General features: G+C 55.1%; 97 protein-coding genes and 3 pseudogenes (2 of these 100 only partly in view). 45 read left to right on the plus strand and 55 right to left on the minus strand.

The window, feature by feature from the left end; translation table 11 throughout:
• Positions 1-60, plus strand: the end of a protein-coding gene (locus RA28_RS05720; protein WP_039525925.1) for a DUF6653 family protein. 432 nt of this gene lie to the left of the window's left edge; 60 of the gene's 492 nt are visible here — the last part of the coding sequence; the start codon falls outside the window, past its left edge; its stop codon occupies positions 58-60.
• On the opposite strand, the gene RA28_RS05725 is transcribed toward RA28_RS05720, so the two are convergent.
• From RA28_RS05725 to RA28_RS05750, 6 genes are all read right to left on the minus strand, one after another.
• A complete protein-coding gene (locus tag RA28_RS05725; protein ID WP_039524441.1) occupies positions 61-585 on the minus strand; it encodes a GNAT family N-acetyltransferase in 525 nt (174 codons plus the stop codon).
• A gap of 276 nt (positions 586-861) precedes the next feature.
• The gene (locus RA28_RS05730; protein WP_039524443.1) at positions 862-1,533 is read right to left on the minus strand and encodes a response regulator transcription factor; all 672 of its coding nucleotides are present in this window, start codon (positions 1,531-1,533) and stop codon (positions 862-864) included.
• Positions 1,534-1,632: 99 nt separating this feature from the next.
• Positions 1,633-3,216 (minus strand): sensor histidine kinase, encoded by a 1,584-nt coding sequence (locus RA28_RS05735; RefSeq protein WP_039524445.1) that lies wholly within the window; start codon positions 3,214-3,216, stop codon positions 1,633-1,635.
• A 1-nt stretch (position 3,217) separates the two neighbouring features.
• Positions 3,218-4,747, minus strand: coding sequence for an ABC transporter transmembrane domain-containing protein (locus RA28_RS05740; protein WP_039524446.1), 1,530 nt, complete (start codon positions 4,745-4,747; stop codon positions 3,218-3,220).
• Complete coding sequence (locus RA28_RS05745) at positions 4,744-5,808, minus strand: DUF1611 domain-containing protein (protein WP_152612015.1); 1,065 nt, start codon at positions 5,806-5,808, stop codon at positions 4,744-4,746. The genes RA28_RS05740 and RA28_RS05745 overlap by 4 nt, the downstream gene beginning before the upstream one ends.
• 213 nt (positions 5,809-6,021) lie before the next feature.
• Complete coding sequence (locus RA28_RS05750; RefSeq protein ID WP_039524450.1) at positions 6,022-6,393, minus strand: hypothetical protein; 372 nt, start codon at positions 6,391-6,393, stop codon at positions 6,022-6,024.
• A gap of 429 nt (positions 6,394-6,822) precedes the next feature.
• Here RA28_RS05750 and RA28_RS05755 point away from each other — a divergent pair, with 429 nt between their 5' ends.
• Positions 6,823-7,530 (plus strand): IS6 family transposase, encoded by a 708-nt coding sequence (locus RA28_RS05755; protein ID WP_039524452.1) that lies wholly within the window; start codon positions 6,823-6,825, stop codon positions 7,528-7,530.
• A 69-nt stretch (positions 7,531-7,599) separates the two neighbouring features.
• Here the strand turns inward: RA28_RS05755 and RA28_RS05760 are convergent, their stop codons facing one another.
• The 5 genes from RA28_RS05760 to RA28_RS05780 form a co-directional block, all read right to left on the minus strand.
• The gene (locus RA28_RS05760; protein ID WP_039524455.1) at positions 7,600-8,847 is read right to left on the minus strand and encodes an RNA polymerase sigma factor; all 1,248 of its coding nucleotides are present in this window, start codon (positions 8,845-8,847) and stop codon (positions 7,600-7,602) included.
• A gap of 6 nt (positions 8,848-8,853) precedes the next feature.
• A complete protein-coding gene (locus tag RA28_RS05765) occupies positions 8,854-9,213 on the minus strand; it encodes a YciI family protein (RefSeq protein ID WP_241481066.1) in 360 nt (119 codons plus the stop codon).
• A gap of 537 nt (positions 9,214-9,750) precedes the next feature.
• Positions 9,751-11,733: a heparinase II/III domain-containing protein gene (locus RA28_RS05770; RefSeq protein WP_082029731.1), complete on the minus strand. Its 1,983-nt coding sequence runs from the start codon at positions 11,731-11,733 to the stop codon at positions 9,751-9,753.
• Positions 11,734-12,024: 291 nt separating this feature from the next.
• A complete protein-coding gene (locus RA28_RS05775) occupies positions 12,025-13,167 on the minus strand; it encodes a zinc-binding dehydrogenase (protein WP_082029732.1) in 1,143 nt (380 codons plus the stop codon).
• Between the two features lie 54 nt (positions 13,168-13,221).
• Positions 13,222-14,070, minus strand: a complete 849-nt coding sequence (locus tag RA28_RS05780; RefSeq protein WP_052261348.1) for a TauD/TfdA dioxygenase family protein — start codon at positions 14,068-14,070, stop codon at positions 13,222-13,224.
• A 144-nt stretch (positions 14,071-14,214) separates the two neighbouring features.
• On the opposite strand from RA28_RS05780, the gene RA28_RS05785 reads away from it, so the two are divergent.
• Entirely contained in the window at positions 14,215-15,087 is an 873-nt protein-coding gene (locus RA28_RS05785; protein ID WP_039525938.1) for a LysR family transcriptional regulator, read from the plus strand.
• 943 nt (positions 15,088-16,030) lie between these two features.
• A pseudogene (locus tag RA28_RS22980) lies at positions 16,031-16,315 on the plus strand (DDE-type integrase/transposase/recombinase); the annotation flags it as partial.
• A 68-nt stretch (positions 16,316-16,383) separates the two neighbouring features.
• On the opposite strand, the gene RA28_RS05795 reads toward RA28_RS22980, so the two are convergent.
• Together RA28_RS05795 and RA28_RS05800 are read right to left on the minus strand one after the other, a co-directional pair.
• On the minus strand, positions 16,384-17,379 hold the full coding sequence (locus RA28_RS05795) for a hypothetical protein (protein ID WP_152612016.1): 996 nt from the start codon (positions 17,377-17,379) through the stop codon (positions 16,384-16,386).
• Positions 17,380-17,444: 65 nt separating this feature from the next.
• The gene (locus RA28_RS05800) at positions 17,445-18,887 is read right to left on the minus strand and encodes a transporter substrate-binding domain-containing protein (RefSeq protein ID WP_152612017.1); all 1,443 of its coding nucleotides are present in this window, start codon (positions 18,885-18,887) and stop codon (positions 17,445-17,447) included.
• Here RA28_RS05800 and RA28_RS05805 point away from each other — a divergent pair.
• Together RA28_RS05805 and RA28_RS23135 are read left to right on the plus strand one after the other, a co-directional pair.
• Entirely contained in the window at positions 18,882-21,002 is a 2,121-nt protein-coding gene (locus RA28_RS05805; protein WP_152612018.1) for a hypothetical protein, read from the plus strand. The two genes, RA28_RS05800 and RA28_RS05805, sit on opposite strands and share 6 nt — an antisense overlap.
• Positions 21,003-21,078: 76 nt before the next feature.
• Positions 21,079-21,436, plus strand: a pseudogene (locus tag RA28_RS23135) (ABC transporter ATP-binding protein); the annotation flags it as partial.
• A gap of 7 nt (positions 21,437-21,443) precedes the next feature.
• On the opposite strand, the gene RA28_RS05810 reads toward RA28_RS23135, so the two are convergent.
• Both RA28_RS05810 and RA28_RS05815 read right to left on the minus strand, forming a co-directional pair.
• Positions 21,444-22,760, minus strand: a complete 1,317-nt coding sequence (locus RA28_RS05810) for a hypothetical protein (RefSeq protein ID WP_039524469.1) — start codon at positions 22,758-22,760, stop codon at positions 21,444-21,446.
• Between the two features lie 231 nt (positions 22,761-22,991).
• Entirely contained in the window at positions 22,992-23,918 is a 927-nt protein-coding gene (locus RA28_RS05815; protein WP_039524472.1) for a LysR substrate-binding domain-containing protein, read from the minus strand.
• 146 nt (positions 23,919-24,064) lie between these two features.
• On the opposite strand from RA28_RS05815, the gene RA28_RS05820 reads away from it, so the two are divergent.
• Positions 24,065-24,343 carry a DUF4242 domain-containing protein gene (locus RA28_RS05820; protein WP_082029733.1) on the plus strand — a complete coding sequence of 93 codons (279 nt, stop codon included), beginning with the start codon at positions 24,065-24,067 and terminating at the stop codon, positions 24,341-24,343.
• A gap of 265 nt (positions 24,344-24,608) precedes the next feature.
• Here the strand turns inward: RA28_RS05820 and RA28_RS05825 are convergent, their stop codons facing one another.
• From RA28_RS05825 to RA28_RS05835, 3 genes are all read right to left on the minus strand, one after another.
• Positions 24,609-25,193 (minus strand): hypothetical protein, encoded by a 585-nt coding sequence (locus RA28_RS05825; RefSeq protein WP_039524475.1) that lies wholly within the window; start codon positions 25,191-25,193, stop codon positions 24,609-24,611.
• A 92-nt stretch (positions 25,194-25,285) separates the two neighbouring features.
• Positions 25,286-26,368, minus strand: a complete 1,083-nt coding sequence (locus RA28_RS05830) for a hypothetical protein (RefSeq protein ID WP_082029734.1) — start codon at positions 26,366-26,368, stop codon at positions 25,286-25,288.
• A gap of 272 nt (positions 26,369-26,640) precedes the next feature.
• Positions 26,641-28,275 carry a tetratricopeptide repeat protein gene (locus RA28_RS05835; RefSeq protein WP_039524481.1) on the minus strand — a complete coding sequence of 545 codons (1,635 nt, stop codon included), beginning with the start codon at positions 28,273-28,275 and terminating at the stop codon, positions 26,641-26,643.
• A gap of 314 nt (positions 28,276-28,589) precedes the next feature.
• On the opposite strand from RA28_RS05835, the gene RA28_RS05840 reads away from it, so the two are divergent.
• Together RA28_RS05840 and dmeF are read left to right on the plus strand one after the other, a co-directional pair.
• On the plus strand, positions 28,590-28,862 hold the full coding sequence (locus tag RA28_RS05840; RefSeq protein ID WP_039524484.1) for a metal/formaldehyde-sensitive transcriptional repressor: 273 nt from the start codon (positions 28,590-28,592) through the stop codon (positions 28,860-28,862).
• 29 nt (positions 28,863-28,891) lie between these two features.
• Positions 28,892-29,857 (plus strand): CDF family Co(II)/Ni(II) efflux transporter DmeF, encoded by a 966-nt coding sequence (gene dmeF, locus RA28_RS05845; RefSeq protein WP_039525944.1) that lies wholly within the window; start codon positions 28,892-28,894, stop codon positions 29,855-29,857.
• 103 nt (positions 29,858-29,960) lie between these two features.
• Here the strand turns inward: dmeF and RA28_RS05850 are convergent, their stop codons facing one another.
• Positions 29,961-30,446: a LysM peptidoglycan-binding domain-containing protein gene (locus RA28_RS05850; protein ID WP_039524486.1), complete on the minus strand. Its 486-nt coding sequence runs from the start codon at positions 30,444-30,446 to the stop codon at positions 29,961-29,963.
• 378 nt (positions 30,447-30,824) lie between these two features.
• On the opposite strand from RA28_RS05850, the gene RA28_RS05855 reads away from it, so the two are divergent.
• Positions 30,825-31,451: a LysE family translocator gene (locus RA28_RS05855; RefSeq protein WP_039524489.1), complete on the plus strand. Its 627-nt coding sequence runs from the start codon at positions 30,825-30,827 to the stop codon at positions 31,449-31,451.
• 289 nt (positions 31,452-31,740) lie between these two features.
• Here RA28_RS05855 and RA28_RS22170 read toward each other — a convergent pair whose 3' ends face one another.
• Positions 31,741-32,322, minus strand: coding sequence for a TetR/AcrR family transcriptional regulator (locus RA28_RS22170; RefSeq protein ID WP_052261284.1), 582 nt, complete (start codon positions 32,320-32,322; stop codon positions 31,741-31,743).
• A gap of 124 nt (positions 32,323-32,446) precedes the next feature.
• Here RA28_RS22170 and RA28_RS05865 point away from each other — a divergent pair, with 124 nt between their 5' ends.
• The 17 genes and pseudogenes from RA28_RS05865 (at position 32,447) to RA28_RS05945 (ending at position 53,762) form a co-directional block, all read left to right on the plus strand.
• Positions 32,447-33,037, plus strand: coding sequence for a YceI family protein (locus RA28_RS05865; RefSeq protein WP_052261285.1), 591 nt, complete (start codon positions 32,447-32,449; stop codon positions 33,035-33,037).
• Positions 33,038-33,103: 66 nt separating this feature from the next.
• Positions 33,104-33,640, plus strand: a complete 537-nt coding sequence (locus RA28_RS05870; RefSeq protein ID WP_052261286.1) for a luciferase domain-containing protein — start codon at positions 33,104-33,106, stop codon at positions 33,638-33,640.
• A 317-nt stretch (positions 33,641-33,957) separates the two neighbouring features.
• Positions 33,958-35,085 (plus strand): efflux RND transporter periplasmic adaptor subunit, encoded by a 1,128-nt coding sequence (locus RA28_RS05880; protein WP_241481067.1) that lies wholly within the window; start codon positions 33,958-33,960, stop codon positions 35,083-35,085.
• A 1-nt stretch (position 35,086) separates the two neighbouring features.
• Entirely contained in the window at positions 35,087-38,230 is a 3,144-nt protein-coding gene (locus RA28_RS05885; protein WP_039524495.1) for an efflux RND transporter permease subunit, read from the plus strand.
• Positions 38,231-38,395: 165 nt separating this feature from the next.
• Positions 38,396-40,006 carry an FAD-dependent oxidoreductase gene (locus tag RA28_RS05890; RefSeq protein WP_039524500.1) on the plus strand — a complete coding sequence of 537 codons (1,611 nt, stop codon included), beginning with the start codon at positions 38,396-38,398 and terminating at the stop codon, positions 40,004-40,006.
• A gap of 297 nt (positions 40,007-40,303) precedes the next feature.
• Positions 40,304-41,641 (plus strand): adenylate/guanylate cyclase domain-containing protein, encoded by a 1,338-nt coding sequence (locus RA28_RS05895; protein WP_152612020.1) that lies wholly within the window; start codon positions 40,304-40,306, stop codon positions 41,639-41,641.
• A 211-nt stretch (positions 41,642-41,852) separates the two neighbouring features.
• A pseudogene (locus tag RA28_RS22985) lies at positions 41,853-42,086 on the plus strand (IS6 family transposase); the annotation flags it as partial.
• A gap of 325 nt (positions 42,087-42,411) precedes the next feature.
• Positions 42,412-43,695, plus strand: a complete 1,284-nt coding sequence (locus RA28_RS05900) for a metal-dependent hydrolase family protein (protein ID WP_039524508.1) — start codon at positions 42,412-42,414, stop codon at positions 43,693-43,695.
• 25 nt (positions 43,696-43,720) lie between these two features.
• On the plus strand, positions 43,721-44,851 hold the full coding sequence (locus RA28_RS05905) for a substrate-binding domain-containing protein (protein WP_052261287.1): 1,131 nt from the start codon (positions 43,721-43,723) through the stop codon (positions 44,849-44,851).
• Positions 44,852-44,912: 61 nt separating this feature from the next.
• Positions 44,913-46,430 carry a sugar ABC transporter ATP-binding protein gene (locus RA28_RS05910; protein ID WP_039524516.1) on the plus strand — a complete coding sequence of 506 codons (1,518 nt, stop codon included), beginning with the start codon at positions 44,913-44,915 and terminating at the stop codon, positions 46,428-46,430.
• Complete coding sequence (locus tag RA28_RS05915; protein ID WP_039524519.1) at positions 46,427-47,371, plus strand: ABC transporter permease; 945 nt, start codon at positions 46,427-46,429, stop codon at positions 47,369-47,371. Before RA28_RS05910 ends, RA28_RS05915 begins: the two co-directional genes overlap by 4 nt.
• Entirely contained in the window at positions 47,368-48,339 is a 972-nt protein-coding gene (locus RA28_RS05920; RefSeq protein WP_039524522.1) for an ABC transporter permease, read from the plus strand. The genes RA28_RS05915 and RA28_RS05920 overlap by 4 nt, the downstream gene beginning before the upstream one ends.
• A gap of 15 nt (positions 48,340-48,354) precedes the next feature.
• Complete coding sequence (locus RA28_RS05925; protein WP_039524526.1) at positions 48,355-49,704, plus strand: substrate-binding domain-containing protein; 1,350 nt, start codon at positions 48,355-48,357, stop codon at positions 49,702-49,704.
• Positions 49,701-50,324 carry a helix-turn-helix domain-containing protein gene (locus RA28_RS05930; RefSeq protein ID WP_039524530.1) on the plus strand — a complete coding sequence of 208 codons (624 nt, stop codon included), beginning with the start codon at positions 49,701-49,703 and terminating at the stop codon, positions 50,322-50,324. The genes RA28_RS05925 and RA28_RS05930 overlap by 4 nt, the downstream gene beginning before the upstream one ends.
• Positions 50,325-50,327: 3 nt before the next feature.
• Positions 50,328-51,110 carry an alpha/beta hydrolase gene (locus RA28_RS22175; protein ID WP_052261288.1) on the plus strand — a complete coding sequence of 261 codons (783 nt, stop codon included), beginning with the start codon at positions 50,328-50,330 and terminating at the stop codon, positions 51,108-51,110.
• Entirely contained in the window at positions 51,107-52,255 is a 1,149-nt protein-coding gene (locus RA28_RS05940; RefSeq protein WP_039524533.1) for a fumarylacetoacetate hydrolase family protein, read from the plus strand. The genes RA28_RS22175 and RA28_RS05940 overlap by 4 nt, the downstream gene beginning before the upstream one ends.
• A 10-nt stretch (positions 52,256-52,265) precedes the next feature.
• The gene (locus RA28_RS05945) at positions 52,266-53,762 is read left to right on the plus strand and encodes an aldehyde dehydrogenase (NADP(+)) (RefSeq protein WP_039524536.1); all 1,497 of its coding nucleotides are present in this window, start codon (positions 52,266-52,268) and stop codon (positions 53,760-53,762) included.
• 85 nt (positions 53,763-53,847) lie between these two features.
• Here RA28_RS05945 and betC read toward each other — a convergent pair whose 3' ends face one another.
• The 4 genes from betC to proX form a co-directional block, all read right to left on the minus strand.
• The gene (betC, locus tag RA28_RS05950; RefSeq protein ID WP_052261289.1) at positions 53,848-55,344 is read right to left on the minus strand and encodes a choline-sulfatase; all 1,497 of its coding nucleotides are present in this window, start codon (positions 55,342-55,344) and stop codon (positions 53,848-53,850) included.
• 1 nt (position 55,345) lies between these two features.
• Complete coding sequence (locus RA28_RS05955) at positions 55,346-56,263, minus strand: ABC transporter permease (protein ID WP_039524538.1); 918 nt, start codon at positions 56,261-56,263, stop codon at positions 55,346-55,348.
• 11 nt (positions 56,264-56,274) lie between these two features.
• Positions 56,275-57,294 carry a quaternary amine ABC transporter ATP-binding protein gene (locus RA28_RS05960; protein ID WP_039524540.1) on the minus strand — a complete coding sequence of 340 codons (1,020 nt, stop codon included), beginning with the start codon at positions 57,292-57,294 and terminating at the stop codon, positions 56,275-56,277.
• Positions 57,295-57,356: 62 nt separating this feature from the next.
• Positions 57,357-58,316 carry a glycine betaine/L-proline ABC transporter substrate-binding protein ProX gene (gene proX, locus RA28_RS05965; RefSeq protein WP_039524541.1) on the minus strand — a complete coding sequence of 320 codons (960 nt, stop codon included), beginning with the start codon at positions 58,314-58,316 and terminating at the stop codon, positions 57,357-57,359.
• A gap of 130 nt (positions 58,317-58,446) precedes the next feature.
• Here proX and RA28_RS05970 point away from each other — a divergent pair, with 130 nt between their 5' ends.
• From RA28_RS05970 to RA28_RS06010, 9 genes are all read left to right on the plus strand, one after another.
• A complete protein-coding gene (locus RA28_RS05970; protein ID WP_193747356.1) occupies positions 58,447-59,331 on the plus strand; it encodes a LysR substrate-binding domain-containing protein in 885 nt (294 codons plus the stop codon).
• A 212-nt stretch (positions 59,332-59,543) separates the two neighbouring features.
• Complete coding sequence (locus tag RA28_RS05975; RefSeq protein ID WP_052261291.1) at positions 59,544-60,635, plus strand: LacI family DNA-binding transcriptional regulator; 1,092 nt, start codon at positions 59,544-59,546, stop codon at positions 60,633-60,635.
• A complete protein-coding gene (locus tag RA28_RS05980) occupies positions 60,632-61,891 on the plus strand; it encodes a sugar ABC transporter substrate-binding protein (protein WP_152612021.1) in 1,260 nt (419 codons plus the stop codon). The genes RA28_RS05975 and RA28_RS05980 overlap by 4 nt, the downstream gene beginning before the upstream one ends.
• A gap of 65 nt (positions 61,892-61,956) precedes the next feature.
• Positions 61,957-63,027, plus strand: a complete 1,071-nt coding sequence (locus RA28_RS05985; protein WP_039524543.1) for a carbohydrate ABC transporter permease — start codon at positions 61,957-61,959, stop codon at positions 63,025-63,027.
• Positions 63,027-63,908, plus strand: coding sequence for a carbohydrate ABC transporter permease (locus RA28_RS05990; protein WP_052261292.1), 882 nt, complete (start codon positions 63,027-63,029; stop codon positions 63,906-63,908). The genes RA28_RS05985 and RA28_RS05990 overlap by 1 nt, the downstream gene beginning before the upstream one ends.
• Positions 63,908-64,876 carry a levansucrase gene (locus RA28_RS05995; protein WP_039524545.1) on the plus strand — a complete coding sequence of 323 codons (969 nt, stop codon included), beginning with the start codon at positions 63,908-63,910 and terminating at the stop codon, positions 64,874-64,876. Before RA28_RS05990 ends, RA28_RS05995 begins: the two co-directional genes overlap by 1 nt.
• Before the next feature lie 15 nt (positions 64,877-64,891).
• Positions 64,892-65,980, plus strand: a complete 1,089-nt coding sequence (locus RA28_RS06000) for an ABC transporter ATP-binding protein (RefSeq protein WP_039524547.1) — start codon at positions 64,892-64,894, stop codon at positions 65,978-65,980.
• A 3-nt stretch (positions 65,981-65,983) separates the two neighbouring features.
• The gene (locus RA28_RS06005) at positions 65,984-67,015 is read left to right on the plus strand and encodes an NAD(P)-dependent oxidoreductase (RefSeq protein WP_039524549.1); all 1,032 of its coding nucleotides are present in this window, start codon (positions 65,984-65,986) and stop codon (positions 67,013-67,015) included.
• Positions 67,012-67,959 carry a Gfo/Idh/MocA family protein gene (locus RA28_RS06010; protein ID WP_039524551.1) on the plus strand — a complete coding sequence of 316 codons (948 nt, stop codon included), beginning with the start codon at positions 67,012-67,014 and terminating at the stop codon, positions 67,957-67,959. Before RA28_RS06005 ends, RA28_RS06010 begins: the two co-directional genes overlap by 4 nt.
• Positions 67,960-68,195: 236 nt before the next feature.
• Here RA28_RS06010 and RA28_RS06015 read toward each other — a convergent pair whose 3' ends face one another.
• The 3 genes from RA28_RS06015 to RA28_RS06025 are packed head-to-tail and all read right to left on the minus strand — an operon-like array spanning position 68,196 to position 72,296.
• Complete coding sequence (locus tag RA28_RS06015) at positions 68,196-69,731, minus strand: trimethylamine methyltransferase family protein (RefSeq protein ID WP_052261293.1); 1,536 nt, start codon at positions 69,729-69,731, stop codon at positions 68,196-68,198.
• Positions 69,728-71,152, minus strand: a complete 1,425-nt coding sequence (locus RA28_RS22180; RefSeq protein WP_052261294.1) for an MmgE/PrpD family protein — start codon at positions 71,150-71,152, stop codon at positions 69,728-69,730. The genes RA28_RS06015 and RA28_RS22180 overlap by 4 nt, the downstream gene beginning before the upstream one ends.
• Entirely contained in the window at positions 71,145-72,296 is a 1,152-nt protein-coding gene (locus tag RA28_RS06025; protein WP_052261295.1) for a zinc-binding dehydrogenase, read from the minus strand. The genes RA28_RS22180 and RA28_RS06025 overlap by 8 nt, the downstream gene beginning before the upstream one ends.
• 123 nt (positions 72,297-72,419) lie before the next feature.
• Here RA28_RS06025 and RA28_RS06030 point away from each other — a divergent pair, with 123 nt between their 5' ends.
• Positions 72,420-73,301 carry a LysR family transcriptional regulator gene (locus RA28_RS06030; RefSeq protein WP_039524553.1) on the plus strand — a complete coding sequence of 294 codons (882 nt, stop codon included), beginning with the start codon at positions 72,420-72,422 and terminating at the stop codon, positions 73,299-73,301.
• A gap of 30 nt (positions 73,302-73,331) precedes the next feature.
• On the opposite strand, the gene RA28_RS06035 is transcribed toward RA28_RS06030, so the two are convergent.
• From RA28_RS06035 to RA28_RS06050, 4 genes are all read right to left on the minus strand, one after another.
• Entirely contained in the window at positions 73,332-74,441 is a 1,110-nt protein-coding gene (locus RA28_RS06035; RefSeq protein ID WP_039525999.1) for a glycine cleavage T C-terminal barrel domain-containing protein, read from the minus strand.
• Between the two features lie 472 nt (positions 74,442-74,913).
• Positions 74,914-75,717, minus strand: coding sequence for a hypothetical protein (locus tag RA28_RS06040; protein WP_039524557.1), 804 nt, complete (start codon positions 75,715-75,717; stop codon positions 74,914-74,916).
• 3 nt (positions 75,718-75,720) lie between these two features.
• Positions 75,721-76,806 carry a hypothetical protein gene (locus RA28_RS06045; protein WP_039524560.1) on the minus strand — a complete coding sequence of 362 codons (1,086 nt, stop codon included), beginning with the start codon at positions 76,804-76,806 and terminating at the stop codon, positions 75,721-75,723.
• A gap of 46 nt (positions 76,807-76,852) precedes the next feature.
• On the minus strand, positions 76,853-78,133 hold the full coding sequence (locus tag RA28_RS06050) for a hypothetical protein (RefSeq protein WP_152612022.1): 1,281 nt from the start codon (positions 78,131-78,133) through the stop codon (positions 76,853-76,855).
• A gap of 357 nt (positions 78,134-78,490) precedes the next feature.
• Between RA28_RS06050 and RA28_RS06055 the strand changes: the two genes are divergently transcribed.
• Positions 78,491-79,858 (plus strand): dipeptidase, encoded by a 1,368-nt coding sequence (locus RA28_RS06055; RefSeq protein WP_039524567.1) that lies wholly within the window; start codon positions 78,491-78,493, stop codon positions 79,856-79,858.
• Positions 79,859-80,034: 176 nt separating this feature from the next.
• Positions 80,035-80,595: a CHAP domain-containing protein gene (locus RA28_RS06060; RefSeq protein WP_039524569.1), complete on the plus strand. Its 561-nt coding sequence runs from the start codon at positions 80,035-80,037 to the stop codon at positions 80,593-80,595.
• Positions 80,596-80,801: 206 nt separating this feature from the next.
• Here the strand turns inward: RA28_RS06060 and RA28_RS06065 are convergent, their stop codons facing one another.
• Together RA28_RS06065 and RA28_RS06070 are read right to left on the minus strand one after the other, a co-directional pair.
• Entirely contained in the window at positions 80,802-82,361 is a 1,560-nt protein-coding gene (locus RA28_RS06065; protein ID WP_039524573.1) for a class I adenylate-forming enzyme family protein, read from the minus strand.
• Positions 82,362-82,558: 197 nt separating this feature from the next.
• Positions 82,559-83,317 carry an SDR family NAD(P)-dependent oxidoreductase gene (locus RA28_RS06070; protein ID WP_039524576.1) on the minus strand — a complete coding sequence of 253 codons (759 nt, stop codon included), beginning with the start codon at positions 83,315-83,317 and terminating at the stop codon, positions 82,559-82,561.
• A 292-nt stretch (positions 83,318-83,609) separates the two neighbouring features.
• Between RA28_RS06070 and RA28_RS06075 the strand changes: the two genes are divergently transcribed.
• On the plus strand, positions 83,610-84,914 hold the full coding sequence (locus RA28_RS06075) for an MFS transporter (protein ID WP_039524579.1): 1,305 nt from the start codon (positions 83,610-83,612) through the stop codon (positions 84,912-84,914).
• A gap of 208 nt (positions 84,915-85,122) precedes the next feature.
• Here RA28_RS06075 and RA28_RS06080 read toward each other — a convergent pair whose 3' ends face one another.
• The 9 genes from RA28_RS06080 to RA28_RS06120 all read right to left on the minus strand — a co-directional run bounded on the left by RA28_RS06080 (position 85,123) and on the right by RA28_RS06120 (position 94,504).
• Positions 85,123-86,010, minus strand: coding sequence for a DMT family transporter (locus RA28_RS06080; RefSeq protein ID WP_082029736.1), 888 nt, complete (start codon positions 86,008-86,010; stop codon positions 85,123-85,125).
• Between the two features lie 98 nt (positions 86,011-86,108).
• The gene (locus RA28_RS06085; RefSeq protein WP_039524585.1) at positions 86,109-87,167 is read right to left on the minus strand and encodes a glycosyltransferase family 4 protein; all 1,059 of its coding nucleotides are present in this window, start codon (positions 87,165-87,167) and stop codon (positions 86,109-86,111) included.
• Positions 87,164-88,696 carry an ABC transporter permease gene (locus RA28_RS06090; protein ID WP_039524588.1) on the minus strand — a complete coding sequence of 511 codons (1,533 nt, stop codon included), beginning with the start codon at positions 88,694-88,696 and terminating at the stop codon, positions 87,164-87,166. Before RA28_RS06090 ends, RA28_RS06085 begins: the two co-directional genes overlap by 4 nt.
• Positions 88,697-89,443 carry an ABC transporter ATP-binding protein gene (locus RA28_RS06095; RefSeq protein ID WP_039524592.1) on the minus strand — a complete coding sequence of 249 codons (747 nt, stop codon included), beginning with the start codon at positions 89,441-89,443 and terminating at the stop codon, positions 88,697-88,699.
• Between the two features lie 15 nt (positions 89,444-89,458).
• Positions 89,459-90,454, minus strand: coding sequence for an ABC transporter substrate-binding protein (locus RA28_RS06100; protein WP_039524595.1), 996 nt, complete (start codon positions 90,452-90,454; stop codon positions 89,459-89,461).
• Positions 90,451-91,356, minus strand: coding sequence for a lysylphosphatidylglycerol synthase transmembrane domain-containing protein (locus tag RA28_RS06105; RefSeq protein WP_052261296.1), 906 nt, complete (start codon positions 91,354-91,356; stop codon positions 90,451-90,453). The genes RA28_RS06100 and RA28_RS06105 overlap by 4 nt, the downstream gene beginning before the upstream one ends.
• Positions 91,353-92,966: a sulfatase-like hydrolase/transferase gene (locus tag RA28_RS06110; protein ID WP_039524598.1), complete on the minus strand. Its 1,614-nt coding sequence runs from the start codon at positions 92,964-92,966 to the stop codon at positions 91,353-91,355. The genes RA28_RS06105 and RA28_RS06110 overlap by 4 nt, the downstream gene beginning before the upstream one ends.
• Positions 92,963-93,685 (minus strand): CDP-alcohol phosphatidyltransferase family protein, encoded by a 723-nt coding sequence (locus RA28_RS06115; RefSeq protein WP_152612023.1) that lies wholly within the window; start codon positions 93,683-93,685, stop codon positions 92,963-92,965. The genes RA28_RS06110 and RA28_RS06115 overlap by 4 nt, the downstream gene beginning before the upstream one ends.
• Before the next feature lie 75 nt (positions 93,686-93,760).
• Positions 93,761-94,504: an endonuclease/exonuclease/phosphatase family protein gene (locus RA28_RS06120; RefSeq protein ID WP_039524601.1), complete on the minus strand. Its 744-nt coding sequence runs from the start codon at positions 94,502-94,504 to the stop codon at positions 93,761-93,763.
• Positions 94,505-94,683: 179 nt separating this feature from the next.
• Between RA28_RS06120 and RA28_RS06125 the strand changes: the two genes are divergently transcribed.
• Positions 94,684-95,208 carry a YceI family protein gene (locus tag RA28_RS06125; RefSeq protein WP_241481068.1) on the plus strand — a complete coding sequence of 175 codons (525 nt, stop codon included), beginning with the start codon at positions 94,684-94,686 and terminating at the stop codon, positions 95,206-95,208.
• A 255-nt stretch (positions 95,209-95,463) separates the two neighbouring features.
• Here RA28_RS06125 and RA28_RS06130 read toward each other — a convergent pair whose 3' ends face one another.
• From RA28_RS06130 to RA28_RS06155, 6 genes are all read right to left on the minus strand, one after another.
• Positions 95,464-96,948 carry a BCCT family transporter gene (locus RA28_RS06130; RefSeq protein ID WP_039524604.1) on the minus strand — a complete coding sequence of 495 codons (1,485 nt, stop codon included), beginning with the start codon at positions 96,946-96,948 and terminating at the stop codon, positions 95,464-95,466.
• A 203-nt stretch (positions 96,949-97,151) separates the two neighbouring features.
• Positions 97,152-98,225: a DUF389 domain-containing protein gene (locus RA28_RS22185; protein ID WP_052261297.1), complete on the minus strand. Its 1,074-nt coding sequence runs from the start codon at positions 98,223-98,225 to the stop codon at positions 97,152-97,154.
• Positions 98,226-99,017: 792 nt separating this feature from the next.
• On the minus strand, positions 99,018-100,259 hold the full coding sequence (locus tag RA28_RS06140; RefSeq protein WP_039526013.1) for a membrane dipeptidase: 1,242 nt from the start codon (positions 100,257-100,259) through the stop codon (positions 99,018-99,020).
• 50 nt (positions 100,260-100,309) lie between these two features.
• A complete protein-coding gene (locus RA28_RS06145) occupies positions 100,310-101,488 on the minus strand; it encodes a carbohydrate porin (RefSeq protein WP_039524606.1) in 1,179 nt (392 codons plus the stop codon).
• Positions 101,485-102,249 carry a DUF3299 domain-containing protein gene (locus RA28_RS06150; RefSeq protein ID WP_039524611.1) on the minus strand — a complete coding sequence of 255 codons (765 nt, stop codon included), beginning with the start codon at positions 102,247-102,249 and terminating at the stop codon, positions 101,485-101,487. The genes RA28_RS06145 and RA28_RS06150 overlap by 4 nt, the downstream gene beginning before the upstream one ends.
• A 25-nt stretch (positions 102,250-102,274) precedes the next feature.
• A complete protein-coding gene (locus tag RA28_RS06155) occupies positions 102,275-103,672 on the minus strand; it encodes an amidohydrolase family protein (RefSeq protein WP_082029737.1) in 1,398 nt (465 codons plus the stop codon).
• Between the two features lie 148 nt (positions 103,673-103,820).
• Between RA28_RS06155 and RA28_RS06160 the strand changes: the two genes are divergently transcribed.
• Positions 103,821-104,840, plus strand: coding sequence for an AraC family transcriptional regulator (locus tag RA28_RS06160; protein WP_039524613.1), 1,020 nt, complete (start codon positions 103,821-103,823; stop codon positions 104,838-104,840).
• A 294-nt stretch (positions 104,841-105,134) separates the two neighbouring features.
• Here RA28_RS06160 and RA28_RS06165 read toward each other — a convergent pair whose 3' ends face one another.
• The 5 genes from RA28_RS06165 to RA28_RS06185 form a co-directional block, all read right to left on the minus strand.
• Complete coding sequence (locus RA28_RS06165) at positions 105,135-105,647, minus strand: redoxin domain-containing protein (RefSeq protein WP_052261298.1); 513 nt, start codon at positions 105,645-105,647, stop codon at positions 105,135-105,137.
• 186 nt (positions 105,648-105,833) lie between these two features.
• Entirely contained in the window at positions 105,834-107,114 is a 1,281-nt protein-coding gene (locus RA28_RS06170) for a TRAP transporter large permease (RefSeq protein ID WP_039524616.1), read from the minus strand.
• Between the two features lie 9 nt (positions 107,115-107,123).
• Entirely contained in the window at positions 107,124-107,651 is a 528-nt protein-coding gene (locus RA28_RS06175) for a TRAP transporter small permease (protein WP_052261299.1), read from the minus strand.
• 74 nt (positions 107,652-107,725) lie between these two features.
• Positions 107,726-108,655, minus strand: a complete 930-nt coding sequence (locus tag RA28_RS06180) for a TRAP transporter substrate-binding protein (RefSeq protein ID WP_446737314.1) — start codon at positions 108,653-108,655, stop codon at positions 107,726-107,728.
• A gap of 106 nt (positions 108,656-108,761) precedes the next feature.
• A complete protein-coding gene (locus tag RA28_RS06185; RefSeq protein ID WP_052261300.1) occupies positions 108,762-109,547 on the minus strand; it encodes an SDR family NAD(P)-dependent oxidoreductase in 786 nt (261 codons plus the stop codon).
• A gap of 262 nt (positions 109,548-109,809) precedes the next feature.
• Between RA28_RS06185 and RA28_RS06190 the strand changes: the two genes are divergently transcribed.
• Together RA28_RS06190 and RA28_RS06195 are read left to right on the plus strand one after the other, a co-directional pair.
• Complete coding sequence (locus RA28_RS06190) at positions 109,810-110,490, plus strand: GntR family transcriptional regulator (protein ID WP_039524623.1); 681 nt, start codon at positions 109,810-109,812, stop codon at positions 110,488-110,490.
• Between the two features lie 36 nt (positions 110,491-110,526).
• Complete coding sequence (locus RA28_RS06195; RefSeq protein ID WP_039524626.1) at positions 110,527-110,838, plus strand: cupin domain-containing protein; 312 nt, start codon at positions 110,527-110,529, stop codon at positions 110,836-110,838.
• Positions 110,839-110,965: 127 nt separating this feature from the next.
• Here the strand turns inward: RA28_RS06195 and RA28_RS06200 are convergent, their stop codons facing one another.
• Both RA28_RS06200 and RA28_RS06205 read right to left on the minus strand, forming a co-directional pair.
• The gene (locus tag RA28_RS06200) at positions 110,966-112,606 is read right to left on the minus strand and encodes a GMC family oxidoreductase (protein WP_039524628.1); all 1,641 of its coding nucleotides are present in this window, start codon (positions 112,604-112,606) and stop codon (positions 110,966-110,968) included.
• Positions 112,607-112,616: 10 nt separating this feature from the next.
• Positions 112,617-113,645, minus strand: a complete 1,029-nt coding sequence (locus RA28_RS06205) for a LacI family DNA-binding transcriptional regulator (protein ID WP_052261350.1) — start codon at positions 113,643-113,645, stop codon at positions 112,617-112,619.
• Between the two features lie 235 nt (positions 113,646-113,880).
• Here RA28_RS06205 and RA28_RS06210 point away from each other — a divergent pair, with 235 nt between their 5' ends.
• Positions 113,881-115,343, plus strand: partial view of an aldehyde dehydrogenase family protein gene (locus RA28_RS06210; protein WP_241481069.1) — the 5' portion only. The gene runs 4 nt beyond the window's last position; 1,463 of the gene's 1,467 nt are visible here — the first part of the coding sequence; the start codon lies at positions 113,881-113,883; its stop codon lies off the right edge, out of view.

Raw genomic sequence — 115,343 nt, forward strand, 5'->3', positions numbered from 1 at the left:
TTCCTGGACCGAATGGTCTGGCTTTTCGAGGATACGGGTGGGTTTGACAGGACGCGTTAGCTAATCCTTTGGGTGAACATAGACCAGTGTTGGATCGTCATCAGGCGTCGGGGCACTCGCATCCAACACGCATCCGATCCGCTCAGCCAGTCGAATTGATGCTGTGTTGTCCGGGTCAATATAGCTTACAGCCCGCGACCATTTCAGGTCTTTATAAGCATGAGTTCCAAGCGCGGTCACAGCCTCAGCAGCAAAACCTTGGCCCTCGTCTTCAGTCGACCAAATAGACCATGTGAGCTCTTTCTCGGGCCATCCGTTTGGATACCACGGACCAGCCATACCAATAGCTTTTTGAGAGTCTTTGCGGCAGATCACAAAGGGCCCCGTTTGGTGAAGCGCCCAATGCCCAAGAAAAACTGCATAGACACGCCAGGCAAGATCGGTCTTGCCTTTGCCGCCACCGACGAACCGAGCGCGTTCTAAGGTAAAGAAGGTGGTCCAGCCAGCTAGGTCATCAGATTGCGGTTTGCGAAGGAACAGGCGTTCAGTTTCAATCATAGCGATCACTTCGATAAGTTCATTCATTCAGTCGAAGGCACCAGCCATCGTTGTTCGTAAGCTCGAGACCCAACACGGCTGATGTGTGTCAGTCAAACTCGGAAGCGGGCGTTCCAGGTTTTAACACGCGCGGCATGACGCTCCTCGTAAGGGGCTTTAAAACTGAGCTAGTCCTTTCTCAAACTGCCAGGGGATTGCAAAGCACTCTGCTGAATGTCCGATTAGGGCCGGAATGACTATTTTCTAAAATTCCGAATTCGCAGAGGCCATCTAGACCTTTAGACAGAGTTCTCAGTGTGCTAGTCAACTCATCCTATACCCAACATTTCTGAGGGTTACGATCCGCTGACCTTCGGATCCGATTTTGCGCCTTAGGCGGCCAACGTAAACGTCGACGACGTTGGTTAATGGATCTTCGCTCATGCCCCATACGGAGTTGAGGATGCGCTCTCGGGACAGAACCCTGCCCACATTAGTCAGAAATAGCAGAAGAAGATCGCGTTCTTTTTTGGACAGTTGCACCTCTTCGCCAGCTACGGATACGTGAAGGGAGCGCCGGTCGAAGCTTAGGGTTCCACATGTTATGACGGACTCCCCAAGATCGTTGGCATAATTGTTGGCACGCCGGTACAGGGCCTCAACGCGCGCGATAAGTTCTTCGAAATCAAAGGGTTTCGGTAGATAGTCGTCAGCACCGATTTTAAGCCCCTCTATCCGTTCTTCGGGGCTGTCAAGCGCGGTCAGCATCAGGATGGGGATTTTCGATTTACGGGCACGCAGTTTGCGGCAGACATCCTGCCCTTGAATTCCCGGCAGCATCAGATCCAAAAGGATGACATCGTATTCTCCGGTAACCGCGTGCTCCAGCGCATCTTCCCCGCTTGAGGCATGATCGACCGTCCAGCCTTCTGCGGACAAACCACGACGGATGAAATCGGCAACGCGTACCTCGTCTTCCACAAGTAGAATATTCATGCCACCCTCAATTCACTTGGTGCTTCTTTCCATCACAACGCCAAAAGGAGTATGGCCGCTTCGGTTCTGGAAACAGAAATTCAGATATACAAAACAACATCAGCCCGTCTCTCGCCACGTATCATGTTGCACAACTTTCATCCGTGGGCCTTTGGGCAGTGTTAAGACAACTTTTAAACCGCCCTCTCGACGGTCTTGCAGATCAACGGTTCCACCATGGGCTTCAACGATTGACTTAACGACAGGAAGGCCAAGACCACTGCCCTCGATCCCCTGGCCCGACGCGTTCGAACCTCGGTAGAAACGATTGAATGCCTGGGACTTTTCTGCGGCGTTCAACCCTGGCCCGTCATCTTCGATCGTAATCGAGTAAGAGGCTAGGCCTTCATCCAGCTTGGCCTCAATCGCAGGGCCGCCATAGCGTCGGGCGTTCTGCAGCAGCGCAAGCAATGACTGGCGCAGACGGACTTCGTCAACCGAGGCGTGAACTTTGTCCGCGGGTGTTTCGACCTGTACCGGTTCAGGGAACATGGCGACCGCGTCGTACAATATTTTTCGCAGGTCGATCTTCCTGCGATCAAGGCGAAGCTGGCCCGCCTCGAAACGGGCAACGGTCAGCATATCGTCGACAATCTGATTGGTGTGTTTTGCAGAATCCCGGATACGAGCGAGGGAATCCGAGACCTCTTCTGACAGTTTGTCGGATGTCCTTAATGTTACATCGGCCTCTCCAAGTATGATCGCCAACGGTGTGCGCAATTCGTGACTGATGTCGGCCATCAATTGCTTTCGGTTCTCTTCCCCGGTCTCGAGTTTATCGATGAGCTGCTGAAGCTCGGACGTTCTTGCCGCGACAGTTTGCTCGAGCTGTCTGTTTTGTTCCGCGCGGCTGGCTTCGCTCGCAGCCAATCCTTCGGCCATGCCGTTCAGAACCACGCCAAGCTCCCTGAACTCACGGCTGCCACCTAGATTCACAGGCTCGGAATAATCGGCCCTACGAAGGTGGCCAATGGCTTCAGCAAGTCGGATCAATGGCTTTCTGATCTGGTGATTAAACGAAACAAGGGCCACCAGAAGCACTCCGATTGCAGCCGCGACAATCATGTAGACCAATCGCTTGTTCCATTCCCGGAAAGCTGTGGCCTCGGTCAGAACGTCTTTAACTTCCTCGATTTCCTCGTCGAGCGCGGACTTGATTTTTCGGTCCAGTTCGTCGTCGATATCTCCGTCCAGAAGGGCTGCCAGACGTTCGATGCGAACGAATGTTTCAATAGGGCTGCCTTCTGCTGTGAGGCTGGCAATGGCTGCGTTAACGGATTCGATATCGTCTTCAATCTGATCGAGCAGTTCCAGTTCTTCGATTTCCTCATCACCAACCATTTGGATTTCACGCGCAATGACATTGCGAATGTCTTCAAGAGTTTGCGCGATTTTGACCTGTAGTTCCGCTTCCCGGGCGCCGTCATCCCGATCCCCTATCAGAAGCGCGTCCCCATGCTGTTTGAACAGACGATAAAGGTCTGCTTCTAGCCGGAGATGGAGCCCATAGGACTCCTGGGCCAACAATATCCGGGCATCCCACCAGCGGGTTTTTTCCAGACTGTAAAGGGTCAACCACGCAAGCCCGCCCAGAAACCCGACAAGAACAGCGGCGTATATTCCGAACAGGGTGGATGAGCGCATATCAAATGACCTTTGAATTCTCATGCAATTTAGACGGGGCGGAGTCGTCGGCCAATATGATCGTGGCCGAGGAAAGTTTTCGAAACGTCGCAAGCAGTTCAGCCACCTGATGTTGACAGGCAATCCATCTGATCGATGCAATCACGACAACTTCGGCGTTGCCCAGTACGGCGCGGGCAAGATCCAGACGCAAAGTCTGATCAGTTGCCAACCCGTGACCGTTTTCCGCGACGCGCTGGTCGAGCCCTTCGGGGGCCCTAAGCAGGTCGGATAGACCCAAATGCCGCAGTACCTTCGCGATCCTGCGGTCACTGGGGCGTTTCCTGCACATCAAAGTCGCGGATCGGCGCAAACTGCCCTGAAGCCCGATATGAGTGTCTCCAATAAAAGCGAGTTTTGGTGTGACTTGCTGATCATCATAGCGAACTGCGATGCCCTCATGAGTGTCATATCCCGCGACACATCGCGCGAGCCTGCTGGCATTTGGCCCCCTCAGCTCCGAGACGCTGTTCGGTCGAGCAACAAATCTAACAGGCGTTCCGTCAAGCTCTCCGGTGACGTCAATACCCATGATATTGGTCTGTTTTGCGATTCTTCTTTTTACCGTTGGCTCTGAAAGAAGCCGTTGAGCTTTCTCACGCGCGACTTGCCAGGCGCAGTAATAATCCCATGCGCTGGCGAGTTGTTGTAGAGGCAGAGCGATCAACGCCATCACTGCAAGACAAGCTGCCACGGTTGCAGGTGCGATGCCTGTTTCGCCGGCCCGCCAAAGCATCAACAGACCCGCGAACGCCACACCCAATTGCAGGATTACTTGAAGGCCGGCCACATTGCCACGGCGCGCAAGCGCATCATTGCGCAGTGACACACCTTGCGTGTCCAGCTTTTGCAACTCGCGGTCTGTCCGACCCATCAGATCGAGTTCGGGGGCAATCGGAATCCGCTCGATAATGGAGATCGCAATGTTGGCCCGGCGCTGGCGCAGTCTTTGGTGCCTATGCTCAAGATGCCGGGCCAACGCAGCTGCCAGCAGCAGCGACAAACCAAGAGCTACCACGCCACTGACCGCAAGCGCGGGATCGAGACTATAAAGGATGAATGCCGCGCCCGGGATCACAACTGCCGCAGAATAGACGCTTGGTAAACCGCGCCCAAACCAAATCCGGGCAGCTGACAAATCACCGACAAACCTGAGAGATAGCGCACCAACCCGGCGCTTCTCATGACGTGATTTGGGAAGTTGCGCGATTTGCTGATACAACACGCGCCGCAAAGAGATCGCATAGCTTTGGCCAAGAGCTTCTGCGCGATATCGGGACAGAAACAAACACGCGGCGCCGACCACTCCGGAGATGGCCAATTGCATTACAGTCTTTATGGCAAGCGCATGTCCCGCGTGTATCGCCCCAAACGCTTCCCGTGTCGCGAAAGCAGCAAAGGCTAGTGCAATCGCCTGAACGACGCTGCTTGATACCACGAGGACCGCATCGATGATGCGGTCCCGTGCGACCAACCTGGGTAGGGGGGTCATGCGGCCACGTTCTCTGGTTCATGCCGCATCAGAGGGGCAACATGTTGTGCGATCATTGCAGGCGACCAAAGATCTTCACGCGACAGGATTGGGCACCCGGTGGCTTCAAACGCTTCAGCTGAAGCGAGGGGTGAGCAACTTACCCGCCCGGAAATCGCAAATGGGCTTAGCCCAACTCGTCTCAACACAGTAATGCCGCCCAATGCGCTCAGCGCGTCTGGCACTGCAAACAGGATGCCATCCAGACGATCCCGAATGTGAGAGGATTTAAGGATTGCGCGCGTTTCCTGTTGGAACACGCCGTCTGCGATTTCTACAACCACCACTTCGGCCCCTCGCAATGCGGCTGTAGCTATAAGCGTGTCAAAGCCCGTTTCGATCTTCTCCAAAGACATGCGATAGGTTGTCGCCATTCCTACATCCGTAAAATCAAGCGCAACCGCGCCTGCATCCTCAAAACTGTTGAAATCGCCGAAGGCGCCGGTGCCTGTGGCTTTTACACCTGCCACAGAATACCCCGCGCGCATCAAGCCATGGCCAAGGCTTGAAGCAGCGGTTGTCTTGCCGGAGTTCATCGATGCCCCAAATACGCCGATTACGGTTACCCGGTCATTGGCAGACAATTGTGGCAGGGCGTAATCCGCGATATTGATCACTTGATCATTGGCGTTGGTCAGAAGCCCGAGGGGCTTCAGCCGCGTTGGTTCTTCCATTCGGATATGCGCGGCATCCACCCGGCCCGCTACACCACCACCCGCAACCAGGTCAATGAGATCATCGTCGACAACAGCACTGGCAAGGAATTGATCCGGCGCATAGCGATCACCCAGACACAGTACCACAAAATCGCCTGGGTAGCTGGTCGAAACTCGCCGCTCGGCGAGCTGTATTCTCTTGTGGTGCCCGATCTCGACGATCTCGCAGAGGATCAGATCGCCTGCTTTTGCACTGCTCGTCTGAGTGTTGAGGCCGTGAACATCCGACCGAATAACGCGGCGGGTTGTAAATGCCCATTTTGCGATTTCGCAAGCACTTAGGGGGATTGGGGAAAACTGTGTCATGCTTTGCTCCGTGGCTGACGTGTCCATGGTTTCATCTTGGCAGCACCGTGTGAGAAAGTTTGCAAAGGTGCATGAAGGGGCGTGGTTCGATTGAATGAACAGCAGATGAACGCGTTGTCTGGGCGGGGAGCTTAGATTCGTAGCGGCCACAAAATTCTGAGCTGGCAGAGATACAGGGATTGAGCTTGGCACCCAACGTCGGGTGGCCGACGATCAGTCGTCATCTCCGTCATCATCCCCATCGTCGTCCCCGTTTTCATCTCCACCGTCATCATCACGGTCGTCCCCGCCACCCTTTCCGCCAGAGCTGCCATTGTCGTCGTCTCGCTCCCCTCCGTTCCGACTTCCCCGATCTTCGCGCCCGTCTCGATCTTCATTCTTACTGTCCGAGCTTTGCCGTAATTCCCTGATAGAAATGCGGCTGTCACCATTTCGATCGATATCCTCAATCAACCTGCGCGCACCTGCTTCCCCGAAGGCAGCCACAAGTTCATTGAAACTAAGAATGCCGTCAGAGTTTGTATCGACAGAGCGAAAGCTAGCTGTCTGTGCGGTGGCGATGTCCGATAGACCAATGCTGACCATCAGGGTAATGGCTAAAATGAAAGAACTGAACCTATGGCGGAATGTCCTTTTTCTGCACCTCGCCGCCTCGCGTCGATCCAACAAACAAGATATCCTTTTAACCGACGATTGTTCTTCAAGAGCCAACGCGTTTCTTTTCTAGTAGAACAGGGTAGCGCGCTCAGATGAAGCGCTATTATTTTGCGGATGAACGTCAGATGACAACCTCTAGAACTTTTGCCAGTTGACGTTTGGAGCGAAGTCATGTGTCGACAACCGACTGCATTGAGTGGGTGAGCGCCGTCTAGCTCGAGCTGTTTCCGAACAGGTTTGTTCGCAATTTTTGTGTTGCGATACCAATAAAGCGTGATTTTTCGCACAAATGTCCGCTTTGGTCTTGTCAGAAGAACTTTTCTTGAGCGGGGCGGGGCGGTTGCATAGCATTTAGGAATGACCAAACCTGCCACCTTCAAGTACTTCAAAACCAGTCCCGAAATCATCCGTCTTACGGTGATGTTGTACATCCGTTTCCCGCTCTCGCTTCGGAATGTCGAAGATCTGTTGCACGAGCGAGGCATCAATGTGAGCCACGAAACTGTCCGATATTGGTGGAATAGGTTCGGGCCGGTGTTTGCCGCTGAGATCCGACGAAAGCGTGTTCAGCAGCTGCGCGCAATCTCGAATTGGAATTGGCACGTGGACGAGGTTTTTGTAAAGGTGAATGGCAAACGCCACTATCTATGGCGTGCGGTCGATCACGAAGGTGAAGTGCTGGAAGTGGTTGTTACCAAACGCCGAAACAAGGCTGCAGCGTTGAAAATCCTCAAGAAGTTAATGAAGCGATACGGCAAAGCGGAAACCGTCGTCACCGATCGCTTAGCGTCGTATCGGGCTGCCCTCAGAGAGCTTGGCGCGCTCGAAAAACAACAGACGGGCAGGTGGCTCAATAACCGCGCGGAGAATTCGCACCTGCCGTTTCGACGACGCGAACGCGCGATGCAACGTTTCAGGCGCATGCGAAGTTTGCAGAAATTCGCTTCCGTCCATTCCTCCGTCTACAATCACTTCAACCAGGAACGATCGCTCACCAGCCGGGGAACCTTCAAGCTGACACGCACCGCCGCTCTTGCCGAGTGGCGCGAACTTGGCGCGGGATAAAGGGCAGCCATGCTGGCTTACCAGAGACGAGTTCGCATTTGTCTGACAGCATTGGGCTGGAACCTGAAACTACTCAACAAAGGCGCATAGGGCCTTGCGGGCCTTGAGGAAAGCAACTTCTTCAGGGGCCTCGGTGAGAGCGATGGCACGGTCATAGGCAATTATTGCCTCCTCCAACCGGCCTTGCCGTGCCAGAAGATCCGCGCGGCAGGCATGATAAGGTTGATAGGTCTGCAGGTGCTGACCTGCGCCGGTTGCCTCCAATTGCTTTAACGCGGTGGACGGGTTTGTCGCATAGGATTGAGCAACCGCACAGTTGACCAGCACTACTGGATTGGGCTGAAGCTTCCACAATAGATCATAGAGCGCCACGATCTGCGTCCAGTCGGTGCTGGCGAAATCGGGCGCCTCCGCGTGCAGCGCACTGATTGCAGCCTGTAATGCGTAGACTCCGGGCGGACCGGCTTTGAGAACCTGTTCTACCAAAGCTTTGCCCTGATGGATTTTGCCTCGGTCCCAGCGCGCACGCGCTTGTTGCTCAAGCGGTGTGAATGCGCCACCGGGCCCTTTGCGCGTCAGGCGGCGGGCGTCTGTCAGTAGCATTAAGGCAAGTAACCCTTTGGCTTCGAGATGATCCGGGAGACAAGTGGTTAGTATGCGCCCGAGGCGAATGGCTTCCTCGGCCAGATCAGTACGCATGAGCTGATCCGAACTCCCGCGATGGCCTTCGTTGAAGATGAGGTAGAGTACCTTGAGAACGCCATCTACGCGGTCTGGTAGATCTTCTGGATCTGGCAAGCGAAACCGAATACCCGCTGCTGCGATCTTCTTCTTGGCACGGGTCAACCGAATTCCCATGGTTTCTTTCTTATCAAGGAAGGCCGCTGCGATTTCGGCGGTTGTCAGCCCTCCGACCGAGCGCAAGGTCAATGCAACGCGCGACTTTTCGTCGAGCGCCGGATGACAACAGGTGAAAATGAGCTCCAGCCTTTTGTCTGGCAAGGTCTGGAGTTCTTCTGCCTCGGGAGCGTGCTGCCAATGCCAAAGCGCCACCGCGCCGGCCTTGTCCGCCTGGGTCCGAGCGCGGCGCAGCCGATCAATTGCTTTGCGCCGCGCCGTTGTGATCAACCAAGCGTCGGGCGCATCAGGCAGCCCTGTAGTTGGCCAAGCCTGCAGGGCCGCAACGACGGCATCCTGCAGGCAGTCCTCAGCCAGAGCCAGATCCCCACCGAAGTCAGTCAGCGTTGACAACAGTCGCCCCCAGTCCTCGCGGATCAGGCGGGTGATTTGGGCGTCTTCCGGGCTCTGCGACGGCATCGCGGATCAGTCGTAGACCGCAATCGGGCGTATCTCGATCCTGCCATAACTGACTGTCGGGATCTCGGCAGCGCATTTCAGGGCTTCATCCAGGTCAGCAACATCGAGCAAATAGTATCCACCCAGTTGCTCTTTGGTCTCCGCAAATGGCCCATCCACCGTCTCAGTTTTTCCGTCCCGGATTGAAAGAGTCGTCGCTGTTGCAACGGGCTGCAACCCCTCACCAGAGATCAGCTTGCCTTCATCCTTCATTTTCTGAGTGAAGCCCATATAGGCCCCGATAAAAGGTCCAAACTCGTCCGTCCCGGGCTGTGGCCCAGAACCCTCCTTGCTGTAGATCAAAAGCATGAATTGCATGTTGGTCATCCTTTCTTGGCAATCGAAAGCTGCAATTGCTTTCTGACCAATAGACGCGCGAAGCCAGACGAATTTTACAATTCACTCTGAACTTTCGCAAAAATTTTGCAATCAACGAAGCGTAAAACATCTTCGGCTCAACCCGGACGGTTCAATGCACAACGGTCTTGTCATATTAAGTCGTTCCGATATCGCTTTGGAGGCGCGTTCTTCCGTTTCACACCGTTCTGCAAAGTCTTTCTCTGTACGGATCGGGTTGGTGCGTCGTCCACGTTGAGCTTTGGTCCAAAAGAATGCGCGTTCGACTAACTCATGGTCTTTCGCCTGCAGTTGACGGCAGGTTCGACGGGCAGCAGCGCAGCAAAACTGATGAACGTTGTTGATCTTGTTTGGCCGCTTAAAGGACGATCACGAAACCTCGCCGGATGTCCGCAAAGATCCCAAAGGCGACATCGCTCGGCGCAACTTTTTTTAAACGAAGGAAGCGAAGCCAGAAAGGTGTTTTCTAAGCTCCGGCTAGCCCTTGTTAGGCAAAAAACGAGCGTTCTATTGTCCCTGGGTCTCTTGCTTTAGGCTGGCTGCCAAGCTCCATTCCAGTAGTGGAAGAACCGTCAAATCCTGTGACTGCTCATTGCTCTCAAAGGCAATGGCAATGGTTTGCTTACCGGTCATATCATCCGGGTTCACGCCTACCATCAACCTTTTGATGCCTGAATTCGGATTCTGGTCCTTACAGTCTAAATTGTATTCGGTTTCGCATGGGTTTGCCGAGCGCAGAACGAACTCTGCTGCCTTCGGAGACAGCAGGCGCACACGCATCATTTGGCCGTTTTGGCGGAGCGTAGCAAGCGAGCCGTTAATAGAAACGTCCGCTTCCGTATGCATCGTCCAGACAACCCGGCCTTTCATGTTGCGTTTGAATTCATCTTGAACCAGCACAGTTGTATCGTCCACCAAAGCGATTCCACGCATAATCGTGTTTTTGGGATATTCGTACGCATCGGAAAGATCCGCGATGGTGAAAATGAACCCCGGAAACTGGCCAAATTCCTTGATCTGCGCTCGACCGGTCGGAACTTGATTTGTCGCGCCAAAGGTCAAGGTGTTCTGCCCGATCGTAGCCGTGCGATAGTAGTCAAAACGTTTATCGGTGAAATATCCCGGTAGCTGGTAGTTTCCGATCCCCAAGTCCACAGCCCATCGCACGCCATTGGCCTCCAAGACAAATGTCCCGGCGTCCAAATTGTTATGGTGACTGCGGAGCGGTCCGGCTTTAAGCCCTATGAACGTTGCATTTGGGTCGTCCCACGCGGATCGCATTGTCACGATACCAAGCCCACCCGCCCAATAAGCGGTTTGACGAACACGTTTTTCTTCAAGTGCAGGGCGTTTCCACCAAAGCAATTCCAAAGCCGGATGGGACGACGGCCCAGTTCCGAGAATCTGAGCGTCGTAACCTGGTCGGTCAAAGTACGACGCCAGCCAAGAAAGCGCGACCAGGTCAGTATTTGTATCGCTATCACCAAAGTTGAAGAGCATTCCCGTCGGTCCTGTGGAATGGACAATGAATTCCCCAAAGCTCTCCAATCCGACCGAATTTGAAAGCTCAAAGTCATGGCCAAGAACAGAATGCAGGGCATCGATCGTTATCGCCATGTCTCGAGTTGCCAAAGCACCGTACATTGGTCCTTCTGACCACGCGCCGTCCGGCGCGAACACAGAAACCCCATTGCGAATGGAGCTTTGAGCGCGTTCGATTGTGCGGCCGGCCAAGTCGGGATCCGCTTCAGAAACAACCAAAGCTGCGACGATCATTCCGGCATTGCAAACAATATTCCAGTTGAATGATGCGACGGGCCACGTGATATCTGCTGTTCCGGTCCCATCAGGCAATACTTCGGGAATTGACGTTGGATCGACCCAACGTTGCGGCACCACCCAGCCGTGATCAAAATATGAACCGTCCAGATCATAAATCTTGTCGGCTTGCTTCAATGCCTTTTCGATCAATGCCATCTCAATGGCTTGACGATCTTGGGGACTGAGGGACTCGTTTATCCAGCTATACGCAATGGAGACAGCCAATGCGACCCTGCTAAGACCCAGAAAATTCTCAGGGTGCCAGGTGTCCAAGTTGGAAAGTTGTAGTAGCTCCATCCGGGTTCGTTCGGCATAGCGTTTGTCACCCGTCAAACGCCACGCCATGGCCAGTGTCGTCAGGCGTTCAACAGGCCTTTCGCCAAAACCCGCGAAAGCCTGATGTATCTCGCCTTGCTCTTTTTTGAGTATATCGACGATCGTAGGTGATCTGAGGTGCGCATTCGCCTTAACGATTAGCTCTTTGTACTTCAAATCAAACTTAGCATCGGTGTGCCGCTGAGCCTTAAGCCGCTGGACGACCTCTTGGGTGAGAAGGACCTCGGGAACAAAAGACTGCGACGCTGCGTTCGATGCGCAAAAGCAAAGGAGGAGTAATGTTGGCAGAAGACAGGCAAAACGCATCCTAGCGCTCAAGACAGCCGCGATCATGACAAACTTTCCGTTGCTAAAACGCCCACGCACTGACCCTGCAACTTGAAGGGCATCCTGTCAAAGGTGAGAATAGCACCGTTCAGGCCCTTCGATTCCCAAAGGTAACGTCGATTTGGGCTTTCGTCAGAGTCTAATTTCTAAACCAAATTATATTGCGGTCCTGGTATCCGCGTCTCAGGATTCACCCTCGGGGTTGCCGCCGTCGATCGAAGCGAACGGCAGGTAGGTTCGCAGAGCTCACATTCGACCAAACTCGACGAACGGCCGCTTCGAGCCCAAAGGAGGCGTTCATTGCGTTACACTGAAAGGCCAGTTTGCGCGAAAAAATGCACCTGTATTGGGACGCACATGATGAAGAAAATGACTGTTCAAAAACCCATCAGGCATTTGGGCTGATCCTGGAATAAACCGTGTGATAACAGAGGTTCCTGGGGAAGTCGGTCCATTCATTGCGCGAAGTTCATTGCTGGCTTCTTCCAATCGGATTTCTTTGGCGACCATTGGCTGGATATCCACTTCGCCACGTTCGATCATTCCCAGAAGGCGGGGGTATTTCCATGAAGGCATACCACGAGTGCCGAAAAACGAGAGTTGTTTGGAATAGATTGCCCGCATGTTCACCTGCATCTGGCCGTCGCCCGACGGCATACCAATTTGCACGTGTCGACCAAGGATGGCGAGACATTCTAAGGATGCGTTCGTCGTGGTTTCGATGCCCAGTGCTTCTATGGAAACCTGTGCTCCTCCATCGGTAATATCCCGGATCGCTGCCGCGGCGTCTTGTTTGCTTGCATTTACTGTGGCGTCCGCGCCATTGAGCTTTGCATGCTCAAGTTTCTCTTCAACCACATCCACTACGACAACTCGGCATCCAAGCATTTTTGCCAATAGAAGAACGGACAAGCCAATCCCTCCTGTTCCGTGGACAGCCACCCATTCACCAGCTGCGACATCTGCGCGGTCTGTCAAAGCATGCCAAGCCGTGGTTACACGACACCCCAGCCCCGCCGCCAAGGCAGGAGACAGCGTTTCTGGCAATTGAACCAAGTTGTGGTCAAAAGGCACGGCAACGTATTCTGCGTAAGCACCTGGCGTTCCAAACCCAGGAACGATTTGGTTAGCACAAGTGTTTGATACACCTGTTTGACAAGCGTTGCAGCTGCCGCACCCCAAGATGAACGGCGCTATAAGGCGTTCACCAACACTGTGCTTCGCTTGAGGCCCTGCCTCTACTACAGTTCCACAATATTCGTGCCCTAAGATGGAGCCATTTTGAACTTTGGGGTGTGCGCCAGACCATCCATGATAATCCGAGCGGCATACGCCACAGGCAGCGACCTCCAGGACCACTCCATTGTCTGGGCAGGTTGGATCTGGGACCGTCTCAATCGAAAGGTCTTCACAAAACTCTCTTACGACTGCAGCTCGCACTTAGCGCTCCTAAAGATCAGGTTTCTTTGATCGAGCAATTCGGTTCGGTCGAGTTTAAACAGGTCTATCGCCTTTCACGGTCACACGTCGCCCTTTTCGCTCTGCGGGCCAATAGTCCCAGATCGCACGGTGCATACAGCACCGGTTGTCCCAAAAGGCCATGTCGTTAAGCGACCACCTGAACCGGATTTGATAGTTGATCTGTTCTGCATGCTCGAAAAGCAAGTTGAGGATCGCGTCGCTTTCCTTTTCCGACAAGCCCAAAATCTTTGTTGTAAATGTTCGATTCACAAACAACGATTTCCGGCCCGTTTCCGGATGAGTCCTGACAATCGGATGGACAGCTTCGGGACAATCAATTTCGCTGTCTTTTTGCCCCCGGTCGCTATAGCGGCCTTTGTAGATATGCTCGGAACTATGAAGCGCAGATAACCCGTTGATCATGTGTTTTATCGGTTCAGAAAGATCATCGTAGGCCGCATACATATCGCTGAACATGGTGTCCCCGCCGCAGGGTGGAGCGATGTGGATTTGAAGCATGGTTCCAAGGGGCGGCGTCTCGTCGCAAGAGACATCAGAGTGCCAGAACTCACCATTTGCCACCTTGGAGTTCTTTGTTGCATGGATCTCGAAAATCTCAGGATAACCTTCCATTGTCGGGGCCGCAGGGTGTGCATGAAGCGGCCCAAAACGTTTCCCAAATTCAATGTGCTGCGCAGGCGGTATTTCTTTCTGCTCTTTGAAGAACAGCACCTGGTAGGTGTGAAAGGCGTCGCAGATCTCCGCAAACTGGTCGTCAGGCACAGGCTGGCTCAAATCGACTCCATAGATCTCGGCCCCAAGGTTTGGAGCAAAAGGTTTGGCAACGATGGAAGTATAGGCGTTGGATTTGGGAGCAACCATAAGCACCTCTGGGTTTGGTTTCACAAGGCGTGCTGTACGCAAGGTACACATCAACAAAAATGAACAAAAACGAAAAATCTTTGACTAATTAGTGAAAAAATTTCACATATGAATCACGGTTCAAGCGGTAGCGAGGTTATCGGAATGAGCATTCGGTCACTGCGAACACTAATCGCAGTTCATCGACATGGTAGCTTCCGTGCCGCGTCAGAGGAGGAGCATCTAACTCCGTCGGCGGTCAGTCACCAGATGCGAAATTTGGAGGTCGCGTTGGGGCTCGATTTATTTGACCGATCAGCCAAGTCGCCCAAACTTACTCATACCGGGCTAACGTTCGTCGGAGAGGCTGCTGCCGTGGTGGCCGCATATGACGGTTTGGCGGAAAGGGTGAAGTCGAACAACGAACTCTCTGGAGAAATAACTTTGGGTGCCGTTCCAACAACCCTGACTGGATTGGTGCCGTTTGCGCTGGCGAGGCTAAAATCCGTGCATCCGGACATCCATGTACGGATTGTTCCAGGTTTGACCAATCAGCTTTTGCTCCAGTTAGATCGCGGGCAGATTCAAGCGGCGATCATTTCCCGTCCAGATGTTCTGTCAAACACTTTGAAATTCTCTGAAATTGTATCCGAAGAATTGGTCCTACTTGTCTCGGAAAACACCCCAGATCTACCTCCGAAAGAACTGCTTGTTGCATCACCGTTTATTCGTTTTACGCGTGATGCGGTTGTAGGAAGGCAAATCGAGACTTGGCTGCAAAGAAAGGGCATTGAAGTCAAAGACGCCATGGAACTAGAGAGCCTTGAAGCAATCTCAAGTATGGTGGCCGCTGAACTTGGCGTATCAATCATACCGGACAGCGGCTTGGCTGCATATGACCACCTGCGGCTCAAGAGGATTCCACTTGAACATAATGGACCTCGGCGCGTCGTCGGTCTGGCAAGTGTAGCGACGTCGCCTCGTGCCAAAATGGTTGATGCAGTTAAAATGGCTCTGATGGAAGCAGCGGATCCTTAGCTTTTTTGAAGTGACATCCAAGCAGGTATCCAACAAAAACCCCATGACCTCTTACATACCCGCTCACACTCAACCGGAGAAATCAGACTGTAGGTGACGGCCCTAAAGCCGATCATGACGACAAGCGGTGTCTGCCGAAGCCATCGGATTGATTGATTAGAGAGAAAGGTAAGCTCAACCGTTAGGCATCCTGCACCAATGATTAGCCCGGCCATACAGCCGACAAATGCGTCCACTGGAGTCTCGTATCCGTCTGCGAAGATGAGAGGCGTGAGTGCACCAATGCACATTGAAATTGCAATGACCTTCAAAGCGAAAGTCGCTGTTAATCTGTCGATCAAGGCCGCCTCCGGAAAGAGAATGCCCTGTTTTGCTATCAGAATCGTTGGCTGGCGGGAACGTGAACTTCAATGGACGGAACACTCACTTTGTCAGTCGGAGAAATCACAGGCAAATGCAGTGAATTGGCGCTCGTGGGACGTTGTGCGACAAGATCGGCGTCACCGCGGATCGCGAGTCTGTTTGCTATGTTGGCGGGTATTTCCGCTCTGCTTGTTTCGTTGAACATCAATCGAAATTTGAATTTCGGCTTTGCGTCTTGCTGTATACTGGTGAGGGCTAAGTCTAATCTCGTGCATCACTTGTTTCTGACATAAACGGATGATCACGAATTCGACCGGGCGAAGCGTTGAGACTCCAATCTGAATTACCGACCTACCATTCAGGATATCTTCTTTGGTCATGCACTACAGACCGGTGGATACGAAGAAAGCCTCGGATTCTATTGTGCCAGCCAATGCCCCAGCGCGCCATTGGGTGCTAAGGAAATTCCCAACGACCCGCGCTGCACTGGACCAGAGTTTTTTGTATTTTGGCTCGAACAGGCCCTTTGGACACTGCGAGAAAAGGATGCTTCCAGAAGGCTATCTCAAAGCGCACGGGTCGCTACGGGTCGTATCGGGCTGCTTTCAGAGAGCTTGGTGCTAATGACAAATAACAAACGGGCAGGTGGCTCAACAACCGCGTCGAGAACTTGCACCTGCCGTTTCGACGACGTGACCGCGCGATGCAACGTTTCAGGCGAATGCGACGTTTACAGAAACTCGCTTTCGTCCACTCCTCCGAATACAACCACACTAACCAGGAAGGATCGCTAGCCAGCCGAGACACCGTCAAGCAGACACGCACCGCCGATCTTAGCGCGTGGCGTCAACTCTGTTCCGGATAGGTTCGCGGTTTCCGCGGCACGCTGAGACTGGTTCGAGTTCTTCTGACAGCGCACCGCGAACAAGAAGCTCAGTGTGGCTTTGTTGGCGGATCCGCCTCAAACTCATCAGACAAACTAGATAAGCTGGGTGGTTCGTCTGGAATCGGCGCAGCTTTTTGGGTTCGAAAACACGCCGGTAGGATATTTTCAGCGGCACTTTTCAGGCGTGCGCTAATATTGGACATTTCGTTTTCAGCACAATGAAAACTGCCTACTTCATCGGGAAGCTCTAAAGTCTTGTTCTGCAATGCCTGTGCAACTTTTGGCCAATCAACACTACCATCTTCAGTGTTCGGTTCTATTCTGATGTTTTCAAAAATAACTGGAGAGAACGCCGGATAAAGAGATTTGTCCCCTTTTTGGGAGATCGCCTGAAGAGAACCGCGTATGCTGACTCGGGCTTCTTTTGTGGCGTTGTCGACCCAATCTAATGGACGGGCCAGAGTGATCACCCGTAAACAATCGTCGTCAAGCGCTATCAGTTGAGTAAGGCCAGCGGTGGCGGCCTGCCAAACGTAACCCTCATGAACATATTCGTAAGTTCGTCCTGCCGGACCGCTGTTGCGCTGTGCAGACACGAAACGCCACCGACCCAGCTTGGCGTCCTCATAAATGACGACAATCGCGGAAATAATCCGATCTGCGAAATCAAAGGATTGTCGATACATAAGGAATGCCCCACTTTTAAGTGGCTCCGGAGGGGTATCCTCAGGCACTTCAAATCTCGGTGGCGCGTTACTTCTCACATCTGTCCAGTTTGGGGCGTCTTCACCGCGATCTTTGAAAAGACGAGAAACGCAGTTCAACACTTCTTCGCTAACTGCGCGACCCGTCATAAGATCGTCGTATTGCTCAACGCTGATACCAGCAGCTTTGACAAATTTATTTCTTTCAAGTCTCTGTCTGCAAACAAAGTCAATCACTTGTCGCGATATCTCGTTCCAGTCGTAATTGTTGGACATGGCAGTATCCATTAAATCGATTCGTAAAATTGTATCCTGTAGTTTATCATAAATTTGGTTCAAATTGTTGTTTCTCCAGCGGTCTGCGGACGGACTCACTGATCTAGCTTCACAGTCTTCATTATGCCTTAGGGTTGAATAACATCAATTCGGCCAATGGGCCAGCGACCTAGAATTCGTGTCATCTCTATAAAGCTTGCATCAATGGAGTCTCCAAAATGAATATTCAACCATCGGCGAAATTCCTTCTCATTTCCCGGGCGATAAATGTCCTCTACTAAAAATCGGTTGAATGCAAACGGTAGCGTTGACTTGAGATCAACTTCTTTGGGGACACCTGCTGGAAAGACCACTGAATATGGTTGTGCAAGGAAACGTTCTTCGGAGATTACGATCCCTTCGGAGATACCCTTGAGCTCCATTTTCTTAAGTATACTATTCAAAATGGGTCTATCGGCAATGTAGATATCTATTTGCTCTTTTTCCTGCACATCACTTTGCGGCTCACTGCTATGACCACCATCATCGGAAGACCGATTTGGATCTTTCTTCAGGTCTTCAACGCCGGGGCCGTCCCCCTTATGCAAAGCAGATTGATCAACTGACGAACTTCCTTCGACTACCTGTGATAAATCACCTTGGGGTTCTTTGTCACTTGAAGACCGAAATAGACCGAAAAGTTCGGCGCATCTCATATAGTATTTGACAACTTCAACTAAGCCGAGCTTGTTCCACACGTCGTCGCTTTTAGGGCACTCTAATTGCTGTTCAGGATCTGAATTTACTTGTGCTTCGGTAGTACTGACGTCTGATGGCAGTTTCGAGGATTTGCATCCCGCGTTGGGTTCAGTTTCGTTATTTAGCGTACAAATGCGTTCTTCAACATCGTGGTGACTGGTTATTCCAACTGCTATTTCGCTTGTCGTGCTTTTTAAGCTGCGAAGAACCTCTGCACGTTGTTTCGCTGCTTCAGGTCCTGCGGTGTCAGAAGATGTAGTATCGACAAGAAACCCTACTCGAAGCCGTTCATGGCTCTCGACCCGTTTCCGGACTCGCGGTTCGTTCATCATGAACGTGCTCGTAGAGAGAAAAATGGGAAGCGATACGCGGTATTTAGCTGCAACTTCGAGTGTCGCCGTGGTTGCCCCGCAAAGCATATCAATGCCCTCTGGGCCATCAAGCGCTTTGAACCTATTCGGGTTTTCAAAGCCGCTCGTCGTTACTTCGACATAACAAATTTTGTAATTGTCTGGATTTCTTGCCAACAGGTCGGAGAGGAACCTGCGGCATAGATCCACGACGTATCCTCGAAAATCGTTACCTATGTTGCAACCATCGCGATCCGCGGATGGCGGAGTATCTCGGTACGAAAATGGTGCAGCATCCCCTCTTACCCCGACACGTATCGTCTGGTTTTCGTTGTCTGCCAACACTTCTGATTTTGATACCGTTAACGTCAGGCAAACAAGAGGAAGTAGATACAACTTAAATTGACGCGCAATTTTTGCTAGCATTTCTTCACCTTGTCCAAAAGAAATCAAATATTGTCCAAAAATGAGTAAATTATGCACTACTTACTTGTAATTGTCATGTTCATACTCTGCGCAATTGGTCTTTCGTTTGATGTACCCACATTGCGCTACGATTTTGCACTCCATACTGAAACAATGCTTCCGCTCATTGTTGCGGTAGGAGTGATTTATTGGTTCTACAGCGCGCGGTTTGCCGAGTGGTCTGCCGACAGTGGCCCTCCAGTCGGGTTTCCAGCTCGCCCAACAAGTCACTATACTACCCGTTTGAGGTATCATTTGTTTGTATTGGCGTATTGTTCCATGGGTTTGATCGCGCTCCTTGTCATTTACGCGGCACCTCAGAACATTATGGCCATCGTGTGCAAAATTCCCGGAAGTGTCATTCCCGAGTGTGAGCAGTCGTTGGAGTCGATATCTAAGCAATCAATTGAAGCGCTTGTTTTGGGTCTATCTATAGCGATCGCGTTGCTGAACCTACCATCCTTCGATGCCAGATGGCGGTCGACGCTTCAGCGAGCCGCGGACATTCCATCACGTGCGACAAATCTTGTCGGTATGTTGCATGACCGTTTTGATCTCTTCGCGGCCGACCCCGAGAGGGTTCGAAATTTTATTGTCCAGTACAACGCACAGCAGGGTGCGCCCAGGCTGTTTCTTGGCGATTTTTATGCACCCTCGGATGAGGGTTATCTGGAAACCTACCCAAGGTGCGAATACATCCTTTTCGAACTTAGCAATCTTGACGAAGATACGCGGCGTTCGGTACGCATGTCAGATTTTTCCTCGAAAATAAAAGAACTTGGTATTCAGCTTAGCGATGTAAGACAAGATGTTGTCGGGCTTCATCGGACGCTAGGTGAAACGCTAGGCCGTCGTTTTGCCGGGGACTTTGCGAAAATTCACGATAGTGAAGATCCAGATAACATTGAAACACCTGATCTGGACGGCAAATCAGGGCCAAAAGTTGAAAGAGAGCGAATTCGAAGAAAAAATTCCAGAAATTTCGAAGGGCGCCTTAGCGAAGAATTTGCAATCACAAAACTCGACAACATCCTCGAGGATGTGGAGCTTTCGGATGATGACGGCCAGAGCGCAAATGATGAAGTCTTGCGCGACTTCATGCTTAAGCGTTTGGGTGAAATCAGCGAAAAAAGCCAGGCGGTTTACGCAGACCTGCTGAAGATTGTGGTGCTTATGTCATTAAGAAGCACCGCGTCTCCACAGTGGTTTCTCGAGCATCTCGGTTTTGAGCTGAGTAGGGGTGAGGCTGATCAAACTGAAGTTGCCCCTTGGCTCGTAATGATGGTATTTATACTCGTTATACTGGTGACCATGGCTTTTGGTGTCGTCGACCCGAGCAACATGATAGTGACCTTCTCTTTTTCGCTTGGCATGTTGGGGACATCAGTTTTCGGTGGTTTCTTGGTCGCTAGCCTAATAGCGGACTCGTATACGGACTTCAAAAGCAGAACGGTACAACCTGATATTCCAATCATGAACCTTTGCTGGTTCTTCATGATGCCTATGCTGTCGTCATTGCTTTCGGTAATAGTCGTAGGCCAATTTTATCCAATCGAAGCGAAAACAGCCCAGTTTTTCACTCCGGTTGCAGGATGGCTCGGGCTCTACGTAGCGGTAACTACATATCGTGAAAGACTGAATCTACAGTCGACTTCAAACGAAGTCGAAGAACCTGAGTTGGATTCAGCCTCACTTGAAGTTCGGACAGAACCTGCCGACTTAAAATCAACAAGAACAGGCCGAGTCCCATCGCCATTACCAACGCGACCTCCACTAAATGAGCTATTGGAGAACAGCCGACTTATGAAGGTTTCGGGCATCTCCTATCACCCTCGTGATTGGCGGTGGTTGATTTGGGGGGCCTTCGTGCTGACATTAGGTGGTGCCATCTCATCAGGATTGCCCTTTCCAACATACTTTATTATTACCCTCTTTTTGGGTGGGTACCTGGTTCCACTGCTGTTGTTTTGGACAAATTGGCTTATTGATCGCGAAATCCGACGTCGAAGCCTAGATGACCGCATGGCAGGTCAAGACTGGGAGTATAGGACGAACAGTTCTGTCTGGCTCGACCTTCGCTATCTTTTGGTTGTCCGAACGCCTCTTCGGTGGTTGTGGCGCCTCGTACCTTGAAAAATGTGCGTACCAAAATTGAAGTTGGTTCGATTGATGTCGACACACCGTGATCTAGCGTTCAGCGCGTCATAGACAGGAAATCTTTGCTGCGGTGAACTTGCCGAGGACTTCTTCGAACGCTATCCGCACGAGTTTTCTGGAGGGCGGGCACAAAAGATTGGTATTGTCCTTGCGTTGGCTTCGGTTGCCCGAATACCCATTCTCGATGAACCGGTCTCCACCCTGGACGTTTAGGTGTAAAACCTACTTTTCAATCTGAAATCGGAACACGACCCGACCTACCTCTTCATCAACCAAGACCTTCCGGCGGTAGAGGCCGTCAGTGGCCGCGTTGCGGTTCTCAATTTCGGAGCTGCTGTGGTGATCTTGTCGGAGGAAGAGACTTCTGCCAGCCCAAGCGCTTGTATACAAAGCTGCTCGCTGACAGCGCCCTGTAGATTATTCTGATGCAACTTTTACCAACATACGCGTAGTCAGGCGTGAACGGTCGACAAATCCCACCAGCGCCCCCTCCGCGTCGATTACAGGAAGCTGATCGGCACCTACTTCGAGCATGTGGCTCAAGGCAGAAAAGTTACTCCATTGCGCTTCAACTGGGGCGGCTACGGGATGGTACCCTTCGACCTGCGACAGCGAGTCCAAGTCTCCCGAATTCAATGCATCGGTGAAGGACCGCCATTTGACGATCTCGTCTTCACTGGGAATTGCGAACATGTCATTGCCATGAACCTCGATCAATTCCTGATTGAAGGGAGGGTTCAATGCTTGGGCAAGCTGCGAAGCATCCCAGAAGCCAAGAGCGCCGCGACCTTCCGATGATTGCAGTACTACCCACTGAAATTGAGGTTCCTCGGTCAAGACGTTGATATATTTCCAGACAATCGGAGCCCAGTATTCATTGCTTCCCACGTTAAAAGTCAGCGCGTTTATTCGATCTGCAACGAGACTTTCCAGAACGTCCAACCCTTCTTTCCCAGAACCGCGCACGGTTTGAAACTCCAAAACCGAGCGGTTGGTTGATACGTCCAGAACTTGTGCGCTCGCAAAACTCGCCTCGATACCGCGAACACTTGCTACGGCCTGCTCCGTTTCGGTCTGTAGTTCTTGGGCCGCGGCCAGGGCCGTCTCAGCTTCGTCGCGGACGCTGTCGATTTTTTTCGTAGCGAAATCAAGCTGAGCCCGAGCATCCTCGGTTCGCTCATCTACTTCGCGCCGGACGTCTTGTATGCGTTCATCGACCTCAACCGCCACAGACCTGTTCACCGACTCTCTGATTGTGCGTTCAATCAACTGCTGGGTCGCTTCGGAATCCAGCCGCTCGGATATAGCTGACCGGACATGCTGGCGAACGGACTCGTCGGCCGATTCAATTGCCTTGTGTGCTGCCTGATCAGCTGCATTCTGTACTCGATTACTCGCGTCCTGCTCGATCCGTCTCGTTGTTTCCGTGATGTTTTCCTTGGTGACACCGGTGAAATAGATCGCGAAAGCACCGGCAACTGCTGCAATTACACCGGCAAAAATTTGCATGCGGCCCAGCAGTTTCTCTATGTGGGATCGGTGTTTCTCCAAATCGGTCGAGAGCGCAGCTTGGTGCTTTTCCAAACCTTGCGCCATTTCAGCGCGAACATCGCGCCGGAAGGCTTCAAACTCGTCTGCCCGCTTTTCCTCCCTAAGCCAAGATCCGCAGTGCTGACACTTCTGCGCGCCGTCAGCGATGTCCTCTTTCAGGCAATAGGGGCATTTCTCGGACATGAATCCTCCGATTGGAGTATTTTTCTGGACTATCCGAAGTAACAATAATCAACACAATGATGCCGTGACTGCCGCAGCTTGGCAACGTTTATTGAGTGTTTCAGCTTTCTCAAAACGTCTATTTGGCCGCATGCGCTTTGGGCTGAATCCACACGTTAATGAGTTTCGCCCGTGCAGCGGTCAAACAGCAAATTGGAAATTGTCGGGATGCACCCGGGCGCACGTACCGCGCTAACTACTGTTGCTGCTTGTTCTGAAGCCATCAATCTGTTTCTGAGTTTCTGCGGCCTCTCGCTTGACCCACTCCACAAATCGGCGCAATTGGGCGCGTTGCGATGTTTGTTCCCGCAGGCGGATCCGAAATGGGTTTGGCGCGGACAACCCTTTTTCAGCGGGATAGGGAAGCACCAAGGCCCCGTTTTCCAGATCGTCTTCGATCAAAGAAATGCCGCACAACAGAAACCCTACGTCCTTTTTTACCGCTTCAAGGGCCATCTCCGCGCGCTTGTAGTATGGTCCTCGGTCAGCGCCCGTTCGACGCATTCCGAAAGTCTGGAACCACTCACGAAATCCTGGCCTGTCCTCTTCACTTCTGTGTTCCTCCAAATGAAGAAGCGGCATCCCCTCCATTTCGTGTTCGGTGTCGTAGTCGGCAATTCTGCGCAGGTTGTCAGGGCTGCAAACGGGAACAAGATAGTCTGTGAAGAGCGGCTCTCCTTTTTCATACCCGCCGTATTCGACACGAATATCCGGTGCCCCCATTCGCATCGGAACGTCGCCTGCGCCGTTGATACAGAAAAGAATGTTCGGGTGGTCCTCGCGGAATTTCGGCAAACGAGGCGCCAGCCACAATTCTGACCAATCCGGGTCGGCAACGATGTGAAGCTCGCTCACTCTCTGAAAATCAAGTGTGGCGGACACGCGCTCTAGCGCAGAAAATGCAGTGCGGAGGTCTGTCAGTGCTTCGGCTAATTCGGGCGTCGGGTGCAAGCCGGACCTTCCACGAACCAATAAGTCTGTCCCAAGGTAGTCTTCAAGGGCCCGAATCCGCTGACCAACCGCGGCTGGCGTTATACCCAGATCGCTTGCGGCTGCTTTCAACGATCCGGTCCGAAGGGCTACCTCGATTGCTTGCAGGGACTTTAAATGCGTAGCCATGCAGATTTAGTAAAGATTTTCTTTCGATGGCGCAATAATTCTCATCACTCGGGCAGTTTTTCTTTAGCCTAGAAAAGAAAATTTAGTTCGGACTTTTGAGTTCTGAATGCGACAATCTCAGTAGACGGCAACACGGAGGTTCAGAAATGCTGAAAAGGTTTATGATCGAGCGGGATATTCCCGGCATCGGAGATTTTTCGTTAACCGAGCTTTGTGCCGCATCTCGTGCTTCGAACAAAGCTCTTGCCGACGTCGGTCCATCAATTCAATGGCAGCATTCCTATGTCGCCGGGGACAAGACATTCTGCATTTACCTGGCTGAAAGTGAGGCGGAGATTCAGAAACATTCCGAATTGTCTGGTATTCCCGTGGGAAAGATAACCGAAGTTCCCCAGATCATCGATCCGCTGACCGCGAACAACTAGTAGAAAAGGTACTCATGCGGCGACCACTCCATGGTGGTTGCCGCTCGTGATTTGAAAGGTTTCACGTGGTCAATCACGGCCCGACAACATCCCTTGTCAGCTTTTTGCGCAGCGTTCCAAACGCCGAACCGACCTTTGAGGGTCGGCTTTGTGCAGCCTGCTTTCATCTTTCCGGCGACAGGAGCATCAGCTTCACCCGCATATCGGAAATCGAATAGCCAAGTTGCGCCGGTTCAATTCGGGCCACGAGCGCAATTCCTGAAGTCTAGCAAATTTGCTGATTGCTGAGATTTCCGCCTTTGGAGATCGACTGGACATCTGAGGTTAAAGACGCGCCGACCGACCAAAAAACGCCTCTCTTACCGCTGCCTACCCTAAGTCCTTGCAGCCGACGGCCGTCAGAAGCACTTGATGTCGAACGCGGCAGCGCGTTTGTCGTCTTTTTTAAAAAGTTCACTTGGCCACTTGCGCCTTTGAACACTCCAGTGCCGCCGACAACTGCCAATTGGGTTTCGAAGTGGGGCACAGTGTCGGGACTACTCGGGGCTGGGTAAGACCCGGAATAGATCAGCTGGTTGCTGTTGATCGTCAGGTAAGCGTTAACGATAAGCCGCGTTTCGCCCTCACTTGCGCCGGGCGCTATCAATGTCGTGACATTCTGCGTACCGATAAACTGTCCATCTTCACTAAAAACTGTGACATGCCCGACCGCAACATCCCCGAGATTGTCGCCACCGGACGTTATTTTCAGGTCTTCCAAGTAGACAGTAAATGGGCCGCATTCCGGGGCGTTGTTTGCGGCAGCCGGAAGGGCGAGGAGGAGAAGAAGCATTGCGGCAAGAAAACGCATTTTGACACTCCTGTATAGAAAAGGGCTGAGCGAAATAGTTCGGCACGCGTTGCGAAAGAGACAGATTGAAACAGGTCCGCATCGATGCGCGCTCATTGTTTTCTAAGCTCAATCGTCAACAACCAGATTTCAAAGGCGTATTTGCCCATTCCTTCTTTGATGAGCGCCTCGAAACGGTCGTAAAACTCGTTCAGAAGAGTTTCGGTTGCTTGGTTGGTTTCACCACGCAACAAGGATTGCCTGAATGTGGACTCGGTAAAGGAACGGACAAACCCCTTATAGCTTGCTGCGTACTCTTGGGGCGCATTGATCAGGTCTGCGAAGATATCTTTCGGGTTTTGCTGAGCCGGAGCTACCTCTGCTCTTTCGATCACAAAGCCATCTGCCAATTCCATATTGCGCTTAAAGGGCTCAAGCGCATCCTCCTTTGACATGAACCAAATTGGCATAATGAAGTCGCGAAGAGCGGGTTCAGAAATCAATCCGTCGTTCACCATCGCTTCGGCAACGTCGTACATAGCCCGGTAAGTATGGCGGCCAGAACTGCAAATACCATTGGCCTCACTCGTGTCCGGGATGGCGCCCAGTGTTGAGACCATAAGCCTTCCATCTTTGCGCAACTCCCGCAGTCTCAAAGCCAGGAAGGTCTCCCAATCTCGCTGCGCTTGTTCTTTGAGCTCCAGGCGAGCCTCACCCTTCAAATCTGCGAACCACAGTGTGCCTTTTGCAGAGATAACGGGCTGCGAGCTGAGCCAATGGCTCGCACCGAACGAAGTCCCAACGTCAATGGAAGAGGTCGGTGCAGCCATTGAGAAAAAGCTACCTACACTTGCGACAGGGCGAATACGGGAAGAGAGTTTGGCGTAGCCGTCTTGGCCGGCAGCGCAATCGAATAGGGTATTCCAATCGTTTTCCGCCTGATCGACATGGTGAACAAAGATTGAGCGATCTGGATAGCGGTCAGTAAAAGACTTTACGGCGGGCTTTACTGATAAAATCGCGTTTGCGCCGGTACCACAGCCATAGTCGGCAATGTGTATTTCGTTTGATGAGGCCAGAACCTTGTCGGCCATCTTCCGAACATCGTCTGCGCGGGATTGGATCGAGTGCTTCTGCGGAAGGGAGTTTCCAGCATAGTCCACCATTCCCTCAGTCGGGCTTCTCTTATCGTCCATACGGTCCTCCCACTTGCAGTTGGGTTGGCAGCCAGGGCTTACAGTTTAAACGTTGCGTCACCCAAAATCGAAAAATTACCGGGCCAAGAACGGCTTCATACGGTTGTTGGATATGTGCCAGAAACATGGAGCTTGGGCTCATCGCCGGCATCGGACTCTGCCAACTTCTCATCACCTGGTCCGCTTTGCCGAATTCCGAGTTCCAAAGGCGACGGGTTGCCCATGTCAGCTCCTCTTTTCATATACCTCAAGCCAATTGAAACTTCGGCACGTCAGGCAACCGCCGACCGGCACAAGCAACTGGCGCGGATCGGAATGTCCGCACGGGCGGCGGCCTGGTCCAAAAGTAATTTCACATGTGGGAGCTCTACAGATTCGCCCCGACGCTGGAGGCATTCGTGGAGCCCGTGTAACGCCCACACATTACGCGGATGCTGGCTTGGCCTGGGTAGCTTTCCGTCAAGGCCCAAGTCGGCCCGGTAGGTAGCTTCGGCTTCAGAATATTCACCTGCATCCATCAATAAAGCGCCCAGAGCATGACGGGATGGTTGCGGCCAAGACCAAGGCTCCTCATATTCCAATCCGTCGTCCAGTTCGACCGCTTTGCGGAGGTGATCCAACCCTGCATCCCGGTTGCCAGCCTTGAACTCGATCTCTCCTTTCATCATCTCCTCAGCCACAGCGAGCACGTCGCGCGCCGAATTATTGAATAGCATACGGCTATCCGGCACCTCAGCATAAGCGGCAGCAAACTCTTGCATGGCCAGCTGGGCCTCTTGATGGCGGCTGAGATTGGCCAACGCCACAACTTTGGCGTAATAGATCAAAGCGTTGGTTGTTACGTAGAGTTCCTTGTCGTCTGGTTGCTCAAGTTCAAGGATCTCCTCCCACATTCCAAACCGGATATACACGTGGGGTGCCGCCGCTACGAAGGTTTCGAAAATATCCGGATAACTGCGAACAACCTCATCGGGAACTTCTCCACGTAGGCGCGTGACAGCCTCGACTGCGGCAGCTTTTTGTCCAAGAAACATGGCGCCATAGAAGGCGAAATGCAGGTTGTGAATGCGATACAAAGCATAGAAGTTCGCAGCACCCGCGTATTCCTTAAACACGTCATCAACTTTGGCCGCCGCAAGGTTGCGATAGAGCACGTTTTGATATTCACCGCACAAGACATCAATGTGTGTGCCCATATGCACAAGATGGCCAGCGTCGGGCACCAAATCCTTCAGTCTGTCGCCATGGCGAAGCGCCTTTTCAGGATGCGGCGACATTTCCATGAGATGAATATACATATGAAGCAGCCCAGGGTGATCCCAAGCGCCCTTCGTTAGTTCAAATGCACGTTCTAGAACTTCCATGGCTTCGACAGTAGAGGCTTCTGGGTTTGGAATGCCGTTCTTGAAATCCCAGAGTTGCCAAGGCGTTCGATTCATCAAGGCCTCAGCGTAAATGCAGGCTATGTCCAAGTCGTCTTTGTAGGACTCGTAAACTGGTTTCATGGCCTCCGCAAAACCATCGTTGAAGGGTTGGTAGTCTTCAATTGCGGGGTCAGAAGGATAACGTGAAGCCAGCGCTTCAATTAAGGCACGCTCTGCTGGTTTTGCATCCGCCAGTGCCAATCCATCCTTCAGCGCTTGATGAGCTTTTTCCAAAGCGGGGGCCTTTTCTTCCGGAGTGAAGACTTCCCACGGTTTGTTGTAATTCGGTCCGATGGAGTAAGCGATGCCCCAATAGGCCAACGCACATTTTGGATCAGCTTTGATTGCTTTTTCAAAGCAAACAATCGCTTCCTCATGGTTATAGGCAAATACCCATATTAGCCCTCGATCAAACCAGACTTGAGCATCCGGCACTGCGCTAGCGGGGCGACTGTATTTTCCCAAATCAAAGTAATCGGCCATATAAACACTCCCTCTCAAAGGGTGCATACTAACATACTTCGGCCTGTTTTGACTGTTTCCTCGAAAGTTCAATACCATGGCGGCTTTGTCCGCTAAGCCGGAATTGCAAAGCACTGCATTGAATTTTCCGTTTGGGCTGCAAGCAGACAATCATGCCAACCGAAGAGATCGGCGCCATCCGCCCAAGGCAAACTATGCCGAGGGGCAACGAAAGCCTGCTTTCCTTTCGATGATTTGTTTCAAACCGAGGCTAGCAGGCTTGCCTTAAGGGCGTTCTGTAGTATACCCCTCTATACTATATTAAGGGGTATCTCATGGGTCATCTAAACCGCGACAACGCGAAACTCATTGCGCGCCTTCGGCGGATCAAGGGTCAGGTTGAGGGTGTCGAACGCGCACTGGATGCAGATGCAGATTGCACCGAAGTTTTAAGGCAGATCGCATCCATTCGTGGGGCCATGGCGGGTTTGACCAACGAAGTCTTTGAAGAACACCTCCGCAGCCATGTTGTGGACGCCACTGACGACACTGCTCGTGAGAAGGGTGCAGAAGAGATGATTCAAATTTTGAAGTCCTACCTCAAATGATGGTCACGACTGTCCAGAAGGGCGTTGAAATGAGCCAAGAAGCAACCCCAAGATTTGAACACGATCACGTCTTCCTGGGCGCCAATCAAGAGCGAAACGAGCGTCGGGTCTGGTTGGTCATAGCTCTGACCGCCACGATGATGGTCGTAGAGATCGCTGCAGGTCATTGGTTCGGCTCGATGGCGCTCATTGCAGACGGCTGGCACATGTCCACACATGCCGCAGCCATGCTTATCGCTGTACTGGCCTATCGCTTCGCACGAAAGAACGCCGGCAATCGCGCTTTTACGTTCGGGACTGGTAAAGTCGGGGATCTGGCAGGGTTTGCCAGCGCAGTGATCTTGGCGCTGATCGCACTGTTGATCGGTTGGGAGAGCTTTCAACGCCTTCTTCAGCCAGTCCCGATCAGCTTCAACCAGGCGATAATGGTGGCTGTAATCGGACTGTTCGTGAACCTGCTGAGTGCATGGCTTTTGCGGGACGATCATCACCACCACCATCATCATGGTCACGGGCATCATCACCACCACGATCATGATCACGACCACCACCATGGCAATAGCCAAGACAACAATTTGCGCGCGGCTTATTTGCATGTCTTGGCGGACGCGCTGACGTCGTTGCTGGCAATTGTTGCGCTCCTCCTAGGCCGCGCTTACGGCTGGTTTTGGGCGGACCCGGTTATGGGCATCGTTGGTGCAGTTGTGATTTCGCGTTGGTCTTGGGGTTTGATTAAAGACTCCGGCGGCGTGCTGCTGGACCGGGTGCCAGAAGGTGGATACATCGAGGCAAAGGTGCGCAAGGCCGTCGAAACTGACGGAGATCGGATCGCCGACCTGCATATCTGGCAAGTCGGCCCGGGCCATTATTCGGTCATCGTGTCGATTGCGTCCGAGACACCAAAGCCCGCGGCTGAATACAAGGCGATGTTGGATCGGATCGACCATGTGTCTCACACCACTGTGGAAGTTTACGGTGACGGCCAACCCCGATAGCCGCGGTTGTAACAGCCAGATCGAACAAGTCTTTTGTGACGTGCCGGGTTCCAAAGCCGAACCACGAACCGTTTCGGGTCACCCAACCATTCAAAAGCTAAGGTCAGGAGATCGGAATACGTAAATCCTGACCCGGAAAAATTACGTTGGGGTCATCAATCAGGTGTGCATTCGCACGCCGGATAATCGAAACATGACTCGGATCACCATAGTTCGCCGTTGAAATCGCGCTCAATGTATCGCCTGGCGCTACCGTGTAGTTCCGATAGCCGATGTAGTCTGACAGAATGCGTGGCCCGTAGAATACGGGAACATGAACTGTAGGAATTACACCTTCTCCGCCAGCACTATCGTCAGTCACCGTCACAAAGAGGCGATCCAGCTGGAAATTCGGGTTGTCCGGAATGTCGACCGTAGCTTGAAACTGCCGTAACGCGATTGCCCCGGCCGCGGCCGCGCCGCTAAATTCGACATGCCCGTCGCTGACAGAAATAGAAAGATGGCCTTCGAAACCGACGGCATTTCCTGCGATCATGATGGTGCTGCCGACTATATCAAAGGGCTTAGGTTGGAGAACCTCGATATTCATTGATAATCTCCTTACGGAAAGACCGCGACTATAAACTGAAATCGTCCTGACGACCAAATGCAATGGGCGAAATCTGGCACAAACGCCCAAAGGTTCAGGCCATCGTTCTCAGTTTCGCCGATCTCCACTCTGCGTTCAGTTGACGCCAATGTTCCGCTTATGGCGAAGGTCTAGTTCGTTGTCACAGCTAACGTTGTGCCCTGCTAGGCCAATATCCGGCATGTGCCTGACCAGTTCATTGTGTGAAGCGCAGAGAACGCCATTGGCGAGCCCAACCGGCGCTTACGTCAGAGTGCAGATGACGTCCGGTTTCAGTGCTTGTCATTCGCAAAGTTCTGTGGATTGCTAATAATTGCCGGTATCTTTGAGGTGCACAGAATGATCGATCCTTCCGTATTGCTAACGTATTCGTTGATCGTTCTCGGCTTCGTTTTCATCCCAGGTCCTGCAACGCTGTTGACCGTTGCGCGGGCAACCACGTCGGGCACCAAAGTCGGAATCGCTACGGGGGCGGGCATCACGGCTGGCGATTTTCTTCACACGACCATGGCCGTTGTCGGCATATCAGCAATCATCGCGGCGTCTGCCACCCTTTTCACCATCCTAAAATACATCGGGGCGGCTTATCTCATTTACCTTGGATTGAGGGCGATCTTGGAGAAAACCCCAATTGATCTGGGCCAAGGGCGCTTGCCTATCACTGCCCCGCAGGCTTTCAGGCAGGCAATCTTGGCAGAAATCTTGAACCCGAAAACGGCGTTGTTCTTTCTCGCGTTTCTGCCCCAGTTTGTTGCGCCAGAGAAGGGCTTTGCGGTCCTTCAACTCACGATCCTGGGCGTTGTCTTCGCGCTGATCGGATTTTTCAGCACAATTGTCTATTCGGTTGCCGCTGGCAGTCTTGGAAACTTCTTTCGCCGCAACCCGACGGTTCTGAAATGGCAAGGCAAGGTTGTGGGCGGCATTTACTGCGCGCTCGGAGTCCGCCTCGCCTTTCAGGAGCCGTAAGTCGGCGCTCTGAAGCCGGCTGCAAAGTCCGCGTCGCAGGTTTTGCGAACTATGCTTGCGACGGTCTGCATCGGGCTGCGACAACCCAATCGTTCTTGCCGAGCAGAATGGCCACACCGAGCCCAAAGGTGTTCATGCCGCAACATGAAAGATCAGTCGCAGCAGATCAGGTGCAAAGATCAACGTTTTGAGGAGCGGTGCGATTTAGTCATGCGAGGTCCGTGGCTCTATCGCGATCTTGGAAATCGTAAAGTTCCTTGATCGCTTTGTTCGCACCTTCAGGCGATGGTCAATGTCGCGAATTGGTCTTGGCTATTTGGCAAAGCAGATCGACATGTTGATCCAACCAATCTTCGTCCAGCGTCTCGTGACGGATGAGTTTGCGGAAATAAGGAGCTGCGACGGCCAGTTCTATCAACTGTTCAACCGGAACATCAGCGGTGATCTCACCACGGGATATTGCGGCTGAAAAGACGGCTTCAACACTTGCGAACCTGTCTTTCATGAATTCCGTTATGACCAATCGTGCTTCTTCGTCAGTGGATGCAGCAGCGACCACCTGAGGTGCGATTTGGCCCCACGGTGTATCATTCAAGGCGCCCATCAGTACACCAAGTAACCAGCGCAGGTCAGATTGTAGCGGGCCATCGGTTTTGGGCGGTATGTTCGGCGGTGTTGCGATGCGCCGGAACGCAGCATCCCGCAGGCTGCGCGCATCGGGCCAGTGCCTGTATAGTGTGCTGCGCGAAATTCCTGTTGCCTTGGAAACTGCGCCGTGGGTCACGTGTAGCACGCCCTTATCCATAAGTATCTTTTGCGCAGCATCAAGTGCGGCCTGTCGTGTGGCGATCAGCCTGGGATCTTCCTTCAATTATCTCTCCTATAGAACAATTTGTTGCATAACAGAACATTTTGTCCTAAAAGTGTGGCCGACTGAAAACTAGAGCCCAAAACGCGATTCCGCAAACACGTCTTGCCAAAATAGGAGCGTATCAATGTTCAAAGCGGCGGCAACCTCGATGGTGGTACTCTTGTCGGTAGGCGCCTCCGGTGCACTGGCAGAGAGCGGTACCTATAAACTGGATCCTGGACACAGTCAGGTCTTGTTCAGCTACGACCACATCGGGTTCTCGGAGACGTTTGGAATGTTCTCAGGTTTCAGCGGTGAGATAGAGTTCAACGAAGATGACCCGTCTGCGTCATCCGTCACGGTGTCTATGCCTGTAAAATCCATGATCACGGGCTGGGATGCCCGCATGCAACACTTCATGTCCGATGACTTTTTTGGCGCAAGCGACGGTGACGTGGTCACATTCGCCTCAACCAGCATTGAAGTGACCGGAGACAATACCGCAAATATTTCTGGCGACCTGACCCTGAATGGCGTCACCAAACCTGTTGTTTTGGAAACAACGCTTAACAAGTCAGCGCCATACCCCTTTGGAAAAAAGGAGGGCACGCCGACCTTGGGTCTCGCAGCCACCGCGACTATCGTGCGGTCTGAATTCGGACTTGGGGCATTTGCACCAGCGGTGAGCGACGACATAGCGCTCTTGATCAATGTCGAAGCGCTAAAGGCTGAATGATGTGTGCAAGGGTGCTGATACTGCACGCAGTGCTCATTCTTAACTTTTGATAGGGTTGCCAGCTTGATGGACAAACTCCTGAAAATATTGGCTTTTGCCGCAGTATCGGTGAACATCGGCCCTTTGGTATTGGCGCAAGAACAGGCCCTTCCAGAGCGCACCTCGCCCCGTCCTGAAACGACAAGCAGCGTTCCGCATACTCAGATTGGCGTCGAAATTGATGCCGATTTGTCGCGGCTATTGCTGGAGCGCGTCGCGCAATTCCCGGGGGTCACGCTTGGCCCGACACGAATATCGCTTCCTGGCGCGATCGGCTTTCAGCTTGATCCCGACATGCTGCTGTCTCGACCGAACTCTATCGTCGGCGGGTTGGAGTTTGCGCATATACACCCTGATGGCAGCTTGCACGCTGCGCTGGACCCCGCGTTGGCACGACGGGCAATTGAGGCCGGCTGGGCCGTAGCACACCCTTGGGCCAAGCAACGTTCAGGGTGGAGCGGCTTTGTCATGATATATACACCGACCACGCCAGAAGAACTGGATGTCGTCATCGATTTGGTTGAAAGTTCGTACACCTTCATCACCGGCAACACCTTGGGTTAAGCTTGTATTGCCCGAACGTTTTCGGTGACGCCGACGTCCTGTCAGATGGCTGTTTCAGTCGCCCTGCATTCAGCGATCAATAGCGGGAGCGCCGTCGACAACCCGGAAATTGCAAAGTGGTGTTTTGAACGTCTGGTTTGGGCCAGACTTATACCTCGCCAGTCGCAAAAAAAATTGTCGTTTCTTTTACATGTAGCCCAAAAATGGGGCAAACTGTTCATTAACATCGGACGAACCAGACCCTTTATGCTAGATCAATCTCGAGTGATCGATGGTAGATTTGGCCTTGAGTCATCGTCCATCTTGGGGGCATGAACATGATCATCAGGGTTTTTCCCATCGCCACTGTTCTTTTGATCGCTCTCGCTGGCGTTCTTTCGGCACAGCAGGGTCCGCCACCCGTGACAGTCGCAAAACCGGTTGTGAAGTCCATTGTGGAAGATGATGAGTTTGTAGGTCGCTTCGGTGCCGCGGCTGACGTCGACGTCCGCGCGCGGGTTTCCGGTTTTCTGGACCAGGTGCATTTCAAGGATGGGAGTCTCGTCGAAGAGGGGGATTTGCTGTTTACGATCGACCAGCGTCAGTTTCGCACGGCCTTGAGGCAAGCCCGGGCGCAGATCAGCATTGCTGAAGCCACAAGTGCCTTCACAACCGATCAGCTGGAACGCGCAGAGGCTTTGATCAGAAACGGCAACATCGCAGAGAGCGTGGTGGATCAACGTCGCGAGGCTTTTCTTGCGGCCCAAGGTGCGTTGGAACAAGCGCGTGCTGCGCTGGAGTTGGCCGAGCTTGATCTGGAATACTCGGAAATCCGTGCTCCAATGTCGGGGCGTATCGACCAGGCACGGGTCGATCCTGGAAACCTGATCATCGCACAGGACACCTTGTTGACATCGATCGTCTCGACCGACCCGATCTATTTCTATTTCGACATAGATGAACGTTATTTTCTGGCTTATGCGCGGGACGCGCGTGCGCGGGGATCCGTTTTGCAAGAAGGCGCGGACAACCTTCAGGTTCAGGTCACAGTGGCCGACCGAAGCATTCCACCCCAGAACGGAATACTGGATTTCTCGGAAAATCGCATTGACGACGAAACCGGCACGATGCGCGTTCGCGCGGTTCTGCGCAACACGGATGAGCTTTTGACGCCCGGTTTGTTCGGACGGGTCAATGTTCCGGGGTCGCTTCCCTATGAAGGCATCCTGATCCCGGACGAGGCGATTGCTTCGGATCAGAACCGAAGATTGGTGATGACAGTGGATGCTGAAGGTAACGTCATACCAAAGGAAATCCGGCCTGGTCCCAGAATTGACGGGTACAGGGTCGTTCGTGAAGGTTTGGATGGGTCAGAGACGCTGGTCATCGAAGGTCTTGTTCGCGCCCGCCCGGGCAGCGTCGTTGCTGCGGAATTGATCGAACTGCCTTTGATCGCAGAAAACTGATATGGGACGTTTTTTCGTCACTCGCCCCATCTTCGCGATCGTGGTCGCGGTTGTAACAACAATCGTTGGGTTGATCGCGTATTTCGAACTGCCTGTCGAGCAATACCCTGAAATCGCGCCACCATCGATTGTGGTCAGGGCGAGTTATCCCGGGGCGGATGCCGAAACGATCGCTGCAACGGTCGCGACGCCGTTGGAGCAAGAGATCAACGGGGTCGAGGGCATGCTCTACATGTCGTCATATTCGACCGCTGACGGCTCCATGTCACTAACGATCACCTTTGAACTGGGCACCAATCTCGACGCTGCTCAGGTTCTTGTCCAGAACCGGGTCGCCATTGCGGAACCTCGCCTGCCACAAGAAGTCAGAGCGCTCGGCGTCACGACGAACAAGTCTTCGCCCGATCTCATGATGGTTATCCATATGCTGTCGCCAGATGAGACCTTTGATCAGCTTTACGTGTCGAACTACGCCCGTTCACGCGTCAGGGACCGCCTTGTGCGTCTTGATGGTGTTGGTGATCTGATTATTTTCGGCGAGCGAGAGTTTTCGGCACGTGTGTGGTTGGATCCCGACCGGCTTGGCTCTCTCGGGTTAACGTCAGGCGATGTCGTCGCGGCGTTGCGTGAACAAAACGTTCAGGTTTCGGGTGGGTCGCTGGGATCGCCACCCAATGCGACGGACAGCGCATTTCAGGTGACGCTTACAACGCAAGGCCGATTGGAAGATCCACGCCAATTCGGTCGTGTTATCGTCAAGTCTACAGACGATGGGCGAGTTGTGCGGGTCAGGGATGTGGCGCGGGTTGAGATCGGAGCGCGTTCTTACGTGACCAACTCGTACTTGAACAACAAACCAGCCGTGGCCCTTGGCATTTTTCAGCGACCGGGTTCAAACGCGTTGGCGTCAGCGGATGAGATTTTGACCGTTGTCGAAGAACTGTCACAGGATTTCCCGTCCGGACTTGAATATCAGGTGGTCTACAACCCGACGGAGTTCATCGAAGCCTCAGTGAACGCCGTCTATCGAACTCTGTTCGAAGCGGTGTTGCTGGTCGTTGTCGTCATCGTCGTCTTTTTGCAGAGCTGGAGAACGGCCATCATACCGTTGATCGCCATTCCCGTATCTCTTATCGGGACATTTGCGGTGATGCTGGCGCTGGGCTATTCCCTGAACTTGCTGACGCTTTTCGGGCTCATTCTGGCAATTGGAATCGTCGTGGACGATGCGATCGTTGTGGTCGAAAACGTTGAACGAAACATCAAAAATGGCATGTCTCCTAGGGATGCGTCTGCCCGCACCATGGACGAGGTTCAAAATGCGATCATCGGGACGACATTGGTTCTGATCGCTGTTTTTGTGCCAGCTGCGTTGGTTCCCGGTATTACCGGCCAATTCTACAGGCAATTTGCCGTGACGATTTCCGTCGCAACGGTCATTTCGACCATCAATTCACTCAGCCTTTCGCCGGCGTTGGCTGCAGTGATCTTAAGACCAAACTCCATTTCGCCGACACGAAGCCCGCTGGCCCTTGTCACCGACCCGATCAGCAATGGGTTCAACAGGGGTTTTGATGCGTTGGCGTCCGCCTATGGTCGGAGCGTGCGCGCTTTGTCCAGTACAACCGGGATGCGTGGCATCGTCCTTTTGGTCTTTGCCGGACTGATGGGCGGAACATACTGGATCACGACAAAAGTTCCGACCGGGTTCATCCCGGAAATGGACCAGGGATACGCCATCGTCGTGGTGCAACTGCCGGACGGTGCAGCACTGGACCGGACCGACGATATCATCAAACAAGCGACAGATATAGCATTGGAAACGCCCGGGGTCACAAACGCGGTTGCATTTGCGGGCTTTTCTGGTGCGACCTTTACCAATGCCAGCAATCAAGGTGTGATTTTCACCACCTTCGAGAGCTTTGAAAGCCGCCAGGAAAATGGGCTGGCCGCAGGGGCGATTGTGGGCCAGCTTTTTGGCCGGATGCAGGCCCTGCGCGAAGCCTTCATCATCGCCATTGCACCTCCGGCGGTCCGCGGGGTTGGTACTGGTGGTGGATTCAAACTCCAGCTTCAGGAACTTGAAAGCGCAGACATGTCCCGCGTGTTGCAATCTGCCTATGCTGTCATGGGCAGTGCCAGCCAGTCGGACAAGGTTCAGGGCGTGTTCACGACCTTTTCGTCCGGATCACCGCAGCTGTACCTTGAGATCAATCGCGTTCGGGCACAAATGCTCAACGTTCCGATTGGCGAAATATTCGAAGCGCTCTCAATCAACCTCGGATCTGCCTATGTAAACGACTTCAATGCTTTCGGGCGTCTATTCCAAGTGCGCGCGCAGGCGGACGAGCCGTTTCGATTGAACCAGAGCGATATTCGAAGTCTGCGTGTCCGTTCCGCAACGGGAGCGTTGGTTCCGTTGGGCACCTTGGTCACCGTCCGTGAAACCGCAGGTCCCGCCTTGGTTCAGCGCTATAATCAGCAGGTGTCGGTGCCGGTTCAGGGGTCGCCTGCGCCCGGTGTATCAACGGGCCAAGCATTGCTGGAAATGGAAGCACTTGCAGAAGCCGTCATGCCGCCAGGGCTGGATTTTGAATGGACCGAGCTTGCTTTGCAGGAACGGAATCAGGGCAATACGGCAGCATACATTTTTGCCTTTTCGGTGCTGTTCGCCTTTCTGTTTCTTGCGGCGCTATACGAAAGCTGGACGCTTCCGATGGTCATTATCCTGATCGTTCCGCTCGCTGTACTGGGCGCGATGTTGGGGGTGATGTTTCGAGGGATGGACAACAATATCCTGACGCAAGTTGGGTTGATTGTTCTTGTGGGGCTTGCCGCAAAAAATGCCATTCTCATCGTCGAGTTCGCCAAACAGGCGCAGGAAGAACGTGGATTATCGGCAATTGATGCCGCCGTTGAAGCCAGTCAATTGCGCCTGCGACCAATACTGATGACCGCATTCGCGTTCATACTTGGCGTTCTGCCCTTAATGATCGCAGTCGGACCCGGTTCAGAGATGCGACAAGCTCTTGGAACGACCGTGTTTTTTGGAATGTCGGGTGTGACACTTCTTGGACTGTTTTTCACACCTGTTTTCTATGTTGCCATGCGGACGGTTTTCCCAGCGCGACCAGTCACGGCGTAGGTCAACGGGACAGCGATCGACCAAGTTGCAAGGCTCACGTCGCCAGTATCAGTATCCATGGTGTCGGCAGTCCCAATATGAAGGTCGCAGTGCTGAAGGAACAGGTGAAAATCTCGAAACAGCCGCTAGGTCTTGTCACAGCCCCGTTTATCAGGAGATCCGAACATGGAAAGTCTCGCCGCCAATCTTCGCGAAATGACGCGAACACCATTGCACGAGAGCCATGTCGAAACTTTGAAGGCGTTAGGTACCGAGGTGAGTTTCGAGGCAGGTCAAATGATCGCTGAGGTTGGTGATCCGATGGACCAGTTTGTCTATATTGTCGAAGGTCGGGTTGAGGTCATCGACCCACATACCCGAGAGGCTTATCTGCCGACGTCTCTTGGACCGACGCAGTTTCTGGGAGAGATCGCGTTTCTCAGCGGCGGTGTTTACTCGCTGCCGATGCGTGCCAGAGAGGACACGCGTGCTATCTCCGTACCGCGCGAAAAAATGCTGGACGCAATGTCCCGCATTCCCGAGATGTCAGATATCGTCATCTCTGTTTTCTCCGCACGTCGCCGACGTCAAATCGAAGACCATGACAGTTCCCTGAAACTGATTGGTGCGGACCTGGACCGCAACATCCGTCAAATCGAAGAGTTTGCCATCCGAAACAAGATCCCATTCCAAACGATGGATTTGGGTTCTGAGGATGCAAGTGAGGCTGCGCTGGCCTGTCACCTGACAGGCCATCAACCGGCGGTAATCTTTGGCGACAGCCTGGTGGTTGACAACCCGACGCCCGCCAAGGTCGCCCGATTGCTTGGGCTCGAACAATCCCACGAATGTCGAGAAGTCATAGATGTCTTGATTGTTGGAGGTGGTCCGGCCGGGGTCGCGGCTGCGGTCTATGCTGGTGCCGAAGGGCTGTCTGCAATTGTTGTCGAGGATCTTGCGGTTGGGGGACAGGCCGGGACATCCAGTCGGATCGAGAATTACATGGGATTTCCCACAGGCATATCAGGTGCAGACCTTGTATGGCGAGGGGAAGTCCAAGCCATGAAGTTTGGCACCCGATTTGTTCGCCCAAAACGGGCCACTCAATTGCAAAGGCAATCTGATGGCGTGTTTTGTGTAACGCTGGATGATGGGCAAAAGCTAAGGGCACGCTCTGTTGTCGTCGCCACGGGGGTCCAGTACAGGCGCCTGCTGTTGGACAGGCTGAAGGACTTTGAGGGTCTGGGCATCTATTATGCCGCGACCGAAATGGAAGCGCGCTATTGCAAGGGCACGGATGTCGTCGTCGTTGGAGGCGGCAACTCTGCCGGGCAGGCAGCGATGTACCTGTCGCGATCCGCAAAACATGTCCACGTTCTGGTACGAGGAGATAGCCTGGCTGCGTCCATGTCCGATTACCTGCTGTCCAGGTTAGAGGCGGATCCGGCGGTCACCATCCACTACAAGTCTCAGTTAAAAACACTTCTTGGGAACGAAGCCATGTCCAGTGTTGTCATCGAGCGTGACGGATCAGACTGGCCGCTCGATTGCAGCGCCGCATTTGTAATGGTTGGGGCTGCACCCAATACCGAATGGCTGTCGCAGAGCTGCCAACTGGACGCGCGTGGCTTTGTGGTCACGGGCAACGAGGTGGATGCCGGATCGTCTTTCGCAACGTCATGCCCCGGTATTTTCGCCGTGGGCGATGTGCGCGCGGGGTCGGTCAAGCGTGTTGCCTCTGCGGTGGGTGAGGGGTCAGTTGTCATATCTCAAGCTTGGGAATACCTGCAGAACTGAATGTTTTTCTCTGCACATGAGTTACTTTGCTGTCCTGCCTTGGCTGGTCAGGATACAACCACACAGAGACTTTTCTTTGTCAACGCGGTCTCAAGTCGGGCCTTTTTGCTAGGTTGATTTGGTCCTCAGAGGAGTTTGGGTCAAAAATGGCAGCGCTTTTTCTGCGTTTCTGGCTCGTTGGTCAAGAAGGCCGAAATGCCAGTCACGAGACATTGGATGTCGTTCAAATTGGAAACATTAGCTTCCGTGACCTGCGATGGCAGTATTTGACCAAATTCCCGATCGGCGGAGCCAGATTTGACCGAAACTGAAACACAAAGATTCGCGATGGAGGCCGAAAGAAGACTCGTAAAAGCCGAGCAGCGCGGATTACGCTTGGCGATTGCCTGTCGCACTCTCATTACCGCTGCAGCTTTTTTCTGGTACCTGGGTTCAACACTGTTGTTTCCAGAGTTCAGTACGCGGCAAGTGACGACTTTCGCTTTGTTCGCGTTCACGGCAATTGGCGTCACCCATCTTGTCTTGATAGGCACCGGCTATGACAGGGCGTGGATCAAATATGGCGTCTATGCGCTTGATTCACTGGCTATCTGTTCTCTTTTTGCGCTCGTCCCGATAAGCAGGGCCGACGATGTGCCGCAGATCATCGCGTTCCGCGCCTATGGAATTTACTACCTCTTTCCGATTATCGCTTTATCGTGCCTCAGCCTCTCGTGGCGTCTGGTGCTCTGGACTGGCGGCCTTTGCGTGCTTGGATGGTGGGCGGCTTTCATTTGGGTCACGGTGCCGATGGAACGGACACTGTCATGGGCAGACATGTCTGCGATGGCCACCCGCGAAACCTACGAGGCCGTGTTTCTTTCGATAGACTTCATTGGTCGTGGCAACCGCATCGAGGAAACCGGAATGCTGATGTTTGCGACATGCATACTGGCAATTGCCGTGTATAGGGCCCGAGCAGTCTTCTTCGCACAAGTTGAAGCGGATCTGGAGCGCGGTCGCGAACGCGCAAAACGGCAACATGTGTCAGTCCTTCTTGGAAAATACCTGCCTGAAGAGATTGCGAAGAAGCTAATCGACGACAACGCGCCGCTAAAACCCCAGCAGTCGTTTGGTACAGCACTGGTTATGGATATTGCCGAGTTTACAAGCTTTTCCTCGGTGCATTCTCCAGACGAGGTGATCAAACGTCTGGATGTCTTTCTCACGGACGCGACGCAGGATGTTTCAGCCGAGAATGGGATCGTGATTTCTTACCTCGGCGACGGATTTCTCGTCACGTATAATGCACCGGTCAAAGTCGAAACGCCCGCCGCCGCTGCGATAAGAACTGCAGTGGCCTTGCACGCGACCGCCGCCAGGCATGGGTTTTCGATCCGGATTGGCATTGCAAGCGGGGAACTGGTCACAGGCACGATCGGGTCCGACACGCGTCAGTCTTTCACGGTGTACGGAGACCCCGTCAATCTTGCTTCCAGGTTGGAAGCCAAATGCAAATCGCTCGGTGCGGCGATGCTTTTGGATGCCGCAACCAATGCCGCTCTGTCGGGGGGCGATCAGATGCACAGCTTTGGTTCAATTGAAATCAGCGGCCTGACCAAACCTGTCGCCGTTTTTGGCACAAAGAGACAGTGATGAATGCCTAAAGAGAGAGCCCTCAGGAATCGAACGGCAAAAAACAAACCTAGTGTCCGGTTTCCTTTCTGAGTTCTTCGGCTATGGCAGAAACGCTCAGTGCCGGCCACTTCGGAATTTCGGTCTTGGTATCGGGCTTCAAACTCCTTCTTCAGGTCTGGTCAGAAGAACCTTGCTCGAGCGGGCTAGGGCGGTTGCGTGGATTTTGCGAATAGCCAGACCTGCCTCCTCCAAATGCTTCACAACCAGTCCCGAAATCATCAGCCTTGCGGTTCTGCTGCACTTCCGCTTCCGGCCCTCGCTTCGAACTGCCGAAAACCTTCCATACGAGCGGGGCATCGACGAGAGCCACGAAACTGTCCGCTATTAGTGGAACAGGTTCGGCCCGATGTTTGCTGCTGAGACCAGTCCGAAGCATGTGCAGGAGCGGCGGACAACCAGCAAAGATTGGTTGACAGCAGAGCCGCCTACAAGCTGAAACGCGCCGCCGCTCGCGCCGAGTGGCGTCAACTTTGTTCCGGATAGCTTCACGATTTCCGCGGCAAACTGAGACTGGTTCGATGTGTTTCACGCTTTAAGTTACCGGCGTGAGCTTTGTGTGAATTTGCCTGATACCACTAGTCTTTGGGTTCTTGGTTCGAAGAATCCATAATTCGCATTAGTCCAAAATATGGTAACATTTGAGATCATTCACACTAAGAAATGATCAGAATTTGATGCAGGTTTTTCTCGACCGCGGCGCGTGAGTTCCAGCGGGTTGGGAGGAAAACATGTCACAAATCACCATAAAGGGTGCACAGATTTGGGATGGCGTATCTGAGGCACGCTACCCCGGTGTTGTCACAATTTCGGGGAATAAGATCACCTCAATTGCCAAGGGCGAAGACACTCCGGCAGAACTGTCGGGCGAAGTTATCGACGGCACAGGGCACACTTTGATGCCGGGCATGGTCGAAGGCCATTGCCACCCGAGTTTTACTGGCGTTGGCGAGCCATGGGAGCTTGGTCAACTTTGTCCCGAACAGCATATGCTGCTGACAGCGCAAAACCTGCGTTTGCTCTTGAGTCACGGCTTTACGTCGATCTTCGAAGCGGCCTCGGCCAAGCCTATGCTGGGCGTGACGGCACGGGATGCAATTAATGAAGGGATGCTGGACGGCCCGCGAATGCGTGCCTCAAGCCCCGAGATCACCACGACCGCGGGCTTGGGAGATGAGCGTAAGCGCCACATATATCAGGAAAGCTTCGGTCTGGTCGCAGACGGTCCCATTGAGATGCGCCGAGTTGCTCGGGAATGCGTGCGGGACAATGTCGACAACATGAAAATCAACATTTCCGGGGATGAGTTCGTGTCATTTGCACGGGCTGAAATCACACCGCTGGAGGATGATGAACTCGCCGCTTTCATGGCCGTGGCGCGCAAATATGGAAAGACGGTCGCCGCCCATGCGCGATCATCAGAGTCCGTGAAAATGGCTGTGCGGCATGGCCTCGATTGCATCTACCATTGCGACTTTGCCGATGAGGAAGCGCTCGACATGCTCGAGGACGCGAAGGATCGCGTTATCCTGGGTCCCGCCTTTGGACTGGTTCACAACGCGACCCGCGAGGGCGAAGTGGTCGGCATCACCAAAGAGGTCGCCGAGCAGCTCAACCTGTTCCGCAAGTTCGACGCCACATGCGCGACTTACCATGAAATCCGCAAACGCGGGCTGCGCGTGGCGGTCGGCGGTGACTATGGTTTTGCGGTCACTCCGATGGGTCAGAACGCCCGCGATATCGAACACTTTGTCCGGTACTTCGGCTATTCGCCCGTCGAAGCGTTGCGGTGTGCCACAACAGTCGGCGCGCAACTGATGCAGATGGAAGACCAGATCGGTCAGGTCAAAGAGGGCTTTCTGGCCGACTTACTGCTGGTCAAAGGCGACGTCACCAAAGATGTGAGCCTGGTTCAGCATCAAGAGAACCTGTCGATGATCATGAAGGACGGGGTGATGTTCAAAGACCCCCGGACTGGAATCAATGCAGGCGGCTTGATCCGCGCTGCCGAATAAAATCAATACGTTAGGGAGGAAACGCATGCGTATTTTGAAAACCGCGGCAGCAGCCGCGACTCTGGGGCTGTTTGCCGGATCGGCGATGGCGGATGGATATCAAGGGGTGCCGCGCACCTTTCTGTGGAACCCCGGCGCGTCGGAAATCTATGACGCCGCCGAGTACAAGAAAGAGGGGCCGTATACGATCGGTTTTTCGAACGCCTCGATCTCGAACCCGTGGCGCGTCGCGATGTTGCACGGCATCGAAGCAGCAGCAGAGCGCAACGCGGACAAGCTGAGCCGCTTCATCATAACCGACGCCAATGACGACCCCAGCAAACAGGCCGCAGATGTCCAGGACCTGATCGCGCAAGGCGTCGATATCCTGTTGATCTCGCCAGCCACAGCCGAGGCGATGGACCCGGTCATTCGCCGCGCCAAACGGCAGGGTATCCCTGTGGTTCTGGTCGACCGTTCGGTGCCTTCGGACGAGAACTTCATCAGCTTTGTCACAGCGTCTGATCAGGCGTTGGGACGGATTTCAGCCCAATGGCTGGCCGAGAAGCTGGACGGAAAAGGCAAAGTCGTGATGCTGGGCGGTCTGGCCGGGGCATCCCCAGCCGAGGCCCGCATTCAGGCCGCGATGGAGGTGTTCAACCAATTCCCCGAGTTGGAGGTTCTGGAAACCCAGTATACCAGCTGGTCGCCTGCCAACGGCAAGACGATCATGTCTGCGCTGATCCAGAAATACGGGGATGAAATCTCGGGCGTCTGGGCCGACTCGGGTCTGCAAGGCTCGGGCTCGATCGAAGCATTCCTGGCCGCCGGATACGAGGCGGGCACCATCCCGCCGCACACCGGTGGTGACTTCAACGCGATGTATCAGCTGTCGGTGAACAACGACGTGCCGATGGTTGGCATCGACTATCCACCAGCGATGGGTGCCCGTGCCTTCGAGATTCTGTTCGACGTGTTGGACGGCAAAGGCATTCCGAAGCGGATCGAAGTAAACCAGCAGGTGGTTGTGTCTGAAGGGCACGAAACACCATCCGTGCAGGCCGACGTGTTTGTCGCGGACTATGCGCTGATGGACAAGCCGGGTTCCGTCATCATGTCCTCGGGCGTTGGGGCCGACTACGACCCGGCCACATTCTCGGCGGTCTATCCCAAGTAATCGGGATCAAAGCGGGCAGGGGCGGCATCACACCGCCCCGCCACCACGGGAGGAGAAAACAATGGCACAGCCATATCTGGCCGCGCGCGGCCTCAGCAAGTCATTTGGTCCGAACGAAGTTCTCAAAGGGATTGAGTTCGAAGTCCACGGCCACCATTCCGTCGCGCTGTGCGGTGAGAATGGGGCAGGCAAGTCGACCCTGATCAAACTGCTGACCGGGCTCTACACGCCGACCGGCGGACATGTGGAGTTCGAAGGCCGGGAAGCAGGTTGGTCTGATCCGCGCCAAAGTCTTGCCGCAGGGATCGCGGTCGTGCATCAGGAGTTTTCAGTACTGGGAGCTCTTTCGATTGCCGAGAACATTTATTTGGGTGCCGAACCGCGCACCAAGATGGGTCTGATCGACCGCAGGGCGTTGAAGCGGGATGCGCAGGCGTTGCTGGATGATCTGGGGATTTCTCTGAACCCTGACGATCTGGTTGAAACCCTGTCCGTTGCCGACAAGCAGATGGTTGAGATTGCCAAGGCCTTAAGGGTCGAAGCCAAGGTTCTGATCTTGGATGAACCAACAGCCGTGCTGAGCCAGAATGAAACCAAGCACCTGTTCCGCATCATCAATGACTTGCGGGAACGCGGTATGGGGCTGGTTTATGTCTCGCATCGGCTGGATGAGATTTTCGAAATTTGCACCGACATCACGGTGATAAAGGACGGGGTCGTGACCTCGAAAGGGCCGACCACGGATTATACCCATGACAGCGTGATTGCTGCCATGGTGGGGCGCGAGCTTGGTGACCTCTTCCCGCACAAGGCCGCGAACCCAACGGCGGGCGAGAAGGTGCTGGAGGTTGAGAACCTTCTGGTTGCTCCGCACCTTCCGCCTGCCAGTCTGGATGTTCATGCGGGCGAGATTGTCGGGCTGGCGGGTCTGGTCGGTTCCGGCCGAACCGAACTGGCGCTTGCTCTGTTCGGCGCGGCCCCCTCGACGGGCAATGTGAGCTTAATGGGTGAGCCGATGCCGCACCGTGATCCGGCGGGCTGTATCGAAGCGGGCATATTGATGCTAACCGAGTCCCGCAAGGATGATGGGCTTTTCCTTAACTCCTCGGTCGCGCGGAACTTCGCAGCGACGACGCCAGGGTTTGGTGTGCATCACAATGCCATACCGCCGGGGCATGAGGAGCGTCGCGCAGCGGTTCTGAAGGACCGGCGCGGCGTGGTGGTTGACCATGTGGGCCTGCCGATCTCGGCGCTATCCGGGGGCAACCAGCAAAAGGTGTTGATTGCACGCTTGCTTGAGAACCGCCCCAAACTGTTGATCCTCGACGAGCCAACACGCGGCGTAGATGTCGGTGCGAAATCCGAGATCTACAAGACCCTGCGCGAGTTGGCGGACGAAGGTATGGCCTTGTTGGTGATCTCGTCCGAACTGATCGAAATCGTAGGGCTGTGTGACCGCGTCCACGTCATGCGCGACGGTGAACTGGCGAAAGAGCTGGTCGGAGATGAGATCACCGAAGAGGCGATCATCACCGTGGCCGCCGCCGAAACCTCAACCCATCACGGAGTAGCGGCATGAGCACGATCGCACGCGCCACACGCGCCCAGCCCGTTCATCTGGTTGTCATCGCCCTGATTGCCATCGTCTTCGTGATTGGCTTTTCGGCCTCGGACCGCTTTGCAACCCCGCTCAACATGGCCAATGTACAGGATCAGATGGTCGCCCTTGCGATTGTCGCCCTGGCGCAGACTATCGTGATATTATCTGGCGGCATCGACCTCAGCTATGCCGGGGCGCTAAGTTTCCTCTGCGTGGTCTTTGCGGCCATAGCCGGGGACTCGGCGGGTGCCTTGTTGTTGGCAATGGCTGCCGTGGTCGCCCTCGGCATTCTGATTGGCATGATCAACGGAGGCATCACAGCCTATGTCGGTGTGCACCCGCTGATCACCACGCTTGGGACGTCGACGATCCTTGCGGGCGCTGCGCTGCTGATCACCCGCCAACCTTCGGGCTCGGTGCCTTTGTTCTTTGAGGATTTCACATATGGCCGTCTGGGCGTGATGCCCTTTGGCATGATTTTTGTCATCGCGCTGTATCTGCTGATCGGCTTCATGCTGTGGCGCACGACCTTCGGCACCCGCATCTATGCCATCGGTGACAACGAGGCCGCTGCGGCCGTTTCAGGCTTGCCGGTGAGACAGACCAAGGTGGCGATCTATGCACTGTCAGGTCTGCTATGCGCCGTCGCCGCCATGTACATGACTGGACGGTTCGGCGTCGGCGACCCGCGAGCGGGCGTTGGGTTCGACCTTCGCTCAATCACGCCAGTGATTGTTGGCGGTACGCTGCTGGCCGGAGGCAAAGGCGGCGTCCTGGGAACCGCGCTGGCGGTGATCCTACTGGCGTTTCTTGCCAATGTTCTGAACTTTATGAACATCTCCAGCTACTACCAGTGGATCGCCGAAGGTCTGATCATCATTGCGGCCGTTTCATTCTTTGCAGGAAAGGGCAAGTCATGACCGCGACCGCCACAAACCCCGCAAACTCCAAACCCAACCGCAATACAGTGCGCGCGACACAGCGCCGAGAGCTCCTGATTCTGCTAGGGTTTCTCGCGGTGATTTGGGCAGTGACGACAGCTTTGTCGCCACGGTTTCTGACACCTGCAAACCTGAAGGACATTCTGATTCAGGCCGCACCGCTGGGCTTTGTTGTCATCGGTCAGATGATCGTGATTATCGTGCGTGGTCTCGACCTGTCGGTCGCTTCGATCATGGCTACGGTCGCAGTTCTATCGACCGCACTGATCGATTCAACACCGGTGATCTTCATCGTGGGTCTGCTGTTGGGCGCGTTCATCGGCGCGATCAACGGCTATCTCGTGGCCTATCGGAAGGTGACCCCGTTTCTTGCGACACTGGCCACGATGATCGTGCTGCAGGGCATACGCTTTGCTTACACAAAGGGCGCGCCGGGCGGGACCTTACCGGAAATGTTCCGATGGCTCGCGACTGGTGACATTCTTGGAATTCCCGTCGCATTGATTGCGTTAGCCGTCGTTGGGTTTGGGATGCACTGGCTGCTGGAACGCACCGTCTTTGGCCGTCGATTGAAACTCTACGGAGATAGTCCCGAAGCCGCTTATATGACCGGAGCACCAACCAAGTTGCTGGTCGTCATGGCCTTTGTCATCTCTGGTGTACTGGCGGCCATCGCAGGGCTGTTTCTGGTGGGCTATGTCGGGATCGTCGATAACTGGACGGGCCGCGGCTACGAGTTGGACAGCATCGCAGCGGCTGTAATCGGTGGCGCGGCGTTATCGGGTGGCAAGGGCTCCGTCCCCGGAGTTTTGCTGGCGGCGTTGATACTGGTGTCTTTGTTCAACATCGTCGTCATTCTGGGATTGTCCATCGAGTTGCAGTTGGTGATCAAAGGCACGCTGATTATCCTTGCAGCGGCCGTGTACATGAAACGGTCGCAAGGCTGATCTAGAGCAACGCCCATGTCCCAGGATGACAAATCAAATGTGCAACGCATTGCGACGATCCTGAAAGGGTTCGACGCAGGCAATACACCGCGTCGAACGCATGACATCCTTGAAGATCTGGGCGTTACCCGCTCGACCGGCTTTGGCTTGCTGCGGGCAATGGTGGCTGCAGGTTGGTTGGAACGGTTCGACCACGGTTTTCTGCGACTGGGTCCCAAGGCCAGAAGCCTGATCTACGCTGCACTTGAGGTTCCGGAATCCACCGAAGGGAAAAAGTTCTCGGCAAGACCGGGGGTTTCGGCAGCGGAAATGAAAGGCAATGCACCAGACCTGGAGTGGGACCCGGCGTTGGTTCGAACTGTCGATGCAAGCCGGTATCGGCGCGCGGCCCCATTTCGTATCGGTTTTTCCAACGCGTCAACCAGCAACGCATGGCGCCGCGCCATGTTGCAAAGTCTGTATTACGCGGAACGGATTGCCCAATCTCAGATTGAAGCCCTGATCGTGCTGGATGCACAGGACGACCCGGCCTTACAGCTTTTGCAGATTGATGAGCTGGTGTCGCAGGGCATAGATCTTTTGCTGATCTCCATTACCTCGGTCAATGATCAAGCGCTGAGTGACCGGCTGGGCGAGCTGGCCGACCAAGGCCTGCCGATCGTGGCCGTGGACCGACGGCCAAACGATCGCTCTTCGCTGGTTTCATTTGTCACAGCGTCGGACAGCCGGATCGGACGTATCAGCGCGCAATGGATGGCTGAAACCCTCTCAGGCCAGGGTCGCGTCTGGATGCTGAGCGGGCTTGAAGGGGCCAGCCCAGCCCTGCGCCGACAGCAAGCTGCACTGGCGGCCTTTTCTGCTTTCCCAAACATCAGGGTTGAAAACGTTAGCTATACCGACTGGACCGAAGCGGGTGGCTACGACGCAATCGAAAAGGTTCTGGCCGAGGCGCGCCGTCCACCAGACGGGGTCTGGTGTGACAGCGGTTTGCAAGGTGTGGGTTCAGTCAAACGCTTTCTGGATGGCGGATTCGAAATCCCGGCCCATACCGGCGGCGATTTGAACGAAATGTACAAACTCTGTCTGCACCACAGGGCACCGATGGCCGCGCTGGACTATCCGGCCAGTATGGGCGCACGGGCGCTGGGACTGGCTTTGGATATCCTTGGTGGGAATACGGTGCCGCGGCGCGTTGAGGAACCCGTGCAGATCGTGCTGCCGCGGGGGCTTGAAACCGCCTCGGTCAAAGCAGACGGCTGGGCTGAACTGCATGTCGCTTGGGATTTGCCGGACGACGCAATCCTCTCGCAAGGCCCGGCCCTGCGCCGAGACAAACGAACCAAAAAAAGGAGCGCTATCGGATGACCCATTCTGCCTACGCCCGCGCAGTCGACGCTTTTGAAGCCCTCATATCGGCGCCGGGGCGTGATGCCCTTGCCTCTCCGGCGGGATTGATCCGGGCGGCCGGGGTGCCCGCAAGCAGCGGCTATCGCCACACCGCCACGCTTGAGGCTGAGGGGATGTTGCGCCGGGACGCGCACGGACACTATTTGCCCGGAATGTCTGCCATTCGCGTTGGCCTGCAGGGATTTGGCCTGGGACGGCTGGCACCGTTGGTGCAGCCGATCCTCCTGCAACTGCGGCAGAGCACGCAACTCACATCCTTTCTGGCCGTTGCGCAGGATATGGAACTTCATATGGGCCCCTACACGATAGGCCGTGAGACGCGCGGAATGACTGTGCAGCCGTCTTACGGGTTCGAATCCATCCCCGACCTTGTGATTGGCGACGTTTCGGAAGTCGGTTTGCGCTGGTTTGAAGGGTCGGTCGCCAGGCGTACCACTGTGGCATTGATCCCCGTTGAAAGCTCTACCAGCAGCATCGCGTTGATCGGTCTGGTCTTGAATGCAACGCGTGGTGCCAGCGATTTGCATATCCGTGCATTGCAACAGGCTTTTGGGCAAACCAAAGAGGAAGCGACCTGAATTATGCAGGCTTTCTGGGATCGTCAGTTCAAGTTTTCCGAGGTTATTCCGAATTTTGCCGCAGCGCTGGAACGCATGGCGCAGGACAGTCGTTCCGTCTCGGAGCAGTTGCAGTTTTCTCGCGCTGTGTATGGCGATCACCCCCGGCAATGGGTGGAGTGGGCCGAGGGCACTGGCCCTCAGGCCGTGCTGCCCGTGATCGTCCACGGCGGCTATTGGCGGGCGCTGCAGGCAGAGACACATCGTTTCATGATACCCAGCTTCCTGTCGGCTGGGGCGGCGGTTGCCAACGTCGAATATCGCCTGATGCCCGAAGTTCGGTTGGCCGATGTCGTCGCCGACACCAAGTTGGCCTTGCGCGCGTTGTCCGGGATTTTTCCAAACGCTCAGTTCGTGCTGGTCGGGCATTCCGCCGGAGCGCATCTTGCCTTGTCCGCCGTGACCGATCCGGAGTTGGCGGCGCGAACACTTGGGGTTCTCGCGCTCAGCGGGGTGTATGATCTGGCCCCGGTGAGGTTGTCTTTTCTGCAGTCCGAATTGGCATTGTCGTCGGACGAAGTCGCAGAATTCACACTGTCGCCTCAGTCTGACCGTCCGCCCGTTCTTTACGTGAACGGCAGTGCGGAAACCTCCGAGTATCTTCGAGGCGGCGCATTGATGTCGCAATCTGTCAACGCTGATTGGCATTTGATTGACGAGGCCGACCACATGTCCTTAACGTGGGCTGCTTGTGATCGGGTCGACGCGCTTCTGTCCAAACTTTATTCTCTGGGAAACACCAAATGACACCGAATTTACCCGATACAGGAACGTTCGTCGGCCGGGTCTGGCTGCCGCAGGCGCAAGGTCCCGCGCTTGTGGTGCGCCGGGGCGACGGTCTGCTCGACATCACCTCGCCAGACCTGCCAACAATGCAGGCATTGCTTGAATCGGAAGATCCGGCTGCGGTCGCCCAAACCTCTGATGGCACAGTCATTGGGAGCATTGACGAGGTTGTTACCAACTCGACCGAAGCTCCGGACGCCGCGAAGCCCTATTTTCTGGCACCTTCCGACTTGCAGCCGATCAAGGCGTGCGGCGTGACTTTTGTGTCGTCGATGCTGGAACGCGTGATCGAAGAAAAGGCCAAGGGCGATCCGGCCAAAGCAGACGCAATTCGGGCTCGCTGCACCGAGATTTTGGGCGACAGCTTGCGCGCGGTTGTGCCCGGGTCAGACAAGGCGATGGCGCTGAAAGAAGCCTTGATCGCGGAAGATGTATGGTCGCAATACCTTGAGGTGGGAATTGGACCGGATGCCGAAGTATTCACCAAATCTCAGGCAATGTCGGCGGTGGGCTTTGGCGCAAGCATCGGTCTGCACCCGATCTCAACCTGGAACAACCCCGAACCCGAGGTGGTTCTTGCAGTGGACAGCTTGGGCCGTATCAAAGGCGCGACCCTAGGCAATGACGTGAACCTGCGCGATATCGAAGGGCGTTCAGCCTTGTTGCTGGGCAAGGCAAAGGACAACAATGCCTCTTGCGCCATCGGCCCCATGCTGCGCTTGTTCGATGACAGTTTCGGTCTTGATGACGTTCGCCAAGTTGAACTGACATTGCGCGTGACCGGCGAAGAAGGGTTCGAATTGCACGGAAAAAGTTCAATGGCCGAAATCAGCCGAGATCCGGAAGACCTGGTGGCGCAAGCGCGTGGCGCACACCACCAATACCCTGATGGGTTCTTTCTTATGCTGGGTACGTTGTTTGCGCCGACACAGGATCGGGATGCACCCGGCGGTGGGTTCACCCACAAAATGGGCGATCTGGTCGAAATATCGAACCCCGCGCTTGGGCGGCTGGCCAATACGGTACGCCTGTCGACCGAATGCCCGCCCTGGGTCTTTGGGACAAGCGCACTTATGAAAAACCTTGCTGCACGCAAATTGATCTAAGGAACGACCAATGAATGGAAACAGCCTGATTGCCGGACGGTGGGTGGCGGGCGAGGGCAGCTTTCAGTCTGCCCCTGCCACCGGAGTCGCCAAAACTTATTCTGCGGGTACGCCGACACTGGTCGCGGAAGCCTGCGCAGCTGCCGAAGATGCCTTTTGGACATATGGGTATTCCAAACGCGAAGATCGTGCGGCGTTTCTGGAACGCATCGCTGATGAGATTGAAAAACGCGGGTCAGAGGTCACAGAAATCGGCTGTTCTGAAACCGGTCTGCCAGCTGCGCGGCTGGAAGGCGAGCGGGGTCGCACAACCGGGCAACTGCGCCTTTTTTCCGATCATATCCGCGATGGCGCATATCTGGATTACCGCCACGACGCGGCCTTGCCGGACCGTCAGCCCTTGCCGCGCCCGGATCTGAAGATGGTGCAACGCCCGATTGGTCCAGTGGCCGTCTTTGGCGCGTCGAACTTTCCCTTGGCCTTTTCAACTGCTGGCGGTGATACCGCAGCAGCTTTGGCCGCGGGGTGTCCAGTGGTGGTCAAAGGTCATCCTGCGCATCCGGGTACAGGTGAGATCGTGGCCGAAGCGATTGACGACGCGCGAAAGGCCCTGGACCTGCATCCGGGCGTTTTCAGCTTTGTGCAGGATGGCGGCGTCGCCGTTGGTGGCGCGTTGGTTCAGAACCCGTTCATCAAAGCGGTCGGTTTCACAGGGTCCTTGCGCGGTGGTCGCGCCCTGTTCGACCTTTGTGCGGCGCGAGATGAACCGATCCCGTTTTTTGGCGAGTTGGGATCGGTCAATCCGATGTTCCTGCTGCCCGGAGCGCTTAAGTCACGTAGCACCGAGATCGCGCAGGGGTGGGCTGCGTCCTTGACGATGGGGGCAGGGCAGTTCTGCACCAATCCCGGGATCGCCGTTGTCCCAGAAGGCCCGGATTCCGAGGCATTCATCTCCCAAGCTGCTGCCGCAATGCAAGAAACCGTTCCGCAAACGATGCTGACAGACGGCATTGCCCAAGCGTTTTGTGAGGGTCGGGATCGGATTGCATCGACGCCAGATGTGACGACGGTGGTCTCTGGAACAACACAGAACCGCGATGCGGGTGCCTTTCTTTACCGGGTTTCTGCCGACGCTTTCGAAGCCAATCCAGTCTTGGCGCATGAGGTTTTTGGACCGTTGGGCGTTGTGGTCGTCGCAAAAGATATCACTGCCTTCGCCTCAATCGCCCGGGCGCTGGAAGGTCAGTTGACCGCGACCCTTCATATGGACCCTGACGACAGTGCGCATGCCGCACAGCTGTTGCCCATTTTGGAACGTAAGGCCGGTCGGGTATTGTTCAACGGATTTCCCACTGGCGTCGAAGTTGCCGACAGCATGGTGCATGGCGGTCCATATCCCGCTTCAACGAACTTTGGGGCAACCAGCGTAGGGACACTCTCAATCCGACGCTTCTTGCGACCGGTTTGCTATCAGAACTTGCCCGAAGAATTCAGCATCAGTGCATGAAGTTCCACAGACCGGAGGTTTTTTGGATCGTCGTTGGCAACACTCCTTTCACTGTTAGGTGAGAGGAGTGGCGCGCCGGAAGCGGTCAGATATAGTCAAACGCCCATTCGTTATAGCCTTGCTCTCCCCGGTACCACAGAACTTTGTCCGTTTCCGACTCTCCGTGATTCCAACGCTGTTTGGTGCCTTGTCCCATCGCCCTGCGAACCAAGGCGCGTCGCTTTTGGCTGAGAACAATGTCGTGGATCAGTGCGGCCTCATCCCACTTGTCGTTGACTTCATTGACAAAGCTGTCCACCAATTCGCGATGGTCTGCGGACTCTGCAAGGTTCGTGCGTTCATTCGGATCGTTATGTAGATCAAACAGCATGATCCCATCATGGGACGACGAGATGAACTTGTAATTCTCGCGGCGTATCATGAACATCGGAACCTTCGTCGCCTCGGCCAAGTATTCGGCATAGACGGCGCGCTGTGGGGGCGGGTCGCTCCGGTCAGTCAGGGACAAGAGGTCCGTGCCTTCCAGCGGCTCCACGGGGCTTTCAATCCCGGCAATGCTATTCAGTGTGGGAACAAGATCGACGAGAGACGTCAATTCCTGCACCCGTTGTGGGGCAATACCGGGACCGGTGATAATCAGGGGAATACGCAGCGACTTCTCAAAGAAGTGCTTTTTGAACCACATCCCCCGTTCGCCCAGCATTTCGCCGTGATCCGAGGTGAAAATGATGACAGTGTTCTGGTCCGCCCCCGTTGCCCGTAGCGCATCCATGATCCGGGTCATCAGGCTGTCGATGTAGCTGATCGATCCGTAGTAGGCGCGGATGGCTCGGGCCACGTCCTCATCACTGAATTGAATGCCCAACATGCCGAAATCCTTCAGCAAGCGGACAGAGTGAGGATCGTGTTCGTTTTCCGACAATGCCCCTACGGCGGGCATTGGGATGTCTTTTCCTTCGTAGAGGTCCCAGTACTCTTTCCGGCACAGGTAGGGTTCATGCGGATGGGTGTAAGAGACTTGCAGGAAGAACGGACGCTTGTCATCGCCCCGGGCCATGTCGAAAATATGTTGTATCGCCTTGAACGTAACCTCTTCGTCATAGTCGATCTGAACCGACCGCTCGCAAATCCCTGCGATGCGCACGGCCCGGGGATCGTTTGTGTCGCGTTTGCCCTCGTTTTCCCAATTGGGAACCCAGGCGAAATCACCGGGATACAGGTCTGCTGTCAGGCGCTTTTCAAACCCGTGGAACTGATCTGGGCCAATGAAATGCATCTTGCCCGACAGCGCTGTTTGATACCCCGCCGCGCGCAGGTAATGCGCATAAGTCGGAATCTCGGCTGAAAACTCTGCTGCATTGTCATAAGCGCCGACTTTCGACGACAGCTGCCCTGTTGCCATCGAAAAGCGGGACGGTGCACAAAGCGGATAGTTGCAATAAGCGGTCTCAAACACGACGCCACGCGTGGCCAGATCATCGATGGTCGGGGAGTGGCAGATTGTGTCTCCGTAGGCGCGCAGGGCAGAGGCCGTCAGTTGGTCGACCTGAAAGAACAGGATATTCGGGCGAGAGTCGGTCATGTCACCCCCGTCCCATCAGGCTGCGGACATATCCCACCGGGCCGGTTTCGTACCATTTCTTGTGACCACGCTCACGCGAGGAAATGCCAAAGCTTTGCGATACACGGTCAATGACGATGGCCAGAAACACGATGCCCAACCCACCGACGGTCGCCAGACCCATGTCCAGACGCCCGATGCCGCGCAGAACCATCTGGCCCAGACCAGTCACGGAAATCATCGAAGATACCACAACCATGCTCAGGGCCATCATGATGGTCTGGTTCACGCCTGCCATAATGGTCGGCATCGCCAAGGGCAACTCGACCTTATAAAGCGTCTGCCGGTTTGATGCGCCAAAGGCGCGCGCGGCCTCGACCATATCGCCACGAACCTGCCGGATGCCCAGATTGGTCAGGCGCACCACCGGCGGCAAGGCATAGATAAAGGTCACGATCACGCCCGAGACGTTCCCGATGGAAAACAGCATCACGATGGGTACCAGATAGACAAAGGACGGGATCGTTTGCATCAGATCGAGCATGGGCTGCAAGACCGTCCAGAACCGATCATTCTTAGCCGAATAAACGCCCAGCGGGATGCCAATCAGCGAACAGAACACCACGCAAGTCAGCACGATGGACAAGGTGGTCATGCTTTCTTCCCATGCACCCATCAGACCGATGGCAAGCATACAGGCTGCCGAGATCAGACCCAGACGGCGACCGCCTGCCTGCCAGGCCACCAAAATGATCAGCGCCAGTACCAGCAGATCAGGGGCCTGGGTCAGGGCGTCCTCCAACCCGGTCAGAACTATCTCAAACGGCACCTTGATCGCCTGAAAGATGAAGCGGAAATTGGTCACCACCCATTGCAAGAAGGTTTCAACCCATGTGCCGACGGGGATCCATTCGGTGTCAAAAATATTCCAGATATCCATGATTTCGCACCTTACCCGCGCAACGCAGTTAACGCGTCCTTGATAGTGATCTGCCCGACTGAGGCCTGATCCGGGTTGACAACGGTAACCGGAGACTGATCCTCCATGAAGAGATCAATGATCTCTCCCAGCTCAGCGTTGACGCGCACGGTTTTTTCCGTGGCCTCCCGCCCGTTCATTGGTTCCATGATGGATTCAGCCCTAACCAACGCGACTCGGCTGATGCCTTTCACGAACTCGGCGACATAGTCGTCCTTCGGGCTGGTCACGATTTCTTCGGGCGTACCGATCTGAACGATCTCACCATCGTTCATGATCGCGATGTGATCCCCCATCCGGATGGCTTCATCCAGATCATGAGTGATGAACAGCGTGGTCTTGTGCATATGCGCGGACAGGTTCAGGAACTGGTCCTGCAATTGGCGACGGATCAGCGGATCGAGCGCCGAGAATGGTTCATCCATCAAAAGGATTTCGGGGTCTGCCGCGAGTGCGCGGGCCAGACCGACACGTTGCTGCATGCCGCCCGAAAGCTGATCGGGGTAGTGATCAATCCATCCACCAAGGTCCATTGCTTCCAGTGCCTTGATCGCGGCCTCGCGCCGCGTTTCCAAATCGACGCCGCGGACTTCCAGACCAAATCCAACGTTTTCGCCCAATGTGCGGTGCGGCCACAACGCCATGTGCTGGAACACCATGCCAATCGTTTCGGCCCGCAATTGGCGCAGCTCATCTTCGCCCATCGTGTCCACGCGTTGACCAGCCACATGAATTTGGCCTGACGTCGGTTCAATCAAACGGTTCACATGGCGCACAAGGGTAGATTTGCCGGATCCCGACAAACCCATGATGCAAAAAATCTCGCCTTTCTTGACGCTGAAGCTCGCGTCCCGAACGCCAAGAACACAGCCAAATCTGTCGCGCACTTCGTCTTTCGACAAACCCTCTGCGAGGACCGCTTTCATGGCTTCGTCCGAGCGGTTTCCGTATATTTTCCAGAGGTCACGACACTCGATCTGCGCATCACTCATTGTATCGTTCCTTCAAAAAACCGGGGCGGCCCGATGCGCCGCCCCTCAGTCAGTGGGGAGGATCAGTTCGCAGCTGCGGCCGCTTCGGCCACCCAGGCGTCGAATTGCTCTTGGTTTTCTGAAATCCAGTCGGCCGCGTGGCGCTGGAAGTCTTCGAGCGTGTTTTCCCCATCGCGCAGTTTCACCTGCGCCGCGTTGACTGCGCTGATCGGGATATCGACGAGTTCAAAGAACTTTGCAGCGGCAGGGTTTTCTTCGAGAAAGTCGTTGTTCGCAACGATGTAAACGTCGTTGACGGCAAAACCCGCATCCATCGCGCCGTCGCTTTGAACACCGATCTGCACCACGTCTTCACCGGGGACCAGAACATCGCTGATCCAGTTTGGCGTCCAAGTGTAATAGAGGATGGCCCCGCCTTCGTTGTATCGTGTGATGGTGTCCGCCATGATCGCGAAATAGCTGCCCTGATCATGTTGCACGGTGTCACGCAGGCTCAAGTTGTCCAGATGATCCTCAATTGCGATTTCGCATCCCCAACCGGGGTTGCAGCCGGACAGGTTGGCACGTCCATCCCCATCCGCATCGAACAGGGCAGCAATGGCAGGATCAGAAAACTGTTGTACACTGGTTATGCCATTCGCTTCGGCGGTCTTCTTGTCGATAAAGAACCCCTGACCCGCACCGGTTATGCCAGCTTTCACGCGTGTCATGGTGCTTTCACCACCGGATTTGTCAAAAAAATCGTTATGAAGGGGCTTCCAGTGATTGAACGTGTAATCAGCATCACCGGATGCGACAGCCAGATGAACGGCGGGGAAATCAGCCTCCAAAGTTTCTTCCACGTTGTACCCCAGGGCCTCTAGGCCCTGCTGCACGACCATATGTTGGAACCATGCGTTGGCGGGTGACCCCTTGATGGGCGACACGTCGACCCCTGCGCCGGGCTGATCCGCGGCAAACGCCGGAAGTCCAAGCACGGTTACAACCGCCACAGTGCGAGCAAGATTGGAAACGTCTGTCATGTTTTCCTCCCTGAAGTATTTGAAGACCCGTCAGGCCAGTTTCTTCTCTGGGGCGATTTTTTGTCATCCGAATGCAGTTGTGAAGTTCCAAAATACCATCCAGTTTGTTAACCACTGCGTTATGGTAAACTTGCGCAAAACTCTTACAAAGCTGCCACATTTGATCACCTTCGAAGCGGCATGCAGAAATTCAAACTTTACACGGGCGGCAGAAGAGTTGGGCGTCACGCGCGTGTCAGTCAGCCGTCAGATTGCCGAACTGGAACAAGAGCTTGGAGCGACGCTGTTCGTCAGGGATCACCGAAAGACCTCTTTGACATCTGCCGGCAGGCTGCTGGAGGCAGAAGTGGCACCGGCCCTGCATCAAATTGCAAACGCTATTCAAAACGTCTCAAAGACATCGGGTGATGTTCCGCTGACGGTAACGACGACGACGGCGTTTGCGACGTACTGGCTGATGCCGCGTATGGTCGATTTCAGCAATCAATTCCCCGAAGTCGAACTGAACCTCGTTGTCACGGACCGCAAACTGGATCTTGCGGCCGAGAACATCGATGTGGCGATCCGCTATGCCAAGGACAAACCTCTTGGAGACAATGTGACACCCTTGTTGCGAGAACGGATATTCCCGGTGCTCAGCCCGAAGTATTCGCCCAATACCTCTCTGTCGGAACCCGCTGATCTGACGAGAGAAAACTTGCTTCATCTCTCCGGTATCTATCGGCCCGAGGCGCGGTGGCCGCATTGGTTCAGTGCCAATGGTCTGGTGTTGCCAGCCGAGTCCACCAAAGTTGCCTTGAATACTTACATCAACATGCTTCAGGCCGCGATCGCAGGGCAAGGGATCGCTTTGGCTGGGAACCCATTGGTGGACCCGTATCTTGCGGACGGAACTCTGATGAAGCTGGATGGTTTTTTGGAGATCGAGCGTGACTACTTTTATTTGATCAACGCAACGACAGACAGGGATGACGCCGAAAAGTTCTGCAGTTGGGTAATTGAACAGGCGGCTTAGAAACGCGGGGTTCGGCGAGCGCCAAGCTCTTACAGGTTCATTGCGAGCGTCATATTTTCTTGGCTTGGGGCTTCACGGCAAAATACCGAGACCGTCTTACAGGAATGGGTCGGAAACTCTCCGTGGCCAAATTTTCTTGACAATGACACCGGTGTCATGACATCGGTGTCATATTCAGCAAGAATCGGCAATCGGGCGAGGGAGGAAGTCGGTTGGCCACGATTTACGACGTTGCAAAGCGCGCTGGCGTGTCACCCAAAACGGTGAGCCGTGTCCTGAACCGCGACGCGCCTGTTTCTGAGCACACCAAAAAAGCCGTAACCGAGGCGATGGATTCGCTGGGTTATGTTCCGTCTCATGCCGCTCGGTCGATCAAATCCAACAAGTCCGGCCTGATTGGGCTGATCACGGGCGCGATCAGCAATGCCGACGAGGTGGCCTCGCCGGCAGGTTTGCCCGAGCTTTTCATCGTCCAAGGTGCGCAGGCAATCATAGAGCGTTCACAAAAAACCCTTTTGATCTCGGATACGGGGGGGCGGCTGGACCGCGTCCCGGACCTGATACGGACGTTTCAGGAGCATCGGGTAGAAGGCATTTTGTACATTGCGGACCACCATAAGCCGCTAGAATTGGCTTTGCCCGGTAAGGGCATCCCGAAGGTGCTTGTGAACTGCTTTGACGATATCGGCACTCCTTCTGTTATTCCGGACGACGAAGGCGGCCAATATCAGTTGACCAAGGCCGTGATCGGTGAAGGGCACAAGCGGATCGCCTATTTGACGCTGGCCCCCGAACTAGAGGCAACAAGGCTTCGCATGCGCGGATATCGTCGCGCGCTGGAAGAAAGTGGTCTGGTCGTGGACCCCGGCCTTGTACAGGCAACCGACCTGTATGGTGGACCGGGAGAGCATCAGCTCATTTGGGACGCGCTTGAAAAGTTCTTTGCAAATGATGTCCCGCCAACGGCTGTCTGCTGCGGCAACGACCGTTTGGCGATGGCGGTCTACGGCATCTTGCGGCGCAAAGGACTTGCCGTTCCCGAGGATGTATCGGTTGTCGGCTACGACGACCATCGATTGATCTCGGAAACGCTGTATCCGGCGCTTACCACGGCCGAACTTCCTTACAGCGCGATGGGTGCGCGCGCGGCACAAATATTGCTGGACTTGTTGTCTGAGGATGCGGGTGCTCAAGACACGCCGGTCAAGATCAGCGGCGAGATCAAGCTTCGGGCGTCGCTGGTCGCCCCACGCTTGGCTCACGCAAAGAACATTATCAGTCTTAAAGGGAGGACCGAAACATGAAGGTAGGAGTGACCATTGCGGCGCTTTTTGCAACCGGGCTCGCCGGGTCTGTGTCAGCGCAGACCGAACTTAGCCTTTGGTACCACGGAGCAGGCAGCGCGAACGCCGAAGAGGCGTTGGTCAATCAGTTGGTCGAAGAATTCAACGCCAACCAGTCAGACTGGAAGGTTGTGATCGAGACGTTCCCGCAACTCGCCTATAACGATGCTGTTGGCGCTGCCGCGCTGGCTGGGGAACTGCCTGACATCCTGGATGTTGACGGTCCGGTCATGCCCAATTGGGCCTGGGCAAACTATATGCAGCCGCTTGGCATCGACGAAGCAAAGCTGGAAGGCTATCTTCCCGGACCGATCGGACGGTGGAACGGCGAGGTCTATTCCGTCGGGCTTTGGGACGCGGCCGTCGCGCTGTCGACGCGCCGTTCGACCTTGGAAAAGTACGGCATTCGTGTTCCCACCCTTGATGCACCCTGGAGCCTTGATGAATTCAACGGCGCACTTGAAGCCATAGCTGCCTCGGGTGATTTCGAATACCCGCTTGACCTCGGTATGGCTTGGAAAGGCGAGTGGTATCCCTATGCGTTCTCACCATTCTTGCAGAGTTTTGGCGGCGATATCGTCGATCGTTCGACCTATCAAAGTGCCGAAGGTGCCCTCAATGGCGACGAGGCGATTGCGTTTGGTGAATGGTGGCAGGGTCTTTTCGAGAATGGCCATGTTCCGGGCACAAGTCAGGATGCCGCGGACCGAGAAACTGGCCTCTTGGATGGGAAATACGCCATGTCATGGAACGGCAACTGGGCTGCATTGCCGGTTGTCGAGGCTTTCGGTGACGACGCGTTGTTTCTGCCTGCGCCCGATTTTGGAAACGGATCAAAAATCGGCGCTGCCTCATGGCAGTTCGGGATTTCTGCGACGTCCGAACATCCTGAGGGCGCGCGCGCCTTTATCGAGTTTGCACTTCAGGACCGTTGGTTCGCCGCCTTTTCGGATGGCACCGGCTTGATCCCTTCAACGGCAAGCGCTGCGGCGGATACGGTAAACTACGCGCCGGGCGGCCCGCTCGAGGTGTTTTATGGGCTGTCCGAAGCCCAGGCGCTCGTGCGTCCTGTGACGCCGGGATACATTGTTCAGGCCAAAGTCTTCGAAAAAGCGTTGTCGGATATTGCCAACGGCGCTGATGTTGCCGACACGTTGGACGCGGCGGTGGACGAAATAAACGAGGATATCGACAGCAACGGCGGCTACGGCCACTAAACGAACCTTCCAGTTCGCCCGGCCCATGGCCGGGCGGCAAACACCCTTTCCAAGGAACTCGTCCAATGGCTTCGAAACTAACGCGGTCCAATCGCGCTGGCTGGCTGATGGCCTTTCCCGGCATAGGGCTGATCGCCGCCTTCATCATTCTGCCCTTCTTTCTGGCATTTGCATTTTCCTTGACGAACCAGCGTTTGGCATCGCCCAATCCGACCGAATACGTGGGTTTCAAGAACTACCGCGATCTTTTGGGGCTGGCGGTTTTCACGCTCGAGCCCGAGCGGGATGATGCCGGCAACGCGGTGGTCGAAGATGGCGAAATCCAATATCCCCGCCTGCGGACATTCACCCGTCGCAATCCCGACTATCCGCATCTGGAAGGCAAACGGGAATGGTTCAGTTGGCAGTCGGGTGAGAACCGAACGGTCGTTCTGGCCTCGGACGTTGTTTTCATGAAAGCGTTGGTCAACACATTCACGTTCGTGCTGGTCGTTGCCCCGGTTCAGGCCGGAATTGCCCTTGGTCTGGCGTTGCTGATCAACCAAAAACTCAGAGGGATCAGCTTTTTCCGGGCGGTCTATTTCATGCCGGTCGTTGTGTCGATCGTCATCGTCTCGCTGCTTTGGAAATTCATCTACTCGCCCGGCGATGGTCTTTTGAATAACGTTCTTTCGGGTCTGACTTTTGGCGCGTTCGAACCCCGAGACTGGCTTGGAGACACGTCAACAGCCCTTGGGTCGATAATCGCCATGTCAATTTGGCAGGGCGTGGGCTTTCATATGGTGATCTGGCTGGCTGGCCTGCAGACGATCTCTCCCACGCTATACGAAGCTGCCGAGATCGAAGGCTCGTCCAAGCTGCAGACATTCCGGTACGTCACGTGGCCAGGGTTGAGAAACACGGCGATCCTGATCCTGATCGTGATCACCATGCAAGCCTTCGCCCTGTTTGCGCAGATCGACATCATGACGCAAGGCGGCCCGCTCGACAGCACGCAAGTGTTGGTTTTTCAGGCTGTTGAACGCGGCTATGGCAAACAGGATATCTCAGGCGGTTCAACGATTTCCGTGATCCTGTTCGTGATCGTCCTGTGCATCTCACTCATTCAACGCTGGCTCACGCGAGAGAGGAACTGATGGCACTTGTAACCCCAGATAACAGCGGGCTTCGTCTGTTCACGCGCTATGCCGTGCTTGTCCTCGTCGCGGTGATTTTCATCTTTCCGTTGCTGTTTATGGCAATGTCGTCGTTGAAACCCGATCAACAGCTTCTGGCGGACACAAACAGTCTGCGGGCCTTCCTGCCGGTCGGCGACCTGTCTTTCAACAACTACACGGATGCTTTTGCCCGGGCACCAATCGGTGTCTTTGTCTTCAATTCGGTTGTGATTACCGGTGTTACGGTTGTTCTGACGCTCTTTGTCTGTTCGCTGGCCGCGTTTTCCTTCGTCTTTCTGGATTGGAAAGGTCGCGACGTTGTTTTTTCCATCCTGCTGGCGACCCTCATTGTTCCGTACGAGACGATTTTCATTCCGCTGCTGTTGATGGCGTCCCAGCTTCCTTGGATTGGGGCAGAGGGGCTTGAGATCGGATGGTTGAACACTTACCGGGTTCAGATCATTCCCTTCATCGCGGATGGTCTTTCGATCTTTCTTTTTGTCCAGTATTTCAAAGACCTTCCACGCGAACTGATCGAAGCCAGCCGGGTCGAGGGCGCAAGCTGGTGGACGATCTATCGCAAAGTGGTCATGCCACTTTCGGGACCGGTTATCGCAACAGCGGCGATCCTGAAATTCCTGTTCATGTACAATCAATACCTGTGGCCGCTGATGGTCGTGCAGGCCGAGGAAATCCGCCCGGTGATGATCGGGCTTGGCTACTTCACCGATCAGCTTAACGTCCCATGGGGAGAGGTAATGGCCTATCTGACAATTATCACCGTGCCGGTCCTTGCCTTCTACCTGTCGCTGCAACGTGTTTTCATCGCATCTGTGGCCTCGACGGGGGTCAAAGGCTGATGGTTCTGGCGCTTGACGATAAATGGGTTTGGGACAGCTGGTATGTCCACGATGGCGACCTGTGGCATTGCTACTTCCTGCAAGCAGACAAGGCGATTGGCGATCCGGAGCAGCGCCATTGGAACGTCAGCTACGGCCATGCCACTAGCCGCGATCTTGTGGACTGGGACCATCTGGGGACGTGCTTTGGCCCTAGCACCAGCCTGGCTTGGGATGATTTCACGACCTGGACCGGCTCGGTCGTTCGGGGTGACGACGACAAGTGGCACCTGTTCTACACAGGAACCAGCAAAGACGGGGGCGGAAAACACCAAAAACTCGGACACGCGATTTCTGACGATCTGCACAACTGGGAGCGCGTTGGAAACGGCCTGATCCTTGACCGAGACGCGCGGTATGAAGAGTTTCAGCAGGGGCGATGGCACGACCGTGCATTCCGTGATCCATGGGTTATTCGCGATCCAGACGGGGGGTGGCTTATGTACTTCACGGCGCGGGACGCTAGGGCAGAGCCGAAAATGGAAGCGGGATCAATCGGCTTTGCGACCTCGGATGATATGTACACCTGGACGCTTCAAGACCCCGTCTACACTGGTGGTTTTGGCGAGCTGGAGGTGCCGCAGGTCTTTGAATGGGGCGGGCAATGGTACTGCCTCTTTTGTACGGCGGCTCGATTCTGGTCGGGCAACGCTGTGTCGACCATCGGAGAGCCCGCGAAGACCGGTACGCATTACCTGATTGGCGAAAGCCCACGTGGCCCCTGGCGGATCGCGCCCGGTCCAATCTTGGATTGCGATCACCCCGGACAGCGATACGCCGCGCGCATTGTCGACACCGGTACGGAAAAACGACTTTTGGGGTTTCTGATGACCGACCCGGTGGATGGAGGTTTTCCCGGTCTGATCGCCGATCCCGAAACTGTCGTACGCAAACCCGACGGGCGTCTTGCGCTCGCAATCCGGGACTGAGAGGAGGAACCAGGGATGGCTGACGTCCTGCTGAAAGGCATCAAGAAAAGCTATGGTCCGGTCGACGTTATCAAAGGCGTCGATATCGAGATCAAAGACGGTGAGTTTGTCGTATTTGTCGGCCCGTCGGGCTGCGGCAAGTCCACGCTCTTGCGAATGATCGCGGGGCTGGAAGACATCAGTGGCGGTGCGCTTGAAATCGGTGGAACCGTTGTGAACGACATACCAGCATCGCAGCGTGGGATTGCCATGGTCTTTCAGTCTTATGCGATCTTCCCGCATATGACAGTACGGGAAAACGTTGCATTCGGGCTGACCATCGCAGGGGCATCCAAGGCAGAGAAAGAGGAAAAAGTCGCCGAAGCAGCGCGTATCCTTCAGATGGAGCACCTGTTGGATCGCCGTCCCAGTCAGCTATCGGGCGGACAGCGTCAACGGGTTGCAATTGGCCGCGCCATTGTGCGAAAACCCGAAGTCTTTCTGTTTGACGAGCCGCTTTCCAACCTTGATGCGGCGCTGCGCCTGGATATGCGGATTGAGATTGGAAAACTGCACAAATCACTCGATGCGACAATGGTTTATGTCACCCACGATCAGGTCGAGGCGATGACGCTGGCGGATAAGATCGTCGTCTTGAAGGACGGGTACGTTCAACAGGTGGGCGCGCCTATGGAGTTGTATCACCGACCGGAGAACCTGTTTGTCGCTGGCTTCATCGGGGCACCGTCGATGAACTTTCTGGACGTCGAGGTTGTCGGCAAAGACGGCGATAGCGCAAAGGTGCGCTCAGACCTTGTAGCCGAATTCGCGGCACCTGCATGGCGCGAAGGGGTGCCGGCGTCCGGACGTGCGACGCTTGGAATCCGCCCGCAGGACTTGCGCCCAGTGGACAGCGGCGGGGTGCTGTCCGGGAACGTGACACTGGCCGAACGGCTGGGCATCGAAACTGTGGTTGATGTCGCGCTGAAAGACGGAACGCGTGTTTTGTGCTCGCTGGCCGAAGACCGGGTCTTTGAACCCGGACAGTCGATAGCCCTGGATTTCGACAACGACCGCGCGCATCTGTTTGCGCCGGAACCGGGGCGGCAGAAAGCGGCCGCCTGATCCATGAAGCCGATCCTGATCCTCGATAATTTCTTTCGCAGACGCAGCGAGTTATTCCGCGACGAGACTTTCGAAGCGCTGTCGGAGCTGTGTGACATTCGCGGAGGCGAAGACCGGCCCATGCAACGAGAAGCGATAACCGAGCTATTGCCGGAGGCGGTTTTTTATGTCGCTTCGCGCCCGGTGCTTTCCGCGACAGAGGTGGGCGTGGCCAAAAACCTTAAAGCAACCATTGAGGTTTCCGGTGCCTTTCGAGACGGGATAGACTATGAGGCATGCTTTCGGCAAGGCATCGAGGTCCTGTCATGCTCGCCGGGGTTCCGGAATTCGGTCGCTGAAATGACCTTGGCAATGCTGCTGGCCGGTGGGCGCGGACTTGTGGAAGAGCACGAGGCCTTTCGTACTGGCACCGAACGTTGGCTCGACGACCGCGACCAGACGGATTTCTCACTTTATCATCAAAACATTGGTTTCATCGGGTACGGCCAGATTTCGCGCGAGACACATCGGCTTCTGTCTCCGTTCTCACCCCGGGTTATGGCCTATGACCCGTTTTTAAGCGACGCCGGCCCCGATGTGGAGCTTACAGATCTGGAAACGCTGGTAAAAACATGCCGCGCTGTTGTGGTTGCTGCTGTGCCGTTAGAGGAAACGCGCGGTCTGCTGAGCCGGGATTTGATCGCGCGCCTTCAGACAGGCGCGATGGTCGTGCTGATCAGCCGTGCGTGGTGCGCCGATTTCCCGGCATTGACCGAAGCCGCAGCGGCAGGCCGCATTCTGGTTGCCACAGATGTTTTCCCGGACGAACCGCTCGCAGCATCAGATCCGCTTCGTCAAAGCCGAAACGTGATCCTTTCGCCGCACCGGGCCGCTGCCGTCCCCGGTGGGCGGCATCTGATCGGCGATATGATCCTGAACGATGTCGATGCAATCCTGAAAGGCGCGCCGGAACGTCAACTCAAGAAGGCAGAGCCCGAGATGGTCGCCGGCCTGGTTGCGGCCCAGCTCAAGATGAATGCGATGCCAAATACATGAGGCGTTTCAATTGGGGTATTCTGGGAACCGGTAACATCGCAGGTTCGATGGCAGAAGCGCTGGCGCATGTGCCCGATGCGCGACGCCACGCCGTCGCATCCCGATCAGAGGTTAAGGCGCGTTCGTTTGCTGCGCGTTGGGGCATTGGTTTTGCATATGGAAGTTACGACGAGCTGTTTGACGATCCGGCCATCGATATAGTTTACGTGGCTACGCCAAATGCGTGCCACAAAGACAACATCCTGACCGCGTTGGCAGCGGGCAAGCATGTACTCTGCGAAAAACCAATGACGCTTTCTGCGGAAGACAGCGCAGAGTGTTTTGCTGCGGCAGAGACTGCGGGTTTGTTGCTGGTTGAAGCGCTGTGGACAGCGTTTTTTCCGGCAATGCAAAAAGCTGTGGACCTCGTGCTGAGCGGAGAGATCGGGCAGCCGGTTTATCTGAACGCGAACTTTGTATCGTTCCGGGATCCCAATGCTCATCCAAACCTATTTGATCCCGCATTGGGAGGCGGCGCGCGGAATGACCTCGGTATTTACCCAATAGCCGCTGCGTTGTTACTTGCCGGACCCGTTGCGTCAACTCGGTCCGAAACGTTAGTTGGGTCCACTGGCGTTGACGAAATGGTGGCCATGAGCCTGAGGCATCAGAACGGTGCAATATCGCAACTTGCATTCGGGTTCCGGGTCGAGTTGCCGATCGCCGTACAGGTGGTTGGATCATGCGGAACAATTGAAATCCCCAAAGACTTCCATCATCCACAAAGCGTCACGCTGCACAGAGACGGGGACGCAAAGACCTTTGAGCTGGCCTCTATCGGCAAAGGATATGCTCACGAGGCGATCTCTTTTCAGGACGTCCTGCAAGGCCGGGAGTACCGCTTGATTCCTTGGCCAAAAAGCATGACGCTTGAGGCCGCACGGCTGCTTGCGGGGACTGGATAGACGTACGGTATCGCCGCATCTCGCTCAACCAATGCCCCCTGAAATTCTTCGATAGGCATTCGCCGTGCAAGTCCCGCGGGTCCGTATTAAAGAAGCCTTTCTGGGTATCAGCATCGCGCTCAAATCGCGCGATAGGGGCTGGGGCGTTTTTTGACAGAAAGCGCAAAAAGCCCGAGATCCCAATTCAGTAACTTGGCTTCTCTTTTGAAAACGGGTCTGATGGTTCTCAAAGCCGCTTAGTGCCACTGATTTGCGATTTCAGGGAAACGCAACAGGATTTTGGCGTTCGCCTCAGCCCCAAAGACAGGTGTCGCATTCTCTGCAAGGATGTCCTCGGTCCGCTGCCGTGCCGTTTGAAGTGCCGATGGGCCGCCAGCGTCCGCCCAAGCCTGGGGTGTCGACCGATCAGCAAGGTCGGGATAGAAATAGTCGCTTTGCATCCGGCCCAAAGTCTGACCACTGCCCAGGAAGTGACCGGGGCCGTGCAGGCAAACCTCGCGGATGACATCAAAAGCAAGCGCGTCTTCGCTAATCTCAAAACCACGTGCTGCTCGCATCACTGACCCGATCATGTCGTTATCCAGAACAAAGCTCTCTTTGCTGGCAGCCAGCAGCGAGCCGTACATGCCAGCCGCCTCATAGATTAAGTTTGCGCCGGCAAGGGCACTGAGAAGTTCAGTGATGCCCTTCTCGTATCCTGCCTGAAAGTCCGGCATTTTGCTGTCGGTCATGCCTGCGCTGACGGCGCATGGAATGTCATAATATTGCGCCATCTGGGCACAGGCGGCCATCAATACGCCCTGTTCCGCGCTGCCACCGGACATCGCGCCGGTGCGCAGATCGCTGACAAAGGGCAACGCCCCAAACAGAGCGGGGTGACCGGGGTTCAGCAAGTTCACATAGACCAGCCCGGCCAGAACCTCCGCCGTTTGCTGGGCGACGGCACCGGCCAGCGGGGCAGGGCTTGTCGCTCCAGCCTGTCCGGCTGAGACGAGTTTCAGTGGGGTGCCGGTTTGAGCGGCGCATTCGATAATACCCAGCGCTTCTTCTGCGAATGTCAGGGGTGGCACCACAAAACAGGTGGATACACAACAGAAAGGCCGCTCCCGCCATGCGTTTTCGCCGCCCGCAATCATGTGAAACATCGCTACAGCAGCTTGCATTGTCTCGACGGAACTAAAGGATGTGCCAATGGGCTTGGCCGTTCCGGCGGCGCAGGCATAGGCCGTGTTTAACTCCATCGCATGCGTGTCCGCGATGTCGCGCGCCACGACCGTGCGTTGGAACATGTGGATGTTTGGCAGCGCTTGTGCTAACCGCGCCATGTCGTGCAGATCCACCAGTGTGCTGTCGCGTATCTCGCCGGTCTGGCTGTCTACGATATGAACCGCCGCGCCGGACGTGCCCAGATGGATACGTGTGCCGCTTGGATCAAGGTCGTATTCCGGACGCTGTCCAAACAGCTTGAACCCGCGACCCGCAGTTTCAATTGCATGTTCGACAAGTCCGGGCGGAAACAACAATCTGCCTGCCTCTGAAACAGACCCGCCAGCGGCCGTGACGGTTTCAATACAGCGCGGTGTTGCGCTGGCCAGACCAATCTCAGCCAGGATTCGAAGTGCTGTTTGGTGGATGGCTTCAATTCCATGGGCCGGTACCGGACGATAGCGCCCGCCCTCGATTCCGGGCCAGATCGCCGCGCTGGGACCGGAGCCCGCGCCGCCTTGTCGTTCGGCATGCCGTGCGGCGCGACCTGATCTTGATCTGCTCATCCGCGAGCTCCTTGATGTGTCAAAAGGACCAGGATGTCCGACCGTTCGGTCCAGTTGCGAAGTCTGCTCACCCACTCATCTGGGGGCAGGCCGGTATTGGCATGGAACTTCGTCCAAATCTGACTGTCGCTCATCGGCGCTTGTGGTGCACCCAAAGGATAGGCGCACGTTTCTTCGACAAACGTGCCATTCGTCAGCGAAAGGACAACGCGGTCAGGATCTTCTTTTGAATAGTTCAGATCAGGGTGGTTTGGGGCAAAAGAGTGTGTATCGGTTTTCGCAATTAAAGCGGCCACCTGTGGATCTTCCCAAGCCTGGGCATCGAGGTCGTACAGTGTAAGCCCGCCGTGCAGCAGGCCCATCGCCGTGACAAACGGTGCACTGAACAAAGCTTCGGATCGGTTTGTGGGCTGGTCAAACGGCAAAACAGCCGCGTGAAAGTCTGGAAGGTGCAGATTAATCCGCTCAATCTCGTCCGGTGACACGTTTTGCGACATTCGCACCGCGCATGTCATAAGACGATGCGTGTACCCACAGCTTGGCCACGGCTTCAGGACCAACCCGTGTTCGGTCAGTGCATAACCGGTTCCCAGCTTGTTCAGGGCAGATTCCATCCGTTCAAAATTCAATCCGCCCATCAACGCGGCACTGCCCCGCGCATGGTCCAGAACATGCGGCTGACCCGTCAAGCCGGCCTGTGCAAGACAAACGGCTTCGACCCCGGCCCGCGCGGCAAACCCCGCCTGGATCGGTTTGGCCTGAGAACCAAACTGGCACGTATAACCGCTGGTTGCGCTGATGGCAAAGGACATGGCTTGGGTGATTTCAAAGGCGGACAATCCCATCAAGCGCCCGCAGGCCGCGGCCGCGGCAGGTGCGCCCAGCGTGGCGGTGGAATGCCACCCGGCGTCGTAGTGTTGGAAATTCATCGCCTCGCCCAAGCGGGCGATCACTTCGAAACCCGCAAGATACGCGCGCGCAAGGTCCATTCCGTTGGTCTGGGGTTCAGCAACCGCCAGCAGGGCGGGCAGCAACACCGCAGTCGGATGTGAGTTTCCCGGTATTTCCCAATCATCGAAGTCCAGCGCGTGTCCGGCGACCGTGTTCAGAAACGCGGCCTGCGGGCGCCCGGTTTTCATATCCGTGCCGATAACGTGCGCGGGGCCTTCAGACGCCATGGCTTGCACGCCTTCTCGTGCGAAACGCGCGACGCCAGTCTGAACACCGGCGTGGATGCAGCCAAATGTGTCAATCACGCCGTTGCGTAGCACCGCCAGCGTCTCAGGATCAGGGCTCAGCGGGTCGTCTGCCACGAAGCGGGCCAGCCTGATCAGCGCCGGTTCAAGTTCTTTCCGGATTTCAGCTCCGGGTGCTCGCGGGGGTTCGCCGGCGAAACAAGCGCTTTTGCGTGGTTCAACCATGCTCGACCCCGTCGAACAGGATGACACCGCGTCCGGCCTTTCCGTCCAGCATGTCAGCAATCGCCTGATTGATTTGATCAAGCCGGTAATACCTTCCAATCAATCGATCGATCGGCAAGTCGCCATTCATATGATGCTGGCCGTAGGTCACGAAATCACGTGTTGCGCAGGCCGACCCGAAGATCGAGCCGGTAACCGTAATCTCCGACCGGGTAATTTCGGTCGTAGGCAGGTCTATTGAGGCGTCGTTGGCATCCAATCCAACGAAGGTCACTTGCCCGCCCGGTCTGCAGTAATCCAAGGCGGACCGCTGCAAGGCGCGGTTGCCGACTGCTTCAAAAACATGGTCGACGCCGTGTCCTGTCATCATTTTAATGCGGGCATTTACATCCTCGTCAGCAAGAACGAAATCCGTCGCACCCAATTCGCGGGCCTTGGCCTCGGCTTGGGGCGATGCATCAATGGCAACAATCCTGCGCGCACCAGCCAGTTTTGCACCCATAATAATCGACAAACCAACACCGCCCGCACCTATCACAACGACCGAGGATTGGGGCTCGACTTGCGCGCGGTTCAGCACGGCGCCGACGCCTGTCGTGACGGCGCAACCGAGTAGGGCGGCAATCTCGAACGGGACAGTTTTGTCGATTCGGATGCAGCTTTTCCGCGGCACCACGGCGTGATCCGCCCAGCAGGCGAGCATCGACAGATGACGTACCGGACCTTCGGAGTTGGACAAGCGGCACGTTCCGTCCATCATCGTCCCGTCCCAGAGTGGGGTTTCGTAAGTCTTGCACAGGTGGGTCTGGTCATGAGCGCAAAAGAAACAATCCCCGCAATAGGGTAGCCAGCTCAGCACCACATGATCGCCAATGGCGAGGTCTGTGACGCCATCACCCAGTTGAACCACCCGACCAGCACCCTCATGCCCCAAAACGACGGGCAATTCATGGTCTGCTTGCCCCGAGATCACGTGATAGTCGGAATGACAAACTCCTGCTGCATGCATACGAACCATGACCTCACCGGTGCGAGGGGGAGCCAGCTCCAGAGTTTCCACAACAAGTGGTTGTCCCCTGCCGTACATCACGGCGGCCCTGGATTTCATTCCGAGGAACATCCAGGTGACTTGCGCGACAGGCATTCTGTCCTTGAAATCATCGCTTACTCCATAGGGAATGTTGGGGCTTTCTACAGAGCTTATTTTGACCTATTTGTGATGAGAACGTCGGAAAATCTTATAGTTTGCATTCTTTGAGGGAATGAAGTGACTTCCGTTAACTGGAAACTTCTGACAGCATTCGAGGCGGTCGCACGACATCGAAACTTTACGCGTGCCGCACGCGAGATGAATGTTCAGCAACCAGCAATCAGTCGCCGTGTGGCCGAGTTGGAAGCTGAGCTTGGGGTCAAACTTCTGCAAAGAACCCGGCCATTTTCCACGCTCACGCGGGAGGGCGAAGTCGTTTACAGGGCCATCTCGGGCAGCATCATGCAGGTTGGTAGCGCGCTGGAACAGGTTCGTCGTCGGCCTGATCGAACGTGTGTTTCCGTGAACACGACCATCGGTTTCGCCAGTTGCTATCTGATGAAGCGATTACCCGAATTTCGCGCTCTGAACCCCAACATTTCGATTGAGTTGATCTCGCGGGACCAGAACAACGCCTATGACACAGATACTGATGTCGTAATTGCCTTCGACCATCCCGAACGGCTGCCCGGCAGCCGCAAAGATTTGATCTTTTCCGAGAGGATGGTCGCGGTTGCCCGGCCCGATGTGGCGGAGAAGATCGGAGATGATCCTGAAGTGCTTGCCCGTCACAACCTGCTCTATCTGACGATGGGCATACACTCGGACGATTGGACAACTTTTTTTGACGGCACAGGGTTGACGGTGCGGCCGCCGACGTTCGAGCAAAAATTCACGAGTTTCATGGTTTATCTGCAAGCGGCGTTAAATGGCGATGGCGTTATCTTGGGATGGGAAACACTGCTGCAAGATCATTTCGATCTGGGGCAACTCTCTCCGATCACCGACCGGCGCATAGAAACCTCGCGCGGCTATTTCGCGTGCCTGATGCCGCGCGCCGCCGGCAATTCGTCAGCAGGCGCATTTCTCGATTGGATTTCCGGGCAAGGTCGCAGTTGACGCAAACGCATTGCTTATACGTTTCCTGACTCAGATAAAGGGCACCGCGGTTACACGGGCCGAAAATTCCTTTGCGCCGACGGGGACATTTAAAGGCACGTTCGCATCAGCGAGATCGGATTGGATCAAACCGACGCCGATGGTCTTTGCAAGGCGCTTTGAGAAGGCGAATTCGCTGACAAATCCAACCGTCTTGCCATCGTATGTCAGGGGTACTTGATGGCCGGGTGGGGTCGGATCACCTTGGATGAACAACCCAATCCGGGTCCGTCTCGCCCCCTCTTGAGCGATTGTTTCCAATGCGGCTTTGCCGACGAAGTCGTGACCCGAGGATAGATCAACAAGCTTGCCAATCCCCATCTCGAACGGATTTGCCCGATGAGTTTGCAGGCGCATATCCGCACCGTAGGAAATCAACCCGCTTTCAAGCCGCTCGATGTCGTTAGGTGCACCGGGGCCGATCCCGAATTCCTCCCCGGCCTCTTTGACTTTGTTCCAGAGCCGTGTGCCGTGGGCACTGTTTTGCAGATAGAGTTCAAAACCGCCCTGTTTCGACCATCCGGATCGAGCGAGGACAAGAGGGATGCCATCAAGTTGAGTCTCGACAAATCCAAAATAGGTGAATTCCCGGATGTGATCTCCGAACAGTTTCGCCACAACCTCCACCGCGTTTGGACCCTGGATAGCAAGGGGGGAGACATCGGGCTCGCTGACGCGCACGTCCCAGCCACGCTCGCGCCCGATGGCCGCGGCCCAAAGGTGAATGTCACTATCAGCAACGGACAGCCAATACCGTTTATCGCTTAACTTGAGCAGCACAGGGTCATTGATCAGCCACCCGTCGTAGTCGCAAAGCGGCACATACCGGCCCTGTCCGATACGGGTCTTGCTCAGGTTTCGGGGCGTCAGGTATTGGGCCAATCGACCTGCATCGGGGCCGCGAAGTTCGACCTGCCTTTGTGCCGCAACATCCCACATGACAACGCCATTGATCAGGCGGTCGTATTCCGCCTCCGGCTCTCCGAAATGGCCGGGAATGAGCATGTGATTGTAGACAGAAAAGCTCTTTACACCGTCACGAACCGTTGCGTCGAAATATGCCGATTTGCGTAAATTGGGCCCAATTCCGATGTGGTGCATATTGTGGTCTCCTGGCCAGTCTATCGTTTGGCCCTGGTCTGAGGGGGAAGTGGGCGCTTTCATTTGCAATCGCCGCCAATTGCTAACCAATAAGCTTCAAATTTGGCGGCGGTTCCAACTTGGATGTGTACAAAAAACGGAAGATAGATCGAGGGTTTCCCGTCAGCAAGGCGTTCTTTTGGGGGAGTCTGGGCACAGGTCTGCAACGGCCTGAGTTTCCTTGACTCGCAAACAAAAGCTTCATCCGGGTTCTATAGCACGTGTTCCATGCGTCTACATTTTTTGGTTGCGCAGTCGTGTTGGCCGCTTCCTCTGCAAATAATCGTAGGTGCTCGTCCAGCACTCTGCAAAATCCGCAGCCATTTTTATCTGTCGCAAAGCAGCGACACCTATGCGCGCCAAAGTCACAGCATCACGACCCGGTTGAGTTTGGTGTGGTTTTGCCTGACACCCCCAGTCGGATTCTCGGCTTTCAGTTTTTACCAAGCCGGGCCGCTATTTCGACAGAGACCCGCGCCGTTAACGACGCCACAGAGCTTCGTTCCAGAACGAGCGGTGCATCCAGACTCGCAGGCGGAAAGAGGACCCAGGTTTGGTCTTCCGAATTCGTCATGACAGCGTAAGGTTGCGCATCCTGAACCGCGTTGTTGGCACAGTAGAGCACAGAGAGCATGCCCGAAGACTTTGGCGCACCGAGCGCATTCGCAGAGGATGTGGCATCATTTTCAGAGGCACCCAGTGCAGTCAGCGAAGCGACGGCCTTGTCAATTTGCCCCTGTTCGGCGGATTGCCGAAGCTCCGAGAACGCGTCGAAACCGGCTTCAATCCGGGCCTCATCGTTCAAGGGGTTCAATGATGCGCCAAGGAAGGCGGCGCATGCGCCGGCGGCTGCGGTTATGTCGGAATAGGCGGTTGTTTCGAAACGACCATCCGCACGTCGCGTCAACCCGACAAAATTCTTTCCGGCGGCGTGGACCGTCAGTCTGCGCAATCCGTCGACCTCTTTACGTTCTGCCAACAGAACCAGCGATGGATCAACAAGGGCCAGAACATTGGACGCCAAGTCATCCGTAAAGTTCAGGCCCTGTTCCGCAGAACCGACAAGTCGACCTGCTTCGACCAGATGCGTTTCGCCCAAAACCAGCCAGCCTTCAGGGGCCGTCGCGTCCTCTGCCGCGGGCAAGAAATCGTTTTGGTCCCATCCGATAATCTCTTTCGCGCCTGCATAGGAAAATGCATACGCAAACTCGGACGGGTGCATGAATTCAGATGCCATGCCCTAGCTCCATAGAAAGTTGGTCATACGTTTCAGCTTGTCACTGACCTGTGCAGGGGCATCCTTGCTGACCTGCACGACAGTCGGTTTGCGCTTTTCCACCACGGTTTCGGAAACGCGGCGGGCCGCATCTGTGATCGCCTCGGCAACTGCCAAGGCTGCCCCTTCAACACGGTCGATCGTCTTCTTGGCCTTGCTTTTGAAAGTTGCCAAAAGTCCGTCAATGTTCTCGGTCACGGCTTTTCGCGCCGATGCAAGACCATTTTCGACCTTCAGCACAGCCGCGTCGACGCGCCGTTCAATATACTCGTCTCCGACCTCCGCAACCCAGTAGGCGATGCCGCTGATCTGGCCGGACAAGGGGCTGCCGGTTCCCAAAATCTCGATATCACTATCCAGGTAGTTATACCCGGGTCCTTCGTTGTGAAACGTGTGCAGGTATCCAGCAGCGTCATGCACGCAACCGTGCAGGGCGACCGGGTTGTCTGGGTCCAAATGCCCTGCATCGATGATACCGGGGATCAGCCAATTGCCCGGTCCGACCAATCCGCCCGTGGGGCTGAGCAGAGCGGCGAATACCTCATGGATGCCAAAAGCATCCCCCAGAACCTTCCCAAACATAAACTGACCGCGCGATGCCATGAATTCGGGATGCTTGTCTTCGTCAAGATCCGACATGTCCTCATCTTTGGACTTTCCATTGGTATCCTGCTGTTTTTTGATGATCACAAACCGGCCGTAGTCGGCATCGAGTTGATCGGCCGTGGGCGGAAGGCCAATGATCACGGCAAGTTCTTCCATAACTTCGGCTCGGCGCGGCCCTGACAGGCCTTTGGCCACTTCGCGCATCAGTGCCTTGAGGTCGGAATTGCCCTCGCCTTTGTACTCGATTTTCGCCAGCGCCAACATGTAGTCCGAAGAAAACAGATCTTTTGTATCGCAGCGGGTCAGGTCCGTCTGCACCAACTCTTCGGGCGACAGTTCTCCCAAACGGTCATTTTCATCCGGGCTGATGGCGATTTTTCCCTTGGGCTGAAAACCCAGATAACGCCGGAGAAATTCGCTTTGCGGCTCATTTAACTGGGGCACTTACTTCTCCACATGGTTTGTGCGGCGTCAAATTTGCAGGAGTGGGTCATGCAACCACCCGCGCGATCTCGCCCAATGCCTTTCGTGCGGTTTTTGTGACCGAAACCTTGGTGAATCCATTGTTGCTGTCGACATGTTTGAAGAAATCCGTGTCAAGCATGCTGCGATAGTCTTTGAGGATGCGGATCACCTCGGACTTGCTTTTTTCACGCGGCTTGCCGGCTTCTGATTTCACGACCGCCACCAGGGCCTTGTCCAATCGGTCATCCAGACTGGCTGTGCGTTTCGTCAATGACGGAACATTCTTCAGGACTTTTTCAAACTGGGTATCCCCTTGGCAGACCTTCGCTATTTCTGATTGCAGCTTCTGCATTTCCGAGTTCATCACCGTTCTGGCCGACTGCCAAGTCGCGCGGGCTTTGGCAAAGGGCTGCACTTCGGGGCTAACGTCCTCAAAACTCTGCGCATTGCGGAGCTTTTTTACCAAATCAACGATCCGGGGAACGGTTTGGAGGGCTGCTGAGTAATTCGGTTGATCGCCGTTTGCCTGTTCGTTGGCCGTGGCCCAAAGCTGACGCAGTTCAAGATACTCCGGGCTGTCCGAATGCGATTGACCGGAACGTTCCAAAACCTCTTCGACGGCAGGCTTGATTTTTGCGGCTTGGGCATTCCATTTGGCCGCGTCTGGGTCCGATTTACTGGTACCGGGCTTCTGCGGTGCCTCCGAACCCTGAGCGGGTGCTTTTTCGAGTTTGGCCAAGGCTTGATCAAGCTTGTCAGCGCCCAATTGCGCCCGTTCGATATCACCTGCGTTGGCAAGCTTAACGATGCTCTTGAAAGGGGCCACCAACGGCGCTGCGGCTTCTTTGGGCAGGTCTTTGATCCGGTCCGAGATTGCTTTCAAACGCTCCAGCGTAGCCGCTTTTTCATTGGGATTGGTGCCCTGTTCTGCGCCTGATGCATCCTGGCTTTCTTGCGCATCGACATCCGAGTCCAGAACAGTGCCATCGGCATCCACGATGACAACGTCCAGTTTGACCTTTTGCTTCTTTAGCCACCTTTTTAGGGTTTTTGCCATTGCGGGCACTTGCTTGTCGCACCGTAGACGCATGACTGTTTCGGAAACGCTCATCTCACCAAAAGCGACTCTTTTGCCCGACCCTATATCCTTGGCCTCTTTGGCGATCGCCTTGGCAGGCTGTTTACGGTGCAGACCGAAATAATGGTCGTCCTTGGCTCCGGGATTGAAGGCAAAGGAAACCGGATTCTCTCTCGCGTGATTGACAAGTTTTTTGAGTTCCTTGCCTTCAACTTTGAACACGGGCACAGCTTTCCCCTTTGATCAGACGCGTCCCCATTTGGGCGCGGGACGAGGTCGCTTTGTCAATGATGTTGTTCACAGATATAAATGGTCTGTTGCAACCGGGATGATCTGACATGAGCGGCTTTGTCCCAAAAAGTTGAGTTGATGCGCGCCGCGTTTTTCATCTTTTCGCATTGAGGATCCGCAGGTCCAACCACGTTGGGACAGCGGCTCGTACGCGCCGAATTGTTTCAGCTTTTGGTCGCGCCGCCCGCAGCCAGAGCTAGGGTTTCTAGGAAAAGCCCCAATCAGTTCTTCTTCGGGCTTGCGGCCTCACATTGGTTTCGCCAGTTTGAAGCCGAACAACAATGAGGGCACAAAATGGGTTGGGCAGACTACCTTGACACACATCAATCGCGCTTTGTCGAAGAGCTTTGTGAATTCATAAGAATTCCGTCCGTCTCAGCCAAACCCGAAAACGCTGGCGATGTGCGGGATGCGGGTCAATGGGTGGTCGATCGTCTTGTTTCCGCCGGTATGGAAAATGTGCAGTTGATGGACACGGCAGGCCATCCGGTCGTCTGTGCGGATTGGCTGCGTGCGGGACCCGATGCCCCTACGATACTGATATACGGCCACTTCGACGTGCAGCCGGCAGAACCCTTTGAGCTCTGGACGTCGCCTCCGTTTGAACCGACGATCCGCGGGGATCGGATTTATGGGCGTGGCGCAACAGATGACAAAGGCGCAATGCTGATACCGATCCTTGCTGCCGAAGCGCTGTTGGCAGAAACCGGAAAACTGCCCGTCAACGTGCGGTTTTTCTTTGAAGGACAAGAAGAGATCGGCTCGCCCGACCTGCCGCCTTTTATCGAGGCAAATCTCGACCGTCTTCAGGCCGACATGATTTTTTCGGCGGATGGCAGCCAGTGGGATACGGAAACCCCGCAACTGGTTCTGGGACTGAAAGGTCTTACTTCGTTAGAGATCACGGTGCAGGGCGCAAAATCTGATCTGCACTCCGGCCTGCACGGCGGGGGCGTTGCAAACCCGGCAATGGCCCTGGCGCAACTACTTGCCAGTATGAAGTCGCCCGATGGGCGGATTACCATCGACGGCTTCTATGACGATGTCGTCGATTTGACCGATGAGGATCGCGAGGCGATCGCAAAAGTGCCGTGGGATGAGGCGGCTTACCTGGCGCAGACCGGTGCCCCGTCGACGCTTGGCGAGCCGGGGTTCACAACACGTGAAAACCTTTGGGCGCGGCCAACGCTTGAGGTCAACGGTCTTACCAGCGGGTGGCAGGGGCAGGGCACCAAGACAGTCTTGCCCGCGGTCGCTTCTGCCAAGATCACCTGCAGGCTGGTGGCAAATCAGAACCCCGAGGCGGTCTTTGACTTGATCGCTGCCCACGTCGACGCGCATTGCCCGCCCGGCGTTACGGCAGAGGTGGCGCGGAACCCGGGCCGCGCGGATCCATTTCTTGTGCCTGCCGGGCACAACGCAACCGCAGTCGCGGGTCAGGTTCTGGAAGAAGTTTACGGAAAAGCACCATATAAAACTCGGGTCGGTGGCTCGATTCCGGTGATGTCGACCCTTTTGGACGAACTTGGTCTGCACGCCGTCATGTTCGCGTTCGGGCATGAAGACGAAAATCAACACGCCCCGGATGAGTTCTTTCGCCTGCCGACGTTCAGGCGAGGGCAAACGGCTTATGCCAGACTAATGGAGCGACTGGGCGAATAAGGGTGATGTGCTCCGTTCCCGGGCAAATATGAAACGTGGGCGCGCACTTGGCACTTCGCCTGTGGTTCTTTTACCGGGGACTGGCATAAATTCGCCGGGGTGCGGACAAGCCTCTTTTAATTTCTGTTCAGATCACCGAGAAGACTTGCGAGGTTTCGAAACGGCATACAAGCTTCTTGCAGAACAGCGCCAAAATAACGAACACGATCTGGCCGCGCTTGTCCGGCACAACCCGAATTGCGATAGCGTTCGGGCTGTTCAGTCTTCTCGCTGCCTGTGCCCAAAACCAAAACGAGATAGAGCTTGATCCAGAACGTCAAATGATGGCGTTGCGCGAAGTCTCACAAAAGCATGCGCGGGGACAAAGGGTTTGGTGCGTGCCCTATGCACGGGACCTGAGCGGTATCGAAATTCGCGGCAACGCCAAAGACTGGTGGGGCAAAGCGCGCAACCTTTTTCAGCGGGGCAATGAACCGGTTGTCGGTGCGGTCATGTCCTTTCGTGCAACGCGCGGAATGCCATTGGGCCATGTGGCTGTCGTGTCCGACGTTGTTACCGAACGCGAAGTCATTGTGAACCACGCCAATTGGCACCGTAACAAGGTGTCATTGAAGATGGGCGTCAGGGACGTATCCAAAAACAATGATTGGACTTTGGTTCGGGTCGAAAGCAATCCGGGCCGGTATGGCAGCTTCTACCCGGTGAACGGTTTCATCTATCCGAAAATCGAAGAATAGCCGGTCTGTACTTCCGTTCACGATCACCGGTAGCCGATGTCGCCACCATGGGTTGGAGCGAAGAACTCGCAACCCTGCTCGTGGACGGATGAAGCCCAACAGAACGCATTGATCCACTTGATATTCGGGAGCTTGAGCTGCGCGTTGATGCTTCCACCAAAGGCACAACATCTCGGACAATTTCTATTGCCCGGCCTGCAACGGCCTTACAAAACATGCGCGGAACCACTCTCTTCCGCCGCCAATCGTTTCAGCGCCATCCGGTCAAGCTTGCCACCCATTGTTAAGGGAAGCGTTTTCAATACTTTAACCACATCGGGCGCCTTGTATCCTATTCGATTTCTCGCGAATTCAATAATCTCGTCGGCGCTGACGGGGGTGGCATCTTCGGCAAGACTTACGAACCCCCAAACATCCTCACCATGCATCTCGTCTCGCACCCCAACCGCCACTGCTGCCGCGACTGCTGGATGTGCGGTCAGCGCGTCTTCAACCTCTGCCGGGCTGATGTTCGATCCGTCATGCACGATGATCTGTTTCTGGCGGCCTCGGAACCAAAAATAGCCATCTTCATCCCGCCGCATCAGATCACCTGTATCGAGCCACCCATCCTGAAACGCGGCTTTGGTTGCTGTTGGATCTTTCCAATACTGGGTCATCATACTTGGGCTTTTCACCCAGTGCCGACCATCCGCCCCTACGGGGACTTCCTCCCCGGCCTCATTGCGCAACTCTGAGACATATCCCGGATTGTTCAACCCCACCGCGCCGACCTTCGCTGCATTTCCATGCGTGTTGGAATGCGACGTCCCCATTTCCGTCATGCCGTAGAACGATCCGATCGGTACGCCTGCCAATGCGTCGAATTCTTCCACGACGGTTTGCGAAGGCTTGTCCCCGCCCGCCATCATCGTTCTGAGTGAGCTGAAATCCTCTTGTCTTGCGCCCTGTGCTTCAAGCAAGGCCGCCAAGGGCGCGGGCAGTATCTGTGCTATTGTCGGCCGCGTCTGCCGCAACAACCCGAAAAGTTCATCTGGTGTGAAACGCCGCGCGACGTCCACCATTGCACCGGCCCAAAGCCCAGCAAATGTGAGCCGTAATCCGGCGGTATGAGAAATCCACGAGGCGGGCAGCACGACGTCTTTGGCGCCCAAATCCAGCCCCTGCGCATTGCTTGCGACCATACTGCCCATGCTGGCATGGCTATGCGTCACTCCCTTCGGCTTGCCAGTGGTTCCGGAGGTAAAGAAGATAAATGCCGCAGCTTCCGCTGCAACGTCCGGCAGTTCGCATTCGCTGTTGGCGTCCACAAGGTCTTCAAAGGAAATCGCGCCAGCTATCTCACCTGCATGGGCGATTACGCCCAAAGGCAATCGCGCCAATCCGGAAACCGCAGCGATATCGTTGGCCCGCTCGCTGTGCACCAAGAGCGCTGCAGGTGTCGCCAGATCAAAGGCATAGTCGATGTCAGCCGCCGTGTATCGATAGTTGAGAGGCATCGCCACCAAACCGGCCCGCATACATGCCAGATAGTGGATCACCAGCGCAGCCCGGTTTGGCATGATCGACGCCACGCGGTCCCCTGGCTTCAGGCCCAGATTCAGATAACTCCGCGCAAGGCGCGTGCAGGCGGCATCCACCTGTCGCCGTGTCAAAACGCCGTCCAACGCATAAAGGGCTGTCCCTTCGGGATTCGCTGACAGGCCCGCACGCAGCAAATCTGTCAAATCCGCTGGTGCAGCCAGTGGAGGTCCCGATACCGACATGCGTTTCTCCTTAGAATTGATCTATTCCAAGGTCTAAACCAGACTAAGCGATCCCAGAACCCCTTAACATGGAGCGATTGGTTCAGATTTGACCGTTCGACAAGCTGCACCGCCGCTGAGCCGGGCGCGAACGACCATTGGAACCGTGCCGGTCCAAAGCGCATGTCTGAATTGTTGTTTCACGTCCTTGGCAGAGATCAGTGAAGGTGAATACCACCGTCGATCACGACGGTCTGCCCTGTTATCGAAGGGCTCTTGCAGAACAACAGCACTTGTTGGGCAACATCTTCAATCGAGGTCGTTCTGCCAAGGAGCGACCGGTCGCGCCACATGGCGACAAACCCGTCAGAAGCCCCGCCAGACATTTGGGTCCCTTCCATCAGCCCAGGGGATACACAATTCACGGTCACGTCAGGCGCCAAAGCCGTTGACAGAAACCTGGTGAGCGGTACGACAGCAGCCTTGCTGGGTGCGTAGGCGGCTGCGGCGCTCCAATCCCCATGCGCAATTGTGGATGAGAGGTTTACAACTCTGCCCCATTTGGATGCTTTCAGGTAGGGCGCAGCCGCTCTGGTAAGGAAATAGGGGCCGCTGAAGTTGACCTCCAGCATATCTGTCCAAATTTCAGGCGTCAGCGCGTCCAGATCACCGTTTGGCACGGTGTACTCGCCAGAGGCCATCCCAGCGTTGTTCACCAAAATACCGAGGCTGCCGAATTTGCCGACGATCTTGTCGACACAGTCACGTACTGACGCAGGATCAGTATGGTCGACTTGCTGTACGCAAGCTGCACCGCCTTCATCTTTGATGCCTGCGCAGACAGCTTCCGCGCGGTCCGATCCATTTCGATAGCCGACCACCACTTGGCTGCCTTTGCGGGCCAAAAGCCTGCAGATTTCGCTCCCAAGCCCGCCGCTGCCACCGCTTACAAGCGCAACGCTTCCTGAAATATCCAAACTCAATCCTCCATCAGCAACATTCGCGCCAAGTAGCGGACGCGTTCCGCGCTGGTAATTCAAATAGCACAAACCGGTTAGGATAGTTGCAGATGAAGGTTTGCCGTGTTGCTGCACATGCCGCGTGTTCGGTCGAGCCTGTCGTTTCCGGCATGCCGAACGGCAACTTCTTGAAGCCTTGTTAACGGAGGCGACGCGCAAAACACGATCGACAACGCAGAGTAGAGCGTGGGCGCAAGATGCATTAAACTATTGATAAAAGCGCAAGGCGCTCCAACAGAACAAGGACGCCATGTTTGTCAAAACATGGGGCGAGGCAATGGTCAATTCGGACAAGAAGCCGGTGGCGAACGTAAAAAGGAACCGCGCCTATCTACTTTGGGGCGGGATTGCGGATTCCCTTTCGGATATTCTCGCCAGCCCGAGCATTGTGCTTCCGTTTTTGTATCTCGCGTTAGGGGCACCGCAGTTTCTTGCCGGGCTGCTTCTTCCTTGCGTCAAGGGCGCACGGATTGTGGCCGAAGCGACGATGTCGCCGTATATCAAATTGGGGGACCGATCCAAAAAGGCGATGATACTGCCTAACCTAGTCATTGCATTGGTTTTGGCTGTGCTGGCATTGTCGGGTGCCGCTCTTCCAAACGGGATTGTTATGGTTCTTTTCGTGCTGGTCGCCCTAATTGTCGGGTGCTGCTACGGGATTTGGGCGTTGGGCAGCAATCACATCTATGGCTCAGAGCTTGAAGACGAGGAACGCGGGCAGATCGTCTTTACACAGTTGGCGTTGAGCTGCGTCATAGCCATAGCCCTTGTTTGGACAACACGGGCGCTGATGGCCGGAGAAACCCCGTTTGAAAGACATCGCGTTCTGCTCTGGTTGGGTGTGTTGGCGCTTTTGGTTTCGTGCTTCTGCATGTTCCGACTTGTTCTGACAAAATCTCCGCATGAGGCAGGCGCTTCCGAGGCGACAGAACAGAAAGAGTCCTTTTTCAAACAAGTTGCGCGTGGTTGGTCGCTGGCTTTGCAATTTGCGTGGTTCCGGCGTTTCCTTGTCGCGCGGGTGTTTTTCTTGTCGGTCGAGTTGGCCACGCCGTTCTACACAATTCATGCAGCCACCTATCACCTTTCAACACCGCATATTCTGAGCATCTTCGTCACCGCGACAAGCGCTGGGCGCGCCATTGGAGCGATGCTGTGGCGGCGCGTCGTTCAGAAGTCGATCCGTTACACAATTGCCGGCGCGTCCATGATCGCGTGTCTTTCCTCGCTTATGGCGATTGGGTTTGATCTGTTCGGGTTGGCCAGTAATCCGTGGGTCTATGCCGCGACGATTTTCTTTCTGTCGTTCGGGATCGGCGGGGAAACTGAAGGGCGCTATCTGTATCTTCTGTCGATGTCGTCCGCTTCCAACCGTCCTTACATGGTTGCGCTCGCTGACGCGGTTGCAGGGATTGGCGGGATTATTTTTGCCAGTGTTCTTGGGATAGTCGCGCAGATTCACAGCGCGTTGATCCCGTTGAGCGTTCTTGCCGTTCTGAACGGCGTTTCAGTCTATCTGGCGCTGTCTTTGGTCGAGAAAAAACCTGAGCCCAGGTAATGAAGCACGGATAAAGCGACCGCCTCGGGCTCGCCGCTCAGAAACAAGCGCGACGAACAATCGCCAGCGGGGGACTGAGAACTATTTGAAAAGAGTCTACGTTCGTCGGGCTTCCGGGCTTTACGCGTGGAAGGCCCAAGATCTGGTATTCAGCGGAAAGATCACGTGTGGATCCTATAGGCCATCTCTTTACGCAGGAAGCTGATGATCATGTTTCAAGCGGCTTCGTTGCAAATCGCGCATCCACCAGAATCGCAAGAAAAAATAGCACGCCTCCGAGTCCTGTGATGAGCGATATTCCTTGAGACAAAAACAGCCAGGCCCAAAGTGATCCGAAAAAGATCTCTGACAATGACACCATGCTGAATTCTGCCGAGGACACCCATTTGGAGCCGATGGTGAACAGAAAGAACGCACCGCCTGTCAAAAAGAAACCGATCCCGAAGATCGCCGCCGCTTCAAGGGTGGTGGCATTGACCCGTTCTCCTGCCGACAAAAACAGCACGAGCGCGAGTATCATGCCGATCAAACCGACCATCAGCATCGACACCCGCATGTCCACCTCCCGTCCGGCCCGCAACGCCACTGAAAACACGGCGTACAGGGTCGAAGACAGAACTGCGGCCAAATCGCCCGAAAGCGAGAAATCATCCGTGCTTTCAGAACTGAGACCACCCATGACAATCAAAATGATCCCGGCCAATGACAGGCACAGCGCCAATACGGTCGCTTTGGCCAATCGCTCGCCCAGCACCAAGCGGGCAATCAAGGCCGCCTGCAAAGGTGCCGTCGAAAACAACAGCAGCACGCGCGCGACCGGGGCGTTTTGAAATGCATAGATGGACAGCACCATAATCGTCCCCAAAGACACAGATGCGACAAGGCCCGGTACACCCGATTGCCGAAAGCGGGCGATCCCGCCAAGACCGCTCGTCACGGCCACCGCCAAAGCAAAGAAGGCTGCGATGCCCGCGCAACGAAGAATGACGAATTCCGGCGTGCTGACATGCCCCATCCCTGCAACCAGCGCCCCGGTTGGCGAAATGATCAAAGCACCTAATACAATTAGTCCAATGCCCCGACGCCTATCGTCCAAAAACTTCTCCCTTGCTTTGCACGTTCTTTTTTTGGCCTGAACTTAAACCAGCTTTGATCGGTCTGCCGTAAGTCTTTTACCCAACTGTGGCTGCAAGCCTATCCATTGCCTTGATCTGAACCACTTAAGGTTCTGATCACGCGCGCAAATACGGCAGCAGTGTCACGCCATTCCGGCAACGTCTTTGATTTCCGCTCCGACAAAAGGCCCAATCTGCGTCGTGTTTCAGGGTCTTCCAATATCAACCTCAGTTTGGCCGCAAACGCATCCGCGTCATCTGGCGGCACCAAAAAACCCGCCTCGCCGACTGTTTCCGGGACAGCGCCGACGCTGCACGATACGATCGGCAACCCGAACATCATCGCCTCGCTCAGCACCATCCCGTAGCCTTCATAGCGCGTGGCGAGGGCAAACAGGGTTGCGGAATTGAACATTTCGTTCAACGACGGCTGATCCAACTCGCCAGCGAAAGTAACGCGTGTGTTCAAACCGAGAGATGTGGATTGAGCGTACAACGCATTCGCTGTGTTTCGGTCATGCTCTTTTCCAACGATGACCGCTTGCCAGGACAAATCCTTGAGTGTGGCCAACGCGCTTAACAGCGTGTCATGACCTTTGCGGCGTGCCAAAAGTCCCACGGATAAAATCAGTGGCGGTTCGAATGGGCGTTTTCGGATGATCGGGCGATCAAAGCCGGGTGCCGCAACCGTGATCACGTCCGGGTTGGCGCCGAACTCATGCGTTAGTATTCGCGCGGTTTCGGGGCTTGGGACAATGACATGAGCGGCATACCGAAGCGCTTCGGTCTCGTTGTTTCGAAGAAACTCTGCCCGTTCCGGCGAAAGACCTGTTTCCAGCCCCAAGGGGTGGTGGATCATTGCAATAACTGGCGCCTTCACCTGCGAAAGGCCCGTTGGATCAATAGCCCCGAATACCAAACCATCAAGGATGATGGGGCGCGTTTCTGGAACGGCGCACAAAGCGTTCAGCGTCGCGACCATGTCTTTGCGGCTGGGTTCCGGGAAACTGTCTGGCAGTTGCAGATGCTCGGTATTGCAACCGATCTCGTTTAGGCATCGCAAAACCGTGGCTTCATAGATGAACCCCCCGGTTCGTTGGTCCTTGTCGCCCGGGATTGCAAACACTGCCTCAGTCACGCCAATTGCTCGCTTGCATAGATACGCAGAACTCTCTTTTCACACCAAGCGACCATTGCAAAGGCACCGACTGCAACTAGGCACAGCAGCACAACGCAAGACCACAACATATTATAGTCTGAGGTGCTTGCGGTAAGCGCCATCAGAACGCCGATACCACGCCCGGTGGCAAGCCATTCGGCCGTTGTAACGGCCAACAGGGCGGCTGGTACCGCCATCCGGGCCGAAGCAAACAATGCAGGCAACATGGCGGGGATCTGGGCGGAACGCAGCAGCTTAAACCGCGTCACGCCATAGCTTTCGAACAGGTCCACAATCTGCGTCGGTGTCTGACGCAAACCTTGCAGACAGGCGACAAGGGTCGGGAAAAAGATCATTACAGCGACGATCGCGACCGTTCCGGTGAATCCCCGTCCAAAAGCCAAAACCAACAGGGGCGCGGTTGTGATGATTGGCACGGCTCGCAAGGTGATTGCCGTTGGCATGATCGCCCGCGCGACGGGTGGCCACAGCATCAAGACGACTGCCAGCCCCGCGCCCAAGGCCAACCCCGCGAGGTAACCGGGGATTGCATAAGCCAGCGTTGCGCCAAGCGCGTTGAGCAATGTGTTCATGTTCGCGGGGTGCGAAAGGAACTGCCAGATATCTCCGGGGCGTTTCGCAAAAAATGGGTTCAGGTTGAATGCATCCATTGACCCTTGCCACAAAAAAAAGACGAGGGCGGCGATGGCCGCTACGCCGATCACCTGGGCAGGGAATGAATGGTCCGACCGACCCCGCGGCGTCGACACCAAAATGGTCGGTGCATGTGGCGTCAGCTTTTCTTTGATCAGGCCAACGCAGGCATACCCAAGCATGGCAAGGGATGCTGATATCAAAGCCAAAGCCCAAGTTGCGTCTGTTTGGAGACCTCGCATGGCCCGCAGGGTAAGCACGCCCAAACCTTTTTCTGCGCCGGTGAACTCTCCAATCATGGCGCCTAAAAAGGCGGCCGGAGCCGCAATTTGCAACCCGACAAAGAGGTAGGGCAGGCTGGCCCTGAGACGTACGATCAACAAGGTCGACAACCGCCCGCGACCATAGATCGTCATTAAATCTGTCCAGTTTTGCGAGATAGCTCGCAATCCAACGACCAAGGACAGGAATGTGGTGTAGTAGACCGCCAGGGCGGCAAGCGTGATTTGCGGGCCGGATCCGGGCCCGAACAGAACCCGCAAAATCGGCCCGCTTGCGATCAATGGTATGCAAAACACAAGCAGGGCAAGGGCGGACACAACCCATTCCGACCTGGGAATGAGAATAACGAGGCATGCCAACGCAAATGCCACGAAGTTCCCCCAAAGAAATCCGATTACCGCGTTCCCGGTTGTTTCGACGGCGGCGCGAAAAAGCAGGCCGGAATGGCCGATGATGTAATTGGCCACATCGCTCGGCCCACTGAAAAAGACACTGTTCGGCTGAATGCGCGCAATGGCTTCCCAGACCAGAATCGTGGCGACGACGCCGAGCAAGGAACGTGTGACCGTCATCTAGGCGGCCTCCTCCAAGGCAGCCAAAACCTTTGATTTGAGGGCTTGGAATTTGGCTGAGTTTGTTTCGGCCGCCGTGCGAAGCCCTTCGATATCTATCTGAATATCCGAAAGAATGCGCGCGGGTCGGGGGGACAGGACGATCACGCGATCTGACAGCAAAACAGCTTCTTCCACCGAATGGGTCACAAGAATTGTGGTTGTTTTGCGCCGACGCCACAAAGGGGGCAGGTCCTGATTCAAGCGCCTTCGGGTGATCGCATCCACGGCCCCAAAGGGTTCGTCCAGCAACAGAAACTCTGGCTCGGAAATCAGGCTGCGGGCAATTGCGGCGCGTTGGCGCATACCGCCGGACAGCTCGGCGGGTCGGTGGTCTGCAAAACCGTCCAATCCGACAAGATGGATCAGGTCGTCCACGCCGCCCGCGGGCTTGCGGGCCAATTCCGCGCCAAGCGCGATATTGGACCGGACCGTCCGCCAGGGCAGCAGAGAAGGGTCCTGAAAGGCCATCGAAAGACCCCCGCGGCGGGCAACCTGCTTGGGGGTTTCAGGACCCAGCCGGATCAGGCCCGCATCAGGGGCGTCCAGCCCGGCGATCATTCGCAATATGGTCGATTTACCGCATCCGGACGGACCAACCAGGGCCGTTGTCCGTCCGGCCTGAAAGACAGTCGAAAACTCTGCAACCGCATCGGTGCGGTCAAAGCTCTTCCGGACGTTTTCGCAGGAAATGTCGGCTGCAGTCACGTTGCGCCCCTGGGATCAACCATACACCTCTTCAAGAAGCGAGCGGTCCCAAAGGTCCGGCGTGACGTTTCGGCCCAATAATGCAAGCGTTTCGACGTTGGCTGCAACCGTGTCTTCGGTGAACCAGCCGAACCCGAATTCGGCAGTGAGATCCGAGAACATCAGTGGCACTTGTCGCGCCGCTTGCAGTTTTTGCGCGTCGGGATCAAGACCTGCGTCGGGAAACATCTGCAGGGTCAGTTCGGCAGCGGCGTCGGTATCCTTGTGATAATCATTCCATCCCATGACTTCGCCCTTGAGCAAGGACACAAGTTCTTGCCGTCGTTGTGCAAGAGATTCTTCGGTGGCGATATAGGTCTGCGAATGAACGGCATAGCCATAATCGGCCATCAACATCGTTGTGTTTCCAACGCCCTGAACCGTCATGGCCACAGGCAAATCCGTTTCCCAACACAGAAGGCAATCCACCTGACCGCTGACAAGGGGGGCCGGATCATACTGGGTTGGGACAATTTCGATTTGATCTATGTCTATGCTGTTCAGCGTGCACAGCGCCTGCAATACCGGTGTATTCGCTACTGCCATTCCGATTTTTTTGCCAACCAGATCAGCGGGTTCGTTCACTGGGTTGCTGTCCAAAGAAGCAATTGCGAACGGGTTTTTCTGCATGGCGACCGCTATGATTTTGAACGGCGCGCCTTGAGAGACTGCGGCTGCCGTGTAATCGGCGGCGGATATCCCGACCAAAGCCGTGCCAGAAACCACGGGCGGTTCAACCGGCGCGTTTGGCCCCCCTTGAGCAAGCGAAACATCCAGGCCCAGATCGGACCAATACCCTTTGTTCGCGGCAATGTAACTTCCCCCAAACTGCACGGAATGCAGCCAAGAGAGCTGAAAATTCACGGGTTGAAGGTTGGCGGCTAGGGCAGGCAGCCCCGATGCAGAAGCGGCAAAGCCTGCCGCGCTGGTTTGAAGAAAGAAACGGCGGGTGAGGTGGATTGGCTGTGTCATACTGAATTTCTTTTCCCTGTTGATGATTGTGTTTCAATGGTCCCTGGCCAAAGCAGAATCGCGACGGCGGGCAGCGCGGCGAAAAGGATGACGGCTCCGTAAGTGATGCCCGCAGCAACGCCCGCGCTGGATGACGCACCGACCACTGGAAACAGAGCGGCGGCAGCGCCTTCTCTCCAACCCCAGCCTGCGACGGAAAGCGGGATCAGCATAGCGCATAAAACCAGGGGGATGACGATCACCAGACCCTCGGGTGGGATTTCTGTTCCTGCGGCTCTTGCGGATGCGTAAAACCCAAACACCAGGCATGCCGAGCTTACTATGGCAAGTGCGATAAACACTGTTTGTCCCTGAAGTCTGAGCAAAAAGAGCACGAATTCGCCAACTGGAGCGAACGAAATTGCAAGCGCCGCCACTAGGATCAATGCAGCGAGCAAGACGATAAGAACAGTCATGCTCAGTGTTGGGTTATGAAACGCTCCGGGCCACAAGAGGGATGTGAGAACCCCGAAGAAAAGGATCGACATGATCGCGATTTGCCCCAAAATCCGCTCGGCTACAACAGATTTCGCCGCACTTTTCAAACCGGCTTCTTTCCTTGTTCGAACGGCGCGGGCAACGTCGCCCGGAACGCCGCCCGGCAGAACCGAATTGACCAACTGAGCGATATAATACTCGCGCACCGCGAACGGGTAATCAAAACGGATGCCCAACCGACTGGCCGTGAGTTGCCACCTGTACGCCATCGAAAGTGTCGCGCAAGTTGTCGCCAGAATCGAAAGCCCAACCCATCCTGGATCAAGCGTCAGCAGATGCTCGGCAACGCGCGTGGCATCGGTCCACCAAAGCAGCGCGGCTATAACTCCCAGCGATACACCAAGTCTGACCAAAAACCTGCTCATTGCGCTACCGAAGCCGTCGAAATCTGGGCCGAGAACGCTGCAACAAAGTCATCCCGAAAACTGTCCATTCGTCGAACCGGCGTGTCAGCGGCCGGGATTAATCCACTGGTCCAGCCCCAATGATCAATCTGTTTCAGGACCTCTGCGGGCCCGATGAAGTGGACCGCCACATCCTTGTTGTCGCTGCCAGAGACAAAGCCTGCGGCCTGGTGGTCACCGGCCACGATAACCAAAGGGGCCTCATCCGATAGCTGTGCAACATGGGAAAAGACCACTTGCAAAACATAATCTATCGATCCGCGATACGCATCCCGCACGGCATCTTTGTCTTTCCAGAGCGTTTCTGGCGATGGGCCTCGTGCGGCCATTTCGTTGAAGGCCGTGCCGTCGCCGACATCCTTCCAAGGGATTACGTCAGGGATTGGCGTCCACGGGGCGTGTGACGAGATCAGCGCGATCTGAACAAAGTCCGGTCGGGGGTCGGGCGGCAGAAGGTCCGGGTAAGCAGATAACGTGAACTGGTCCGGCATCGTAACCCAGCGAAAGCGGTCACCATGATACGGTATCTTGGCCGCATCCAGGATCAGATCAAATCCCATCGCCTTGCTTTCGGGCCAATCCTTTGTGATCGCTGGCATAACAGCCGTTGTGCGATAGCCAGCCTCTTGCGCGATGTGAAACAACCATTTTTTTCCACTGTCGATCATCGCCTGATAGCGGCCGTTGTCCGTCGTCCATAAACCGCTTCCCAATGCTCCATGCGCCAGCCAGCTTTGCCCGCCTGCGGTTGGTGACGTCAACCAGCCGCTTTTCATTGCCAGGCCCAACCCTGACAGTTCTGACTCAGCGTCGCGCAGTGTTGCGAGGTGGGTCGACGCGTAGAGTGGATTGTCGAAACTCGCGCGTCCGTAGCTTTCGATCCAAATCAAGACCACATCGCGCTGGTTCAAGCCGTCCAGCAATCCAGATGGGTTGCCATAGACGTCCAACTGCGCCGCTTCGCGAAACTCGGCCAGATCTTTGGTCGTCTGCTGTATCTGATCGACACGTTTGACCGCAAGGCGAGAGGTCCAAGTGGTCCCCGGCGGGCTGTCTGCAAGTGTCCAATAGTTCAGATGATGGCCCGCATCCGCCACAGCCCATCCTGTGCATCCCAGGGCAACCAAACCTGCGGCAAGACTTGCTTTTCCGCTTGTCCGAAGCTTCGCCCAGGCGGAAAGACCGCAAAAAAGGGCGTAGTACAAAAGGCACATCATCACTACGGCGGCGAACATTACGGAAATGAACAGCACCAAGCCAAGGCTGTCGCGCGCGAAAGAAAGACCCGCCGCGACCAAAGAGAGATCGACAACAGGGTTGAACGGTCGATTGTAGGAACCGAACATCGCGTAGTCGGCCAGTTTGAATAGCACCACGACAATCAAGGCCAGCGTGACAGCGTGGACGGCGATCATGTGGCGACCCAACACTGCGACAAAAAGCAGAACGATTGGCAATTCCAACTGCCAGCGTGCCAAAGCACCCCAACCAAAGGCGCTGGGATGGTTAGGCAATGCCAGAACGGCAAAAACAGTCAGTGCACCCAGCGCTAGAAAAACCGCCTGCTTCATTCCGTTCGCCTAAGAAGCCAATTGATGTCCACCAGAAATGACCATGTTAACAGCGCCGCCGCCAAAAAGGATACCGGGACTACAGCAATATCGGGCGTCAACGGGAACAGCAGCGCAATCAATGCACCTATCTGCACGACGCAGATCGCTTTTCGGCGGAAGGATGCGGGCAGATCGGCCTGCAAAGCGGGAAACAGAAATCCGGCTAGGCAAAAGGCATAGCGCATGAAGCCCAGGACAAGGATCTCTGGACCTGTTTTCCCAGATGCCAAAAGCCATGTTGCCAGAACCGCGCCCAAAAGCGCGTCGGTTTCCATGTCAAACCTTGCTCCGAAGCGGGATGTCAGTCCTGACCGCCGCGCCAACCAGCCGTCCACGCCATCCAGCGAGAATGCCAAGGTTGCGACACTGAACATCAGCCAAGGGTTGACGGCAGGCGCCAACACGGCCCCCGCCAAGAACGCGACCATCGCAGTGCGGGTCAAGGTCACGACATTGCAAAGACCCAGAACGTCATGCGGGTAAGACTGGCGCAGCCCACGGATCAAAAATCCGACGAACACTGCAAAAACGACCAACGAAACTGCGGCGGAACCTGCCGTCATGGATGAGGCAACACCTAGCACCAATGCCAGCGCCGCGCTGGCCAAACACAGTTGAGCGACCGGAGGCTCCACCTCTGCCGTTCGGGTCGCGTTGTAAGTGTCACCGCCAAACATTCAAATCACCCGGGTTATCCTGCAAATAAATTAGCTCACCAACGGCCTGAGGGTAGGCGCAGCGGCACAAAGTATTCAAATGCGTTTCGAGACTTTTACGACGGCGGTCAACGGTAAGTGGTCTGATGCGCTCAAAAAATTTGCTGAACTTATTGCTTTGACCTCTGAGAGAGCCTTGGGAAGGTCCGTCAATATTCGATCCAAAGATAGAAAGGGTCGTTTGCTGGGAAAGGTGGCCCGAGCTGGCCCCTCCAGCGTTGTTCCCACGATGCGGCGGTGAAACATCAAGCCACCCCGGGGGCGCCATTCGTTGAAGTCCCCAAGCATAAGGGTCTGCATCAATGGGCGGCGGCGCAGGTATTGCCCGATTGTACGCATTTGTATGATGCGCAGCGGCTGCGATAAAGACAGGTGCAAGGTCATGATGCGCAGCGGGCAGCTGGCGACACGCGTTTCAATGGCCAATGCGCCGCGATGGCAATGACCCGGCAGATCAATAACATCCGCATGGGTGCGCTGAAATCTGTCACTTAGAAACAGGATGTTACCCAAGAATCCGTCACTTTGGCTGCCCCAGCGCAAGTCACGCGACTCTTGAGTATATGTGAGCCCCGTCAACTCTGCGATACGTTTCACATCCAGAATTCGCGCATGCGGTCGGCGCTCCTCATCCGCTTCCTGCAACGCCAGAATGTCCAGCCCCAATGGCGCCAAATCCGTCTTGATCGCGGTTATCACACGGTCTGCATCAACGAGTCCGTCCAAGCCTTTGGCGCGGTGAATGTTCCATGTCGCGCAGCGCAGTTCTGGGTTGCTCATGTTTTTTTCCGGCTTTTGCCCGACGGCAGTCTATATCTTGGTCAGTCGTTACTGCTTAGAGGCGTCGGACAATGCTTGTTGCACAAAAAAAGAATTCTTCGGTCAGATTCACGCGAGTGAAAGGCGTATTGATCGCATCCGCCGCATTAAGTTCAATTGCCGCTGCATCTTTTGCAGATATGGCTCGCTATGAGCTCGATCCGACGCATACGGCGGTCTATTTTAAGGTGGATCATATCGGATACGCAAAGACTCTGGGCATATTCACCGATCTAACAGGCAGTTTCTCTTATGATACCGAGACCCAGGAACTAAGCGACGTCGAAGTCGCCATTCAGGCTGCATCTGTCAGCACATTCAACGAAGCACGCGACGGTCATGTGCAGAACCGGGACTTTCTGGATGTCACAACATATCCCGAGATCACTTTTTTCGCGAACAGTGGCACGCCCACCGATGCCACAAGTGGGACAGTGACTGGAGACCTGACCATTCTGGGTAAAACTCAACCGGTTACGCTGAACGTGACGCTCAACAAGGTCGCGGAATACCCCTTTGGCCACAAGCGCGAGGTTTTGGGGCTTTCGCTGGATACATCGATTCTGCGCAGTCAATTCGGGATGAACTACGGCGTGGAAAACGGATTGGTGGGCGATGAAGTGACGATCAACATCGAAACGGAAGCAATCAAAAGCGACGACTGAGGTCGCAGCGCAGCTGCCTTTACAAATGTGGGGACCGTGTAGTGCAGTCTCAAACTGGTAAACGGTTCGGGCTGATCTTTCCGCGCCGTTCGCAAGCGGCAGATTTTGGGTTGTGGGACATTCGGCAGACCCACCTGTTCGCCCGAATTTCTGAAGCCTTTGTTTTTCATCAGGCGCGATACAACGCCAGCCAGACCAAAAAACCTATGTAGGCGAACACGGTCACGTTCAGGACCGTGTCAATAATTGATCCCGTCATTTTGAGGCCTCGCTCGAAAGGGCTTTTAGCAAACAGATCACAAGAATTGGCACTATGAAAACAAATGCGATGGCGGAAAGCGCAATGATCGACCGCACAAGCGATACGTCGTTTACGATGATCATCGCCAATCCAAGCGCACCAAGAACTACGCCCCAGATCGTGCGAATGCCGGGCGTGGGGTTTTCATTCCCGCCGGTTCCGATCATGGCCAGAGTGAAACCCGCGCTGACAACGCTGGTGACAACGAAAAGGAAAGCGGCAGCAATTGTCGCGATTTGCGTCACATACTGCAAAGGAAATTGCTGTAAGAGCGCAAATGTCGTCGCATCAAGGCTTTCGCTGTTCACCTCCAGAAGTTGGCCGTTTCCTTGTAAAACATCAAAAACGCCAATACCGCCAAAAACACCAAACCAAAAGATCGAGAACAGTGTTGGTGCGATAATCACGCCTGTCAGGAACTCGCGGATCGTCCTGCCTCGCGAAATTCGTGCAATGAAAATGCCGACGAACGGGGACCATGCAAGCCACCAGATCATGTAGTTGAGCGTCCAGTCCTGAAACCAGCTAGATAGGGTCTGGTCAAAAAACTCAGTCGTCGAAAATCCAGCTGGAACGACGTTGAATACATATCGCCCAAACCCTGAAACTATGGAATTCATGACGAAAGACGTTGGGCCAAGAACCAACAAGTAGATCAGCAAAGCGATTGCGATGCACATTGCCAAATTGGACAGTTTGGACATCCCTTCACCCAAATCGCGCCTTAATGGGATGAGGAATGCAATGCACATCGCGATGAAAATCACCGCTGTTAAGGTATACGAATTTGGTATTTCCAGAACGCCGGCCAATCCTGTCTGGATCTGAAATACACCCATCGCCAACGAACCCGCCAAACCGACGGCAATGGCGACAACAGACAGGAAATCAAAAAGCCAAGCCATTGCGCGGGTCCACCGTTTGTTGCCGTAGACATCAAGCAGGGGGGCGCTCAGTAGCAGGGAACGTTCTCGTCTGAAGGCGAAAAAGGCGACGATCAGACCGACGACACCGTAGATTGCCCAAGCATGAAACCCCCAGTTCAAGTAGGTAACAAATATGGCTTGGCTTGCTGCTTTCGGGTCCGGGCTGAATTCGCGAATGACAGAAAAGTGCGTCAGCGGCTCGGACGCGCCGAAGAACAGCAAGCCCACGCCCATACCCGCTGCAAAAAGCATCGCGATCCAGGTCGGTGTGGAAAACTCGGGGGCCGAGTCGTCGGGCCCAATTCTGATTGACCCGTATTTCGAGAGCGCAAGATAGATAGCCAGAAGCAATAACGCACTGGCTTCCAGCATAATGAACCAGCCCCGGCTTTCGAACTGGATCGCAACGACCGTTGCCGAAACAGAACCCAACCCCTGCGGATCGATAATGCCCCAAATGGCAATACCGCTGCTGACCAGAAGGGCCGAAACCAAAAGGGCGTTTACTTTCATATTGCTCAGAAAAACTGGTTTTGGGTCTGTCGGTTAACGTAGTGACAAAATGGCGGTGAACAAAGACGAAATTCGACTGTTGTGGTTTGCAGTCGGTGGCCATTTCGGCACACGTAACAATCGGAAGCCAAGTATTTGAAAAGCCTTTCGGCACATCGCGGTGAACTTGTTCCGATCCTTCCCATCACGTTCAACAACCGAGGTTACTCGTCGCTGGTCTCTTCCACCTTCGGCGCGTCGACGACAAATTCCGAGCCGAGGAAAATCAACCCGGCGAACCTGATTTGGTACCGAAACGCAACTGCATAGTCTGACCCCAAAACGCCGCGCATTCGGTCGACTAAGCGCCCATCTTTCAGGTGGTCCGGCAGAAGCTCTGACACAGAAGCCACTTGACGCTGCGCCTCTATCGGAAGGTCAACGATGATCCAGATGTCCGCTCGTTTCTTGGCGGCGTTAACATCCAGTCGAACAATCTCAACAGATTCCGAGCCCGACCAGTCTTGAATTGCAAGAGACAGTTCGCTTTCAGCGCGCGTTTCAGAGTAACGGTTGAAAGTGGCAGAAACCAATTGCATGGCGATTGCAGCAAGCACGACAATCGTCAAGACAAGGCTCACGGTGAATTGCGCGCGCCGTTTGCTTTTGCCAAAAACGACGGAAACGCCGCCTGTGATCACATATACAGCACAAGCGGAAAGGACGATTGCCGCGAGGTTGGTGCTGAACAGAAGAACCGCTTCATAGGCGTCTGCGTAATTGTCAAAATACAGCAGAACTCCGGCGGCGGATAACGGAGGAACCAGCGAGACACCGATCGCTGCGCCCGGCAGCAAACTGACTTCGGCGCGATTGACCTGGACATATGCGCCAGCCACACCAGCCACGAGCGCGATGATCAAATCTTCGGTTCCCGGGTCTGTCCGCGACATGATTTGTTCCGGGACAATTGTGCCTTTTGGCACGTCCGCAACGTAAACGATCAACCAGGCCAGACCGACGCTCAGGCAGGCTGCCAAAAAGACAATCCCCAACAGGCTGAGAACACGACTGTTGCGCCCGACAACCATCGATGCGGCAATGCCAAGGATCGGGGCCATAAGGGGTGCAATGAGCATTGCGGCGATAACAACGGCGCCCGAATTCCGCACCAAACCCATTGTTGCAGCGATTACCGATAGACCAAGCAACATCGAAAAACGCTTCCAGTACGCGACCCGATCAGGACCTTCGAAGCGAAGTATGTCGCGGGTCGTGCTGTACTTGTCTATGGGCATGAAGCGTCCGTGATGAATTTAGGTCATTTCCAATCTACCTATTTGAATATGATCGGCAAAGTGCCTGCAGAATGGTTTTTGGTGTCGCAATCGGTTCTGGTCCCCGCCGCACGCAACGTTGTTGAAATCAGAAGGCAAGGACCCGACAGACTTTTGCCATCACCTGAATAGCGTCAGCTAAAACGCCCGCGTCGCCCTGATCTGGGATGATGGGCGACGCGGGCCATAGTCTGGTCATGGGACCGACCAGACTATGTTCAAAATGCAAGCCCGAACGCCGGATTGGTTGGCCTGCTATGCATTTGAAATCCTGCAACGGGTTTGAAACCCTGAGCCCAGTAATTGGACGCAACCCCAAGGGTTTTCGGCCCTTTAAAGCTATTCGAATTCGCAGGATAGTTCCATTCACGCGACAAATAAGTTTTTTCCGAGTGTAAAAAATATTGAATTGTTGCATTTTAGATTCAAATATTCGAATGCGAGGCAAAACTGTATTACCTCTGTTGTCCTCGCATCCGCCAGCACCGTCTGGCCGTCTTCTGGTGACGCAAGTGAGTAGCGTCACCAGGAGACTGATTGAAGCTGCTGGAAATGGGCCGCAACTTTCCCTTTTGACGGACACGCTTTTGCGACCGGAGGGGGCGGGCAATTTCGCCTTTTTGCGCGGTCGGCGCTGGGCGACGGGCGCCTGCAGTGAAAACACATGATTGCCAGCAACGTCGGCTCGCAAAAAACAGTGCCGAGTGGCGTCCCGTAGTGATTAAGTTTTTGCCGTAGCGCGCTTTCGCGGACTCACCGCGAATAGAACCCGTCGCTTAGTTCCTGCCGCAACCGCAGGCGTTCCGGGTATTCTCTCAGAAATTGTTCGGGGGGCTTGCCTTCCCAAACTTGCGCATAAACCCGCATCTTGTTGCCGCCATAGATCTTTGCAAGGTCCTCGTTGGAATAGCCGCGCGCCCACAGGTCATCGGTGATTGCCGCAAGGATCTTGGCAAGCTCACCGTTGCCTGTCGCGCCTCTATTGAAGGCGTCGATCATATAACCACCATCATCGTACATGCTTGCGTTTGCTGTGGCGAACTGCACAACCAGTTCCAGTGAGAACATATCGTCGGTTGCTATCCCTACATGGTCAACACCTACAAGTTTGACGTAGTAGTCGATCATGTCAGCGGCCTGTTTGGGCGAGATATCCTCGGGCCAAACGCCGTCCATCATCCATTCTGTAAAGGTGGGAGACACATAGCCACCCGACTTGGCCGCGCGCAGCGCCTCGTCGTCGGGAATGGCCCGATAGCACCCTCGCGGTGTTGCGTCGGGTCCATTTGCATAAAGACCCGCGGGCACGGAATGCGTGTAGACATACGGCACGCCCGGATAGTTTTCGTCCATGTAGTCCATAGCGTCGTTGGCCGTTTTGGAGCCGGTGTGACTCAGGTCCAGCAGGATGCCGAAACGCACCATTTCATCGATGACCGACTTTCCCCAAGGTGTCAGACCGATGTCGCGTCCGTTGTAGGCCGCCAACTGCCCAGAACCAGTGCGGAAAATGTCGTTGTAAGCAAGGATCATACTCTTGATCCCTAGATCCTTAAGCACTGACATCTTCTTGAGGTCGCCGTCCAGGATCGTAGCCGTTTGGCTGTTCCAGATCACAGCTGTCTTGCCTTGAATATGCGCGGCTTCGATATCGCGGGTTTCATTCACGATCAGGTAATTTTCCGGTTGTTGCGCCATGGCCGCCCGGAAATGGTAGTGCTGATCAAGAAAGGTCTCAAAGGACATGTCCGCTGCGGCCAGCGTCATCTCGTGGCCGGTAATCCCATTTTCCCGGGCGCGTTCAAAATAGGTGTGAAGCTGCTCATACTCAGTCCATCCGGTGCCATACGGACTGGCCAACATGCCCAAAACGATCGTGTCCTGCACAAATTGTCGCGCTTTTTCTGACGCATCCCACGTTTTGCTTTCCTCGCTTGCGTGCAGCGCGCCACCGAATGCAATCGCCGCGGCGGTTGCGGCCAATAGGGTCTTCATTGCAGAGCCTCCTTGATTAATCTGGTTTGTTCCACGTCGTTCCAGCCGCATCAAAAGACGATCCGGGTGCGCAGACCGAGAAGCGTGATGCTGTTCTGATCTTGGTTTAACAGCGGATTGGAGATGAACTGTATCGATGGGGTGATTTGCAGACCGGGCGAGACCGAAAAACGATAGAACGCCTCGACCGTGAATTGGGTCCCATCGATACCACGAGCTTCGGCCCAGTTCAGACCCAACCCGGCCAAATCCGTGTTTCGGCCGTAGTACCCCATACCGGCGGACAGGGATCGTTTGTACAGAGCGGCCGTGCCCTTGGCCGCGCCGGCCCGCACAAACGGCATCCATTTATTGTTCACGAACCAAGCGGCTGAAAACGCGCCACCATAATCTTCCGGGCGGGTGCCGTCATTGGCGGCGTCGGCATGCCAAAGGGTCAGGTGGATGTTGTCGAAATAGATGCGGTCGAAGCCGGAGGTGCATCCAATTTCGAGTGACTTGAACAGGTCACCGTCGCTGAAAACCTCCAGATTCGGATCAGACGGGTCGGCGTTTGCATCGGCAACGCTTGCGACGGCATACAGATTTTTGCTTAGCCTCAAACCGCCCGCAATGCCCGGCCCGGGATTTGGCGCGTTGATTGTTGGATTTGTGTTGAACGCGAGGTTTTGAAACCCGCTGTAAGGGCTGACCAGACCGTAGATATCAATGAAATCAGTGACGTCAATTTGGCCAATCTGAAGGGTCCATGCGCCATCATCGGCCCTTTGCGTCCAGAACAGATTGGTCAGCAGCAGCCCGGTGTCATTGAAAGCTGTCCCGGTAATCGAAAGGGCGCCGCCATCCAGACCCAGAAATTGGGGGGCAACACCGGTGTAGCTATGCCGCTGCTCGATTTTGAATGTCAGCGATCCACGTTCAGTTGCCTGCCAATTGCCGTAGAACCGGGCGATGCCACCGGCCGCTTCGCCAGTGCCAACATCGGCGGTCGTGGTCTGACCCAAAGCGAGGTAGTCCACGTTGAATCGAAAGCCGCCATCGGCCAGTTTGTCTTTCCAGTTGAACCAACCCGGCGCGATGTCCCGTGGAAAATTCGAACGATACTGCGGGTCTGTCAGGCCATCACCGGGCTCAAGATCGGCTTCGACCGAAGACGGCCCGGAAAGGCCTTGTGCCGAGGCAGGTCCCGACAATGCGATTACCAAGGCGGCGATTAGTGGCCTTATCATTCGGACGCGTTGACCCCGCCGGTCTTTCGATCCATCGCCGCGCGAATGTGGTCGGTTGTACGCCGTTTCCACGCCAGCCTGTCCGCCTCTGTTTCCAGAGTTTCCACGCTGTCCGTTTCCAACTGGAATGTGGCATTCATAGGCACAAGCCCATCCACGACCATCATGCTTTGCATTGAGGGCTCGATCCTCAGCGTCCCGGTTAGTCGCACCGGTTCATGAAAATAACCGGGTGTCCAATCCCCGTTCAGCCTTACGCGGATCATCTGGTTCGGCGGCGGAGGTGGCATGTGGCTGCACATGCCGCGTTCCGGTACCAGATACGCCACCGGTTGACCGTCCGGATCGTTGGGCGCAGGAATGGCAAACCCTGTCAGTGTCACCGTCTGGCCATCGAATTGCGGGTTTCCAGCGGTGCCCGCTTTTCTGCGCCGTTCTGTGACAACCTCGCGCTGATCCAGCAACCAATCGACATCAATGCCCTTTTCGACCAGTTCACCTTCGGTTTCCTGAAGACGCTGCTGCCAGTTTTGTCTTTCCTCCGTGCTGCCAAACTCTTGCTGTAGATTGCGACGCAAACGCACAACATACAGAATACTGTCAAATTGTTCCGGGCTGAGGTCCCGATACGGGTCTTCGAAACTCTGCGCGGATGGATCGGGCAGGCGGTCCCATGTAAGCACTGAGTCCGGTGCCGTGATGGCCGCGCGAGGGGACGATACCAGCGCAGTAAAGAAAACGATCTGAAGCCAATTGCGCATGAAACCGCTCCGCTTCATTGAATGGTCAATCCAACGTGTTTTTGTAGATCACACCGTCTTTCATGATGAGTTGGATGGTTTCCGGGCTTTCAGGTCTTGGATCTGCGCCGAACCATTGATCTCCGGTGCCGACGACCGAGAAATCCTCAAGCGGATTGCCGTCGATCAACAGGATGTCCGCATAGGCACCTTCTTCGATCACCCCGAGTTTGCCGTCGGTGTATGGGTTCATAAAGTCGCCCGACAGCGCAACGACCTCACCGCCGGTCGATGTTAGTGTCACCATGGACGTGTATGGCCCGAAGAATTCGTTGTTCAGGTGCTTTTCGTAAGCAATCTGGATATTGCACGCCTCGACAGAGCCAACGCAGTCCGTCTGAAACCCTCGCTTCACCGGGCATTCCTTCATGTTGTCAATGTAGCCTGCGAATGTTGCCGAGGCCGATTTCGCCTTGGCCAAGCTAGACGGAACATTGGCGACGGCGGGGATATCCAGAAGACCGGGGTCAAATGCAGTCAGGTTCGTTGTGATGTACGCGCCTTTCTCGTTCATTACCTCGGCGATTTCGCAGTCGAACGAGAACCCGTGTTCGATTGACATAACGCCTGCGTCGAGTGCATTCAGGATCGCTTCTTTTCGGTAGGAATGGGCCATAACATAGCTGCCGTATTCATTTGCAACCTGAACAGCGGCCTTGATTTCTTCGGGTGATCCCGCCAGCAACTGCCACGGATCAAAGGCTGAAACGACGCCCCCGGATTGCATGAACTTCAACTGCGTTGCACCCATACGGAAATTGTTGCGCGCGAACTTGTAAACGTCATCGACCCCACTGATTTCTTGTGCCAGATTCAGCCGGCTCATGTTCGTCTCTGATCCCGGGGGAGCGGTGAAATTGGCAAAATCGGCGTGGCCTCCTCGCGTTCCGATAAACGCGCCTGAGGGGTAATATCGGGGGCCTTCGATTTGTCCCGAGTCAATTGCCCGGCGCAAACCGCCGTTGGCGCCGCCGGCATCCCGAACGGTGGTGAACCCTTGCATCAGATACATTTCTGCCATCCTTGCGCCGTGGATCGCAAAATCTTCCCACGTTGTATTGGCCTCCATCGCCGGAAGGGTCGGCCCCATCAACATCAGATGCGCGTGAAGTTCGATGAAGCCGGGGGTAAGCGTGCGTCCTTCACCGTCTATGACAGTGGCGCCGGGGGCCGTGATCGCATCGCTCGAAACAGATTTGATAAGGTTGCCCTCAACCAGAACAGAGCCGTTTTCAATAAGAGCTTCGTCGACGCCATTGAAAATATTGACGTTCGTAAACAGCACTTGCGGGGGTGTCTGTTCCTGCGCTGCCGCAGGCAGGCCGCAGGCGATTAATAGGGGTATTGCCGAGGTAATGAGTTTTGATTTCAACAGTCCACGCATTTCGAGCTACCTCCGCTTCGGGTTCCTCAAATTCTAGCGCGCTTACCTGAAAACACATTGCCATTTTTGAATTCATACTGGACTTTTTTCGGCAAAAAGAGGCAAATATTGGCTTCAAAGAGTTATACAATAACAAGACTGGCCAGACGTGACAGACAACTCAAACTCGAATCCCTCGCTCGGTTTCATCCGGCTTTCAAACGCTGCGCTGTTTTCCAACAGTCTGCGTTCGCGTGGCATTGATCCAGAAGCTGCATTCAAATCACATGGCCTTTCAGCGACAGCGGCTGCAGACGAAAACCTGTTTGTACATGCCGAGGTTTTCTACGGCCTGACAAATACGTTTGCGGATTTGGTAAATGACAAGTTTCTGGGCGTACGCGTCGGCGAGGGTTTCGCGTTTTCGGATTGGCCGCCCTTTGCAAGCGCCGCGTCGAACGCCAAGACACTCAGCGAATTTCTGATCCGTTATGTTCAGATGGTCCCGACCGAAGTGAGCTCGGTAAAACACAGCCTCTTGGTTGAACCGAACACAGCCACGTATCAGGTGACGCGTTTCGGTGACCCCGGCGTCGCGCCAGTACAGGTAACGGGTTTTGGCTGTGCCCAGTACATCAGGGTCATTCGCGCGGTTACCGGCCAGTTCTGGGATCCCACCAAAGTGACTTTCAAGAGCAAATACATTGGTGGAATTCCCGCAGACTATCAGGACGTGCAGATCGCTTTTTCCAGCAATCCCGGTATTGAGATCACCTTTCCTGTTGATTGGCTTTTCAAGGCGTTACAACTCAACATTCAGGTGGCCGAGGGGCAGACATCCAAAGTCGCATCGGAGGTGACAGTCGTCACCGCTCTCAGGTCGGTGCTTGCCGGCAATCTCGACAAAGCCGATCTTGGCCCCGTTGCCGTTGCAAAACTGTTGGGCCTGGAAGGGGATCGTCTTGTAAAGGCTCTGAAGCAGAACGGAACCACTCTTTCCAAAGAGGTGAAGCGACTGAAAATCGAACGCGCAAAAAGCGAACTGTCCAAAAGCGACAAAACAATCTCGGAGATTGGTCTCTCACTTGGCTATCACGATAACGCACATTTCACCCGCTTCTTTCGATCACAAACCGGCGTAAATCCCAGTGCTTTCCGAAGCCATGCAGCTTCGGCGAGGCAGCGTTAGCGGGTGGCTTGCCACTAAAATGAAGATGACCCGTCAGTTTGTCTAGGTAACGTGGATCGAAGCGGTCAAGGGCGCCAGAGCAGCGGTCCAATGAAGACTCGCTGCAATGCAGCTCTCAATCCAAACACGCGACACCCGTTTCATATTCGGTTTCTTTGTCGCCTTAACAGATCAAGTATCTTTCGCACGCACGTTTGATGCAGGCGCGTTCTCAACCGCATGTCGGCATGTCATGAGGTTGAGTGAGGAGATCGTAACCCAAAGTCTGTACTACCGACACGCAGCGGCGAAAGCTCACGCGGTGCCGCGGGTAGGGCGGTTGTTTTCGATGTTGAACTTCATTCCGTCCAGCAATTCGTCAAGATCGGGTCGCGCAGCGGGGCCATTGGAAATGTCAACCAACATCAGGCTGCCGTCCGGACGGATGCCGAAGGCGCCGGGTTCGGCAAACAGGTTTGATGTTTCCGCCTCCGATAGTGGCTCTGAAACGTAAAGGCCCAGCGAACGCATCTGCGCTGCGGTCATGCCATATCCCAGGTCGAATGCCCATCCGAACTCTTCCTTGTCGGTCCGGGCCTTTTCCTTTGTATCAGCCGAGACAACCACCACGTCCAGCAAGCTGTCCCAGTCGGGCAGCATGGCGTTCAATTTGTTCAGGAACCGTTTGCAACGCGGACAATGTCTGCCGCGATAGACAAACAGCATCGTCCAACGGTCTTTGGGTTGGCCAATCTCCAGCTCGCCACCACTGACGGCGAAGAAACTGAGAGGTCCGACGGGCGCGTTCACTGAAGGCTTGTGCGACATTTCAATTTCCCTTGCTTTTGATTTCAGATGGGCGCACGAAAAACTGGGGCGTAGGGTGCGGCCCAGAACCCCAACCCGCGCTTTGCCATGGTTGGTTAAAGCAGAAATGTCGAAACTCAAACTCACAAGTGCTGCATTGAAGAGGTGAACCTGGCACAGATGCGCCTGCCATCAGATCAAATTTGGTCATCCGATCAATCCCGGCAACGTAAGTGAAATCGCGGGGACGAACGTGATCAGCATCAAAGCCAGCAGAATTGCAAGGTAAAACGGCCAGATCGTTCGCACGGCTTTTTCCATCGGCAATTTGCCGACGGCGCACCCGACAAACAGGCAGGATCCGACAGGAGGCGTGCACAAGCCCAACCCCAGGTTCACGAGCAAGATCATTCCGAATTGAAGCGGGTCAATCCCAAGGCTATTGGCTACCGGCAAGAAAATGGGTGTGCAGATCAGAATGAGAGCCGCCATATCCATGATCATGCCAAGCAACAACAATACCGCATTGATCATCAACAGGATCAGTATCGGATTTTCTGTTAGCCCGGTCAGCAGGTCCACGGTTTTGTCTGGAACTCTGTAGAACGTCAGCATGTAGGCGAAAGCACCAGCACATGCGATTAGGATCATGACCATCGCTGTTGTGCGCACGGCAGACGCCACGGCAATGCAAAAGTTTTCCCAAGTTATGCTTCTGTAGACGATGAGCGTGACAACGAAGGCGTAGATTGCACCGAACGCGCCGGACTCGGTGACGGTGAAAATCCCCGACAGAACGCCGCCGACGATGATAACGGCAGTCAGAAGACCAGGTATTGCGCTGAAGAAACTCAGGGCGAGCGCTTGCCAACCTGGAAACTTCTCAGCCTTGTAGCCTCGGCGCACAGCCACAAGATACGCGGCCACTGCCAGGCACAGGCACATCAGAACACCGGGCACCACACCGGCCAGAAACAGCTTTGAGATCGAGATACCGCCACCTGCCGCGATGGCGAAGATGATCATGTTGTGGCTTGGCGGAATGATGATCCCGGCGATCGAGGATGTGACGGTCACGTTAACGGCATAGTCCGCATCATAACCTTTCTCTTTCATGACCGGCACCAGGATAGACCCCAACGCAGAAATGTCCGCGATGGCCGATCCTGAGATGCCGCCGAAAAGCATCGAAGAGAACACGTTTACGATTCCGAGACCGCCCCGCACGGCACCAACCGCCGCCGAAGCAAACCTGACAAGCCGCATTGCAATTCCGCCATGGAACATCAACTCGCCGGCGAAAATGAAGAATGGAATTGCCATCAGGGAAAAGACGTTGATCCCGGACACGATCCGCTGGAACCCGATCATCAGGGGCAACCCTTCGAACCAGAACGCAGAAATGGCCGCAATTCCAAGTGCGAATGCGACAGGCGTGCCGATCAGAACGCAGAGGGCGAACACGCCAAGCAGTAAGAGTATTCCCATCAATTGCCTCTATTCAATGCTGTCGCTGCGCGCGTCAAAACCCGCAAAGAGGCGGATCAGGTGGCCAACGGAAAAAAGGAGTATGAGGCCGCCGCCAATAGTCAGAGGCAATGAGCGCAGGCCCTCGGGAACCTGTATCAAGGGGATCAGCGATCCCCATTTGAATATCGTGAGTCGAGCGCCAAACCACAGCATCAAGATGCCAAACCCGGCCATAAGCACGTCCGTTAGAACGACCAGAACATTTCGGACACCCCGGGGAACCGAAGTGCGCACGAGGGACACGGACAGATGCGTATTGTCGTGAACGCCGACCGCTGCACCAAGAAATGCAATTGTCATGACAAGAAGCAGCGCAACTTGCTCGACCCAGGTTGGCGTTGCATTCAACACATAGCGTCCAAACACGAGCCACCCGAAAATGACCGTGATGACGACCAGTGCGACGCCGGTCACTATCCGGCAAACATCGGCGATCCAATCCAGGATCACGACCATTCTGCGCACCGCTTCTGGGGGTTCTGATGATCTATTCATTGGCCTACGAGGTTTAACAAGACATCCGATCCCGCATCGCGGGACCGGACCGTTTCAGACTTGATTTTGCTAAATCAGTCCGTTGCCTGGATGGTTTCGACCAGCGGGCGCAAATCTGGGTTGGTGGCAAAGTATGCCTCGTAAACCGGACCCATGGCCGCCTGGAAGGGGGCCTTGTCCGCCACGTCGTTCACGACCACGCCACTTGCTTCGACGGCTTCACGGCTGGCTGCTTCGCGTTCGGCCCACAATTGCCGCTGCAACTCTGCCGACTCTTCTGCCGCCTCGCGAACCGCAGTTTGCATCTCGGGCGATAGGGCATTGAACGTGTCAGTGTTGATGCAGATGCATTCAGGGATGATCAGGTGCTGCGACAGAGAGTAGTAGCCGGCGACCTCAAAATGGCCTGTCGACTCATAAGAAGGCCAGTTGTTTTCCGCACCGTCCACAACGCCGGTCTTCAGCGCCTGATAGACTTCGGCGAAGGCCATCGGAGAAGGGTTTCCACCAAGCTCGTCAATCATGCCCGTGAACAGATCATTGTTCATGACGCGAACCTTCATCCCTTCGACATCAGCCGGCGTGTTGATTGCCTTACTGCCATTGTAGAAAGACCGGGCACCTGCGTCATACCAAGCCAAAGGTGTCAGCCCTTTTTCCGCCATTCCGGCCGCGATTGCCTCGCCGCCTTCGCTTTCCAGGACACGGAACATGTGCGGGACGTCTTTGAAAATGAAAGGCAATGATACAACGTTGGCCTCGGCCACAATGGGACCGATTGGACCTAAGTTGAAGTTGCCAACCTCCAGCGCGCCTGCGCGAACCTGTTCAACTGCATCGGGCTGACTGCCCAATGTGCCGCCGTGGAACATTTGCAGATTGATCTCGCCGCCTGTCTTTTCCGTCACAAGCTCGGCGAATTTGTCCATCGCAATTGTGTTTGGGTATCCGTCCACATGGATGTTCCATCCGCGCCAGTCTTCCGCAAAAGACGCGGTTCCCATAAGAACAACCAAAGCGGCGGCACTTGTAAGTGTTTTGGATAGTTTGATGTTCATTTTTTCCTCCCTAGAAAAACAGACAAAAATGGTGATGTGTGACCGAAGCCGGCTATGAAAAAAGAAGGCCTCCGTTGATGTCGATGTTTGCGCCTGTGATGAATGCGGCATCGTCCGAGGCCAGATAGGCCACCAGATTGGCGACATCCTCGGACGTGCCTTCGCGTTTCAGCGGTGTGGCGTTGGCAACGTTGCTGCGCACTTCGCTTTTAGTGAAAACGTTGTGGAAATCGGTGTCGATCATACCGGGGCAAACGGAATTGACCCGAATATCCGGCCCCAGTTCCTTGGCCAGCCCACGGGTCATTGTCATAACGGCGCCTTTCGATGCGGCGTAGGCAACCGCGCCCGGACCACCGCCATCCCGACCGGCCTGGCTGGCGAAGCCGACGATTGCACCGCCCTTGCTCATATGAGGCAAAACAGACTTGATGGCGCGCGCGAACGAGGTGGTGTTCAAATCCATGACGTATTGCCAATGGTCAATGTCCATCTCGGCCATCGACTTGCGGGCAACCAAACCTCCGGTCACGTGGACCAGAACATCGATCCTGTCACCGAAAGCTGAAAGCGTTTCTGATACCAACCGGCCAACATCAGCCTCGGATGTCATGTCGCCCTGAACAGCAATCGCTTTTCCACCCGCAGCTTGAATTTCGGCGACGGCAGACTCCGCGCCGGATGATGAACTGTGATAATTGATTGCCACCGCTGCACCAGCTTCGGCGAGCTTCATGACGCAGGCGCGCCCGATGTCCCGCCCGCCGCCAGACACAATTGCAACCTTTCCTGCCAATCCTCGAATTGGGCCAGTCAGTTGAGCAGGCAATTCAGTCATAACGCGTTCCCTTGGTTCCTTGATCAGCCTGCCTGAATTCCTGTTCCGGTCACTTGAAGTGATCAGGTTTTCAGCGGCGTTGTGTTATTTAGTCGACTAGTATACTAGTATTGTCAACAAATTTATTTGGCACGGCAAAGGGTCCGGTGACTACTATTCGTGCTAGGCAAAGAGGCTGGACGTACCATGATGGGTGTCGAAGGGTGCGACCTCGTCGATCCGGTGTTGCGTGGAAAGGTTCACGCGCAGAAAAAGGCAAGAAATGCAGAGTATTACTGATAAAATTGAACGGCGCACAACCACTGACATCGTGTATGAAAACCTGTACGAAGCGATTGTTTCGCTTGAGATTTTGCCGGGAACCAAGCTGTCAGAGGCGGACATCGCAAAGAAATTCGACGTGTCCAGACAACCTGTCCGGGATGCGTTCAACCGGCTCGAAGCACAGGACCTGCTTCTGATCCGGCCTCAAAAAGCCACGCGCGTACGAAGCTTTTCGATGGAGCGAATCGGGCATGCCCGCTTTGTTCGTCTCGCTGTAGAGCTCGAAGTGGTGCGCGCCGCTTGCGATGTCTGGCGGCCCGAGTTTGCCAGCCTACTCGGGGAAAATCTTGAAAAGCAAAGCGCTGTGGTTTCGCGAAACGAGGCCGAAAAGTTCCATCAGTTGGATTATGATTTCCACAAACTGATTTGCGACCTGAGCGGCAACCCGTTGGTGTTCGGTACGATTCAGGAATGCAAAAGAAAGATCGACCGTCTTTGCGTTCTCAGTCTCGGGCGCGAGAGCGAGGCTGATATCCTGGTCCGGGATCATATCGAACTGGCCGAAGCGCTGGCCGAAAAGAACGCCGAAAAAGCCACCGAAGCAATCCGCCGCCACCTTGGCCGGATCGACAAAACCATTGATGAGGTCCATTCAAAGCACGCTGAATACTTTGAATGAGCGCCTCTGAACTGATCTGATTAAGGATACCGCACGATGCCCGCAAGTTTCCCGGTTGTGCCCACCGCCGAAGGCGTCACACGGCAGGTTCTGGCCGATCACGAGAACCTCATGATGGTCTCGTTTCGTTTTGAAGAGGGGGCCGAAGGTACTCAGCACAGCCATCCGCATGTACAATCGACATTCGTGAATTCCGGGCGCTTCAGGTTCACGGTAGGCGGCGAAGTTCGCGTTCTGGGTCCGGGCGACAGTCTGATCATTCCACCCAACGAAAACCACGGCTGCGTTTGTCAGGAAGCCGGTGAGCTGATCGATTGTTTCACACCCCGACGCGACGACTTTTTGTAAGGCGAGTGGCTGAAAACCAACGCGATAAAGTGTGCCGACGGGTAGTGGTCGGATTGCAACCAGATCGCAAGGCTCATCGAACGATCAGTTTTGTCGTCCGGGCGAACACGAAATCGTGACCAAGGCACTAGTTGGTTTCGACCGGCTTCGATGCCTCGCTTAAACCCAGTATCAGATCGGCGCACCGTTCACCCAGCATCATGGCGGGTGCGTTTGTGTTGCCGGCGTTTATGTCCGGCACAGCAGACATGTCACAGACCCGCAGTTTTTCGACACCTCGCACACGCATTCTGGAATCGAGTACCGCCAACCTGTCCCCGTCTTTGCCCATCTTGGCCGTACCAGCCGGATGATAATTGGTTTTGACGAAACGCTTGCAATGCGCCCTTAGCGTTTCATCATCGTCTGCGGTTGGAATGACGATTTCGCGGATCCGTTTGGACAGCGGACCTGACGTGAAAGCCCTGCAAAAAAAACGTTGGCCGCGGATCATCTCTTGCATGTCGTCTTCGTGCTGCAAGAGGTTTGGTGAGACGACAGGCATTGCCTTCGGATCTGCAGAACGCAGCCGGACCTGCCCGCGAGATTTTGGTTTGACGACAACGGTCGTGACTGTAAGGCCAAAATCGTCCTGAACTTCATCCAATGCGTCGCGATCCAGATACACGATCGGAACGCAAAACGCCTGAATTGTTGGTTCTTCATCGGGATGCGATGGGTTGACGAATGCACCTGCTTCGACACCGGCGGACGTTACTGGACCGCTTCCAAACAGTTTGAACTGAATGCCGTTTCGCAACATGCGCCAACCTTCACCCTGCCTGAAGTATCCGTATGGTCCGTTCGCAAACGCGGTTATCGGCACTTCGGGATGATCAATCAGGTTCTGACCGACGCCGGGCAGAGAACAAATGACGGGGATTTGCTGCTCCGTCAGGTGTTCTTCCGGTCCTATGCCCGACAGCATCAGGATTTTTGGTGAAACCAATGCGCCGGCTGCCAAAACAACTTCGCCATCGCACAAAATGGTGTGGCTGCCCTGACTGTCCTGATACTCGACCCCGACGGCCTTGTTGCGCTCGACAATTACTCTCGAAACCTCGGCGCCCAGCCGGATGGTCAGGTTCGCGTTTTCCTGCAGAGGCGCGAGAAGCGCATAGGCGGTCGAGCTGCGTTTGCCAGCCCGATTGGTGAACTGGTAAAAGCCGACGCCGCGTTGCGTGGGACCATTGAAGTCGGTGTTGAAGGGCTCGCCCAGTGATTGGACCGACTGAACGAACCAGCGCGACAGGTCATCAATGTGCCCCGGATCTGAGACCAGAACGGGGCCGTCGCTGCCATGCAGATCGTTGGCGAGCCTGTTGTTGCCCTCCATCCTGCGAAAATAAGGCAGGACGTCGTCCCATCCCCAGCCGACGCCATCGTTGTTTTGCCTTAGCACTTCGTGCCACGCGTCATAGTCCGAGGGGCGACCGCGCATATATACTTGGGCATTGACCGACGAGCCGCCGCCCAGAACGTTCGCCTGAGGGATGTCGTGAACGCGGCCATCCAGATGATCCTGCGGTTCGGTCTTGTGGTACGTCATGAATTTCGAACCGTTGATCATTTTGAAGATGCCCGGCGGCATGTCCAGCAGCGGATGGCGATGAGAATGCCCGGCTTCCAGCAGCAGAACCCGGCACTTGCCGGCGTTGACCAAACGAGCTGCCGCAGCAGCACCGGCCGAACCACCACCGATGACTATGTGATCGAACGTTTCTGTCATGACTTTGCCTTCAGGTCCGGCGTTTTGGTTCCGTGATCGAATCGCGTTCGACCAACTCGCATTCCAGCTTGACCAAAGGATGTCGCTGCCCGTCCGCCGGACCGTGGAACAATTGCTCGATAACCCAGCGTCCCATGGCGCGCGTCGGCAAAATCATCGAAGTCAGCGGCGGCGACAGGTGGCGGGCGGTTTCGTCGTCGTCGAAACCGATAACCGAAATGTCGTTTGGGATTACGAGGCCCAGCTCTTTCAGCGCTTCATAACAGCCGATCGCCATACGGTCGTTCTGACAGAAGATCGCTGTCGGAGGGGAGGGGAGCGCCATCAATTGGCGTGTGGCAGCATACCCCGCGCTTGGCAGCCAGTTGCCCTCGATCACCAGATCTTCGTCGAAAGGAATGTCCGCGGATGCCAGCGCGTTCCTGTAGCCGGTCGTGCGTCCCGCCGCACATTCCATAAATGGCTCGCCGGTTATGGTTGCAATTCTGTTATGTCCGGCCTTTATCAGGGCGTTGGTCGCTGTGTGCCCTGCGGCCACTTCCCCGGGGATTACAGCGGGAAAGGAAAGATCGTCGGAAAAGCAGTTCAGCAGCAATACCGGGACAGTGGATTGTCTGAGGATTTGCGGAACGACAACCCGCCGCGTGAACACGGTCGCATAGATAATTCCGGCCACCTGCTGGTCCAGAAAGAACCGGAGCGTCCTCGGCTCGACCTCTGAATCGTTTTGAGTTTCGGCAAGCAATACCAGATTGCCAGTATCCCGGACCGCTTGTTTCGCGCCGTTAAAGGCATTCACCATTTCCGGGCTGGATGCCAGGTCATCAACAACAAATGCAACGGGGCCGTTAAGCGCTGCGGGGCGACGCGCTGTATCTTCCGATTTTCTAAGCTGGGCAGGCATTGGGTATCCAAGCGTGTTGGCGGCATCCAGGACCCGCTGTTTTGTTTCATCCGAAATCTTGACCGAGTCGTTTTTGTTGAGAACCAGCGAAACAGTCGTCTGCGAGCATCCAGCCACCCGGGCTATGTCATGCATTGTGACGCGCTGTCTTCCCGCAACCCGTCCAATGCCTTTGGGTTGCTTTGCTTTGTTCGCTTGATCGTTCATCGCCCAACCTTTTCGTTCTCGCCCTTTTTATAGGGTCCCGGCGCCTGAGGCAACTAATATTAGCTAGATGATAATAATATTAGTGTTGACGAGATAATTTTATTAGTGTTTTGATTAGTGAGCGGCCAGTTAGGGACTGATCGCGGAATGCGGGGAGGCGCTGTTGCGGTCTGCAGAGGAAAAGCTCGGTCAAATTGGTCGCCATCAGATGTATATTGATGGGCGTTTCGCCGACTTCGACTCGGCTGATACTGCGGTCGAAAACCCGGCAAACGAATTGATCCTTGCGCACGTTCCCGACGGTAAGGCGGAACATGCCGATTTGGCGGTGGACGCGGCGAGCAGAGCATTTGGAAATTGGTCGACGCGCCCTGCAATCGAGCGCGGGCAACTGGTGTTCAAGCTTGCTGATGCCATGCAGGAAGACACGGAGCGACTGGCGGCCTTGGTGACAGCTGAGCAAGGCAAGCCGATCTCGCAATCCCGGGGCGAAGTTGGGGCCGCCGTCACATTTCTTCGCCATGCGGCGGAGGAGGCGCGCAGGATAACGGGCGATATCGTTTCATCAGACAATCGCGCGGAAGAAATCCAAATACGACGCCATCCATACGGTGTCGTGGTCGTGCTGACCGCTTGGAACTACCCATTGGCGCTGGCAGCCCGAAAAATAGGGCCCGCGTTGGTCGCAGGAAATACCATCGCCCTGCTCGGGCACGAGATCACGCCGCTTTCGGGCCTTGCGGTTGCGGGGCTTGCTGACAAGGTTGGGTTTCCGCCCGGCGTTCTGAATGTATTGACAGGGAAGGGTCCGGTGGTCGGGCAGCGTCTGGTTGAGCATCCCGACACCGCGCTGATCACAATGACTGGCAGCACGCGGGCGGGAAAAGAGATTTTCCGAACCGCTGCCGATGGGATCAAGGTGATCCGGCTTGAGCTTGGGGGCAAAGCACCCTTCATTGTCATGGAAGATGCGGATGTGGACGCAGCGGTCGCGGCAGGCATCGCGGCGCGTTTTACCAATTGCGGCCAGATCTGCACCTGCAATGAACGCATGTACTTGCATCACGCAATCGCGGATCAGTTCCTGGAAAAGTTCGTATCCGCCGCAAAGGCGCTGACCATCGGGGATCCTTTGGCCGACCACGACATGGGCCCCAAAGTTAGCAGGGCAGAGGTTTCAAAGGTGAGCGAGATCATTGATCGCAGCATTTCGGAAGGCGCTGAGGTTCATTTGGCAGGCGGCAGGCTCACGGATGGAAGATATCAAAAGGGTCATTGGATGTCGCCGACGGTTCTGGAAGTCGCGGACAACAGCAACGCCGTGATGCAGGAAGAGACCTTTGGCCCTGTGGTTTCCGCCTTGCGCGTCGACGATTTCGACCACGCGATATCACTTGCCAACGACACGGCCTTTGGGTTGTCGGCCTATCTTTTCACATCATCCCACAAACGACTGATGGAAGCGCCGACACGGTTGGATTTCGGCGAACTCTATCTGAACCGCACCAATGGCGAAGCCGTCCAGGGCTTTCATACCGGTTGGGGTCTTTCCGGGGTCGGGGGCGAAGACGGTACCTATGGGTTTGATGGCTATCTGAGGAAACAGACGACTTACATGAATTGGGC

The sequence above is a fragment of the Ruegeria sp. ANG-S4 genome, from assembly GCF_000814005.1.
Classification (GTDB): domain Bacteria; phylum Pseudomonadota; class Alphaproteobacteria; order Rhodobacterales; family Rhodobacteraceae; genus Ruegeria.

Excerpts from the sequence above, each read along its gene's own strand:
- RA28_RS05725 (WP_039524441.1), bottom strand. The coding sequence starts at position 585 with ATGAATGAACTTATCGAAGTGATCGCTATGATTGAAACTGAACGCCTG.
- RA28_RS05730 (WP_039524443.1), bottom strand. The coding sequence starts at position 1,533 with ATGAATATTCTACTTGTGGAAGACGAGGTACGCGTTGCCGATTTCATC.
- RA28_RS05735 (WP_039524445.1), bottom strand. The coding sequence starts at position 3,216 with ATGCGCTCATCCACCCTGTTCGGAATATACGCCGCTGTTCTTGTCGGG.
- RA28_RS05740 (WP_039524446.1), bottom strand. The coding sequence starts at position 4,747 with ATGACCCCCCTACCCAGGTTGGTCGCACGGGACCGCATCATCGATGCG.
- RA28_RS05745 (WP_152612015.1), bottom strand. The coding sequence starts at position 5,808 with ATGACACAGTTTTCCCCAATCCCCCTAAGTGCTTGCGAAATCGCAAAA.
- RA28_RS05750 (WP_039524450.1), bottom strand. The coding sequence starts at position 6,393 with ATGGTCAGCATTGGTCTATCGGACATCGCCACCGCACAGACAGCTAGC.
- RA28_RS05755 (WP_039524452.1), top strand. The coding sequence starts at position 6,823 with ATGACCAAACCTGCCACCTTCAAGTACTTCAAAACCAGTCCCGAAATC.
- RA28_RS05760 (WP_039524455.1), bottom strand. The coding sequence starts at position 8,847 with ATGCCGTCGCAGAGCCCGGAAGACGCCCAAATCACCCGCCTGATCCGC.
- RA28_RS05765 (WP_241481066.1), bottom strand. The coding sequence starts at position 9,213 with ATGACCAACATGCAATTCATGCTTTTGATCTACAGCAAGGAGGGTTCT.
- RA28_RS05770 (WP_082029731.1), bottom strand. The coding sequence starts at position 11,733 with ATGATCGCGGCTGTCTTGAGCGCTAGGATGCGTTTTGCCTGTCTTCTG.
- RA28_RS05780 (WP_052261348.1), bottom strand. The coding sequence starts at position 14,070 with ATGGTTGCTCCCAAATCCAACGCCTATACTTCCATCGTTGCCAAACCT.
- RA28_RS05785 (WP_039525938.1), top strand. The coding sequence starts at position 14,215 with ATGAGCATTCGGTCACTGCGAACACTAATCGCAGTTCATCGACATGGT.
- RA28_RS05805 (WP_152612018.1), top strand. The coding sequence starts at position 18,882 with ATGCACTACTTACTTGTAATTGTCATGTTCATACTCTGCGCAATTGGT.
- RA28_RS05810 (WP_039524469.1), bottom strand. The coding sequence starts at position 22,760 with ATGTCCGAGAAATGCCCCTATTGCCTGAAAGAGGACATCGCTGACGGC.
- RA28_RS05815 (WP_039524472.1), bottom strand. The coding sequence starts at position 23,918 with ATGGCTACGCATTTAAAGTCCCTGCAAGCAATCGAGGTAGCCCTTCGG.
- RA28_RS05820 (WP_082029733.1), top strand. The coding sequence starts at position 24,065 with ATGCTGAAAAGGTTTATGATCGAGCGGGATATTCCCGGCATCGGAGAT.
- RA28_RS05825 (WP_039524475.1), bottom strand. The coding sequence starts at position 25,193 with ATGCGTTTTCTTGCCGCAATGCTTCTTCTCCTCCTCGCCCTTCCGGCT.
- RA28_RS05830 (WP_082029734.1), bottom strand. The coding sequence starts at position 26,368 with ATGGACGATAAGAGAAGCCCGACTGAGGGAATGGTGGACTATGCTGGA.
- RA28_RS05835 (WP_039524481.1), bottom strand. The coding sequence starts at position 28,275 with ATGGCCGATTACTTTGATTTGGGAAAATACAGTCGCCCCGCTAGCGCA.
- RA28_RS05840 (WP_039524484.1), top strand. The coding sequence starts at position 28,590 with ATGGGTCATCTAAACCGCGACAACGCGAAACTCATTGCGCGCCTTCGG.
- dmeF (WP_039525944.1), top strand. The coding sequence starts at position 28,892 with ATGAGCCAAGAAGCAACCCCAAGATTTGAACACGATCACGTCTTCCTG.
- RA28_RS05850 (WP_039524486.1), bottom strand. The coding sequence starts at position 30,446 with ATGAATATCGAGGTTCTCCAACCTAAGCCCTTTGATATAGTCGGCAGC.
- RA28_RS05855 (WP_039524489.1), top strand. The coding sequence starts at position 30,825 with ATGATCGATCCTTCCGTATTGCTAACGTATTCGTTGATCGTTCTCGGC.
- RA28_RS05865 (WP_052261285.1), top strand. The coding sequence starts at position 32,447 with ATGTTCAAAGCGGCGGCAACCTCGATGGTGGTACTCTTGTCGGTAGGC.
- RA28_RS05870 (WP_052261286.1), top strand. The coding sequence starts at position 33,104 with ATGGACAAACTCCTGAAAATATTGGCTTTTGCCGCAGTATCGGTGAAC.
- RA28_RS05880 (WP_241481067.1), top strand. The coding sequence starts at position 33,958 with ATGATCATCAGGGTTTTTCCCATCGCCACTGTTCTTTTGATCGCTCTC.
- RA28_RS05885 (WP_039524495.1), top strand. The coding sequence starts at position 35,087 with ATGGGACGTTTTTTCGTCACTCGCCCCATCTTCGCGATCGTGGTCGCG.
- RA28_RS05890 (WP_039524500.1), top strand. The coding sequence starts at position 38,396 with ATGGAAAGTCTCGCCGCCAATCTTCGCGAAATGACGCGAACACCATTG.
- RA28_RS05900 (WP_039524508.1), top strand. The coding sequence starts at position 42,412 with ATGTCACAAATCACCATAAAGGGTGCACAGATTTGGGATGGCGTATCT.
- RA28_RS05905 (WP_052261287.1), top strand. The coding sequence starts at position 43,721 with ATGCGTATTTTGAAAACCGCGGCAGCAGCCGCGACTCTGGGGCTGTTT.
- RA28_RS05910 (WP_039524516.1), top strand. The coding sequence starts at position 44,913 with ATGGCACAGCCATATCTGGCCGCGCGCGGCCTCAGCAAGTCATTTGGT.
- RA28_RS05915 (WP_039524519.1), top strand. The coding sequence starts at position 46,427 with ATGAGCACGATCGCACGCGCCACACGCGCCCAGCCCGTTCATCTGGTT.
- RA28_RS05920 (WP_039524522.1), top strand. The coding sequence starts at position 47,368 with ATGACCGCGACCGCCACAAACCCCGCAAACTCCAAACCCAACCGCAAT.
- RA28_RS05925 (WP_039524526.1), top strand. The coding sequence starts at position 48,355 with ATGTCCCAGGATGACAAATCAAATGTGCAACGCATTGCGACGATCCTG.
- RA28_RS05930 (WP_039524530.1), top strand. The coding sequence starts at position 49,701 with ATGACCCATTCTGCCTACGCCCGCGCAGTCGACGCTTTTGAAGCCCTC.
- RA28_RS22175 (WP_052261288.1), top strand. The coding sequence starts at position 50,328 with ATGCAGGCTTTCTGGGATCGTCAGTTCAAGTTTTCCGAGGTTATTCCG.
- RA28_RS05940 (WP_039524533.1), top strand. The coding sequence starts at position 51,107 with ATGACACCGAATTTACCCGATACAGGAACGTTCGTCGGCCGGGTCTGG.
- RA28_RS05945 (WP_039524536.1), top strand. The coding sequence starts at position 52,266 with ATGAATGGAAACAGCCTGATTGCCGGACGGTGGGTGGCGGGCGAGGGC.
- betC (WP_052261289.1), bottom strand. The coding sequence starts at position 55,344 with ATGACCGACTCTCGCCCGAATATCCTGTTCTTTCAGGTCGACCAACTG.
- RA28_RS05955 (WP_039524538.1), bottom strand. The coding sequence starts at position 56,263 with ATGGATATCTGGAATATTTTTGACACCGAATGGATCCCCGTCGGCACA.
- RA28_RS05960 (WP_039524540.1), bottom strand. The coding sequence starts at position 57,294 with ATGAGTGATGCGCAGATCGAGTGTCGTGACCTCTGGAAAATATACGGA.
- proX (WP_039524541.1), bottom strand. The coding sequence starts at position 58,316 with ATGACAGACGTTTCCAATCTTGCTCGCACTGTGGCGGTTGTAACCGTG.
- RA28_RS05980 (WP_152612021.1), top strand. The coding sequence starts at position 60,632 with ATGAAGGTAGGAGTGACCATTGCGGCGCTTTTTGCAACCGGGCTCGCC.
- RA28_RS05985 (WP_039524543.1), top strand. The coding sequence starts at position 61,957 with ATGGCTTCGAAACTAACGCGGTCCAATCGCGCTGGCTGGCTGATGGCC.
- RA28_RS05990 (WP_052261292.1), top strand. The coding sequence starts at position 63,027 with ATGGCACTTGTAACCCCAGATAACAGCGGGCTTCGTCTGTTCACGCGC.
- RA28_RS05995 (WP_039524545.1), top strand. The coding sequence starts at position 63,908 with ATGGTTCTGGCGCTTGACGATAAATGGGTTTGGGACAGCTGGTATGTC.
- RA28_RS06000 (WP_039524547.1), top strand. The coding sequence starts at position 64,892 with ATGGCTGACGTCCTGCTGAAAGGCATCAAGAAAAGCTATGGTCCGGTC.
- RA28_RS06005 (WP_039524549.1), top strand. The coding sequence starts at position 65,984 with ATGAAGCCGATCCTGATCCTCGATAATTTCTTTCGCAGACGCAGCGAG.
- RA28_RS06010 (WP_039524551.1), top strand. The coding sequence starts at position 67,012 with ATGAGGCGTTTCAATTGGGGTATTCTGGGAACCGGTAACATCGCAGGT.
- RA28_RS06015 (WP_052261293.1), bottom strand. The coding sequence starts at position 69,731 with ATGAGCAGATCAAGATCAGGTCGCGCCGCACGGCATGCCGAACGACAA.
- RA28_RS22180 (WP_052261294.1), bottom strand. The coding sequence starts at position 71,152 with ATGGTTGAACCACGCAAAAGCGCTTGTTTCGCCGGCGAACCCCCGCGA.
- RA28_RS06025 (WP_052261295.1), bottom strand. The coding sequence starts at position 72,296 with ATGCCTGTCGCGCAAGTCACCTGGATGTTCCTCGGAATGAAATCCAGG.
- RA28_RS06035 (WP_039525999.1), bottom strand. The coding sequence starts at position 74,441 with ATGCACCACATCGGAATTGGGCCCAATTTACGCAAATCGGCATATTTC.
- RA28_RS06040 (WP_039524557.1), bottom strand. The coding sequence starts at position 75,717 with ATGGCATCTGAATTCATGCACCCGTCCGAGTTTGCGTATGCATTTTCC.
- RA28_RS06055 (WP_039524567.1), top strand. The coding sequence starts at position 78,491 with ATGGGTTGGGCAGACTACCTTGACACACATCAATCGCGCTTTGTCGAA.
- RA28_RS06065 (WP_039524573.1), bottom strand. The coding sequence starts at position 82,361 with ATGTCGGTATCGGGACCTCCACTGGCTGCACCAGCGGATTTGACAGAT.
- RA28_RS06075 (WP_039524579.1), top strand. The coding sequence starts at position 83,610 with ATGTTTGTCAAAACATGGGGCGAGGCAATGGTCAATTCGGACAAGAAG.
- RA28_RS06090 (WP_039524588.1), bottom strand. The coding sequence starts at position 88,696 with ATGACGGTCACACGTTCCTTGCTCGGCGTCGTCGCCACGATTCTGGTC.
- RA28_RS06100 (WP_039524595.1), bottom strand. The coding sequence starts at position 90,454 with ATGACACAGCCAATCCACCTCACCCGCCGTTTCTTTCTTCAAACCAGC.
- RA28_RS06105 (WP_052261296.1), bottom strand. The coding sequence starts at position 91,356 with ATGAGCAGGTTTTTGGTCAGACTTGGTGTATCGCTGGGAGTTATAGCC.
- RA28_RS06110 (WP_039524598.1), bottom strand. The coding sequence starts at position 92,966 with ATGAAGCAGGCGGTTTTTCTAGCGCTGGGTGCACTGACTGTTTTTGCC.
- RA28_RS06115 (WP_152612023.1), bottom strand. The coding sequence starts at position 93,685 with ATGTTTGGCGGTGACACTTACAACGCGACCCGAACGGCAGAGGTGGAG.
- RA28_RS06120 (WP_039524601.1), bottom strand. The coding sequence starts at position 94,504 with ATGAGCAACCCAGAACTGCGCTGCGCGACATGGAACATTCACCGCGCC.
- RA28_RS06125 (WP_241481068.1), top strand. The coding sequence starts at position 94,684 with ATGGCTCGCTATGAGCTCGATCCGACGCATACGGCGGTCTATTTTAAG.
- RA28_RS06130 (WP_039524604.1), bottom strand. The coding sequence starts at position 96,948 with ATGAAAGTAAACGCCCTTTTGGTTTCGGCCCTTCTGGTCAGCAGCGGT.
- RA28_RS22185 (WP_052261297.1), bottom strand. The coding sequence starts at position 98,225 with ATGCCCATAGACAAGTACAGCACGACCCGCGACATACTTCGCTTCGAA.
- RA28_RS06140 (WP_039526013.1), bottom strand. The coding sequence starts at position 100,259 with ATGAAGACCCTATTGGCCGCAACCGCCGCGGCGATTGCATTCGGTGGC.
- RA28_RS06145 (WP_039524606.1), bottom strand. The coding sequence starts at position 101,488 with ATGATAAGGCCACTAATCGCCGCCTTGGTAATCGCATTGTCGGGACCT.
- RA28_RS06150 (WP_039524611.1), bottom strand. The coding sequence starts at position 102,249 with ATGCGCAATTGGCTTCAGATCGTTTTCTTTACTGCGCTGGTATCGTCC.
- RA28_RS06155 (WP_082029737.1), bottom strand. The coding sequence starts at position 103,672 with ATGCGTGGACTGTTGAAATCAAAACTCATTACCTCGGCAATACCCCTA.
- RA28_RS06165 (WP_052261298.1), bottom strand. The coding sequence starts at position 105,647 with ATGTCGCACAAGCCTTCAGTGAACGCGCCCGTCGGACCTCTCAGTTTC.
- RA28_RS06170 (WP_039524616.1), bottom strand. The coding sequence starts at position 107,114 with ATGGGAATACTCTTACTGCTTGGCGTGTTCGCCCTCTGCGTTCTGATC.
- RA28_RS06175 (WP_052261299.1), bottom strand. The coding sequence starts at position 107,651 with ATGAATAGATCATCAGAACCCCCAGAAGCGGTGCGCAGAATGGTCGTG.
- RA28_RS06180 (WP_446737314.1), bottom strand. The coding sequence starts at position 108,655 with ATGGGAACCGCGTCTTTTGCGGAAGACTGGCGCGGATGGAACATCCAT.
- RA28_RS06185 (WP_052261300.1), bottom strand. The coding sequence starts at position 109,547 with ATGACTGAATTGCCTGCTCAACTGACTGGCCCAATTCGAGGATTGGCA.
- RA28_RS06190 (WP_039524623.1), top strand. The coding sequence starts at position 109,810 with ATGCAGAGTATTACTGATAAAATTGAACGGCGCACAACCACTGACATC.
- RA28_RS06195 (WP_039524626.1), top strand. The coding sequence starts at position 110,527 with ATGCCCGCAAGTTTCCCGGTTGTGCCCACCGCCGAAGGCGTCACACGG.
- RA28_RS06200 (WP_039524628.1), bottom strand. The coding sequence starts at position 112,606 with ATGACAGAAACGTTCGATCACATAGTCATCGGTGGTGGTTCGGCCGGT.
- RA28_RS06205 (WP_052261350.1), bottom strand. The coding sequence starts at position 113,645 with ATGCATGACATAGCCCGGGTGGCTGGATGCTCGCAGACGACTGTTTCG.